Here is a 115343-nt window from a genome sequence, read left to right on the forward strand (position 1 = left end):
ACCGGAATCCTTTCCAAAAGCTCAGGCGTCGTGACAACAACCTTTGCCTCGCTGTTTTGAAGCCGGTCCTTAACAGCCCCCTCCATAAATGCTTCAAATAACGGCCCGGCGATTGCGCCGATTTTGATGGCACCTAGCATAATAAAATAAAGCTCGGGTGATCTCGGCATAAAAATAAAAACGCGGTCCCCTTTTTCCACATTTCCATACCGTCTCAGCACATTCCCGGCTCTGTTTGTTTCTTCTTTCATTTCTTTAAATGTGTATTTTTCATCCCGTTTTGCGTCCTTATAATAAAGCGCAACTTTGTTTTTTCGAAAAGATTCGGCATGACGGTCTATCGTTTCATAAGCCGCATTCAATTTCCCTGTCTTATGCCAAGAGAAATGTTTCTCTGCTTCGGACCAATCAAATTGCCGATACGTTTCTTCATAGTTTTTTAAATTATGATCCCCCTCTATTGCTGGCAACGCTTTCAAATTCATGTCCAAACATCCCCCTTTGCTGAAGTTGTCACATTTATTATAGTATATATTCATATTCTTCTCAATTTTTAAAATATAAACCATGTTGAAAACGCTTTATAATTTGTTATTCTTAAAGGAGGCATGTATTTTTTATAGAAATTGATGGGACGGTGAATCAGTGGAACATCATAAAACATATCACTCTGCAAACATCAAAACAGCAACCGGCTCCTTACTGATAGAAGGCCCTGTCTCTCCAGAGGAATTGGCAGGTTATGAGTTTCATAAGGATTTGACCGCATTTCGGCCGCCCCGGGAACAGCATGAAGCATTGGTCGATATTGCTGGCCTTCCTGAGGGACGCATTATCATTGCCAGAGACGGCCAAACCATTGTCGGCTATGTGACGTATTTATACCCTGATCCGCTCGAAAGGTGGTCAGAAGGAAATATGGAGGATTTGCTTGAGCTCGGAGCCATTGAGGTGGCGCCGGCATACCGGGGATGTTCTGTCGGAAAAACGCTTCTGACCGTCAGCATGATGGACGAACAAATGGAGAACTACATTGTGATGACGACAGAGTACTACTGGCATTGGGATTTAAAAGGGATGAAAAAAGATGTGTGGGAGTACAGAAAGATCATGGAGAAAATGATGAACGCAGGCGGATTGGTCTGGTTTGCAACCGACGAGCCTGAGATCAGCTCCCATCCTGCGAACTGCCTGATGGCGCGCATCGGAAAAAACGTCAGCCAGGAATCAATTGAACAATTTGACAGGCTCCGTTTTTATCATCGTTATATGTATTAACTGACACAGACAAAGGGGAAAAGATAATGATTGTTGAGCAAATCATGAAAAAGGATGTCATCACATTAACGAAAACGGATACGCTTGAAACAGCAATACACAAGTTGAAGGAATTTCATATCAGGCATTTGCCTGTTATTAACGAAGACCGCCATGTGATTGGGATGATTACAGACAGAGATATGAAACAGGCCAGCCCCAGCATTTTTGAAGAAAGCAAACGCAGCCGTTTTCTCACACGAAGCGTTGAATCAATTATGAAAAAAGACGTAGTATGCGCCCATCCGCTTGATTTTGTTGAAGAAATATCAGCAGTCTTCTACGAGCATGGCATTGGCTGCCTTCCTGTCGTGCAGCATCAAAAATTAATCGGCATTCTGACAAAAACCGATTTGCTGCGGACTTTTGTAAAGCTGACAGGCGCTGACCAGCCCGGATCGCAGATTGAGATAAAAGTAAATGACATCACAAAAAGCCTCGCCGATATCAGCAGCCTCTGCCAAAGACTTCAGGTAAAAATACTGAGCGTTCTTGTCTATCCTCATGACGATTCCGGCGCAAAGGTGCTTGTATTCCGTGTCAAGACGATGAACCCGCTGCCGTTTTTGCAGGAATTGCAAAAAAACGGGCATCTCATCGTATGGCCGTCAGAGCATAGGGATCAGCTATGAGGGACAGTGTGTTCATTTATTCTCCCTCTTATCAGACCTATATGTTTCACCAGGAGCACCCCTTTAATCAGCAGCGTGTTCTCCTGACATATGATTTGCTCAAATCAATGGATGCCTTTGACGAGGGAGATATCGTCAGTCCGCGGCTTGCGGCGGAAGATGAGCTGGCTCTCGTTCACACTGACGATTATATCCAGGCAGTAAAGCTTGCCGGCGCCGGAAAACTTCCAGCCGAAGAAGGGGAAAGCTATGGGCTCGGTACGGAAGATACACCTGTCTTTGCAGGCATGCATGAAGCGGCCTCACTATTAGTCGGCGGCACCTTAACGGCTGCGGATTATGTCATGTCAGGGCAAGCACTGCATGCTGCCAACCTTGGGGGAGGCTTGCACCATGGGTTTCGTGGAAGGGCTTCAGGATTTTGCATATACAACGACAGCGCTGTAGCGATTCAATATATTCAGAAAAAATATCAAGCCAGGGTGCTGTATATTGATACGGACGCCCATCACGGAGACGGTGTGCAATTTGCATTTTATGATAACCCCAACGTATGCACCCTGTCTATTCATGAAACGGGACGGTATTTATTCCCCGGAACCGGTCAGATTCAGGAAAAAGGCAGCGGAAAAGGCTACGGATATTCCTTTAATATCCCGCTTGATGCTTTTACGGAGGATGATTCATTTATTGAAGCCTACCAGACAGCAGCTTCAGAAATCGCCGCTTATTTTCAGCCGGATGTGATTATCAGCCAAAATGGCGCTGATGCCCATTACTACGATCCGCTGACTCATTTGTCGGCAACGATTTCCATTTACAATGAAATTCCGCGGCTTGCTCACGCACTAGCGCATCAATATTGCGGCGGAAGATGGATCGCCGTCGGAGGAGGCGGATATGATATTTGGCGAGTGGTGCCCCGTGCCTGGGCCCGAGTATGGCTTGAAATGAAAGGAATCGATCCGGGACATGACATACCACCTGAATGGATCGCAAAATGGCAAAAGCAATGCCCAGTCACCCTTCCGTCCAGCTGGAGCGACCCCGCCGATTTATATCCGCCGATTCCACGCAAGCCAGAAATTACAGAAAAAAATGCCCAAACAGTCAGCAAAGCGTTATATGCGATACGATCAGAGCGCCAGGAAAAAACAAAATAAAAAACGACCTTCACGATGAGGTCGTTTTTTATTTTTTGATGACGATTTCCACACGCCGGTTTTCCTTCATATGCTCATTTGTTTTGTTATCTTTTACAGGCTTTGTATCCGCATATCCAACAGCGATAAACCGTTTCGACGGGAGTTCCTCTTTTGATGTGAAGTATTGAATGACCCCGCTTGCCCGTGCAGCGGATAGCTCCCAGTTGGACGGATACCTGTACGTTGAGATATTTCGGCTGTCTGTATGGCCCTCCACCTGAATATCATTTGGAATAGTCTGAAGAAGAACTGCAATTTGGTGAAGAAGCGTTTCGGCATTATTCAACACGTCAGCCTCACCCGAATCAAATAGCACCGCTTCCTGAAGAACGAGCACAACCCCTCGTTCATCCCGCTTTGCTGTCATTTTTGACTTTAGCTGATGCTTTTGAATGTATGCATTTACTTTTTGTAGCAGTTGATCCTGCTGATTCTCTTGCTTTTTCGCATCGGCTGACGGCGTGTCTTTTTGATCGATGGCTGTTTGGTCTGGCTGAAGCCCGCTGCCATCCTTTTGGATCGAGTTCACCGTTGCTTTAAATTTTTGCAGATCAATCTGCGACATCGAAAAAAGTAAAATAAAGAACACAAGAATCAGCGTAATCAGATCTGTAAAGGTTACCATCCAGCCGGAGGATGACTGATTGTTTTTCCTGTTTCCATTCCTTCGTTCAAAGCGCTCTCTTCTAAGCTTCATGTACAGATCCCTTTTTTGTCTTGACTTGATTAGGCTGCTTCCGCCATTCTTCCCGAGAGCTGAAAACGACGAGCTGGCTTTCCAGATTGCGCGGATTTTTTCCGGATTGTATCCCGATAATGCCTTCCACCATTACCTGTTTGATGAAGATTTCACTTTCTGTTTTTTCTTCAAGCTTAGCCGCAATCGGATTAAATACCATGTTTGCCAGCAATGAACCGTATAAGGTCGTCAAAAGTGCAACGGCCATATTGGGTCCAAGCATATCAGGGTCATTTAAATTTTTGAGCATCAGCACCAGCCCGACTAGTGTCCCGATCATGCCCCATGCCGGAGCGAATTCTCCCGCTTTTTCAAAAACGCGGCGCCCTTTGCGGTGCCGTTCCTCCATTGCTGCAATTTCTGAATCCATGACAAGCCGAATCGTTTCTTCATCCCAGCCGTCAACCGCCAGAAGCAGCCCTTTTTTCAAGAATGGGTCTCTGATTTCTCTAGTCTGGTCATCCAATGATAAAAGCCCATGTTTTCGCGCATGGTCGGAAAGGGAAACGAAGGTTTTCACAAGGTCCTTTACATTGTCTTCCTGGCGGATAAATGCCTGCTTTAACACAGTTGGCGTTTTTTTCAGCTCCCTCGGCGGAAAACTGATAAAAACAGCGGCGCAAAGCCCTCCTGTTACGATAAAGAAAGAAGTCAGATCTAGAAAAGAGCGGAAACCGCTTACTCCCGACCCGGAAATAATTCCAATTACAATAATAATCGTTCCTAACACAAAACCAACAGGTGTAAGATAATCAAAACGTTTCATCATTTCTCCTCACTCATACGAAAAAAGCAAGAATTCACCTTAGAGGTGAAGCTTGCTTTCTTGTTTTTCTTATGACTTGGTTGACTGTCTTAACTCTATACGATGCGGCAATTCGACAATATGCTCTTCCACCGGCTCTTTATTCATGAGCTTTGTCAGCAGTCTCATCGCAACCGCGCCAATATCATATGTCGGCTGAACTACTGTTGAAAGCTGCGGTCGAACCATCAAGCTTAATCTCGTATTATCAAAGCCGATAATGTCGAGATCCTCAGGAATGGACAAGCCTTGATCCTGTGCGGCATGAATAATGCCGAGCGCCATTTCATCAGTTGCAGAAAGAATCGCTGTCGGCTTTTTGTCCAGGCTCATGAGATGCTGAAGCGCCTCAAGTCCGGAATCATACGTGTAATCACCTTCAGCAACAAATTGTTCATTAAACGGAAGATTCGCCTCTTCAAGCGCCCGTTTGTAGCCTTGCAGTTTCTTTGAGCGGTTGATCGGTTCTGTCATCGGGCCAGAAACAAATGCAATATCAGTGTGCCCCTTATCAACCAAAAGCTTCACCGCGTCATAAATCGCCTGCTCGTAATCAATTGCGACTGATGGTGTTTCACCTTGCTCCTCAACAGAAGCGGCAAGCACAATCGGCACTGGGGAACGCTTAAATTCCGCTACATGCTCGTCCGTAATGTTTCCGCCCATAAATACGATGCCGTCGACCTGTTTGCCGAGCATTGTGTTTAATAAGTGCAGCTCTTTCTCCAAGTTTTGGTCAGAGTTGCTCAAAATGATGTTATATTTATACATTGTCGCGATATCTTCAATTCCTCGCGCAAGCTCTGAATAGAAAATGCTTGAGATATCAGGAATGATGACACCTACAGTTGTTGTTTTTTTGCTTGCAAGCCCTCTTGCCACCGCGTTTGGACGGTAGCCGAGACGGTCAATGGCTTCCAAGACTTTTTTTCTCGTTGTCGGTTTTACATTCGGGTTACCGTTCACGACACGGGAAACGGTCGCCATGCTTACATTAGCTTCTCTCGCTACATCGTAGATCGTAATATTGCTCATCCTAAAACCACTCCTTTTACTGGATACACTTATCCTTATCTATAGCATAAACACTTTATGTAGAGAAATGTCATAATGTCCGAATTTATGTCGTTTATGATTTGTAAGCGTAAGTCAGTAGTCTACATTATTTTTCATTATTCATCAAATTTAATTACTTCTCATGAAATTATACACGTTTTTATAGATGATGAAAACGTATACTTGAGTTTTATAATTAAATAAACGAGAAAGCGCAAAAAAAGGCCGCATATGCGGCCTTTTGTATTGATCTCATTCCATTAGGCGTTGACTTTCACCATTGGTTTCAGTTCATTCAGCCATTTTTCAAATTCAGGGATTGCCATTTGCTGAGCAGAGTCAGAAAGTGCGACTGATGGATCAGGGTGAACCTCTGCCATAACGCCGTCAGCACCGATCGCTAAAGCGGCTTTAGCTGTCGGAAGAAGGAGGTCACGGCGGCCTGTTGAATGTGTCACATCAACAAAGACCGGCAAATGTGTTTCCTGTTTCAGAATTGGCACAGCTGAAATATCGAGCGTATTTCTCGTCGCTGTTTCGTATGTTCTGATACCGCGCTCACAAAGAATAATTTGATCATTGCCTTGTGCCATAATGTATTCAGCTGCATTGATGAATTCCGAGATCGTTGCAGCAAGTCCGCGTTTCAGCAGGACAGGTTTTTTCACGGAACCTGCAGCTTTGAGCAATTCAAAGTTCTGCATATTACGCGCACCGATCTGAATTACATCAATATAATCAAGCGCTTCTTCAATATGAGCCGGAGTTACGATTTCGCTGATAACAGCCAGATCAAATTCGTCCGCTACACGTTTTAAGATTTGAAGTCCTTCTACACCGAGGCCCTGGAAATCGTATGGGCTCGTACGAGGCTTAAAAGCTCCTCCGCGAAGAATTTTAATCCCTTGTTTTTTAGCAGCCGCAGCCACTTCTGCTACCTGCTCATAGCTCTCAACCGCACATGGTCCGACGATAAATCTTTGTTGGCCATCTCCGACTTTTTCACCTTTGATATCAACGATTGTATCTTCAGGTTTTTTCTTGCGGGAAACAAGCAACGCTTTGCTGTGGTCTTCCTCCTGAAGCTCTAAACCTGCTTTAAAGATTTCTTTAAAAATGTGCTGGATCGTAGAATTTTCGAACGGTCCGTCATTGTTTTCAATGATTTTATTTAACATTGTACGTTCTCTGACAGGATCAAAGCGATTAACACCCTGCGCTTCTTTCGCTTTACCGATCTCTTTCACAACATTTCCGCGCTGGTTGATTAATTTTAAAATTTGCAAGTTTAATTCGTCTGCCTGCTGCCTTAGAAGCTCTAACTCTGTGTTGCTCATTTTTTTCATCCTTTCCCTGCACATTCATTTTTTATTTTGTAGTTAACATGCATCTTACTATAAGTAAAACCAAATGGAAATACTGAAATACAAAATTTTTAAAAAAGTCTACTTTATTACCCAAACGCTTTTAAGTGATAAAGTAATGTATGATGCTATCGTACATGATGTGACGAAAATGATCAATAGTTTTTTCAAAAAAAAAAGCGCCAGATCATATCTGGACGCTTTTTTTCTAGGACAGATGCTGCTCAATCGCCGCTTCTGTAATTTGTGAATGTGAGGTATGCCACTTTACTTCACCGTTTTGGATCACGAAAACTTGAGGGCTTTCGTGCTTGACTCCATATGTTTCTGCGATGAAATTTGACAGAGGCCGTGCCTCTTGTACTTGCAAATAGTAAGCCGGCACTTCTTCATGCTGATTTGCAAAGGCATCAAATTCGTGAAATGCGGCTTGGCTGATCGGGCATGTTAAGCTGTGCTTAAAAAACAAGAAAGTGCCTTCCTTTTCTGCAATACGTTTAAACTCTTCCTCAGATTGGATAAGCTGTTTTGCCATTAGTCAAGTCTGCTCCTTCCGGGCTCAGCGGTTGATGTGCTCGGCCTGTTTTTGTGCATCTTTCAGCTCGTCTTTTACGTCTTCTTTCGTTTGGAGGACTTGATCTTTTGCTTCGTCAGCCGCCTGCTTTGCTTCGTTTTTCATATCTTGCATAGCAGCTGATGACTCGGTATTTGCAGAATTTGAACGGTCTCTTAAATCTTTGACCTTGTTCATGATTTGTCCTGACTGATCTGCAACAAGCTGCGTGATGTTAGATGTTTTGTCTTTTGCAATGCTGACATATTGGGTGCCTTTTTCTTTTGCGTCTGCCGTCATTTTATCTGTTTTATCCCGCAGAGCGACAGCTTGATTTCCGAGATTGTCGCGAAGTTCTTTCCCAGATTTAGGTGCTAGGAAAAGCGCAGTGGTGGCTCCGATGATTCCTCCGATTAAAGTACCGATTAAAAAATCTTTACTATTAATTCCATCTTTGCTCATCATTATTCCTCCTCAAAGTGTTTTTCTCTCTTAAAGAGCTGATTTTTTCTTTTGCTTCCACTTCTCCCAAATTTCCATCGCTGCTTGGCTCCAGGTAACAACCTGATTGATTTTATCTTGGTTTTCTCTCACTGATGCCGATACAGAACCTGCCGCCTGCTTCATTGATGTATTGAACTGCTGTACAGAGGTTCCCACCCCTTGAACAGCATGAACGACCGTGTTCAGCTTTTCTGATTTTTCCTGAATGTCTTCAGCCAAGCGGTTGGTCTTATGTAAAAGCTCGGCAGTTTCAGTGGTAATGCCTTTCATTTGTCCCTCCAGCCCTTCTAGCGTGGATGCGACATGTTTTAATGTCAGCTGCAGTGACTTTAATGTTTTAGACAAATAGATCACTAAGACAAGAAATGCTACAGCGATTAATGCAACGCTTAAATAAAGAATGATTATCATCTTAGGCCTCCTTGCTGCAGGATATACTGCTGTTTACCCGTTATGTAAAATCATAAACATATGTGTTGGGCTGTATACATATTATTCTCCATTCCAGTTGAAAATCCTTTAAGAGGATTTCTCTTCAGATAAATAAAAAGCAGTGAGATCACTGCTTTTTATTATGCCATGACGTTTTCGTAGGCTCTCATATATTTTTGAATATCTCCTGCTCCCATAAAGATAAGAACGGCTTTATCATGAGCTTTTAAAACAGATGTATCATCTTCTTCAATCAGCTTGGCATTATTAATTTTTCCCTGCAGGTCGCCGATCGTCAGCTTCCCTGCGTTTTCCCGGGCTGACCCGAAGATATCGCATAAATACACACAGTCTGCCGCACTCAGGCTATCTGCAAATTCATCAAGGAATTGCTGTGTCCGCGTAAATGTATGAGGCTGGAATACCGCAACGATTTCACGATCAGGATATTTCTGTCTTGCCGCCTCAATCGTCACTTTTATTTCTGTCGGATGGTGAGCGTAGTCATCAATTAACACTTGGTTTCCGAGCTGTTTCTCATTGAATCTGCGTTTCACGCCGCCAAATGATTTGAGGCCATGCTTAATAACACTGGCGTCAATTTCTTCATAATGGCACAACGCGATGACCGCCAATGAGTTCAATACATTATGATGGCCGTACGCAGGAATATAAAATGTGTCATAGAATGTATTGCGGACAAAGACATCGAAAGTTGTCCCTTCTGTACTTTTTACGATGTTTCTCGCTTGAAAATCATTTTCTTCTCCCGTGCCGTAATAAACGACAGGCACGTTCGCATGGATTTTCGGCAGATACTCATCGTCACCGCAGGCAATAATGCCTTTGTTAACTTGAAGAGCCATCTCCTGAAAAGCGTCAAACACATCGTCAATATTTGAGAAGTAATCAGGATGATCAAAATCAATATTCGTCATAATTGCATAGTCAGGCTGATAGCTTAAGAAATGACGGCGGTATTCACACGCTTCAAATACGAAGTATTCGCTGTTTTCATTTCCTGCGCCTGTTCCGTCCCCGATTAAGAAAGACGTTGGCTTTGCGTTTTGGATGACGTGTGCCAGCAGCCCCGTAGTTGACGTTTTGCCGTGCGCACCAGTAACCGCGACACTGGTGAACTTTTTCATATAGTCACCTAAAAACTTATGATAACGAATCACCGGAATACCGTCAGACAGCGCTTTTTCAATCTCAGGATGCGTGTCTGGGAATGCGTTTCCAGCGATAACTGTCATGCCGGGTTTGATGTTATCCGCGCTAAAAGGAAGAACGGTGATGTTTCTCTTTTCAAGCGCCGTTTGTGTGAAAATGAATTTTTCGATATCCGATCCTTGGACAGTATATCCATTATCATGAAGTATTTGGGCAAGCGGACTCATACCCGTCCCTTTTATTCCAACAAAATGATAAACAGTCATAATTGTACCTCCAACAAACGTCTATCTGTTCCCCAGTATATGACGTTCATTTCAATTTGCGACCGCGGCGGCTGAAAAGCCGCCTGCGGCGTATCCTTATATTTTTTGTTATGTTCAGTATCCGGTTATTTCTTTCCGATTAAACCTGAATATCACAATTTCTATGCCCATCTGCTGTAAAGCGGCATAGGTGTTTAATGATCTATCCATTATCATACCATGTTTGCTGTGAAAATGAACCTATATTATTCGTTTATTAAATCACTTGCAGTGATCAGCACCTCTCGAGGCTTGCTTCCTTTCGCTTCAGAGATCATACCTTCTGCTTCCATCATGTCAATCAGCCTTGCAGCCCGATTATATCCGATTCTGAATCTTCTTTGCAGGCTTGACGTGCTTGCACTGTTTTGCTCAACAACAAATTCACACGCCTCATAAAACAGTTCATCCTCTTCCTTTAAGGCAGAGCCTTGTCTGACCAATTCTTCTTGTTCAAACAAATAAGCTGGCGGCAGCTGGTTTCTGACATGGGAAACAACACGGTCAATTTCTCGGTCCGATACAAAGTTGCCTTGAAGACGGACCGGTTTTCCAGAACCGTTCTCTAAAAAGAGCATGTCTCCTTTACCGAGAAGTTTTTCCGCACCAGCCATGTCAATAATTGTTCGGGAATCAACCTGGCTGGAGACAGAAAACGCAATTCTCGTCGGGATATTCGCTTTTATCAGACCGGTAATGACATCGACTGACGGGCGCTGAGTCGCGACAAGCAAATGAATTCCGCAGGCTCTTGCTTTTTGAGCAATCCGGGCAATGCTTTCTTCTACATCATTTGGAGCTACCATCATCAAATCCGCAAGCTCGTCAATAACCACAACTAAATACGGCAGTTTTTCGCCCGTTTGGTGATCGGAGGTTAATTGATTAAAACGGTCAATATCGCGAACACCGGAATGGGCAAACAGTTCATAGCGCCGCTCCATTTCCTCAACAACCCATTTTAAAGCAGCTGTGGCCGCTTTGGCGTCTGTAATGACAGGGCTGACGAGGTGAGGAATCTTGTTGTAAGGCGCAAGCTCCACCATTTTCGGATCAATCAGCAGCACCTTCACTTCACTCGGATCAGCTTTATAAAGCAGACTCACTAAAATGGTATTGATGCACACGCTTTTTCCCGATCCTGTAGCTCCGGCGATAAGACCGTGCGGCATTTTTTTCAGATCAATGACAACAGGATTCCCCGAAATATCCAATCCGAGTGCTGACGTAAGCGGTGATGTGCTCGTCCTGAAAGCGGAACTGCGAATCATCTGGCGCAAATCAACCACCTTGCTCGTACGGTTCGGCACTTCAATTCCGATCGTGTTTTTCCCCGGAATCGGCGCCTCAATTCGAATATCTTTTGCGGACAGGCTGAGTTTAATGTCATCAGACAGATTGGTGATTTTATTTACCTTTACACCCGGTTCAGGGTGTACTTCAAATCTTGTGACTGACGGCCCTTGCGTTACATGAACCACATTGGCCCGAACGTTAAAGTTTTTCAAAGTTAAATCAAGGAGCTGACGCTGCTCTTCTATCCACGCAGCATCGTCCTGAACTTGTGCTGGCGGCACATCAAGCAGTGAGACATTCGGGAACACATAGCTTCCGCGGCGCTCCCCTGCTTTTTGCTGTTTATGCGTATCGCTTTTCAGCATCATAACATTAAAAGGAACAGACGGTCCCTTCTGAAGTGCCGGACTTCGTTTAGGATTGTCACTAGGCTTCTTGGCTCTGTTCTGCTGTTCTGCTGTAGCCGTGCGTCTTTCTGCCGCAGGGCTATCATCCGCCGCAGAATAGGATGGAGAACCCTCATCTGTGCTATGTTCCGGTTGTGAATCAACTTCTATCTGGGCCACGGATGCTTCAGGCTGGTTGTTTTCCTCTATCATTTGAGCTGATGCAACTTCCGGAATGCTTTCTTCGTGAACAGCTGTATCGCTGTCTGACTGTTCCTCTGCTTCTTGCAGGGCTTCTTCTGGCACAGCCTCTTCCTCGTATCGTTCATTATGCACAAGAGGCTTTTCATGCTCATGGATTTCCATTTGTTCTGCTGGGGCTGAGAAGGTTTCAGCAGTTTCTGGATGAACGTTTCCTTCGTTGGCTGACGGCTCTTCCGCCTCAGTTCCAGCACCAGTCACAGTCTCTTCCCCATACCGCTCATCGGGTAAGAAATGCTCTTCCTTTTCAGGCTCTTGGATCTCTGTTTGTTTAGTTGAGACGGTGTCAGCAGTTTCTAGCACAGCTTCTTCATGGGGATTTACACCGTTGGCTGACAGGGTTTCTGCCTCCATTCCGGTACCTGTCACAGTCTCTTCCCAAGATGTTTCTTCGTGCAAGAAAGATTCTTCCTGCTGATCATTCATTTGCTCTGTTTCTTCTGACGGCATCTCAGCAGCTTTTGGAGCCATTTTTTCTCCAGCGGTTACTTTTTTGTCTGACAGCTCCTCTGCTGAGTGCTTTGCCATTGTTTCATTCGTACTTTTTTGGACGCCAGAAGGCTCTTCATCCAATCGGACATGTGAAAAGAGGGGTTCCTTCTGTTGCTGCGGCGGCCGGTCCGGCATCGAATAGCTGCGTTCGCGTTCGATTTCTTCTGAAAGCAGTGTTACCTTCACAGGTTCCGGCTTCTTTTGCTCACCTTTTTTTTCCGCAGATTGTTTCGGCATGTCCTTTTTCACAGATGGTTTTTGATTAAATCCATATACAGGCGAAGGGATATTTGTCGGTTTAAACGGTTTCTTGGCCGGCTCTGATTTTTCATATGTACGGTGCTCTTTTTCATTATTTGTGCGGTCTCTGTGCTGAGCAGCTCCCGAACGAGGCGCGGCTTGCGGTTCCTCCGATGGCGGGCGGCGCCTTCTCAAATCATTTTTTTGGTATCCGTCAGGCACAACCGGAAAACGGAACTTGCCTTTAGGATATTCGTAATATATTTTAGGATCTTCCAATCGTTTTAATTGTCCTTCGGAGTGATGCGATTCTTGCTGTTTCGGAACTTGAGCGGGTTTTGTCTCCCGTTCAGCATCCTCCTCACTCTCTCCTAAAAACAAATCAAAAAATTTATGAAGCCAACTCATAAGTCATCTCTAACTCCCTTATAGTTTTCTGGGACGATTTTTAGTATACCACTGCTTGTCGGCCCAGAAAAGATTAAGCTTTCAGCAAAACAAAGCCGCTAAACAAGAGCTTAGCGGCTTTTTTTACATGATTCGATTTTTTCGGCGTATTTATGGGAGTCTAAAACTGAAATGCGTCTCCAGCCTCATGGTCTCCTTCTAATACAAGAATTCCTTTTTCAGCAGGAGCGTCAGGCAATGCAAGCTCTTTTGCGGAGCAGATCATTCCGCTGGACGGTACGCCTCGAAGCTCAGCATCCTTGATGACAAGCCCGCTCGGCATCACAGCGCCGACTTTGGCAACAACAACTTTTTGGCCTTGGTCAACGTTAGGCGCGCCGCATACGATCTGAAGCGTTTCGTCCCCTACATTGACTTTACAAACGCTTAGTTTATCAGCATTCGGATGTTTTTCTTTTGATTCAACATATCCGACGACAAACTTTGGCGATAAATCAACGACTAATGTTTCTTCAATGCCGTTTCTGTTTAACGTTTCATTCACATCTTGAACGAATGTTTCTGAAAGGGCAACAGGGCCGTTTTCATCAATGGTTAAGTATGAAGACGCGTTAAAGATGTTAAAACCCGTCGTTTCATTTGTTTCGCTATTGTAAATTTTGACGACGTCGCCGTATTTTTCATAGCCTACTTGCTCGCGTGTTACGTCTTTTAGAGAGATCAGAAGTGTATCTCCCACACCTTCTTTATTATAAAAAGCGTTCATAAGTAAAAAATCCTTTCTAATCCTTTTTCGGACGGCTTTTTGCCAAGATAAACACCGGCTCCAGCTTTCCTTCATTGTATAGGAAAGAAAGCGCCGTAATCGGAACGGTGCCGCCTGCAAAGAAGCTCATCGACATTTGTCCTAAAATATCATACCCTGATTCATTCCGAATGTCAGCAAGTATCAGAACGTCCTGATGCGGAACAGAGATCGCTAGCTCACCTTTAGCATTTTGTTTATACTCATTTAAAATGGCTTCGTTCAGAATCCGGCTAGCGTCGTAACCGTCGTTTGCTCTAAAGAAGTAAAAGAGATTGCCGGCAACAGTATCCTCTTTGACAACCGTCGGCAGGGAGCGGAGGTTAAACGCAGCCGTTTCTCTGATACGCTCCTTCGTCCAGTTTTCTTTCTCCAGCATGCGCTGATCAATTAAACGATAGGTTTTGCCCAGATCAAGCGCGTAATAAATTCTTGTTTCTGCGGTATGCTCGTCATAAATAAGCGGAATCTCTTCGCTGGACTTGTCCGGAAAAGAGGTTGAGCGGATGACCGGATAAATACGGCTTTCCTTCCCGGTTATTTCCTGCGACTTTCCTTCCATAGCTGCCATGGCTTCTGATACATAATAAACGATCTCGTCAATGGCTTCGTCTTTTTTCAGTTCCCATTTTGCAATAATCGGCGGCAGGTCAAGCGTAATTCCTTTTTTAGTTGTTTCATCCTCAACACGGAGGGTGTCTTTTTCTCTGTCAAATAAAAAGGAGCGATTCTCGTGCTGAAGGCGCTGTTTCAATATGTCTGACAGCTTCCTTGAGGTCATTTTCAAACCGGATATCCTCCTTTACGCTTTTGCGAGAGAGTCAGTTAAAAACTGTTCAATTTCTTCTTTTGTTTTACGGTCTTTGCTCACAAAACGATTCACTTCTTTTCCTTCATTAAACACAACAAAGCTTGGAATGCCGTAAATCTCCCACTCTGCGCATGTATCAATAAATTTGTCGCGGTCTACATAGTAGTAAGTGAATTCAGGAAAATCTGCTTCCAATTCCGGTAGAAAAGGCTCTACAAAACGGCAGTCCGGGCACCAGTCGGCAGAAAACATAAATACAGCCCAATCATCCTTTACCGCTTTTTCCAGTTCTTGCGTTTTCTCGATTTTTTTCATCACATATCCCTCCAGTTGTTTATGTTCTTACATGTTAATTTATCGATACTCGTCCATTTGGATCATACCAAACTGCTTGCGGCAAAACCACTTATATGCAACGAATGAATATGTAAGATAAGCTTTCCCATTATCATTATCATATTTTATTTGCATTATCAAGCACGTTTCGTTTAACATTTTGTACATGAGGGTAAAATTGACAAATGGACATACAAAAGGAGGGATCCCGTTTGGAGTTTATCGTCTATTTAGCCGGGGAAATCCATAGCAATTGGCGTGAGGAAATCAAGGAGAAAACAAAATCACTGAAGCTTCCGATTACGTTTGTCGGCCCGATGGAGCACCACGACCGTTCGGACAATATCGGAGAAGAAATTATGGGCGCTCAGCCAAACGCAGTCTATAAGGACGACAAGGCTTCTGATATCAATAACTTCAGAACGGCTGTCTTGATGAATAAAGCAGACTTTGTGATTGCCTTGTTTGGCGAAAAGTACAAACAATGGAACACAGCAATGGATGCTTCCTATGCTATCGCAAAAGGTAAACCCCTGATCATTATTCGTCCTGAATCGCTCCATCACCCATTAAAAGAGCTTTCAAACAAAGCGAATATTACCGTTGAAACGGTGAACCAAGCGATTAAAGCACTTTCGTATGTATTTGAAACAAAATAAGAAAAAAGCTTGTCGACATGGCTTACAAGCCTTGCTCAACAAGCTTTTTCTACAGGTTTTACATATTTTCTTTAATTGCTTCAACCGTCTGCTTGTCACAGGCAGTTACGAGCTTTATCAGCATTTCTTTTGCCGCGGCGTAATCATCAATATGGATAATAGACGCATTTGTATGAATGTAGCGGGAGCAGACTCCGATAACTGCCGACGGAACGCCGCTGTTTGAAATATGCACTCTGCCTGCATCTGTACCGCCGCCGGAAACAAAGTATTGATATGGAATCTGATGCGTTTCAGCCATATCCAAAACAAATTCTCTCATTCCTCGGTGCATAACAGTTGTTCTGTCAAGGATGCGCAGCAAAAAGCCCTTCCCAAGCTGCCCAAACTGCTGTTTATCGCCGCTCATGTCGTTTGCCGGACTGGCGTCAAGCGCGAAGAACAAATCCGGTTTGATCATATGAGACGCTGTTTGCGCGCCTCTTAAGCCGACTTCTTCCTGAACGGTTGCGCCAGCGTAAAGCGTATTCGGCAGTTCTTTTCCTTGCAATTCCTTCAGCAATTCAATGCTCAATCCGCAGCCGTACCGGTTATCCCACGCTTTTGATAATATTTTCTTTTCATTGGCCATAATGGTAAACGGGCATACAGGGACTACCTGCTGGCCCGGTTTAATACCGATTTTGATGGCGTCTTCCTTATCATCTGCTCCGATATCAATCATCATATTTTTGATATCCATCGGACGGTTTCGCTGAGCATCTGTTAACAGATGCGGCGGTATGCTTGAAATAACCCCCGGAACAGGGCCGTTATCTGTTTGTATTTCTACTCTTTGCGCCAGCAGTACCTGACTCCACCAGCCGCCGAGCGTTTGGAACCTCAGTAATCCGTTATCTGTAATGGATGTCACCATAAATCCGACTTCATCCATATGTCCAGCCACCATGATTTTCGGCGCGTCCTCTCCGCCTTTTCTGACTCCGAAAACACTTCCCAGTCTGTCCTGAACGATATCATCGGCATATTTGGCAAGCTCCTGCTTCATAAACGCACGGACCTGATGCTCATTGCCCGGCGCTCCGGGAAGCTGCGTCAGTGTTTGGAAAAGCGCTTTCGTTTCTTGATTCATGTTTTCCCCTCATTTCTATGTAGTTCTTTTATTTTATTAGAAAAAATTCTGTTTTCCAAGCACTCTGATTGAATCTGCTCAATGAGCCGCGTATCGCTTAACAGGATTTGGCGGTTTCTGTATAATGAAAGTACGATCAATCAGGAGGTGCTTTATTTTGAAATTGCGTCATCTTCTTTTAGGAGCAGGACTTGGCATTTGTACGGCTGTTGTTGTGAAACAATATGTGATGAAGCCTTATATTTCTTCAGAAAGAGCGCTTCGTATCGTAAAATCCGCTTTTAAACAGCGTGGGCCGATTGATGGATCATGGATCTACACCCAGCCGGAGCCCTACAATGTGAATGGGGAAACCGTGCAGGTGTACAAGACCGGTGTTACACGGTCAGCTTTTGGAGAACTAGAGCAATATGAAGTGATGGTGGATGCGAAAACGGGGAGAATTGTAGATGTCATTGATACAATCGCGTCTTAACACCGGACAAGCGTAAAAGAGAGGAGCCGCTGCCCATGCAGCGGCTCTTTATATTATATCGCTCGAATCGGTTTGTATACCGGATACCACATCGCGTCCTGCACAGCCTGAATGATGTCCTCAGGCTCTTCAGTGGCCACGCCTTCCTTAATGGCGGTTTTAGCAACTTCAACTGCAACCGTTGCCGATACAGTCCGTAAATCTTCCACCTTCGGAAGCATCGGTGCGCCAGGCACTCCAACATTGACCATACTTGCGATCGCACGGGCACACGCTTCAAACATGCTGTCTGTAATCAATTTTGATTTGGTGACAATTGTACCAAGCCCAAGCCCCGGGAAGACAAGTGCGTTGTTGGCCTGTCCGATATGATACGTCACGCCGTTATAATCCACAGGCGGGAACGGACTGCCTGTCGTGATAAGCGCACGGCCTTCCGTCCATTCAATTAAATCTTGCGGTTTTGCTTCAGAAAGAGTCGTCGGATTCGACATTGGCAAAATCGCCGGCCGTTTTACGTGTGAAGCCATTTCTTTTACAATTTCTTCAGTAAATGCACCGGAAACTGTTGATGTACCGATGAGAATCGTCGGTTTCGCCTGACGGACCACCTCAAGGAGATCAATACCTCCGCCTTCTCCGTTGCGCTGATAATCTTTCACCTCATCAGCCTGACGGGCATAAGACTTTTGAAAATCAAGAAGCTGATCCATATCATCTGTTAACAGCCCGTTCCGGTCTATGCACCAAAAGCGCTGGTATGATTCTTCCTCACTAAGCCCCTCGCCCACCAATGCTTCACGCAGCTGTTCAGCAATTCCGATTCCGGCCGTACCCGCCCCGAATATCACGACTCTGTGATCCTTCAGCGGCACTTTTGATGCTTTTGCGCAGGATAAAACTGCCGCAAGTGAGACAGCGCCTGTCCCTTGGATATCATCATTAAACGTACACACTTTATCTTTATAGCGTTTCAGGATGCTGCGCGCATTTTTCGCTCCGAAATCCTCCCAGTGAAGCAATGCATTCGGGAATGTCTCTCTCGCAAGTGAGACATATTCATCAATAAATTGGTCATAGCGTTCACCGCGCACTCTGGAATGCTGGTTGCCGACATAAAGCGGGTCGTTCAGGAGGCTCTCTTGATTTGTGCCCGCATCCAAAACGACAGCCAGCACTCTGCTTGGATCAATTCCCGCAGCTGCCGTGTATACTGCAAGCTTGCCAATTGATATCGCGATACCGCCTACTCCCCAGTCTCCGATTCCTAAAATCCCTTCCGCATCGGTTGCCACAATTAAATCAATGGCATCACTTTTGTCTTTAAACTGTTTAAAGGCCTCTTTCATTCCTTCCGGGTCATCAATTGACAGATAGAGCCCTCTCGGCTTCCTGTATTCATGGCTGTATCTCTGAATGGCCGTACCTACTGTCGGCGTGTATACAATCGGGAGCATTTCCCCTAAGTGGTCATTTAACAAACGGTAAAACAGCGTTTCATTTCGATCGTGCAGTGCTGTCAAATAAACATTTTTACTTAAATCATCCGGCTGTGAGGAAAACTGTTCGTACGCTCTTTTTGCCTGTTCATCAATGGTTAATACCTTCGGCGGCAAAAAGCCATTCAATCCGAGCGCTTTTCTTTCCTCCTTTGTAAAAGCTACTCCTTTGTTCAAAAAAGGAACAGAGAGTACTTCAAGGCCTCTTAATGTTGTCTGAATTTCTCCTTCGTTCGTTACTTCGAATTGTTTCACCCTGCCTCTTCCTTTCTGAGCATAATTAGTACTAGGTTTGCTTTATTAGCCGGAAATCATGCAGGGTAAACATGAAAATATGCTATTGTTTCTTTCGTTTGAGTGATTCTGTAATCCTTTCGTCCCCATCCCATTTCAATGCGCGATATTCGGCATCATGATAAAAAATAAACCATGCGTCTTTTTCCGCTGCATACGCCTGCCACTTTTGCTTTTGCGGTATAGAGGTCATCGGATAATCATCATAAGCCAGCACCCATAATGGATTGCGGTGGGCGTGTGTCGGCATCAAATCCGCCATATGTACCGCGGTTTCACCCGCATCCTCACATACAAGAACACAGTGGCCGTCACTGTGGCCCCCGGTATGATGCAGTGTAACCCCCTCTGTTATGGTGCAGGTGTTTTCAAAGGTTTTCACTTGGGCGGCAACAGCCTCCCAGTTTTCTTTCCAGTAGGTATTTTTCGATCTGATATTCGGATGGCGCATTTCATACCATTCAACAGATGAAGCATAAATAACGGCATTTGGAAAAACCGGAACCAGTTTATCGCCTTCGTATTCCGTCAATCCGCACGCATGATCAAAATGAAGGTGTGTCATGGCGATCACGTGAATATCTTCAACTGTTAATCCGAGCGCTGCTAATGATGTTTTCACATTGGATTCTTGAGTCACACCGTAGTTTCTTTTTTGTTTTTCAGTCAGCTTGCCGGACCCGATACCGGCATCGACGATCACGTTTTTCCCGTCCTTTTGAATAAGAATCGGATCTGTCCTTAGTTCAATCTGGTTTTTTTCATTGATTGGATATTTTTTTGACCATAACGGCTTTGGAACAACACCAAACATGGCTCCTCCGTCCATGTGAGTCACCCCTCCGTCAAGCCAGGTTAACGTCGTGTTTCCAATTTTCATCGTTTCCATCTTCATCCCCCCCTGTCATCATCGTAGCAAACAGCGCATAAAAAAAACAGACTCCTGCGTCAGAGTCTGTTTTACGCTCTCCATTCAACTTCAGCCCGATAAATCGGCTGGCCGAGTGCTGAGAATTTTTCTTCATATTCTGTCATGATGTTATCTTCCATATCGCTGTTATGCAGATCAAGACTGACATATGTCAGCAGCAATCCGTATTCCGAGAAGCTTTTCAGCGAGTACTCAAACAGACCGCGGTTGTCTGTTTTAAAATGAATTGCTCCGCCTTTCCCCATCACTTCTTCATATTTCTTGATAAAATGGGAATACGTGAGACGGCGTTTTTCGTGGCGTTTTTTCGGCCAAGGATCAGAAAAGTTTAAGTACACCCGTTTGACTTCACCCGGCTCAAACACGTCTGTCAGCATGTCCGCGTCTATATTCAAAAGTTTCACATTCGGCGCTTCGCTATCTTTTACTTTCTGGACAGCAGTTACAATGACGCTTTTAAATAACTCAATGCCAATATAATTAATGTCGGGATTTTGTTTGGCCATTCCGGAAATAAATTGCCCTTTTCCTGTACCGACCTCGATATGGATCGGATTGTCGTTGCCAAACACTGTATTCCATTTTCCTTTATAATCAGCAGGATTGCTGATGGCAATATCTGCGTTTTCAGCCAAAAAGTCATCAGCCCAAGGCTTGTGGCGCATTCTCATATGATTGACACCTCTATCTATTATTTCGACTAACAACATACCATGAATTAAAAAGACCCGCAAGCTTGTTTTTAAAGGTGTGCCTTCACATAAAAAAAGAGGTTCCCGTCTGTCGGAACACTCGTGTCTCATGCATAAAACCATCCTGTTTTGAACAATTTAACCCGTAAGATACTGAAGGGATGTGTACCGTTTTATGGGTTTAAATTACGAGAATCAAGTTGATCTATTGAAGGACATTTTGACTGACCATCAATTAGACTGCTGCGGAACCGTCGCAGAGTACGAACAGCTTGAACGTGTGATTAAATCGCTGATGGCAAACACCGAGATCGATTCACACTTAAAAAACGTGCTGGAAGATGTGTACCGATACAGCCAATCAGGAATATCGTCCAAATCCATCGACTCACACATACAAGAGCATCAGAACAGCTTGTCTCAATGGGTAGAGGAAATGGATTCATATTCCTGATTATTGAACAATCCGCTTCATCAGCATATGCAGTTCTTCCATTGCATCATGGAATTCTTTATCGTTTCCTTTGGATTTATGCCAGGCAATGTAAGTGATTGTTTCAGATAGCACATACCATGCCATTCTTAACCGAAGGCTTTCCGTTAACTCGATGCCGTACATGCCCAGCCAGCTCTCCCAAGCTGGCTTTTCAACGTAGTGGTACAGCAATGGCCCTAGATCCATCGCCGGGTCAGCGATCATGGCGCCGTCCCAGTCAATTAAATACAGCTGATTGTCTTCAGACAATAGCCAGTTATTATGATTGACATCACAATGGCAAACGACTTTCTCACCGAAATGCACTTCATGCAGATGATCTTCTAAATACGTAATCCCTTCTTGAATCAGCGGCGAAGTTTGCTGCACAGCAAATACAGCCTGTTTAAGCTGAGACAGCAGAGCCCCTGGATTCAGCGGTTCCTTTCCAAGTCTCTTCAGCATGTCCAGCAAGGCCTTTGATGTGTGTATTTTACGAAGCAATTCAGCAACGGACCGTCCGCTCATGTCTTTCGGCTTCAGCTCTCTGCCGGTCATCCAGTGCTGGGCCGTAATGACATCCCCATTCTCCATCCGTTTTGTCCAAACCAGCTTAGGAACAATGCCTTCGGCGGATAAAACAGCTAAAAAAGGTGAGCTATTACGTTTTAAAAAAAGCTGCTGCCCGTTATGTTTCGCATAATATGCATCTCCTGTAGCTCCTCCGGCGGGGAAGATCTCCCAATCGCTACCTAGTAATTGTCCCAACCAGTTCATATCAATGTTCAACCCATCATTTCTTAAAATATTTTAGAATAAGGCCTATTCGTCTTCAGTGTATCCAGCGAATGCCTTTTTCGTACGAATCGTATGAAAAATAAAAAAGACAGCTATTGAGAGTCTCATATGCTAATCAATAGCCGTCTTTTAAATTTTAGCGCTATAGCACAAACTTCGTCAAGCAAAACTCGTAAGATCTCATGCTAAATATAAGATAACCGTTCCAATGCCGTTTACAGCAACCGCTTTCTTGATTTCTCCCGGATCAGCGCAAAACCCGTCAGTATCACATAGAAGCCGGTAAGCCTTATCTTTCGGCAGCTGCCATGTAACAGAATCAGGGCTGGCATGATGGATGACAATGATTTCTTCCCATTCGTCGATTGCGCCGAGGCCAAACAGCCGGTATACAATAAGGTGCTCTTTGAGAGCCAGGCATTCAAGGCTGCGCTGAATATCCGCTGATGACGTAAGCCGGAATGCCGGATGCGCTTTTCTGAGCGAAATCAGCCTGCGGACATAATCAGCATCTTGCTTGAATGTTTCACGCCGCGACCAGTCCAGCTGGTTGATGCTGTCACTGGATTGATAGCTGTTTTCCACCCCCTGCTTCGTCCGGAAAAATTCCTGTCCGCTGTGAATAAACGGAACTCCCTGGGCCAGCAGAATGATTGCAGTCGCCAGCTTTTGCCGGCTTCTCTTTCGGCTGTCACTTTCTTGTGGAAGCGCGAGGCTCATTTTATCCCAAAATGTGTGGTTGTCATGCGACTCTACATAATTGATAGATTGGCTCGGCGCCGACACAAGCGGAGCGGTCTCTTTCCATCCGGAAGATCCGGCAATCCCATGCATGACTGTTTCCGCTTTTTCGCCGTTCCCAAGGGCAAAACCCGCTGCCGCGATTTGAAAGGTATTCCCTTTAACAGCGTCACGAAACGAATCATTAAAAAAACCGACGCCCGGCATTTTTGAGGCATTCGCCAATGTCGCTTTCTGATCAGGCGGCAGCGGTGTTGCCAAATCCCAGCCTTCCCCAAAGAGAAGGATTCCGGGCTTTACCTCAGATGCTTTTTCTTTTATATGAAGAACCGTTTCGATATCCAAAATGCCGAGCAGATCAAAGCGGAAGCCGTCGACATCGTATTCCTTGAGCCAATACATGACGCAATCCGTAATGAATTTTCTCGCCATCCGCCTTTCTGAGGCGATGTCATTCCCGACGCCGGTGCCATTTGAAGGCATCCCGAATTGATCATGCCGGAAGAAATAACCGGGCACCGTTTTTTCAAAGGGCGAGTGCTCTCTTTGGTATACATGGTTATAAACAACATCCAGGATGACACGCAGGCCATGCCGATGCAGGGTGTGAATCATTTGTTTAACTTCTTTGTTTCTTGTCTGAGGGTCGTGAGGATTGGAGGCATAGCTTCCCTCCGGGGCGAAAAAATGAAGCGGATTATAGCCCCAATTGTAGGCGGCAAGCGGGGTTTCTTCATCAACTCCGGCATAATCGTTTACCGGCAAAAGCTCGATATGCGTAACGCCAAGCTCTTTTAAATAAGAAAGTCCTGTAGAACTGCCATTTTTCGTTTGAGTGCCAGTTTCAGCAAGCGCCGCATACTTCCCCTTGTTCTTCATACCGCTGTTTCCATGAATGGAGAAGTCACGGATGTGCATCTCATAAATAATGGCATCAACGGGGTCTGAAAATGGTGTAAGCGAAGGAGCCGAGTTTGCTTGATCTGGGCGTAGCACGACCCCCTTCTCTCCGTTGACCGTCACAGCCTTTGCATACGGATCCACCGTTTCTGTCCATTCTAAATTGTTGCAGATCCGGTACACATACTCATAGCCGTGCAGATCTCCAGCCACTGTAACGGCGTATACTCCATTTTCCATTCTTGTCATTTGGAACGTATGCCCGCTTTTTTCGGGATGCGACAGCTTGACGGCAGCTGACGTCGCAGCAGGCGCCCATACTTTAAATTCAGTATAATCCGAAGTGTAAACAGCTCCGAGCTCTCCGTCATAATAAAATGCAGCATCAAACGGGTCCGTCCTGATCACCGCCCCGATTTGGAGATCCGTTACTCCGCCGCAGGATGCTTTGACATAATGCGTTTTCCCGAAAGTGACCGGCTGCTCAGCTACACATACATACTTGTATTTCCCTTCTATTTTCCATTCCTGCGTGACTGTCAGAGGAATTTCCCCTGTATCTGTCTCTAACTGAAAAGGCGGCGTAAAGGTATCTTTTTGATCAGCAGGGATCAAAACCGTAATGATATTCATTTCATCGGCATACGCTTCAAAGCGGCGTTGGATACTGACCATCAGAATCTCTCTCCTCCAAAAACGTTTATGTTTTGATCCGTAACGGTGAGGGGCTCGATGCCAGACGGAATGGGGTTGTACCCATGATTTCTCCGTCAGCATGGAACGGAATTTTGTCCTTCGTGTAAAACAAAATGTCTTTCGCTTTAAACATCGTCACGCCGTCCATTTTGGTGTGTTTTCCAAATGTCATCAAGCATAAAAACCAATACTTTTTCAAAAACGGCAGATTCTCAACAATGATGATATCAAATGCCTGTTCGCGAGGATTCGCAAGCGGGGCCGCCTTCATGCCGCCTCCGTAAAACGGATGATTGGAGACGACCGCAAACCAGACATGATGAAATTCCTGTGTCTCTCCTTCAATTGTACAAGCCAACGAAAACGGCCTAAAGGTAGCCGACGCGTACAAATGGGATAGCGGATAGACAAGAAAGCGGAGGCGCAGAAAATGGATCGCCCGTTTGAATGGAAATTCTAATGCCTTTTTATTGACGTATGCGTCAAAGCCGATTCCGATATGATTCAAAAAATAAAGAACCTGCGATTTATCCTGAAGCAAATTAACGCTTCCTAAATGAAACGTTCGCGTTAACGGACGCTTCAGCTGTCTGATTTCCTGAATCAGGTCTATTTTCTTAATCGAGAATCCTCTGGAAAAATCATTGTACGCGCCAGCCGGCACAAAACTCAGTTCGATATCATCAACATCTTTCAGTCCGTTGACGACTTCGTGCATCGTTCCGTCTCCGCCAATAACAATCAGGCGTTTCAGCTTATATTCCTGCATCGTTGAAATTTGCCGGGCGAGAACCTCGGCGTGTCCCGGATGCTCAGTTAAAAATGAGCGGTGCTCAATCTTTCGTTTCAGTAATTCCTTTTGTATCGACTTCCAAACACGCATGCCTTTTCGGTGCCCTGCTGCCGGATTAATAATAAAAAACCATTGGCTCATCTTTCTCACCTGCTTATGTTATGAGAAAACCGCTCAAATCGTTCTGCTTTACTCCAGCCACTCTTGCCTGCGATAGGAGTCTGACAGGCAATAAGACAACATAGCCTTTGCAGCCTTTAATTGATGATGTTTTATCGGAGCAGTGTTTTTCTTCTGCTTCTCCATCCATTCCGCCAAGCCCCGTTTGTCCACTATTTCCAGACCGTACGGCGGTTCGGGGTAATCGATGTATGACGTTCTGCTCAGGAGTAATTTCGATACCGGAATATCAGCGCCTTTTTCCTTTACGATCTTCGACACAACAGATCCCGTCCGAAACAGACTCAACGCCGGATTTAATACCGATTCAGTCTGAGAGCCTGTTTTCTTCTCCCAAAAACGATGTTTAGATCCTATGTACACACTGTCTTCCTCTGCATCTATAAAAGAAACGCAGTAAATGTCAAGAGGTGAAATGATCACTATGCTTAATTCTACTGCCGCTTGCTGAATTTTGAGCACAGGCTTATACATAATAAAATAAGAATCTGGAAGCTGCTGGGCCAGAAAAAGCAAAATGCGGTCCTGCTTCACCTGGTTTGACAGATTTGACATCTCGGAAAGCGTAGAGCTTGCCCATTTGAGCTGAAATTCATATAAATGTCTTTTATAAAAGGAAGCAAGCGCCATCCTGCTTTTCGGCAGCCTTACATTTAGATCGTCTTCTTCCTCAAACCATTGGTGTCTCTCTTCTTGTATATCGGCTTCTATCTCTTCTTTTTTTCTTTTCAATGAAAATTTCTTACGTTTCTGCACCGGTTCCGGCTGTTCAGCATTGGCTTGTCTTTCTTCATGCTGGCGCTCCGCTGCTTCTAATAGTGAAAGCCAGCGCTCTTTTTTCAACCGTATAAACTGATTCATATAATGGTACGGATCAAGTTCGTATCTCGATATATAATCATATATTTTGATGATTTGTGCCATTTTGTTTCTCCACTCCGCATGAATTAAGTTAAAGGAAATTTGAATTTTTCCTCATATTTTGGTGATTGATTTAAGTGTATCTGAAATAGTGAAAATCGTTCAATAGCCGTTGAAACTTCACCGCTTTTAAACGGGACATGCGCCGGAAATCCCTCTTGACCTGTCCATTTTCTTGCCAGCGTCATATGGGGATGATACGCTCTCTTTTCCACTTTAAAGCCTGCTTGAAGAACAGCTTGTTTTGTATGCGCCCTCAGTGTTTCGAGCGCTGTATTCTTCTTCGGCTCCAAATGCAATACGCGCGGCTGCCTTCGGTCTCCGAACACATCTATTTTGTCAAATTCAATTGTAAACGGATTGGCATCTAAAGCGATCTCGGCAAGCGAGCCTTCAAGCTGATTGATTTGCGCTTCATCCGCCGCACCGAGAAAAAGTAACGTGATATGGTAGTCAAGCGGGTGCACCCATTTTTGAAATGTGAGCGCTGGCTCGTTTTTTGCAGCCTGGTAAATCGGATTTGCAATTTCCGGCGGAATGGGCACGCCGATGAAATAATGAGGCCGGATATCTGACATCCGTCTGACACTCCCTTCTTTGATTGCTATTATTTTATCAATAAAGAGGCTGCGCGAATAGAGGAACCGCATATGAAAACACTCTCGCGCAAACGTTTATTATGTTAGGATATTATATGACACTTGTTTTATTCAGAAAGGAATGACAATGTTGAAAATCGTTGAAAACACTTCTGATCTTATAGGAGATACTCCGCTTGTGAGATTGAATCGGCTTCAGCCGGAAAACGCAGCACAAGTCTATTTAAAACTTGAATTTTTCAATCCAAGCGGCAGTGTGAAAGACAGAGCCGCTTACAATATGATCATAGAAGCAGAACAAAACGGCTTACTCAAGCCTGGCTCAGTTATCATTGAGCCGACCAGCGGAAATACTGGAATCGGACTCGCCATGAATGCGGCGGCTCGCGGCTATAAAGCGATTTTAGTAATGCCCGATACAATGACGAAGGAGCGGATCAACCTCCTCAAAGCCTACGGTGCAGAGGTTGTGTTAACTCCCGGATCGGAAAGAATGCCCGGCAGCATAAAAAAAGCAAAAGAGCTCGCCGAACAAATTCCGAACAGCTTCATTCCAATGCAGTTTGATAATACTGCTAATCCTGATGCGCATCGAAAGACAACTGCTCTTGAAATTGCCCGGGCAATAAAAGAAATCGGAAAACCGCTAGGCGCTTTTGTAGCTTCTTCCGGTACTGGCGGAACCATTACAGGAACCGGTGAAGCGCTAAAAGAACTGTTTCCGGATATTTTGGTTCATGTTGTCGAGCCTGCGGGGTCCCCGGTATTATCTGGCGGAAAACCGGGTGCACATAAGCTGGTAGGGACAAGCCCAGGCTTCATTCCTCCCGTTTTAAATCAAGATGTGTATGATGAAATTATCAAAATTACTGATGAGGATGCGTATACGACAACCAGACGCCTTGCTGCGGAGGAAGGAATTCTCGTCGGGCCTTCTTCAGGCGCTGCCTGCTTCGCAGCGATTGAAGCAGCCAAACGTCTCTCTCCTGATCAAGTTGTTGTCTGTATGACAGCTGATACCGGAGAACGCTATTTATCAACTGATTTATGGTCATTTGTGTAAAAAAAGGACTGGCTTCAGAAGAAGCCGGTCCTTTTATTTTGCAAGTTCGTAGATGGCCTGCGCATATAAAGCAGTCGCTCTGAGGAGGTCATCAATTTCAATATATTCGTCCTTTTGATGCGCACTGTCGGGACGTCCGGGGAACAGCGGTCCGAATGCAACGCCGGCCTCCAAAGATCTCGCGTAAGTTCCCCCGCCGATTGAAATTAAATCAGCTTTTTTGCCCAATTGGCCTTCATATACCTTTTGCAGCGTTTTGACTAGCGGATGGTCTGCTGATACATGATGGGGCTTGCTGTCTTTAAATTCTCCAAGCTCAAATTCACTTGCGCTTTCAAATGCATCGCGGATCATTTTGCTTTCTGCTGTTACAGGATAGCGGATATTGATTCCGAGCTCGCCTCCTTGCCCTTCTGTATAGCGCAGTGTTCCGACATTTAATGTCAGCTCTCCGCTAATGTCATCCTCACAGGCGATATTCAGTTTCTTTCCTCTTGTATCATCTGAGAATTTATCTGTCACAACTTGAACAAAACGCTGTCCTGCTTCATCCAGCTCAGTTTGGCTTAAAAATTCTGCCAGTTTGATGCCGGCATTCACTCCATTGTTTGGTTCCATCGCATGGCAGGAAAGTCCGTGCATGCGCAATATCAGCTGACCGTTCTCAATCTCAGCTGCACCTTTTTGATCCGTCACGCGGAGCATGTCTTGAAATGAGGCAAGAACCTCTTCTATATTTGATCCTTCGAGAACGGCTTCCGCAGCGTCTGGCACCATGTTTAAGCGAAGACCTGATGTAAACGAGGCAAGAACTGTTTCTGAAGCGGCTTTATTTGTATGGTGGTGCGGGATGAGAAGTGAAGCATCAATAATCCCTTTTTCCGCGTTAATAATCGGGAAGTCAGCATCTGGCGCAAAACCGAGAGTCGGCATTTCTTCGTGCTTGAAATAATGCTCCACACATCTCCAATCACTTTCTTCATCTGTTCCGATAATGATTCTGACACGTTTGGACAGCGGCAGATTCATGTCTTTGACGATTTTCAGCGCGTAGAACGCAGCCATCGTCGGACCTTTGTCGTCAATGGCACCCCTTGCATAAATCCGTCCGTTTCGGATGTCCGCTGAAAACGGGTCACTTGTCCATCCGTCTCCGGGCGGTACAACATCAACATGGCATAGAACGCCGACAATGTCTTCACCCTCACCCCATTCGATATGACCGGCGAACCCGTCAAGATTTTTTGTGGTAAATCCTTCTTTTTCTCCAAGCTCAAGCAAAGAGGTCAAGCTGGCATTTACCCCTTCTCCAAATGGTTTGCCGGGCCCGGCTGTTGACTCGTCCATTACACTGTTGATTCTCAAGAATTCCTGCGTATCGCGAATCAAATCATCTTTTTTTCTGATCACTTCGACTTCCCAGTTCATAACGATCCCCTTTCTGCAATAAATCACTTGCAAAAACTAAATAAAACGAATAATATTAATGGTGTTTTGTTAAAACGTTCGTAATTGGAGGATACTATGTTTCATCTAAAAGAGCAGCAAACATCGATTAAACAAGAAATCATAGCTGGACTGACGACCTTTTTCACGATGGTCTATATTGTAGTGGTGAATCCGGTTATTTTAGCTAATGCCGGAGTTCCTTTTGACCAGGTCTTTACCGCAACGATTATCGCCTCCATTGTCGGAACGCTGTGGATGGCCCTGGCTGCAAATTATCCGATTGCCATTGCGCCCGGCATGGGCTTAAACGCTTACTTAGCCTATCACGTTGTAGGCGCAAGCGGCGGCGGCATCACGTACGCAACAGCTTTCAGCGCAGTATTCACAGCGGGGGTTCTCTTCATTATTCTATCGTTAACGCCTTTAAGAAAACAACTGATAGAAGCGATTCCAAACAATTTAAAATACGGCATCACAACAGGGATCGGGCTTTTTATTGCGTTTATCGGTTTACGGCAGGCGGGAATTATTACAGCTGATAAATCAAATTTGGTCACACTCGGCAACCTTCATTCGCCAGCGGTTACCTTAACGCTGATCGGCTTATTGATCAGTGTGATCTTGATGGTGCTGAATGTAAGCGGAGCGTTATTTATCGGAATGGCGGCTACCGCTTTGATTGCGTTTTTTACCGGCCAGCTGCATTTTCCTAAAGGCTTTATGTCTTTTCCGCATTTGCCTGAGGGATTGATTATTTCAAATCCGTTCTCCGCTTTTGGCGATGTGATCCATCACGGCCTGTACGCTGTCGTGTTTTCATTTCTGCTGGTAACGATTTTTGATACGACCGGTACAATGATCGGTGTGGCCGAGCAGGCCGGATTGATGAAAAACAACAAGCTCCCGAACGCGCGAAAAGCGCTGCTGGCTGATTCAACGGCGACCACAGTCGGTGCTGTTTTCGGCACAAGTCCGACAACCGCGTTTATCGAATCTTCAGCTGGCGTCGCAGCCGGGGGAAGAACAGGTCTTACGTCTTTCACTGTCGCGGTATTGTTTGCAGCTTCGATGTTTTTCAGTCCGCTTGTCAGCGCCTTATCCGGCATATCCGCCATCACCTCACCGGCTTTGATTATTGTCGGCAGCCTGATGATGGGTTCGGTGTCGAATATTAACTGGGAGGAGATGGACGAGGCATTTCCGGCATTTCTCGTTGTTCTGACCATGCCTCTTACATCAAGCATTTCCACAGGAATTGCCCTTGGCTTTATTTCGTATCCGATTGTGAAAGCAGCACGGGGAAAATGGAGAGACATTCATCCGCTCGTCCTTGTTTTTGCCGTTCTGTTTTTCATCCAGCTATTTATTCTATAACATACAGAAAACCCAAACGGCATCCGTTTGGGTTTTTATTTCATCAAAAAAGAGATAACGGCCGCTAAAAAGCAGCAGGAAACACAAGCATAGTGCAGCGTGTTCACACAGCTTTTTCTGGCCCGGTAATATTCGTCACTTTCCTTATCAGCTCCAATTAAGATCGGCGCATCCATCACTTTGTCAAAAATTAGCGAAAGCACGTAACGGCAAACACCTGTATAAACCAGCAGCGCCATCACCTTAAGAAAGATGGGGGAAACGACTGTTAAAATTGTAAAAGCCGACAAAAGCATATACAGATGCCTCGCATACTCCCCATTCCTCAGCATGACTTTAAAAAACAGTTCTTTATAGATTGTATACGTTGTCCGTTTCTTAAATATCCTTTTTGAATTCCGGAATAATAGTGGTTTTCTCCTCATCCTGTCCTTTACTCTCGGCATTCTCACATCCTGGCTTGTCATCATTACAAGACCTGCAAGAGTGAGCCTGATTTTTCTCTCCTCAAGCACCTCAGCCTCAAAAGCCGAAAACGAAGCCGTCTTTTTCAAACTGCGTATGTAAGCAAAAATAAAAAACATTACACCGACAAGCGAAAGCAAGTGCCACTCAGTAAAGGTAATCATGAGAAACGAACACGCAAAGAGCACAGCCTTGAGAATAAAGTCCGTGATCTGCCTCCAAATAGATCTTGGTTTTCTGATCCTTTCCTGCTTCAAAGATAAAAAGACCGTATGAAGACCGAATATATAGATCAATAGAGAAGCGCTTTCTGAAATCGTGACGCGAACAGAATCAATGATAAAGGGAAGTAAAAGAAAAAAGAGCAGGAGCCATTTGGCGAGCGTGAACAATAAGGAATACACCAATGCGTATTGTTTCATCTGGCGTATAATCGCTTTCTTTTGCAGTAAAAACACTTGGTCCGCTTCCAGTAAAAACGTATGTATGGAGCCTGTACAAACAATCAGTATACCGACAGCGTATAACCATCTCCATTCGACCCTCTCAGACCACTCGTAAAGAAGGCCGCTTCCGTTCGCCCACTCCACATACTGATAAATCACAAAAGCAAGCGCCGGCAGGACAATGTAGAGCGCAACCGTCCAATCAATGACAGCATGCAGCACCTTAAACTGATATCGATAAAAATCCAGCCATCTTCGAATAAAGAGAGACCGCCCCTTCATGCCTTTCCTCCTTGAATCGCCGTATAAAAACAGTCAAGCAATGACTGCCCGTCTAACCCTGTCTGCGCTTGAATATCCTTTAAAGTTCCATGAAGAAACAAAGAACCTTTATCAATCATGTAAAACCTGTCGCAGATTTTTTCAGCGGTATCAAGTACGTGTGTGCACATGAGAATGCCAGCTCCCCTTTCTTTCTCAGCCTTCAGCATGTCCACAAAGCGTTTTGTCGAAATCGGGTCAAGGCCGATAAACGGTTCATCAATCACATACATATCAGGCTTAGAAAGAAAGGCCTGAATCAGCATCAGCTTTTGCTGCATGCCCTTTGAAAATGTCACCGGCAGCTCATGCTTGACATGATCAAGCGAAAAGGTTTCAAGAAGACTTTGAGACCGATATTCGAATTCACTCTGATCAATGCCGTGCAAAGTGCTGATCAGATCGAGATGCTCCCACAGCGTTAATTCCTCATAAAAGGACGGGTGCTCTGGAATATAAGCAAACGAGCAATCATTCCAAGCGATAGTCCCTTTAAAGTCTTGCGAGAGGCCGAGTATCGCCTTGATGGCTGTACTTTTCCCAGCTCCGTTCGCTCCAATTAATCCGACAAGCTCCCCTTCTCTGACTTCCAATAAAACATCGGTGAGCACTTTTTTTCGGCTTGTATACCCTGCTTGCTCTATCGATGCTTCCAACAACATTCTCACTCTCACTCACCCCCTAAGTCACATACGAAACAGAATAAAAAAAGTTTCTTTAACCATAATAATATTGTGCTGCAGTACATAGTAATCCAACAAGGATGGCGGCCAAACTCAAATTGGAAAAAATTTATCATACTTATTCCTAGATTCACTGCGGCGAAATCGTGTATAATGAAGGCGAATTATTTAAACATTACAGATGTCTGCCTTAGTTGCTATTCGTACGCAGTTGATTTCGTGAGTTGTGGTTAGTCAAGTCCATCCGATCTTATGATAGGGAGTGGTTTTTTGAAACCTTCAACAAACCGTATGCTAACTCGAATTAAATCAGTTTACATGTTTATCCAAGAAAAAGGTCTTGTGACAACACAGGAACTGGTTGACGAATTCGGCATTACACCTAGAACGATTCAAAGAGACTTAAATGTGTTAGCATATAATGATCTTGTTCATAGTCCAAGCCGTGGCAAATGGGAGACAACGAGAAAGAAAGTAAAGATTACCTCATAACATTAAAAATTACATAGGGCCGCCCTGTGAGCGGCCTGATAGATACAGGGCGAGGACGTTCTCAGCCTTGTTTTTGTATGCTTATATATAATAAAAATCCCGCATGTGAGATGCGGGATTTTTTCATGCTTGCGGCTCGTTCAGCCTTTCAAGTTCTTCTTCTGTAAGCTCACGATATTCTCCCGGCGCCAGAGCAGGATCCAAGGATACGCGTCCCATTGAGAGCCGCTTCAGATAAATGACTTCATTGCCGACAGCATTTGCCATCTGTTTGACTTGATGAAATTTTCCTTCTGTTATCGTCAGATATATCACGGTATGCTCTTTGTCGTTTGCCTTTATTTCTGCTTGTGCCGGTTTTGTTTTGTAGCCGCCTTCAATAAATACCCCATTCTCTAAGCTGGTGATATCTTCTGGCGAAATTTGCGACTTTAAGTGGACTTCATACGTTTTCGGAACATGCTTTTTCGGCGATAGCAGCCTGTGAGCGAGCTGACCGTCATTTGTCAGCAAAAGAAATCCTTCTGTATCCTTATCTAGCCGGCCGGCAGGAAACGGCTCAAATCTAAGTTCATCCGGCGTCAGCAAATCGACCACTGTCTTTTGCCGGCTGTCCTCAGTCGCTGACAGCACGCCCTGCGGTTTATTCATCATGATATAAATAAACTCGCGGTAATCAATCGGCTCGCCATAAACGGTCACCTCCTGTGCATCAGGGTCCACGTGTGCCTTGACATCTTTTGCCGGCTTTCCGTCGACCATGACGGCTCCCGCTTTTACAATCAATTTGACCTCTTTTCTCGAGCCATACCCGCTGTTGGCAAGCAGCTTATCTAGTCTCATGCCAATCTCTCCTTTCTATAAAAGAAAGCCCGCATCAAGCGAGCCCTCTCGTTTCAACATATTCTGTTACTCAGCGGCATGTCTGCCTTTCTTTAAGAACCCCGGTAAACGGCGGCCGAATATTTTCTGTAAAAAACCTAAACGATAAGCGCAATACAGGTAGACAGCTCCGCCAATCACAGCCGCAATCAGCACGACGATCGCAGCGTGCAGCTGGCCATCCTCGAAGGAGATGAAAAAGCTTAACACCCACTGGACGACTTTAACGGCTATCCCCATCACTGCTGACAAGAGCAGCATCAGAAGGCCCCGCTTCACTAATATTTTGTACGAATAGCCGGCATGCCGTTTGATCATGGTAAATCCGTATATCAGTGAGGCAGTATACCCGAGTGCCGTAGCTAAAATAGCGCCGTCAGCCTGCATCAGCTTAATCAGCGGGACATTCAGCACAAGTTTGATCACGACACCGATCACCAGACTGACAACCGCAAATTTTTGCTTATTGATGCCTTGCAAAATGGCGGCGTTGACAGTAAACAAAGAGAACAAGATCGCAACCGGCGAATACCAAAACAGGATGTCTTTCCCCAATTCTGGATGAAGGCTCTCTGATCCATAAAAGAACGTATACACAGGACCTGCTAATACCGATATACCGACAACAGCCGGAATAATTAAAAACAGGATCGTCTGCATCGACTGGTTGATCTGCTGATTTAACAGCTTGTAGTTTCTGCTTGTAAACGATTCTGTGATCGTCGGAATTAAGGTCAGTCCGAATGCCGTCGCTAGAGAAACCGGGATCATCACGAGCTTCTGCACGTAAAGTGTCAGAATGGCCATCATGTCCTGACTGATCGCTTGATGCCCCGCTTCAATCATCGCTTTGTTAAACGTATTTGTATCAATATAGTTATACAAAGGGATGGCTAGTCCGACAAACACGTAGGGAGCGGCATAGCTGAAGAGCTCGAAAAACATTTTCTTGTAGCTTAAATCTGCTGTAGGCCCCGTATTCGGCATCATCGCCAGCAGATTGCCTTTTCGCTTGTTCCAATAAATATACAATACGATCAGCCCGCCGAAGGCACCGATCAGCGCTGCGAAGGTTGCATAACCGACAGCGATCACAAGGCCGCCGTTTATGACTTTCAAAATCAAGAAGGTAGCACTCAATAAGAAGATAATACGGACAATCTGCTCAACAACTTGAGAGACAGCCGTCGGCCCCATCATTTGATGACCTTGGAAAAATCCGCGCACAAGACTCATAATCGGCACAACTAAAAGCGCTAAGCTGACCATGCGGATGACATATACGACATGATCAATCGTCAAACCGTTATTATCTTTGCCCCCTAGCGATATTTCAGCAAAAAACGGAGCAGATAAATATAATATGAAAAAGGCAATCATTCCCGTTACAAGCATAACCGACATGCCCGCCTTCAGCATTTTTCTGCTTGTTTCATAATCCCCTTTGGAATTATATTTGGAAACAAATTTAGAAACGGCGGCTGGAAAGCCCATTGTGGCAATGTTCAAAAATAAAGTATATTGATTGTATCCGTATTGAAATAACGCACCGCCTGTCGCTCCGACCATGATGCTGAAAGGAATTAAATAAACCATTCCCAGTATCCGTGAAATATATGTACCGAGCGTTAACACAAACGTGCCTCTTAACAGTTTGCTTGACATGTTTCCTCATCACCATTTTCTACGAAGATTCAACTTTTCTATTTTACCACAAATGGGCATATAGACGGTAATAAATACAAAAGCAATCTCAGGGAAGAATACAAGTTTGCGGCAAAATACGTTTAAGCAGAACCTGTCTTTCGCTATAATAGTACTGCGGACAGCGTTCCGCACACGAAATGTAAAAAGAAAGTTGATGATAAAGATGAAGCAGTATGACGTAATTGTAATCGGTGGAGGCCCTTCAGGTCTGATGGCTGCCATAGCAGCCGGGGAACAGGGCGCTGACGTTTTGTTAATAGATAAAGGAAACAAGTTAGGCCGCAAACTTGCCATATCCGGTGGCGGCCGCTGCAATGTGACGAACCGCCTTCCTGTCGAAGAAATTATTAAGCACATCCCCGGCAACGGCCGTTTTTTATACAGTGCGTTTTCCGAATTTAATAATGAGGATATTATCAAGTTTTTTGAAAATCTCGGGATCAAACTGAAGGAAGAGGATCACGGCCGGATGTTTCCGGTGACAGACAAAGCGCAAAGTGTTGTCGACGCGCTGTTAAACAGGCTGAAACAGCTGCGTGTGACGATTAGAACGAACGAAAAAATCAAATCTGTTACATATGAAGATGGACAGGCGGCAGGCATTGTGACGAATAATGGCGAAGTGATTCATAGTCAGGCAGTCATTATCGCGGTTGGCGGAAAAAGCGTTCCCCACACCGGCAGCACGGGTGACGGCTATGAATGGGCCGAAGCCGCAGGCCACACAATAACAGAGCTGTTCCCGACAGAGGTGCCCGTCACATCTGCCGAGCCGTTTATTAAGAAAAAAACACTGCAGGGTTTATCGCTCAGAGATGTCGCCGTCAGTGTGTTAAACAAAAAGGGCAAAGCCATTGTCACACATAAGATGGACATGCTGTTTACACATTTCGGCCTCTCAGGCCCCGCCATACTCAGGTGCAGCCAGTTTATCGTGAAAGAGCTGAAAAAACAGCCGGAAGTGCCCGTCAGAATTGATTTGTTTCCGGATATCAATGAAGAAACGTTATTCCAAAAGATGCACAAGGAGCTGAAGGATGCGCCGAAAAAAGCGTTAAAAAATGTGCTGAAGCCTTGGATGCAGGAGCGCTACCTCCTTTTCCTGCTCGAAAAAAACGGCATTTCGCCAAACATATCATTTTCTGAGCTGCCGAAGGAGCCTTTCAGACAATTTGTCAAAGACTGCAAGCAATTTACCGTTCTCGCAAACGGCACGCTGTCACTTGACAAAGCGTTTGTCACAGGAGGCGGTGTATCGGTGAAGGAGATTGACCCGAAAAAGATGGCGTCTAAAAAAATGGACGGCCTGTATTTTTGCGGCGAAATCTTAGATATTCACGGTTATACAGGCGGATACAATATTACATCTGCGCTCGTCACAGGCAGACTTGCCGGACTGAATGCCGGACGATTTTCCCTTACTTAAACACGAGATTTCCCAAACACTTACAGCATGCCGGACATTTGAAAATTTCCCGCAAAAATGATAGGGTGAGATTTGTTTTGTTTCACCTGATTGCGGGGTAATTTACAGGAAGGAATGATCTGCCATCGTACGACCATACTAAGCCTGCGAGGAAGATATAGGCGTACACAAAAAAGTCAGAGGGTGAGAATGTTTGAAGAATATTTCTAGTGTATTTTGGATTGTGATTGTCATCACAGCCGCTGCCGTTTTGTGGGGCGTTATTTCTCCGGACAGCCTGCAAAACGTGTCTCAATCGGCACAATCGTTTATAACAGATTCATTTGGTTGGTATTATCTATTAGTTGTCTCTTTGTTTGTCGGGTTCTGTCTCTTTTTAATTGTCAGCCCGATTGGAAAAATTAAACTGGGGAAACCGGATGAAAAACCGGAATTCGGGTTATTATCTTGGTTTGCCATGCTGTTCAGTGCAGGCATGGGAATCGGCTTAGTATTCTATGGTGCGGCTGAACCGATCAGCCATTACGCAATTAGCTCTCCATCAGGTGAAACAGAAACCCCCCAAGCCTTCAGAGATGCGCTCCGGTACACGTTTTTCCACTGGGGACTGCACGCTTGGGCCATTTATGCCGTCGTGGCATTATGTATCGCATATTTTCAATTCCGCAAAGACGCGCCTGGATTAATCAGCAGCACACTGACTCCGATTCTCGGCGATAAAGTAAACGGCCCGATCGGTAAACTGATTGACTGTATCGCTGTTTTCGCTACAGTTGTCGGCGTTGCAACGAGTCTGGGGATCGGCGCAACTCAAATTAACGGCGGATTGAATTACCTATTCGGAATTCCGAATCATTTTATCGTTCAATTGATTTTGATTGTTATTGTAACAGTGCTCTTTTTACTATCGGCTTGGAGCGGACTCGGAAAAGGCATTAAGTATTTAAGCAACACCAATATGGTACTAGCCGGATTGCTGATGCTGTTTATGCTGGTTGTCGGACCTACCGTTTTGATCATGAACTCACTTACAGATTCAATTGGGCAGTATATTCAAAACATTGTTCAAATGAGCTTCAGACTGGCGCCGAACGATCCAGGCAAACGTGAATGGATCAACGGCTGGACGATTTTCTATTGGGCATGGTGGATTTCCTGGTCTCCATTTGTCGGCATTTTCATCGCTCGTGTATCCCGAGGCCGGACAATCCGTGAATTTTTGATCGGCGTCCTGGTGGCACCATGTATTTTGGCTTTCCTATGGTTCTCCATTTTCGGTGTTTCCGCAATGGACCTTCAGCAAAAAGGTATCTTTAATGTGGCGAAGCAGTCTTCCGAAACGATGCTGTTCGGAACACTGGATCACTATCCGCTGACAATGATCACGTCTATCCTGGCATTGATTCTGATCGCCGTGTTCTTTATTACATCAGCTGATTCAGCGACATTTGTCCTTGGTATGCAGACGACATACGGTTCATTAAACCCGGCTAATTCAGTCAAACTCAGCTGGGGTATCATTCAGTCTGCTATGGCAGCTGCGCTCTTGTATTCCGGTGGACTTGCTGCTTTGCAAAACACAGCGATTTTGGCGGCACTGCCGTTTTCAATTGTTATCCTGCTCATGATTGCTGCTCTTTATAAAGCATTGGCAAGAGAACGAAGAGAAATCAGAGCAGCAGAGAAATTCCAGAAACCGAGAAGCCCAAGAGTGAAAAAGGCTTAACCATAAAAAAGATCTTCCCGCAGTACGCGGAAAGATCTTTTTTATTTTCGATATAGAATGAGTGCGGAAAAACAGTAGAGCTGCTCGCCTTCAGGGTCGCACGCCGCTGAAACCGTATATTTGATATCAACCAGCTGCTCTTCCGATATTCCTTTTAAAAACGAATTGATCTCCGTTTGTAAATCTTTTTCATGCTCTTCATCAAACACTGCCACCTTCAGCATTTATCCGCTCTCCTTTCTCTATCACTCTATTCCGTTTGGAATCAATATATGATAGAGAAATGTTTATCTCGTCTCCGGATGCAAAGCTTCTGGTGTAGGATGTTTCTTTGCCGGCTCATGGTCCTGCTGCTCCAGCTTCACCAAGACGGCATAAGCAATCCTCATGTGGCAGTAGCTGATGAGACTGACGCTGAAAAAAGGGACAATTCCCGGCAGATAAGCAAGCAGGAAAAAGAGCGCAACAGTCAGCGCAAGCATGACGAGCGTATATTGTAAGTACGCCACACTCAGCAAGAGGGAAAACTTAAAATACAGGCGCTTCTTCCATTCAAAGTGGACGAGCAGCGGAAACACATAAAAAAGCATTGATACAAACAGAAAGCCAAATATCATAATGGCAAAGCGCAGGATATGCAATAAGAAGTGGCTTGGGTAAATAAAGGCCAAATCGATATAAATGATCAAACCGATTAACACCAGTACAGCACCGATCAGATTGGAACGGAGAAATTCAGCTTTGTATTCCCGCCAAAATGTCGGCAGCACCGGAATGTGATCCTGACCCTGAATCCATTTTCGCATGACAGCGAACAAAGCAGCAGTCGCGGGCATGACACCGAACACTCCGAGACCGATGATGGTAAAAAGCAGCCAAAGCAAATTGGTATACGCAAACCTCATGATCCATTCACAAAAACGCAGCACCCGTGCCATTGATCCGTCATGCTCCACGAAAGCCCCTCCTTTTCGCTTTTATACATTTTGCATGTGGAAAAGCTGTTTAATATCAATTGGTTTCTTTTCAACAACGGAGCGCCATATTCCCTCACCGACCGCGATAGAATAGGCTCCGGCTTCGGCTCCGGCCAAAATGTCATACTGGCGCAGCGGATCTTTGCCTATAAATAGATCAGCAAGCAAAAGCGGATCTCCTCCGCCGTGCCCTCCCTCATTTTTGACGACTTGAATGGTTTGCTTCGATTCAAAAAGCGGATAATACTCAATTGTCTGCTCGGGAAAAGCAAACGGGATTCTGGAAGGCTCATGGAATTCATTTGATTCAATACGTCCTTTTGTGCCGTTTATCGTAAGGCGATAGCCTTCATATGGAGCGGAAAATATGATCGAGTAGCTTAACAGCGCACCGCCGTCATATTTGACAGCCGCCACATAGGTATCCTCAATGTCGATCTCATCGTCAAAAATGCACGCGTCAGGGCGATATGCGGTATATAAGTTTGATTGGTCTGCATCCGCCTTGAGATGATCATCCTTTACAGAAGCTTTAGAAGCACGGGGATGCCATCTTGCATAGTAATGGCATTTCTCTTTGACCCGGCATGTGCCGCAAAAACGCCCATCTTCTTCCGGCAGCGGATTCCACTCACTGTCCGGCCCGTAGTAATTCAACTCGCCGTAAGCAAATACCTCCGCCGGGTTTTGGCCGAGCCACCAATTCACCAGATCGAAATGATGAGTGGATTTATGGACAGAAAGACCGCCGGAAAATTGCCTGGATCGGTTCCAGCGTTTAAAATAGCTGGCGCCGTGATAGGTATCAATATACCAATTCAAATCCACAGAGGTGACCCTTCCTATTTTTCCTTCTAAAATCATCTCTTTGATTTTCCGGTGATACGGGCTGTAGCGGTAATTAAACGCGACAGTAACCTTCCCTTTGCTTTTCGCTTCTGCCTCAAGCACCCGCTTTGCATCCTGCACCGTCGTTACCATCGGTTTTTCCGTTATGACATCCGTATCCCACTGAAGGCTTCTCAATATATAGGTGACATGGGTGTCATCCCTTCCTGTCACAATAACAATGTCTGGCTTCGAAACGCTCATCATACTGTCAAAATCTTCTTCTTTATACTCCGGTACGTGTGCAAGCTCCGGAAATGCCTCTTTGCAGACGGCGAATCGTTTCGGATCGGCATCCAGTAATCCCGTAATTTCATAAATGGTTGAAAACTGTTTGAGCAGCGGTTTGATAAACATGCTGAGGGCTCTGCTGCTTACTCCGCAAATGACGATGCTTTTCAATGGTCCCCACCCCTATCGGACTTCTGTTAATTGGGAAATCAGCTGCAGCGCTTCCTCTGTTTTTTCGGAGTATACAGGGATAAACGCCACCATATTTCGATTCAGCCGAAAAGAATAGCCGTTCAGCTGTTTTTCCCCTTTCTCAATCCGAACGGCATAGACTGTTTTTTCTCCCGTTTTTTGATTTACGGCTGTATAAGGAGATGTTTTTCCCGCTGGCAATTCGTTTAACGGCTGAAAATTTTCCGGATCATCGTATGCTGCAAACAAGTCTTCAGGCACGATAAAGACGTCACCCTCGTGAGCCGTAACTTCAGTCAGCAGCTTTTCCGGCAAAGCGGGAAAGATATCCACCTTCCCGGTCCCCTGTCCAGCTGCCTCTTTTATTTTTTCTTGTACGCCTGCCTGGAGATCAGAAAAGAGGATGACATGCAATCCGTCCGGCCTGCTTGAGCATGATGCCAAAAAGAGCACTGAGACGATCACACAGAAAGCCGTACGTAAACCTGTCTTCATTTTTCTACTGTCCTAAAAAGAGTCTCCGTCTCTGTCATGGCCAAAATAAACGCACCGGCGCCGTGCAGATCGTTTGTGCTTCTTTCGCGGCTGACATAATAGTCATAGAAACCGGCAGACGTTCCGACACAAATATCTTTGACGAGAAACGCACCGTCTTCTGTTGTTTCGGTTTTATGCTGAATCAAGCCTTGATACGCCTTTAACAGTGTTGTTTCGTAAGCTCTGTCAAGATATCCTTTATTGATCCCTTTTGCGATTGCGTACATGTACAGGCAGGATCCTGAGCTTTCCAGCCAGTTATCGGACCTGTCGCCCTTATCAACGATCTGGTACCATAACCCCGTCTCCTTGTCTTGATAGCGGCAAATGCTTTCAATCATGTCCTGAAGCGTTTTTTCCCATACGCGACGGTTTGGATGCTTCTTCGGCAGCTCTTCAATCATGTCAGCGAGAGACATGACGTACCAGCCGATAGAACGCGCCCAAAATTCTGGCGAACAGCCTGTTTCTTCATTCGCCCAAGGCATTTTTTTCGCTTCATCCCAGGCGTGATAATAGAGTCCGGTTTTTGAGTCCTTCGTATGCTTCCTCATCAGTGATTCCTGCAGCACGACCTGATCAAACAGCTCTGGCTCCTGCTTCAGGTTGGCATATTTCAGCGCAAACGGCCCGCCCATATATAAGCCGTCAAGCCACATCTGATAAGGATAGCCGTCTTTATGCCAGAACCCCTGCTCAGACGTCCGGTTCAGCGTTCCATATAGTCCTCGCAGCCTTTTTGCGGCATTTACATACCGCTCATCACTCGTATGTTCGTATAATGGAAAAAGAATAAGACCAGCTTGAATGGCGTCCAGCTCATCTCTTCTGAATAATAGATTGCCATAATCATCAATTAAGAGATCTGCATAAGCTTTCGCATACTCAAAATATCGCTTTTGTCCGGTTGCTTCCCACAGCCGCAATACACCGCATAAGAAAACACCTTGATGGTAGTGCCAGCGGTTTGCAGGCGGCAGCTCCTCCACTGTGTACGTGTTCATAATGGTTTTTGCCAATGCCTCCGCGTACGTAAGAGGTGATTTTACAGCGATTGATCGATCCATTGATCCCATCCCTTTCTTAATAGATTCCTTCCTCGCCGAATTTCTTTGCCAAACGATTCGCAAGCATGACCAAAATCAGCCCGACCGCCGCTTTAAATACGCCGACCGCTGTACTGTAGCTGAATTGGCCCTGTTTCAGCCCTGCAGTATAAACGTACGTATCAAAAATTTCCGCAACTTCTCTGTTTGTGGCGTTTAACAGCAAATATACATGCTCAAAGCCAAGCTCCAGCGTGTCCCCGATTTTCAAAATCAGCAAAACGACGATGACGCTTTTGATAGCCGGCAGCGTAATATGCCACATTTGCCGCAGCCGCCCCGCTCCGTCCATTTTTGCCGCTTCATAAAGCTGGGGATCAACCGCTGTCATTGCAGCCAAGTAGATGATCGTTGACCAGCCCGCTTCTCTCCAGATGACCTGCAGAATATACAGCGGACGGAACCATTCTTCATTCAGCAGAAAATTGATTTTTTCGCCGCCAAAAAACGTAATCAGTTCATTAATCAGGCCTCCGTCTACTGTCAAAAGCACAAATGACAGCGATACAACAATGACCCAGGACATAAAGTGCGGAATATAAATCAGCGTCTGAACGAATTTTTTAAAGAGTGCGATCCGCACTTCGTTTAGAAGAAGCGCTAATAAAATCGGCACCGGAAAAAAGATGACCAGGTTCAAAGCAAAGAGCACGAGCGTATTTTTTAACAGGACAAAAAAGGTAGGCTCAGTAAACAGCCTGATAAAATGCTTCAGCCCGACCCACTCACTGCCCCAAATGCCGAGAAACGGCTGGTAATCCTGAAACGCAATCACGATTCCCCACATTGGAACATACTTAAAAAGCAAAAAATAAATACATCCCGGCAAAATCATAAAGTACAAATACTTCTGCTGCATCAGCTTATTTAGTAAGCGCTTTCTTTTTTCTTTTTTTAAAATGACTGCGTCAACAGCCGGTGCTTGCGCTTCTGCTGTTTTCATCGTTTCAAAGCCTCCTTTCACGGGTTCTTGTTTTCACTGTAGCGTAGCCTGCAAAAGTCCGTCTACAATCATATGATCACATTCTGCCTGAGCCCTTTGTCATCAAGGGTTCCGCCTCTCTACCTGAAGAAAAGACACCGATATTAGAAAATGATTATTGACAATATCTATCAATCTTTGGATTAATTGTATTAAGGTGTAATGAAATGGGGGGTTTTATGAAAAGAAGTCAATACAAGTTTTATTACAAACTCATCACGTTTTTTTGTTTACTCAGCACCATTCCCGTCATTTTGGTCGGTTTGTTTTCGTACGAGCACTCTCAGAAAACGGCCATCTCCAACGTTTCGGAGGAAAAACTCGACACACTCCAGCAGACCCAGCTAAGCATCGAGCACATCCTAAAAACCGTCGATCATTCTTTAACCCACTATGTGAGTTCGCCGCCTCTCCTCCGCACACTGTCCGAGCCTTTGCACTCTGACCAATTTCAAATTTATGACCAAGTGAACCAAGAGCTCAACTATTTGCAAAGCTTTGATACCGATTTGTCCAACATGACGCTTGTCAGCTATATGAAAAACTGGTACATGAACAATTCCGGTTTATACCGCATGAATACGGACTCCCTTCATGAAGCAGCCGAAGCGTATTCGAAAAACAAAGCGAGCCGGTCCTATTGGAAGCTGGAAAAAAACAACCGTTTGATCTCCACAAAGGAAGGCGCTTCAGAAAGCTGCCGGTATAATATCAATTTGATTAAGCAGCTCCCGCTGAACAGCACAAACACGAAGGGACTGGCAGCCGCAAGCATCCCAAGCTGTTCGCTCGTTAAAAATATGCCTGATTATTCAAGCGCAAACAGCGTGTTTATCATTGATGAAAAAGGCCGTATCATCCTTCACAACAACATGTCTGATATAGGCGATTCTCTTCAGAACGACGCCTTTGTCAAAAAAATGCTGGCGGAAAACTCCAAAAGCGGACAATTTGAAACAGTCATTGACCGCATTCAATATAAAGTGACCTATCAAAAATCAGACTATAACACATGGACTTATTTTTCTCTCGTTTCCCTGCCCGAACTAAAAAAAGAAGCCAAGTCAATCGGCTGGATCACCTTTACGGTATGCTCTATTTTGTTAGCGCTTTCATTGTTGTTTTCTTGGCTGGGCTCCCGGCATTTTTATAAACCGATCCGGCTGCTTTATGACTCATTTGCGCGACACGGCGCCTTCCCAGAAAAACAGCCTCATCAAAATGAGTTTGAATTAATCGAGCAAAGCTTCAAGCAGCTCAAAAACAGAAATGACGACCTTGAAGAAACAATGAGACAGCAGGCCACTCATCTTCAGCAATATTTTATGGTCAGGCTTATGCTTGGAAAGCTGACGGATGAGGAGGTCAATAACCGCTTTGAAAGCCTGGGCTTAAAACAAAATTGGCGTCACCTCGCCTTGCTGGTGCTCCAAATTGACACGCTGAATCAGACACCGTATGAGAAAAAAGATATGGATCTTCTGTTGTTTGCCGTCAACAGCCTGATTGAGCGGAACATCCCGGCGGAAAAACGTCTTGCACCAGCGGTAGTTGATAAACAGCAGGCAACCATATTGATGAATGAGAGCGGGACAAAAGAGGAATTTATGGCCGAGTTGAATGATACTGCCCGGATGATTCAGGATACAGTTGAAGCTGAGCTGCACCTGTCTGTCAGCATCGGCGTCAGCCAGCCGTTTGGTGCATTAGCTATGGCAAAAAACGCTTATGCGGAAGGCTCAGAAGCGTTAAAATACCGGCTGAAAGCAGAAAACAAATCGATTATCTTTTATGAAGATCTGGATCAGAAAAAAACGTTCAAAACCCATTTTCCGAAGCAGCTTCAGCATGAGCTGTTCGATGCTGTAAAAGCCGGTGACAAGGAGAAAGCAGACAAATGCCTGCACGCGATTTTACAGTCGATTTTTACACACAACACCAACCCGTACCAATTTCAGATTGCAATCGCCCGTTTTCTGAACCATGTCATTGAGCTGATGCATGTGCTCGGAATTGAACTATTTGAGCTTGAAGAAAACAAAATGCTGTATGACCAAATTTTTGAGCTGAAGACATTCGAGGATACCGAAAACTGGCTGAAGCAAGAGTTCATTGATCCGATGACAGACAAAGTAAATGCCCGGGCCGATGCACAGTACAAAAATATTTCCGACAACATTATCCATATCATCCACCATGAGTTTGAATCCGATTTAACGCTGGACGAAATTGCCCGCAGGCTGCACTACAACCCGAACTACTTAAGCAGCATTTTCAAAAAAGAAATGGGCATTTCATTCAGCGAGTATGTCTCGAATTACCGTCACCATATGGCAAAAAGCTGGCTGGCTGAATCCGACATGGCGGTGAAAGACATAGCGGAAAAGCTCAAATACAAAAACTCGCAAAACTTTATCAGATCCTTTAAAAAGCTGGAAGGCATCACACCCGGCAACTATCGCCAGCAAAAAAGAAGCATATAAAAACCCAAAACCACTTGCACGTTTTGGGTTTTTCACTATTACTTTGTTTTTTTAAACGCTTCCTCGTATTCCTGAATAATCTGCTTTCCTCCGCTTGATTCCCATTTTTCAACTTCTTTATCAAACTGGCTTTCTGTGATTTCTCCAATCATATATTTATAGGTGGCATCGTCTATCATTTTTTTCAGTTCATCTCCGCGTTCAGACTCCGCGGCGGAATACAAGCTCTCTGCCGGATTGGAGACGATGATGTTTTCATTGTCTTCCGTCAGCTCCTCGTACGCTGTCCGCAGCGGATCACCGGTGTTTTTTAAGTAAGCTTTATCAATGGCGATTAAGGCGGACAGCGGCTGAATATCAGTCTGCCAATCTTTTACCTGGCTTTCTTTTCTTGTGAATGTTTTGCCTTTTCCTTTATTGTAATGGACCCCGTCAATGCCGTAAGTCATCAGACTGTAGACATCCTCTTCGGCTATTCGGTCGAAGAACGCTAAAATCCGTTTCAGCTCGGCTTCTGATTTCACACTTGTTTTCGGGAAAGCAAATACACCGTTATGCCCTCCTGACGCCCATACACGCTCTTTTCCGTCAGGGCCTTTTATGCGGTTAATGATCTCCAGCTCCATTGATTTATCAGAGGCATTGTCACGCAAATTAACAGCGTCCACCATATTCCCGATATAGATGCCGGCCTTTCCTTGAGAAAACAGCTCCTGCTGTTGGGTTTTGCTTGTGACTGGAAAGTCTTTATTCATGTAGCCGTTATCACGCAGTTTTTTCATGTAATCCATTGTGTCTTTGTATTCTTTCGTCATGAAATCAGGCGTAAATTTTCCATTTGATTCCTTCCAGTCTGTCGGCATGCCTTCATATGAGCCAAGCGTCTTAAAAGCGCCGTAAATTAGATCATTTCGGTCAGTCAATCCGAATGTATCATCTTTTCCATCCTTGTCAGGGTCTTTCTCTGTAAACGCTTTGGCAACCTCATAAAGATCATCCAGCGTTTCCGGCGTTTTCAAATTCAAATTGTCCAGCCAGTCCTTCCGTATGACGATGCCTTGTCTCGAGAGGGGACGCTCTCTGTATATCCCGTAAAGCTTGCCATCGATTGTGACATTTTTATTAATGAGTTTATTCATCTTGTTTAAATTCGGATAATCTTTGATATAATCGCCGATTTCCCAGAACATTCCCGATCTGAAGGCATTCATGACAGACGAATTTTTAATGTCTTGAATCGTCACGATTTGCGGGAGATTGCCTGCTGCAAGCGCCGCATTCAGTCTGTCTTCTTTCACCGCATCAGGAACCCACGTGATGTCCAGTTCCGTATTTGTCAGCTTCTCAATTTCTTTGATCGCCCTGTCTTTCGGCGGCTGCTGGTGATACAAAATCGCCATCATAGACAGCTTTACCTTTGAATCCGAGTCCGCCTTGCCTTCAGCTGATGATTGATCAGCCCCTTTACAGCCCGCCAGCACTCCTCCGAGAGCAAACACAAGTACAAACAAAAGCACCCTCCATTTGTTTCCCATCATACCCCTCCGTTTCATATTTTTTATCCTTTGACAGAACCCAGTAAAGCGCCTTTTGCAAAATGCTTTTGAATAAATGGATAGACCAGCAGAACCGGTATGGTCGCTACCACTATCACTGCCATTTTGATCGTTTGCTCAGGCGGCGGGCTGCCCGAGCCCATTTCCGACATATCCCCTTGTACTCCGCTTGATACAATAACGATTTGGCGCAAAAGCACCTGAATCGGCCACTTAGCTGAATCATTTAAGTACAAGATCGCCGTCATATACGTATTCCAGTACGTCACCGCATAAAACAGTGAAATCGTTGCGATCGCTGGAAGAGACAGCGGCAGCACAATTTTGAAGAAAATGCCCAAGTCATTGCAGCCGTCAATTTTTGCGGACTCTTCCAGGCTCTCCGGGATGTTTTGAAAGAAGTTTTTCAGAATGATCAAGTTAAAGGCATTAATCGCTGTCGGCAAAATAAGGGCCCAGTAAGAATCAAGCAATCCAAGCGATTTGACCACCAGGAAAGTCGGAATCATTCCGCCGCTGAAGAGCATCGTAAATACGACGAGAAACATGAGCGGCTGCCGCCCAATTAAGTCGCGGCGAGATAAACCGTAAGCCATCAGTGAAGAAAGAAACATGCTGACCGCCGTGCCTACAACTGTCACAAACACAGAAACGAGCAAGCTTTTATAAATGATATCTGTCGAAAAAATGTAACGATAGGCATCGAGCGAAAAAGTGGTCGGTATTAAAATGAACTTTTTTGAAACCACTTCCTCTACTGTGGCAAAGGATGCCGCAATGACATGAATAAACGGAAGTATGCATATTAAAGCGAACATCAGCAAAAATCCGTAAATCAAAATATCAAACAGGCGATTTTTCAGTGAATGTGCGATCGTTCCCACCCCTTTGTAAGCGTTGTCATTTTGTTAAAACGAGCTGCAGCATGTGACGATATCGTGTCTAAAATGTAGCAAATGTGTGATTGCCATGTCTATAATCATTTGAACACTGTCCCTTGCCCAGCGGCATCGGAATTGGCTTGAAACCGATCATAAAAGAAAAAGAGCATAATCTTAGAAAATGATTATGCTCTGTTATTGCCGTTCTCTTCTTCCTCTTTCAGAAGCTCGGCCGTATTGATTTGAGGTGTAAACCCAAGCTCCTGAACCGCGGATTCTATTGACCACGGCCTGCCGGGATTGTCAGAGACGGCGTAATAAGTGCCGTAACGGATATTCGTCTCAATGGCTGCTTTAAAAATCGACAGCAGGTCTGGATGGGAAAGAAGCGTTTTTTTCGTCCGGTCTTTCTCATGCAGTGTATCCATTTCATCTGTAACGACAGTTCCGATTCGAAGGTTGATAACAGAAAGCTTATTTTCCAGATAAAACAGGTGGCCGACATGTTCCGAGGTCAGCTTTAGGACGCCGTAGAGATTCTTTGACAGCGGATAGTCGTCGGTTGTGATTTCCCGCCCTAAGAGTGAATGCCCGTCCTTTTCGTACACATCTGTCACATGATTGCTGCTGGCGAAAACAACCTTTGAAATGCCAAGCTCTGCTGCCGCTCGGCACAAATAGTAGCTTGCTCTATAAAAAATATCCGTCATTTTTTCAAATTCAGCTACATCCATGACATTATATTTGATTTTGACAGCGAGTAAATTCACGATCACATCTGTATCTCTCGGAATCTTCTTCAATAGATCTTCATAGTTTGACGCGTCTGCCTGAATAGCGTGTGTTATGCCATCGTAACGGTCTTTATCCAGCACCGTCACCTCGTACTCAGACATAAGCCCTTCAGCCAATATCCGCCCAATCACACCATTTCCGCCAGCGATCAGCACTTTTCTCATATGTTCACTCCCCTTTTTTATAGATTGCCCATTTTCCCAGGAGATGACACTTTTTCAGCATTCATGGCTTCCTTTAGCCTTCATTAAAAAGTAACTGGCAGCTCCATAAGCGCTCTAAAACCAATTAGCTTCCGGTACCGCACTTCAGAAACAGCGAGCTGCAGGCTTGGCATGCGCTGCAGAAGAGTGTTGATTGCAATTTGTGCTTCTAACCGTGCCAGCGAAGAACCTATACAAATATGGTGGCCCTGCCCGAATGAAAGATGGGGATTAGGGCTTCTGGTGATATCGAACTCATTGGCATGCGCGAATACTTTTGGATCTCGATTGGCAGCCCCCAGCAGAACATAGACTTGCTCCCCTTGACGAATCGTTACGCCATTCATATCAATCTCTTCTGACGCAACACGAGCTGTCATTTGTGTGGGGCTTTCATAGCGTAAGCATTCCTCAACTGCGGTATGAATCAGAGCTGGGTTTTCTTTGAGCTGCAAAAGCTGTTCTCGATGCTGCAGCAGACAAAGAATTGAGTTGCTGATGAGATTCACTGTTGTTTCATGTCCGGCGATCGCCAGCAATATACACGTTGATGCCACTTCCTCTTCCGTCAGCTTATCAGCCTGTTCTTCCTTCAGCAGCATGCTGATCACATCATGCTGCGGATTTTGTTTCCGCTTTTGAATGAGCTCTCTAAAATACTCCTTCATCTTTGCTGTAATCTGATTGCCGTCTGTTAACACCTTTCTTGATCGGGTTAGATCAATTGTTTGAACGAGGCTTGACGCCCACTCTTTACATTGATCCCTTTCTTCTGCCGGCACACCTATGATCTTAGCTATAATGCAGCTTGCCAAAGGAAAAGCAAAGTCAGAAATCAGCTCCATCTTTTTTTCACCTTGCACTTGATCAAGCAAATGATGGACAGTTTCATTTATAAATGGGCGATAGCACTCTGTCATTCTCGGAGTAAATACCCCGCTGACCGGTAGACGCAGACGCCTATGATCAGGCTGATTCTGAAACAGCATCATCTGCTTCTGGACATGATTTAGATCCTTATATTTCATAGACGTCTCGGGCAGCGGGACACGTGTTTTGAATCTGGTATCTTTCAGAATTGCTGCCGCTTCCTCATATCCCGTGACATACCAGCCTGGATACTTTAAAACATTCCCTTTATATAAAGGGTGTGCAGAACGTAATGTGTCGTAATAAGGATAAGGGTTTTTAAAAAACGCAGAAGGTGTAAGTGAAATTGGAATTGTCATATGCTCCCTTTCATGATTCTGACATCATCATTTTGACTCTATAAAAATAAAAGCAATCGACATGACACCGATTGCTTCTATTCTTGCTTTCAGCTATTTGCACTTAAACTGGCTTTCATTTCTTCGACCGATTCTACTTCAAATCCTAAATCACTCAGCATTTTATGATCCTCCGTCTCCTCCTGTCCGGAAGTCGTTAAATAATCTCCGACAAAGATGGAGTTGGCGGCGTACAGCCCCAATGGCTGCAATGAGCGGAGATTGACCTCTCTTCCACCAGAAATGCGGATTTCTTTTGACGGATTGATATAACGGAACAGCGCCAGCACTTTTAAACAATACAGCGGGTTTAATTCATTTACGCCTTCTAATGGTGTGCCGTCAATCGCATGCAAGAAATTCACCGGAATGGAATCTGCGTCAAGGGCCTTCAAGCTTTGTGCGATATCGATGACATCCTGCTTCGTTTCCTTCATCCCGATAATGGCGCCTGAACATGGAGACATGCCGGAGGTTTTTGCAATCTCAACCGTATTGACCCTATCCTCGTACGTATGTGACGTGGTAATGTTTGAATGATTTCTCTGAGATGTATTGACATTATGATTATAGCGGTCTACTCCGGCTGCTTTCAGCCGTTTCGCCTGCTCCGGCTTTAACAGCCCGAGACACGCACAAACTTTCAGCCCATACGTCTCTTTTATTTCCTGTACTGCTTCTACGACCTGATCGACCTCTCTGTTGGACGGCCCCCTGCCGCTTGCCACGATACAGTATGTACCTATGTTCAAATCATGCGCCCGCTTTGCGCCTTCCAGAAGGGTTTCCTTTTTCACCATCCGGTAAGTCTCAATCGGCGCTTTCGAAATCGCAGACTGGGAACAATAGCCGCAATTCTCCGGACAGAGCCCTGATTTTGCATTCATAATCATATTGAGCTTCACTTTTTTTCCATAAAATCGTTTTCTGATGTGAAAAGCTCCATGCATCAAAAGCAAGATGTCTTCATCTGGACAGTTTAAAATAGAAAGCGCCTCTTCGTTGGTCACCTCTGCTCCGCCCAGCACCCTGTTTGCGAGTTCCATCCATTGATTCATTCTCCTACCCCCACTTGATTCATCAGTAATGATAGATCGATATGGTCTTTTACCATATGAAGAACCGTTTCTTTCGTCACGTTGGCAAGCTTAGGCGTTACCCCTAAAATCGGCACACCGCATAAGCGCTCAATCATCTCAGGATTGGTTTTTTCATCATGATCAGGAGAATCACTGATCCCATTGATGACAATTCCGGCAATTGGAAGACTCATCCTTTTCGCATATTGGACAGTTAAAAAGGTATGATTAATTGTTCCGAGATGAGGACGCGCCACAATGATCAGAGGAAGCTGCAACGCTTTAATGACATGACTGACTAAAAAATCCTCTCCCAATGGCACAGAGATTCCGCCCGCACCTTCTACGATGAAGCATTCATGTTTTTCTCTTATCCGCTCCCAATGGCGTAAGACTTCTTGCATTTTGACAGCCTTTCCCTCCAGCTTTCCTGCAACGTATGGAGCTAGCGGCTCTTTGAATGCAAAAGGCGTAATCTCTTCATGTGAGAGACTCGTTTGCGACATCTCTTTCAGCAGGCTTGTGTCACTATTCGGATGATGACGAGAAATCCCGCTTAAAAATGGTTTAAATACTCCGACATCCATCTTATTTTCTCGCAATAAAGCTGCAAGACCGCTGGATATCACCGTTTTCCCCACTTCTGTATCTGTTCCTGTTACAAAAAAACCTTTCATGGAATGATGTTCAGCTCCTTTCCAATTGAACGAAATGCTTCCAGTAAATGATCAATATCCCTTATACTGTGCCCAGCTGTGACGGTTAATCGGATACGGCTCTCTCCTGGCGCAACGGTCGGCGGCCGAATGGCAGGGGCGTAGATTCCCTTGCCCTGCAATTTTTCAGCAAATGTGGCCGTTTTTCGGGTATCGCCGATGACCACCGGAATAATCGGTGTATGATGCCCCTTCACCGTATAGCCCATGTGCTTCAGATTCGTTTTGATTATCTGGATATAAGAAAATAAAAGCTCCCGTTTATCCTTGCTGGCTTCAATGATGTCTAACGCCTCATGGGCAGCTGCACAGCTTGCCGGCGGAATAGCGGTTTGAAAGATAAACGTTCTGGCATGGTTCAGCAGAAAGTCGATGATTACAGCTGAACCGGCAGCAAAACCTCCTTCCACTCCGGCAGCTTTGCTTAGCGTGCCGATGACAATGTCAGGACACACACCGAAATGGTCACTCGTCCCTCCTCCTGATTCACCCAAAACACCTGTTGCATGCGCATCATCAACAATGACGTAAGCATGATAGCGTTTAGCAAGGGCGATAATCTGATGAAGAGGGGCAATCGTGCCATCCATGCTGAATACTCCGTCTGTTACGATAAAACGGCGCTGGTACCGCTGTGTTTCTCTCAGCTTTTCTTCAAGATCCGCCATATCGATATGACGATAAATATACGTATCAGCCTTAGACAGGCGGCAGCCATCGATAATACTTGCATGATTTAACTGATCACTTAAAATGACATCGCCTTTTTCAGGTAACGAAGAAAGAACACCGACATTGGCTAAATAGCCGCTTGAAAACAGTAAAGCCGTTTCTGTCCGTTTAAAACCGGCAATCTTTTTTTCGAGTTTTTCATGCCAGATCGAATTGCCTGTCGTTAAACGCGAGCCGCTGCTTCCTGCTCCAAATTGCTGCAGTGCTGCTTGGGCTGCAGAGATCAAACGGTTATGGTTTGCGAGACCTAAATAATTGTTTGACGACCAGACCGTTTGATTTTTGCCATTCATCGTTCCCTCTGGAATTGGAGGCCCGTTCATTGTTCTGAGTGTACGGTATACGCCGGCTCCCTTCGCTTTGTCTAACCGGCTGCTTAACCAGCTGTCAATGCTCAAGGCTGGTTACCTCTTGGATCGCTTCTTTCATAATAGACACCATTGCTTCTAGCTCTTCAGCTGTACTGGCAAGCGGAGGCAGAAATGCAATCACATCGCCGAGCGGTCTTGTCAGCATCCCCAGCTCTCTCATTTTCAAAGAAACTTTGTACCCCACACGCCGATCAGCAGGATAAGGCTGTTTAGTTTCCTTTGATTGAACAAGCTCTGCACCGCACATAAAGCCGAGCTGGCGAATATCCCCAACATGAGGAAGAGCATGCAGGTCTTGAAGAAGCAAATGGAGCTTTTCACTTTTTTGCGCGACTTGTTCAACGATGTTTTCAGATTCAAATAATCTTAGGTTTTCAAGAGCAACCGCACAGCCAAGCTGATTTCCTGTATAGGAGTGACCGTGGAAAAAGGTTTTTTGTTCTTTGTAATCATCGTAGAATGCATGGTAGATGTCTTCGGTGGCAAAGGTGACAGCTATCGGCAAATAGCCTCCTGTAATGCCTTTTCCGGCAGCCATTAGATCAGGCTGAACATTTTCGTGCTCACATGCAAACATTTTCCCCGTCCGGCCAAAACCAGTGGCAACTTCATCAACAATCATTAAGACATCGTAAGCTGTACAAAGCTGGCGCACCCCTGAAAAGTATCCTTCCGGCATCACAATCATTCCGGATGCTCCTTGAACCATTGATTCAATAGAAAGCGCTGCAATTTCGCGATGGTGTTCCTTTAGCAGCTGTTCAAGCGCATAGAGACACTCATCACGGCTCTGCACAGGATCACCGCTTTCAGAGCGGTATACATAAGGGATCGGAGCTTTATAACTGTCAAACATTAACGGGCCATAGACGTGGTGGAACAGTTCAATAGAACCGACACTGACGGCACCAATCGTATCGCCGTGATATCCATTTTTCATTGCGATAAATTTTTGTTTTTCAGGCTTCCCGATGTTCTTCCAATATTGAAACGCCATTTTAAGAGCAATTTCCATCGCTTCTGCACCGCTGTCTGAATAAAAAACACGCGTCAGCTTCTCCGGACTGATCTCAATTAATGTCTCGGCAAGTTCGGTCGCCGGAACGTTTGTCATGCCCAATAATGTGGAGTGAGCAATTTTTCCAAGCTGTTTTATGATGGCCTCATCTAATTCCTTTTTGCGGTGCCCGTGCACATTAAGCCAAACGGAAGAAAAGCCGTCATAATATTCCTTGCCGTTTATGTCTTTTACTTTGATTCCGTTGCCGCTCTCTATGATCAAGGGATGTTCATCATAGTCTTTCATTTGAGTAAAAGGCAGCCAAAGATGCTTTTTACTTTTTTCTATCAACTCTTGAGTCATCATCTTCCCCCCAATCAATGAAAATAGGCTGCTTTACCAGATAGTTTATGTAACTATTTACATCTTCTGAGCCGTCAGCAAAAAAGATGCGGCAGCCATCTTCATTCCCGTATTCTTTCATTGCTGTAATACGCTGATAGCCCAGTTTATGACTTGCAACATAGCCTGTTATGTAATCAGGGTCATCCGACCAGCATAATTCTGCAACAGCTGCCGGATGATCACTCACCTTTGAAGCAAGCGCAAGGGCCTCTTTTGTTCTTGAATTGGACGGCATGTTATTGCGGAGCGCCCAATTTTCAAAATTGGCGTCCGGCCAATCCATTCTGGACACCCGTACACCTTTTTCTAGTGTTTGATCAATTCGCTTGCCAGAGTGAATATCAACCACCACCGCTCCCCTGATACCCCGCCATTCAGGAATGTGTTTATATGCTTTTTCAATCACTTTTCTTGAAACACCCGCTTTCTCCAATAAGAATCGGGCAAGACTTTGTCCCTCTTCCGGGGATTCTACTTTATTTGTCTTCATTGCTAATGGATGAATCGTCTTTACCGGCTCATGAACCTCTTCAAATTGAATTTGCATAAAATCCGGTTTTCCTCTTGAGTGGGATAAGCCTTTTTCTAGTAAGGCATTCACCGTATGTTTCATATTATCGAACGTGATAAGCCGTTCTCCGCCGGATATATGCTTACCACCATCTTCGTGAGACCCATTCATAGAAGCTCTCATTCTGACACTGTAAAATGTTTCTTCTTGCATACCTTCTCGCCCTTTCAGCTTTGATTACAGAAGAAAGCAAACCTTTTGTTAACCAATTATCAATTAAGGTTAACAAATAGAATACTATTATGTATATACAATTCTGTCAATATCAGAACGCCATTAAAAATCTATTTATCATGTATATTCCTGATACCTGTATTAATCCACTAGAAAAAGAAGAGACGGGCAGACGCTCGCCTCCTCACCTGTATAGAATCAATTCAGACAAACACTCAAAGCCTGCCTTTTTCACTGTCACAGCCACTTTTTCAAAAACCGAAGGGCTTCATGTCTCATCATAGCTGTCTCAAAATGCCCTGAAGCGGAGCGCACCATACGGTAACGATCAGAAGCCCCTTTCTCAGCATACAAAGCTGTTAATTCAATTTCGATTTTGTTCACACCCTCAACCGGTGTTAACCGATCATGTATGCCGACAAGACTAAGGTGCGGGCGTGGTGCGATCAGGCTTTGGATATCTGATGCAGAAAAGTGCTTGGCAAGCGCCGGAACGTAATAATAAAAGCCATGCCGGTCAAGGTTCTGTGTTTCAATCAGTACATGATGGTCAACCTGACTGCATAAATCCACACATGCCTTAATCCGTTCATCAAGCGCCGCTGTCCACCAAGCCATCAAGCCCCCCATAGACATGCCGATCGTTCCGATTCTGTCAGGCTGAATATCAGGACGGCTCTGCACATAATCAATGGCTCTTATACTGTCGTAAATCATCATGCCCCACATCACCCTGCCTGTGAGAAGCATCTCTTTAAAAATCTCGCTTTCTGTTTTTCCCCGTCTGTCTCCAAATCCCCAATGGTCGATTGCCAATACCGCATATCCGAGAGAAGTCAGCTCCCGAGCAAACGAGGGCGCCTTCAAATAATCCGCTCCCTCAAGCAGTTCACTTTTTCCCCGGTCATATTGCCCTCCATGTGAATGCTGAAAGAATATAACCGGGCACCGTCCTTTTGCCGCTTTCGGCTTCACAAAATATGCAGGCACCTTTTCAAGCCCATTTATATCAAGCAACAGCGTTTCAATCATATATCCCTCTTTTTCCTCAATACGCAGCGTTTCCGCACCCGTATCCTTCCAATCAGGCAGATCACCAAGCAATCGAAACAGCAGCTCTCTTTTTTCGTTACTCATCCCATCACCCTTCCTCTTCGCTTATCTTAAGTGTACGAGACAGATTTGTTTTTCCCTTTATTTTTTCACACAGCATATAGAAACAAAAATCGTAGTTTACTAAACTTTTACTAAATATAACAAAATATTCTGAAATTCATTATTGTAACCGCTTACTTTCGTATGATAGTATCAATTTATCAAAAACGCATGAGTAAAATATGTCTTTCGTTTTAGTAAATCTCATCACATGAAAGGGAGCAACCATGGTTCGGATAAAAGATATCGCCTTAAAAGCCAACGTTTCAAGTGCTACTGTTTCGAGAATTTTAAATGAAGATCATTCGCTTTCTGTTGCGGGTGAAACGAGGCAAAGAGTAATCAGTATCGCTGAAGAGCTAGGCTATCAAACTGTCGCTAAACGCCGAAAAGCCCGCGGACAAAAACAGCGCGCCCAGCCGCTTATCGGGGTCCTGAGCTGCTTATCTCCCGATGAAGAACGGCAGGATCCTTATTTTTCTTCTATTCGCAAAGGGATTGAAAAAGAATGCTTTGAACAGGAAATTTTCATTACAAACTCCATCCATCTCGGTTCCTTCCAGGAGCATATGTTTCGGGAATTAGACGGTATCATTGTGATCGGCCGTGTCCATGACGAAGCCGTTCAACATATCAGCGGCCGATTGGAGCATGCCGTGTTTATCAATCATTCTCCAGATCCGCAGATATACGACTCGATTGGGATTGATTTTGAAGCCGCCGCACACCAGGCAATTGATCACCTTTTCGATTTAGGTTACAAACGACTAGGCTATATCGGCGGGCAGGAGAAGGAGCATACACTGAGGGACGGCCAAAGCATTCGCAGAACAATTGAAGACAAACGCCAGACTGCCTTTTTGCAGTCCGCCCATCCTCAGCCTGAACACGTCTTGGTCGGCGATTACAGCATGCGCGAGGGCTATCGTCTGATGAAAAAAGCCATCAATCAAGGCAATCTGCCGGAAGCCTTTTTTATCGCAAGTGATTCTATGGCTATCGGGGCATTAAAAGCACTTCGGGAAGCCGATCTGCATGTGCCGCGGGATACAGCCATTGTCAGCTTTAACGGCATTGAAGAAGCCGAGTTTGCCAGCACACCTTTAACCACGGTGAAAGTGTATACAGAGGAAATGGGCCGCACAGGCGTAAAACAGCTTCTCGACCGCTTTAACGGACGAACAATTCCTCATCAAGTCACCCTGCCGACAACACTGATCATCAGGCAAAGCTGCGGATACACAGCTAAGGAGCTGACGCAAGAAACATCAAGATCATAAGGAGGAAAAGATGAAACACATATTTGTTTTATTTCTCTCTCTTATTCTGCTGATTTTGCCGGGCTGCTCATCTGAAGAAAGCACTGCAGATACGGGCAAAAAGACGTTAACCATTTATTCTACGATGTCAACGGACAGTGAAAGAAACACATTCAGAAAACTAGCCGCAGCGTTCGAAAAGGAAAGCGGCATTCGCGTTAGCATTCATTTCCCAGGCAATGACTATGAAAATATGATGCGTGTTAGAATGGCCGCCAATGATCTGCCTGACCTCTTTGATACTCATGGCTGGGGGAAAATCAGGTACGGGGAGTATACAGCCGATCTCCGGGATATGGACTGGACTCAGAAACTTGACCCGAATTTAAACAGCATTCTTAAAAACAAGAGCGGAAAGGTATACGCATATCCGATCAATCAGGCAAAGGACGGCCTGGCGTACAACCGCAATATATTAGACCGCTTCGGCATCGATCCGCCCGAAACGATGGATGATTTTATAAAAGCATTGAGAACGATTAAAGAAAAAAGCAATGGAGAAATCGTTCCTTTCTGGTTCGCCGGATATGACAAAAGCTCTTTCGCCCAATATTATGACCAATTCGCAACACCTCTTCTCATCACAGACCCTGCCCATAATGAAAAGAAACAGCTCATTGACGGCACCTTCAATTGGAGCAAATTTACTTATCTATCAGATACCCTCAAACAAATGCAGAAAGAAAAACTCATCAATATCGATGCCGTAACAGCAAAAAAATCACAGCTCATTGAGTTGATGGCTCAAAATAAAATCGCATTTACCATGCAGGGCGGCACTCTTGGTCAAGACGTCGCCCAAATTAACCCAAATGTAAAGGTTGGGATTATCCCGACACCAGCTATACACTCCGGTGATGACCCGATATGGATTGGCGGCGAGCGCTATACACTGGCAGCATGGAAAGACTCGCCTCATTTAAAGGAAGCAAAGCAATTTATCGCCTTTATGGCTCGTCCCGCCCATGCGAAAGAAATGGCTGAAGCCACCTCGCTTCCTTCAGGGCTGGCCAATGTAAAAGCTGACATTTTCTATGCCAAAGACTATCAGCATTATCAGAATATGAAAGTCGAACCTTACTTCGACCGATTGTATCTGCCGAACGGGATGTGGGATGTGATGGGAACGGTCGGCCAGGAGCTTGTGGCAGACATTTTGACACCCAACGAGATTTCTAAAAAGCTGGGAAGAGAATATAAACGACTCCGGGAGCAATCTGAAACACAGGGAGCTGAAAACAATGAGTGAGATCGCCAGAGACGCACATGTGAAACAGGTCAAGCCGAATAAACAGTCCTCACTTTGGTGGATGTATATTCCGGCTCTGCTCTCCGTTTTGATCTTTATGATTTATCCGTTTATAAAAGGCGCTTTTATCACCTTTACAAACTGGAACGGATTTTCTCAGGTTTATCAGTGGGTCGGTTTCGCTCAGTATGAAAGGCTGTTTGCTGATCCGGACACATGGCATATCTTAAAAAACACGTTGCTATACGGACTCGGCAGCACCTTTTTTCAAAACGTTATTGGGCTCCTGTACGCTCTGCTATTGAATCAAGGCATAAAAATGAAAGCGATAACAAGAACAATTGTGTATTTGCCGGTTATGATCAGTCCGCTCATTATGGGCTACATTTGGTACTTCTTCTTTTCTTATGACGGTGGCGCGCTTAATGACCTGCTTGGCGTTTTCGGCATCAGCCCGATCAACGCGCTTGCCAGTCCGTCTTCGAACCCATGGATCATCGTCATGATTAACACGTACCAATATGTCGGCATCGCCATGATTGTCTATTTGGCAGGCCTGCAAAGCATTCCGAAAGATTACTACGAAGCAGCGGAAATGGATGGCGCAACACGGGGCCAGCAGTTTTTCGGCATCACCCTGCCCCTGTTAATGCCATCGATTACGATCAATATGGTCATCAACATTATTGGGGGCTTAAAGCTGTTTGACGTGATCATCGCGCTTACTGCAGGCGGACCAGGAAACGCGTCGCAATCGATGTCAACATTTATGTATGACCTGTATTTTAAACGGCAGGATGCCGGATATGCTGCGACACAAGGCATATTTATGGCATTTGTCATTTTGATCATCAGCTTTTGCGCGCTTGCGTACTTTAAAAGAAAGGAGACGGAAATGTCATGAGAGCCGCCCGCTCAAACAAACTGCGGTTGATTACACTTCTCGCTGCCATTGTAGCCTGTGCGCATTTCATTCCTTTTTATATTCTGCTGACCACTTCATTGAAAGCAAAAGGAGACTACAGTTCCAAATGGCTGTTTCCAGCTGATATTTCCTTTCAAAATTTTTCTGAGGCATGGGAGCGTGCTTCACTAGGCAACTCGTTTATCAACACAATCATCATCACAGGCGTTTCGGCATTGTTGTTAATCATATTCGGCTCACTGGCCGCCTACCCTCTTGCCAGGCGGGAAACCAAACTGAATAAAGCCGTTTTCGCGCTGCTGATTTCAATTATGATCATCCCTCCGTTAACGTCCATGGTGCCTTTATACAGAATGGTCGTGGACGCCGGTATGGTCAATACACACGCAGTCGCCATTTTGATCAATACAGCGGCGTATATGCCGTTAACCGTGTTTTTGTATTCCGGCTTTATCCGTTCGACCATTCCAAAAGAGCTTGAAGAAGCAGCAAGAATGGATGGAGCGGGAATACTGAAAATCTTTTTTATGATCGTGTTTCCTTTGCTGAAGCCGATCACTGCCACCATCTGTATTATTTCCTGTGTCTTTATATGGAATGACTATCAATTTGCGATTTTCTTTTTACAGGATCAGAATGTGCAGACACTTACTGTTGCAATGGCCGGGTTTTTCGGAGAAAACGCCAACAATCTGCATTTGGTCGCCGCAGCTGCCATCATGGCGATGCTGCCGATGGTCATTCTGTTTCTGGCGTTGCAAAAATACTTTATTGCCGGACTGTCATCAGGAGCGGTAAAAGGATAATGAATTAAAGGAGGAACCGACATGAAAAAAATCACATTTATCGGTGCAGGGAGCACAATTTTCGCAAAAAATGTTTTAGGAGACTGCTTGTTAACGGAGGCGTTAAATGGGTTTGAATTTGCGCTTTACGACATTGACCCAAAACGCTTGCAGGAATCTCAGCTTATGCTCGAAAATTTGAGAGACCGCTATAATCCGAGCGTCGTTATCAACAGCTATGATGACAGAAAACTGGCTTTGCAGCATGCGGGCTATGTGATTAATGCCATACAGGTCGGAGGCTATAAACCAAGCACAGTCATCGATTTTGAGATTCCTAAACGATACGGATTACGGCAGACAATTGCCGACACGGTGGGCATCGGCGGGATATTCAGATCACTCAGGACTATCCCTGTGTTATTTGATATCGCAAGAGATATTGAGGAAATGTGCCCCGACGCCTGGTTTTTAAACTATACAAACCCAATGGCCTCCCTGACTGGCGCTATGCTTCGCTATACGGATGTGAAAACGATCGGGCTGTGCCACAGCGTCCAAGTGTGCACAAGAGATTTATTTAAATCCCTCGGTATGGAGCACGCTGGGATTGAAGAACGAATCGCAGGCATCAATCATATGGCATGGCTGTTGGAAGTGAAAAAGGACGGCGCTGATTTATATCCCGAAATCAAAAAGAGAGCGAGAGAAAAGCAAAAAACAAAGCATCAAGATATGGTGCGGTTTGAATTGATGGATAAGTTCGGTTATTACGTCACGGAATCATCAGAGCACAACGCAGAATACCATCCTTATTTTATTAAGCGAAACTATCCTGAATTAATCAACGAGCTGCAGATCCCGCTAGACGAATATCCAAGAAGATGCGTGAAACAGATAGAAGATTGGGAGAAAATGAAGGATGACATTGTTAACAATAAAAACCTCACCCATAAACGTTCAAAAGAATATGGCTCAAGAATAATAGAAGCGATGGAAACGAATCAGCCATTCACCTTCGGAGGAAACGTGTTAAATACCGGGCTTATCACAAACCTTCCTTCCAAAGCGGTCGTCGAAGTGACATGCGTTGCCGACAGAAAAAAGATAACCCCATGCTTTGCAGGAGAACTGCCTGAGCAGCTCGCAGCGTTAAACAGAACGAATATCAACACACAGCTGATGACCATTGAAGCTGCTGTTACACGAAAAAAAGAAGCTGTCTATCAGGCAGCTATGCTTGACCCGCATACAAGTGCAGAGCTGTCCATCAATGACATTATTTCGATGTGTGATGATTTATTTGAAGCGCACGGCGATTGGCTTCCAGCATACAAATAAAAAAACTAGGGGTGATCTCTCCCCTAGTTTTTCGGTTTCGTTTCGCCTTCCCAGGCCATCATGCCGCCTTCTACATTGACTGTTTTAAAGCCTTGCTCATCCAAATACTTGCAGACATTCATACTGCGCATTCCTGAGCGGCAGATAAAAGTGTACTCTTTGTCTTTATCGAGGGTGTCCATTTTTTCAGGAATATCTCCCATGCGAATATGAACCGCTTGCGGGATCATGCCTTCCGCAACCTCTTCATCTTCTCTGACATCAATCAAATACAATTCTTCATCCGCCTCGATTTTTTCTTTCAGATCGGCAGTGCTGATTTCATTTATTTTCAACCGATAACACTCCTATTCACGATGATGACTTTAAGTATACCAAAGTCCGTCAGTCGATTTCTATTAAGAGACTGATGAAAAAAATCCCCTTTTTGACAAAGGGGATTTTTCCAGGATTAGTTTGCCACAATATTGACAAGCTTGCCAGGCACCGCGATGATTTTACGAATGGTTTTGCCTTCAAGCTGCTCTTTGACCTTTTCATCTGCTTGAGCAAGCTGTTCCAGCTGTTCCTTCGTCGCATCTGCAGGAACCTGTAGTTTCGCTTTCACTTTTCCGTTCAGCTGAACAACGATTTCAACTTCGTCGTCAACAAGTTTTGCTTCATCATATGCAGGCCAAGCCTCATATGCAATCGTACCGCTATGGCCCAATTTCTCCCACAGCTCTTCCGCGAGGTGAGGCGCGATTGGAGATAGGAGCTTCACAAAGCCTTCCATATATTCCTTCGGCAGCTCTGACGCTTTATAGGCCTCGTTGATAAAGACCATCAGCTGAGAAATACCTGTGTTAAAACGCAGGCCCTCATAGTGATCTGTCACTTTCATGACTGTTTCATGATAGACGCGCTCCAATGTTTCACCGGCGCCTTCAACGATTTTGCCATTTAGCTCTCCGCTGTCTTCAACAAACAGACGCCATACGCGGTCAAGGAAGCGGCGTGCGCCGTCTAAGCCTGATTCAGACCAGGCAATTGAAGCATCAAGCGGTCCCATGAACATTTCGTACAATCTCAGCGTATCAGCGCCGTGAGATGCAACGATTTCATCAGGGTTGACAACGTTCCCTTTTGATTTACTCATTTTCTCGTTGTTTTCACCGAGAATCATTCCTTGGTTATACAGCTTTTGGAACGGTTCTTTCGTCGGCACTACACCGATATCGTATAGGAACTTGTGCCAGAAACGGGCATACAGAAGGTGAAGCACAGCATGCTCCGCGCCGCCGATATACATATCAACCGGAAGCCATTTTTCCATTTTCTCAGGTGATGCCAGCTGATCCGGATTGTGCGGATCAATGTAGCGCAAGAAATACCAGCAGCTTCCCGCCCATTGCGGCATTGTATTCGTTTCTCTTCTTCCTTTTTTCCCTGTTTCAGGATCTGTGACTTCAACCCACTCTTTAATGTTCGCAAGCGGTGATTCGCCAGTGCCGCTCGGTTTGATTTCGTTTGTTTTCGGCAGAATCAGCGGCAGTTCTTCCTCCGGCACAGCTGTTGACGTTCCGTCCTCCCAATGAATGATCGGAATCGGCTCGCCCCAGTAGCGCTGGCGGCTGAAGAGCCAGTCGCGCAGACGGTAAGTGACTTTCTTTTCGCCGTTTTTCGTTTCTTCCAGCCAAGCGATCATTTTTTCAATCGCTTCCTGTTTAGTAAGTCCATTCAGAAAATCAGAGTTCACATGCTCGCCGTCGCCTGTGTACGCTTCTTCTTCAACATTTCCGCCTTTCACGACTTCCTTGACTGGAAGGCCGAATGTGTTGGCGAATTCAAAATCACGCTCATCGTGACCGGGAACAGCCATGACTGCACCAGTTCCGTATGAAGCAAGAACGTAATCTGCGATCCAGATCGGCAGTTTTTCACCGTTTACAGGATTGATCGCATAAGCACCGGTGAAGACGCCTGTCTTTGTTTTCGCAAGATCCGTGCGCTCAAGGTCACTCTTTGATTGAATTTCTTTGATATAAGCTTCGACAGCTTCTTTTTGCTCAGCAGCTGTGATTTTTTCTACCAAAGCATGCTCCGGAGCAAGGACAGTGTATGTAGCGCCGAACAATGTATCAGGTCTTGTTGTAAACACCGTAAATGATTCATCATGTCCATCTATGCCAAAATGAACGTGCGCACCTTCAGAACGGCCGATCCAGTTGCGCTGCATGTCTTTAATGCTTTCCGGCCAATCAAGCTCTTCCAAGTCATCAAGAAGCCTGTCCGCATAAGCTGTGATTTTCAGCATCCACTGCTTCATTGGGCGTCTTTCGACCGGGTGGCCGCCGCGTTCACTCTTTCCGTCAATGACTTCTTCGTTGGCTAGAACCGTACCGAGTGCGGGGCACCAGTTAACCGGCACTTCATCAACGTAAGCAAGACCCTTTTCGTATAGTTTTAAGAAAATCCATTGTGTCCATTTATAGTATTCAGGATCTGTCGTGTTGATTTCACGATCCCAATCATATGAAAAACCGAGCGCCTGGATTTGGCGGCGGAAATTATCGATATTCTGCTTCGTAAACACTGCCGGATCATTCCCGGTGTCGAGGGCGTATTGCTCAGCCGGCAGACCGAATGCGTCCCAGCCCATCGGATGAAGGACGTCATACCCCTGCATGCGCTTCATGCGAGAGAGGATATCCGTCGCTGTATAGCCCTCAGGGTGTCCGACGTGAAGACCCGCTCCAGACGGATAAGGAAACATGTCCAGCGCGTAAAATTTTTGTTTCTCATTATGATCAAGAGTGGCAAATGTTTTGTTTTCCAGCCAATAATTTTGCCATTTCTTTTCTATCTCTTTGTGCTGAAAACTCAAAGTAAAAACCTCCTTCTGATTGAATACGGCGTTTTATGTTCAAGTATTGACGGGACAGGGAGGATTATATTCAGAATATTCCCAAACTAAAAAAAACTCCCTCATCCCTAAAAGGGACGAGAGACTTTCGTTTTCCCGCGGTACCACCCTCGTTAGCGCGGCAGACGCCGCACTCACTTGATACTTTTAACGCAGTTATGCGTCAGCGGCTTTTCACCGCTGCAACTCTGAGGTGAGTTCAGAAACAAACTTGATTGACTTTCACCAGCCGTCAACTCTCTGAAACAATATCTGCTTCTTACTGCTCCTCTTCATTGTTCTTTTCGCAACCGTAATCTTAACTGTATTTTATAGAATTCTGTTCATAAGTGCAAGCAGGTTTGTATACAATGGGAATGTACCCTGAACGGGCGAAGATTGAGGACAATTATTCTGGTGGAGTTTTGGTTTGACGTTTCGACTCGGCCGGTTCGCCGCCGCTGTTCATTTCTCTTACAAAATCAAAGCTTCTGAGAACAGCTTCACCGCCGTAGCCTGAGATTATGGATAAGATGACAAGTTGAATTCCTGAATCGGGGTCAGCGGATAGTACAAGTAAAATGGAAGCCGTCATGCCGATAAACCAATCTTCCAAAAATCCAAGATAGATAAACCGCTTTGTCATCCTGGGTTTCTCCAGTCTGCCTCTCTTTTTCACATGACCGAGAATCCCCATGATTCCTCCAATTACACAAGCAATTAATACCTGATGCAGCATCTTCATCATCACCTTCCTAAAGCCCTTATTTCGTAAAGCGACTTCAGGCCATCCAGCCCCCTTAAACGATTCCGATGATTTTCGATATCTACATACTGGCAAATCTGAAAAAAGCTTGTTTCTTCCATTATATGTGAACACATGATCGGTAAGCTTGATGCATTAGATTCATTTTTCACCCAGTGACATTTACCTAGTCACCTATTTAGCATGTAGAAACCTTTCCGTTCATATGTTCAAACTCTGTTCTTATTTTTAGTGTATACGAGGACAAGCCCGAATGACAAACAACAAACTGCGCTTGCTTGAATCAGAACATGTGTTGTGCTACGGTTACTGTAGAATTCATTAAAAAAAGGGGAATATCAGGCTTTCGCACAGCAAGCTGGCGGCCTAAGGGGGAATTATATGGGTAGTTTTCAATCATTCGGAATAAAAGGACAGCTGGACGTTATCAAAAAAGCGCTTGATCACGCGCGAGTCGGTGTAGTGATTACAGATCCTGCACTTGAAGATAATCCGATTGTCTACGTAAACCAAGGCTTTGTTCAAATGACCGGTTATGAGGCCGAGGAAATTTTAGGAAAGAACTGCCGCTTCTTACAGGGGAAAGATACAGACGCTGGTGAAGTGGACAACATCAGAGCCGGTTTACAAAATAAAGAGCCGGTTACAGTTCAAATTCAAAACTACAAAAAAGACGGAACGATGTTCTGGAATGAGTTATATATTGATCCGCTGGAAATAGAAGACAAAACCTATTTTGTCGGAATTCAAAATGACATTACCAAGCAAAAAGAGTATGAACAGCTTCTCGAGGATTCCCTCACAGAAATTACTGCACTTTCTACTCCTATTGTGCCGATTCGCAACGGCATTTCGGCTCTTCCGCTAGTCGGCAACCTGACAGAGGAGCGATTTAATTCCATCGTCAGCACATTGACGAATATTTTATCAACATCCAAAGATGATTATTTGATTATTGATCTATCAGGATTGGCCCAAGTAAATGAACAAACCGCCGACCAGATTTTCAAGCTGAGCCATTTGCTGAAATTGACCGGAACAGAATTAATCATTACCGGCATAAAGCCCGAATTGGCCATGAAGATGAATAAACTGGATGCTAATTTCTCATCGCTGAAAACATATTCTAATGTAAAGGATGCCGTGAACGTGCTTCCGATTATGTAAAAAGATCCCGCTCATCCGGCGGGATCTTTCTTATGAAGAAACTGAAGCCTGCTTATTCGCTTTATCAGCTGATTTTAATCGTTTGTCGTATAAAATCGTCGTGACTATGCTGATCATAAGCAAAACCAAAAGAGATAAAACGAGAGCGTGAATGCCGGAATGATCGACGAGCACGCCTCCGAACAAAGGCCCTATCATTCTGCCACCTGTCGCAGCGCTGTTCACAAACCCTTGATAAAACCCTTCTTTCCCTTTAGGCGCAAGCTTGTTGGCAATCGTTGGCACCGCAGGCCAAACAAGCATTTCCCCGATGGTCAAGATCACCATGGCAGCCAAAAACATTGGAAATTGCTTCGCAGTCAGCAGCATGCTGTAAGACACAATAAAAATGACAAAACCAATGATCATTTGCGCTTTTAGCGACTCAGCCCATTTTTTCACAAAAAAGCTGACAAGCGGCTGTCCAACCACAATTAAAATTCCGTTAATCGTCCACAGCACACTATATAAAGAAAGAGACATTCCGATACTTTGCGTGTACGATGCGATGGTGGTAGACCATTGAGAATATGCCAGCCACCCGAGCACATACCCGCTGCTCAATATGACCAGAGCCGTAAATTTCGCTTTGCTGCTTACAGCATCATAATCAAGCACAGACGTTTGAGACACATCCTTCGTCTGAATATTTCGAAATCCGAAATATACGATAAAGAAAAAAACCACATACAACGCGGCATTTGCCAAAAATACGTATGAAAACGAGAAAGACGCCACCACGCCGCCAAGCGCAGAACCGACGGCAACACCTGCGTTTTGCGCGACATAAATTGCATTAAATGCCCTTCTTCCCCCTTCTGGCCACACTGATCCAGCCATTGCGTAACTGGCCGGAAAAACAACACCTGAACCAAACCCTACAATTGTAAGCAACACAATATAAAACGGCCAATCATGAAAAAAGACGAGACCCACCAGACTTGCTAACGTAATCGCAATTCCGAGCATGATGGATTTGAACCCACCGATTTTATCAAACAAAAACCCGCCGCATAAATTCCCTGCCACACTGGCGCCGGAATTCAGCATAAGGACAATCCCCGCGACCGTTAACGACTTTCCTAAATGATTATGAATATAGATCGTGTTAAGCGGCCATAAAAAGGATGCCCCCGTCACATTAATAAACATCCCTATCACTAAAATTTTCAATGCGCGCGGCATACTGATCCCCCTTTCTTATCTATAAAAGCTCATGAAAAAACGGAAACCTCAAAAGGCTCCGTACGAATCCAGTTATCATAGCACATTCATTCTATCTGTCTATCTCATATTTTTCAACAGATGAGTGTGAAAAAATCTAACAAATATTACTCAAAAATTGTAAAATAAATAGAAAAAGGGGTAAATTTCATGGAAATGGCATTCGCATTCCTCGGTTTTTTTGCATTTCTCTTTTCACTTGGCTATGGAGTATACCATCTCGTCAGATATGTGCTGAAAAAGGAAAAACGATTCTCTAAAAAACTCTTTTGGCCGCTTTTCATTGGAGGCCTCATTCTGCTCTTCACCGGAGCAGCTTTGTCAGAACCTGACGCTGCCGCAGCAAATGCTGATAAAAAATATTCAGCTCTAAACACTGAATATAAAAGTCTTAAAAAAGAGCATGAAGCACTTGAGAAAGAGTATGAAGCCATCAGCTCTGAAGCAAAGAAACTGAAAGACAATACAAAAGATCAAGACAAGCTCAAGCAACTGGAGAAAGAAAATAGTGAATTAAAAAAGACTCAGAAATCATTAAAAGCAGAAAATAAAGAACTTCAAGAAAAACAAAAACAGCTCAAAGAAGATACCAAAACAGCAAAGGCTGAAAATGAAACCCTTCAACAAGATAAAACAAAACTTGAAAAGCAATTAAAAGAGGCACAAAACCGAACAGCCAGCACGAAAGAAAACAGCGAACATTCTTCAACCAGCACGAATAAAAGCAACGAAACCAGCTCAGCTGATACAGCAGAAGGCTGTCTTATCAAAGGCAGCAAAAACGGCATCTATCATACGCCGGGCAGTACATACTATGACCGGACGACAGACCCTGCTGACATGTTTTGTTCAGTGGAAGAGGCTGAGGCAGCCGGGTATCGGGCGCCGAAACGATAAACAGTAAAAGCTCCAGTTTCTCTGGAGCTTTTACTGTTTTACAATGCCGACTTAATCACCTTTTTATAATAAAGAACCGACAGAATACCGAAAATAGAATAGAGTGCAGTATATAACACCATCACCATAATCATCGGCGACCATACCTCTGATCCGAATAAGAACCAGCCGGATTGAACGGCAAAGTAACTGTGAAAGAGGCCGATCACCAATGGAATGCCGAAGTTATACATTTGTTTGATGCGTATCCCCTTCAGCAGGTCTCCCTGTGTAAAACCGAGTTTTCTTAGGATGGTATAGTTCGGTTTTTCTTCTTCACTTTCACCCATTTGTTTAAAGTAAAGGATACACCCTGAGGTGATGAGAAATGTTAATCCTAAGAAACCAACGATGAACATGACCATACCAAAAAGAGATTTTTGCGCAATACTTGTATCCAGCCTTGATAAATGTAGATCTTTCTTGTTCACCTTTTGAAAAAGCTCATTTGCTTTTTCAAGCTGATCTCCATGTTTCATATTGATGCCGATAAATTCAGATTGCGCCAGCTGAATGCGAGGGTCTTTATCTTTGTTCAGCTGTTTAAACAGGTTGTCATCTACTATGACTGCAGGCATTCCCCCGCTTGTAAACGTGTAGGATACAAGAAACTCTTCTCTTAATCCTTTATAGTGTAATGATTGTGTCTCATGCTTGCTTTTGACTTTAATGCTGCCGGAGTCTTTTAAAACCATTATTCTTTGCAGCAAGTCGGTGTAGCCTGAGAAAACCGCTTCCCCAGCCGCCACATCCACGCCTTTTACATCTTTATCGCTAACAACAGCGAGTTGTGTGTTGGCGGGATCGCTCTGCATCTCTTTCGAAGTTCCATCCATGATATTTGTGAGATCAACAGACGATTGCAGGACAGGCATTTCTTTTTTGACGTACGACATGTCATTTTCACTCAAACTGCTTTCAAATCGTTTGGCATCTTTCTCATTCATGAATGAAAAATCCGCCGCTACATTTTGTTCAGCAGTCTTTTCTGCCGAGTAATACGAAATATAAGCAAGGGATAACAGCCCGATGGCGAGCGCTGAAACGGTTGTGATAATCGTCAGCAGCAACGCGTTCGATTTCATTCTGAACATAATTGATGACAGTGACAGAACCTCTGAGATATTCAAGTAGCCGCCCTTGCTTTTCCGAATGATGTTCGAGATAAACGTAACCGATCCTTTATAAAAGAGAAACGTCCCGATAATGACGGAACCTAAGATAAGACTCATTGCGAAAAACAGTTCGTTTATGGTTTTGAATTTTCCGCTAAACAGCTCGGAAGACACGTAATATCCCGTTAAAATCAACACGATGCCCAGCGCCCCGATCAGCATCTGGAAAAAAGAGATTCTCTTCACTTTATCCTCAGTGGAAGACGTTACGTTAAACAAAGATAAAATGCTTTGTTTTTTGATAAACGTATAATTCATGATCATAATCAAAAGATAAATGCCGCAGAACACAATGATTGTTTGCACCAAGGCTTGCCCAGAAAAATGCAGTTTCGCATCAGCTTTGACATCGACGATTTTGAACAAGATCATGAGCACAAGCTTTGATATTGAAAATCCGGCAAAAACCCCGATGGCTAACGAGCCGAAATACAGCATGATATTTTCTGCACTTAAGATACGAAAGATCTTGTGCTTTGTCATTCCGATTAGTTGAAACAGCCCGATCTCTTTACTCCGTCTTTTAATAAAAATGGTATTGGCATACAAAATAAAGATTGATACAACAGCCACAAGTAAAATTGAAGCGGTTTTAATAGCCGCGGCGCCTTTAATGGAAGCTTTTACTTCATTAATGGACGGGTCATATTGGAGTGTGACAAATGCGAAATAAAGCGCCACACTAAAGATTAAGGCAAACACATAGAGGTAATAATTCCTGATATTCTTTTTCAGATTTCGCAGAATGAGCTGATTAATGTTCATGCTGCACCCCGCCTAACACGCCTTGTGTTTTCATGATATCCTGGAAAAACGTCTGCCTGTCTTGGCCCCCTTTATTCAGCTGCGTATACATCAAACCATCCTTAATAAAAATGACTCTGCCGCAGTAGCTCGCTGCAACGGGATCATGGGTAACCATAATAATTGTGGCGCTGCGTTTTTGATTGAGCTGGCTCAGTTTATTTAATAGATCAGAGGCTGATTTCGAATCGAGCGCGCCGGTCGGCTCATCAGCGAAAATAATGCTCGGGTCATGAATAAACGCTCTTGCGGCGGATGTTCTCTGCTTCTGGCCGCCGGAAATTTCATTCGGGTACTTATCCCGCAATTCATAAATTCCCAATTCCTTCGCCACTTCCTCAAACTTGCGGTGTGCTTCCTTTTTTGATATCTTCGTGATTGATAACGGCAGAAGGATATTTTCTTTCACTGTTAATGTGTCTAACAAATTGTAATCCTGAAAGATAAAGCCTAAGTGCTGTTTTCTAAATTCAGCCAGCTGCTTTTCCTTCAAGGACGTCATTTCGTTTCCATTAATGTTGATCGTTCCGTGACTGACCTTATCTATCGAGGACAGAACGTTAAGCAAAGTGGTTTTGCCCGACCCTGAAGCACCCATAATGCTGACGAATTCGCCCTTTTCAATGTGAATATCGATGCCCTTCAGCACTTCCTGTTTATTCAGCTTGTTACCATAGCTTTTTCGAATTTTATTCGCTTCTAAAATCATCATGTCCGTAGTCTCCTTTATATTGGATACTGTTATTATAAAAAGGATCGACGGGCTTTTCCTTCGATTAGGCGAACAAAAAAGAAAAGCATGTGACATTTTCGTCACATGCTAATGACATGTTCGAATTGATTTCGTTTCGGAAAGGTTAAAGTAAAGGTTGTTCCAGCTCCAAGCTCTGAATGCACATCGATATCGATCAACAACGGTTTTGCGGCTCTCTTTGCCAGATACAGCCCCATGCCCGTAGAAGACTGATTATGATGATCGGTTGTAGATGTAAACCCTTTATCAAAAATTCGTGAGACATCTTTCCTGTCAATGCCCCTTCCAAAATCTTTTACCTCAAGAACCTTCCGCTCGTCTATTTCATAGCTGTTGATCACAATATCAGCTGCTTCACTGTATTTTACGGCGTTGGTCAGCAGCTGCCTGATGATAAAGGACAGCCATTTCGCATCGCTCAAGACTTCCTCTGCCTCCAGCTGAATATCAAACCCGATTCCTTTCTGTATACACCACGATTGCAAGTCTCTGATCTCTTTAATAATCAAGGGCTTAAGCTTGATCATCTCTAAAGACAGATCATTTTCGATAAAGGACATGCGCTTTTGATGAAGCTGCTGATCAAGAAGCAGATGGATGCGCAGCCACTCATACGATAGCTGGGATTTTAATGATGGTTCTTCCATCCGATCGATGATTAAATGCAGTGCTGTTAATGGCGTTTTGACCTCATGTATCCACGCCATCAGTTCATCTTTTTCATTTTCTAACGCCAAGCCATTCCGCAATGCAGATTGCTTCAATTGTTCCGTTTGTCCGGTGATGCTTTTTTCAATCAACTCTTCAAACGGCGTCTCCGGTTCACTTATGGCGGTGACATCAAGATTATTTTCCCATTCTTCAAGGCTTTTATAGAATGCGGTTTCTTTCCGAAAACGGATAATAACAAACACAACAAAGATCATGACACACAAATAAACAATATAAAGAACATTTTCAAATGGAATAGATGGATCGACAAAGGCAATCAACAAAATCAGAATTTGCTGCAGCAAAAATGCGGCAATCCAGCTTCGTCTTTCGATGAGGAATGCTTTAATCATAGAAATGATCCTCTTCCTTCGCCATGTAGCCTTGGCCGACCTTCGTCTCGATATATGTCCCAAGCTGCAATTCGTCCAATTTTTTCCGCAGGCGGTTGACATTGACGGTCAGCGTATTATCGCTGACAAAGCGCTCATCATTCCACAGGCTTCTGATTAACTCCTCACGGCTGACAATCTTGTTTTTTTGTTCAATTAAGTGTTTTAAAATAAACATTTCATTTTTAGTCAGTTCAACAGAGCCTTTGTCATTGCTGACGAGGTTCTGCTCCACGTCTACAGCAGCCCCGCACCATGTTTTCAGCGTGCCAGGCTCCGTATTATAGTGGTATACACGCCGGAAAATGGCTTGGATTTTCGCAATCAGCACATCAAAATGAAACGGCTTTTGAATAAAGTCATCCGCTCCCAGCTGCATCGACATGACCATATCAGCAGGGTGGTCACGGGAGGATAAAAAGAGAATCGGAACATTTGACCGGGAACGGATCAGCCGGCACCAATGAAACCCATCAAATTTAGGGAGCTGAACATCAATAATGACGCAATCGGGTTTGATTGACACAAATTCCTGCATCACTTGGCTGAAATCCTGAATGCCGTATACATCATAGGACCATCCAGTTAAACGCTCCTTGATTTCATGAAACAGCGATTTATCATCTTCTATCAGCAAAAGTTTAAACAATGGACTCACCGCACTTTTTCCTTTTTTTATGTCAAGTGTATAGCAAATCTTGTTGATGCGCTATACAGAAAAAGCCGGCTGGTTCAGCCGGCTTTTCTTGATTACAACTCTCTTCTTAATGCTGTCAGCACGTTGGTTTTTGTTGCTTTTCGGGCTGGGTTCATACCCGAGATCACAGCGACACCGCCGCAAATCACAACCGCAATGATGACAAGGCTGAGCGGAATATAAGAAAACGTATAATTCAGATCCCCCGCTTCGCCTCCGCTTGTCGCCGCGAGAATCATCGGAACGGCCAGGTTGACAAGGTAACTCACGCCGTAAGAAATGATAATCCCAATCACACAGCCTAAAATTCCGATATACGCACTTTCCATCAAGAACATTCGGCGAATGATAGACGGACTTGCCCCAATCGCTTTCATAATGCCGATCTCCTGCGTTCTTTCTGTAACCGCCATCGTCATCGTGTTAAATATTCCAATGGCTGAAATGATAACCGCGATACATCCGACAAAGATCAGGCCGATTTTGAAGACCATGAAGAAGGTGTTGGCTCCTTCAAGCTCGGTAGTAACTGATGTGACATAGTATCCGTCATCTGTTAGATCATTTGTCAGCTGTTCCACATTCTCAAATTTATCAGCATAAACGCCAACATTTTTTTCAACATTTCCGCCCTTGAAGTCCAAAAATTCCGAAAAGTCCTTCTTGAACTGGTCACTAATGAAGATGTTTGAATCCTCCATCCAATCTTGAGATGGTTTTTTTGTAATACCGACAATTTTAAAGTCATATGTTTTTGTTTTCGTAACATCCCCTGTTTTAGGGTCTGTTTTTGATACACTTAATTCAATCGTTTTGTTCAGGATGTCTTTCGTATAACCCTTTGGTTCTTCTATATCCTCGGGGTTTCCATTTGCTTCCTCGATTTTTTTGTTATATGCTTCAGATTCTTTTTTCGTCAATAATCTCTTTGCAAAGTCGTATCCTACTACGATTTCATTTTCCGACTTTGCGACTCTTCCTTTTTCTAATTCCATATTTGCTTTTAATTCATCGTTCATATTGGTAAAGATGAGATTAGAGCTTTCATTTGTGCGATTTCCTAAAGTTGCTTTGTTTGGTTCATACACTTGCGTTCGTTCTACAACTGACCTTACATGATCATACTTCTCTAAATCAGCTTTATTAATAGGCTTATCCCCTTCCTTGCCCATTACACTGACTTTAGTCACAATTTGCTGGCTCATTGTCATATCTGTGATTGTCTTTTGAATCCCGAATCCAACCGACGACAGCACAACTAAAAACGCACACGCCATTGTTGTCGCAAGAATGGTCATAAAGACGCGGAGCCTGTTTTTCTTCATATTTCTTCTGATAAAATGAACCTGATCCTTAAATCTCAACGGTAATACCTCCTTTTAACACACCGTCATGCAGCTGGAATTTTGAGTGTCCGATTGAAGCTACTTCATCATCATGGGTAATAATCACAAATGTAATGCCCCGCTCACGGTTCAGCTGCTGAATCAATTCAAGCACTTCCTGTTCCGTTTCTGAATCAAGGCTTCCCGTCGGCTCATCCGCTAAAATAATCGACGGATTTAAAATCAGCGCTCTCGCAATGCTGACACGCTGCTGCTGGCCGCCTGACAGTTCATTAGGGTAGTGAGCAGCATGGTTTTCAAGACCGACGCGTTTCAGCATGTCCTGTACCTTTTTCTTGCGCTCAGACGGTTTAATTCCTTTTAGCGCCAGCGGCATTTCAACATTCTCATATGTCGTTAAGCCCGGGATGAGCTGAAAGCTTTGAAAAATAAAGCCAAAGTGTTCAAGGCGGAACTGCGCCCATTCCTTTTCATTAAAGCCCGTAACATCAGTTCCGTTAATCACAATACGCCCTTTTGTCGGTGTGATGTAGCCTGATATCAAATTCAGAAGTGTTGATTTTCCTGATCCGCTTCGTCCGACGATACAGGCGATTTCTCCTTTCGCCACAGTCAACGAGACATCTTTTAAGACAGGCACTTCATTCTCACGGCCCTTTTTTCCAATCGTGAAAGAATGGTTAATATGCTGAACTTCAATCATCTTTTCTCTCTCCCTTATAAATGTTTTGTTTTTTTATAAATCGCAAAATAGCTGATAAGAAAACCAATCACGGCGCCAGCAGCCATGCCAAATATGTAGCCGACGAAGCTTTCCGTTGCGGCAAATCCAAAATACCCGAAGCCCATGATTCCAATGATAATGACAATGACCTGTACCGGGCGGTCTAGCGGTTTCCACAAAAAGAAATATCCGTTCCGTTCATTAGACAGTTTGACAAAACTGATGTAGCCGATGATGTAAAAGATGATCGTCATGATGGCCGGAATCACTAAATAATGTGGAGAATCCTCAACCCATTTCGAGTCTATATAGATTATCGGGACCAAATACTGTACCCATTTGGGTACTGGACCATGGATAAAATCGATTGACACTCCTAAAAGGATCTCGATGTTGATCGCAGGCAGACTGATGAGTAAAAACGGCGAAATGGCCACGGTAAATGAGACTAAAAGCTGTGCAAAAATATTGCCTGTCAAAGTTCCTCCAGCCATAACCAAAGAATAAGCCAGCATGCTAACAATGATCATTCCCAAGCTGTAGTTGTGAAAATAAACGGCCTGATCAGGCTTCAAAAACAAAATCAGCAAAACAGATAAAACATAACCTATGAGTTGCGGTATCACAATCACCATTCCGCCAGTCAAGAACTTCGCCTTAAATATCTGCCCTCGTGAATAAGGAAGGCTTAATGTAAAGTCAAAGTAGCCCTTGCTTCGTTCAATCCCAAGCTGGCTGACCGCCAAAACCACACCCCAAATCCAAAATACTGAGATAAATGTGCTGTTTAAATAATCAACGCTGAATACGCAGGGGCCGACCCAATTTTCTTTTCCAGTGACACAGCCTTGATAGATGAGATACATATTTAAAATTGATAAAGGATTACCCAATATAAAAACCAAAATGGTGATAACTAAGGCGACTTTATTCTGCCGCCACTCTTTGTAAAGCAGTCCGGAATCCGGCAACTCACTCCCTCCAAACCTAAGGCATTTCATTACACTTTTGTTTTCTTGTAAATAGAGAAGTAGCTCACAAAGAATCCAGCCACTGCCCCAATGATCATCCCCAAAATATAACCAATAATGGAATGTCCGGTATAGTATCCAAATAAACCAAATCCAAGGATGCCGAAAGCCATAACCAGAATTTGCACCGGACGATCTAATTTGTTCCATAAGAAAAAGTATCCGTTTCGTTCACTTGGAAGCTTTTTGAAGCTTATGAAGCCAATCAAGTAAAATAGCATGCTCATTACGGCTGGAATCAATAAAAGATACTTACTGTTAATCAGCCATTCATTTACAACGTAGTAACTAAACGGTACTAGTTTCGATAAATTGCTTGCCAGAGAGAAATAACTCTCAGGGGAAGGGAACAATTCCCATATACTCACATCAAAAACAACTTCAAGGTTTCCAACCGGCAATGCAATCATTAAATACGGCAATATAGCTGCAGAAAACGCCGTTAACAGCTGGGCAAAAGCATTACCCGTTAACGCTCCGGCGGCCATCACCAGTGAGTAAGTCATAAAGCTAATCACGATCACCCCAACGCTGCTGTGCTCAAAATAGTAGACGTGTTCAGGGCTATAAACAAGAATTAGCAGCCATGCAAGTAAAAAGCCAATCAATTGAGACAGTACAATCACAAAACTGCCTAACCAAAATTTCGTCTGGAAAATGTGGCTTCTGTTATATGGTAGGCTTAATATAAAATCCATCGTGCCTTTCGAACGTTCCATGCCCAGGAAGCAGACCGCCAAAATGACACCCGGCACCCAGTTGAGATCTATCAGATTGCTTATGGAATAATTCACAATAAAATCACAATATTGCGGGTCTTGGCGATCAAGGCATCCTTGATAAGATAAATACGTATTCACGATAGAAAACGGATTTGCCAGCACTAAAAACACAATACTTAACAAAAGCACCACTTGATTCTGCTTCCACTCTCGATAGAGGAGACCTCGGTCTACCATCTCCGCTTCCCTCCAAACTTCGCAATGAACACTTCTTCCAAGTTGACAGGAAGCTCATTCCACACTTTTGGCTTCAGCTCTCTTAAAAAGCTCTTGTTCTTCTCATCGCTTTTCGGGATCAGCACCGTGTAAAACACACCGGCCTGATCGAGCATCGGAATGTTTTGCTCTCTGATGGCCAAATTGACATCTGTATCGAAGGCCATTTGAATTTTAATGTATTCTTCTTTTAACTCATCAAGATCCATTACATTTGTCAGTCTGTTATCTTCGAGAAAACCAATTCGGTTGCACATCCGTTCAATATCCTCAAGGCGATGGGAGGTGATCAGGATGCTCGTATCACGCTCAGCCACTTCATCGACCATCAGCTGCAGTACATCATGCCTTGTCACTGCATCTATTCCGTCCGTCGGCTCATCAAGAAGAATCAGCGCCGGTCTCGCCGCAAACGATAGAACGAGTGACAGCTGTTTTTTCAAGCCCGTCGACAGCTCACGGTACTTTTTCGTTTCCGGAATTTCGTATCTGTTCATCAGCTCATTCGCGTAGGTGACATCAAACTTCGGATAAATCCTTCTCAGGATGTCAACAAGCTGCTTGTATGTATACTTGTCATAAAAAGGATTCTGAACAGGCATGTAGATGATATTCTGTTTCACCTTCGGATGCTTTTTGATTTCTACGCCGTCAAACAGAATCGTTCCGCTGTCCGCGAAAATAATTTGCTGGATTAAACGGAGCATCGTCGTTTTACCCGATCCGTTCCGGCCGAGCAGCCCGAAAATTTCCCCTTTTTCAATTGTTAAAGAAACGTCTTTTAATACTTGATTGCCGTCAATCGTCTTTGACAGCTGTCTTAATTCAATCATCACTCTTACCCCCTTTCACATCAGCGCTGATTTCCTTTATCCATTCTTGCAGTTTCTCCAGCTCAACCCCCGCATAATGTGCATCGATGATGAGCTGTTTGAGTTGCTCTTTAATCATCGTCATCTTCCCTTCAACCAGTGTCGTTTTTGCATTTTCCGATATATAGGTCCCTCTGCCCCGCAGCGTTTCAATAATACCCTCTCGCTCAAGCTCTTTGTACGCTTTGCTGACAGTATTCGGATTCGCAATAATGATCGTCGCCAATTCTCTGACAGAAGGAAGCTTATCACCAGGCTTCATGATCCCTTTCAAACAAAGCTCTTTCATTTGCTGAATAATTTGTTCGTAAATGGGCGTTGAGCTTCTTGGATCGATTTGAATCATTTACTTCCCTACTTTCTATACGATCTGAACCTTTCATAAATAAAACGAATCAATTATACTTTTTTGCCATTCAAAACCGATCATCACAAGGACAAGAAAAAAAGAACAAGCGATCATAGATGCCGCGATCAGCATTGGCACGTTACGTTTGTTTTGTTTTTTATGTTTCATAACTGCCTCCCTTAAATTCAATATATAAATGACTTTTCATTAGTGTCTATAGTGTATTACTCCAATTAGTACACTTAATACAATAAATACTTTGCAGTGCAAAGTCAATCCTTTTTTACAAAAAAACGGACCCTTATCAAAAGGGTCCGTTTCTTACACATCAAGAGGGTGCTGCAAGATCATATTATTTTGCAAAGCTTGAAGCTGAAGCCTCATTCTGTACAGCTGTTCTCTCTGCTGATCATTTGATGACAGCCATAGTTTATTCAAGGCATTTACCGCATTTTCAATCTGCATTTGCGCATCGCTGTATTCTTGGTCGTTATAATGCTCTTGTTTAGAAGCGATTTTCAGCTGTTCTTCAGCATAATCATACGCCTGCATACATTGTTGGAGATGTTCATCTACTGATTGTCTTGTTGCCACAGTAACCCCTCCTCTTGGTAATGGAAACAATCCATCATCCATAGTGTAGCCTCATCAGACATGATTCAATAAAGAAATTTATGGTCGATATTCATTTGTTCTCATCTGAAATGCGTGCTACAATTTTAGGATGCAATTGTACGCAAGGAGGCACATTAATCGTGATTCAGAACAATCCTTTTCCTTATTCAAATACGGAAAAACGCTATCATACATTAAATTATCATCTCAGAGATCATTTCGGGCATAAGGTATTTAAAGTAGCGCTTGACGGCGGCTTTGACTGCCCGAACCGTGACGGCACTGTCGCTCACGGCGGCTGTACCTTTTGCAGCGCTGCGGGCTCCGGTGATTTTGCAGGAAACCGGGCCGATGATTTAATGACGCAATTCCACGACATTAAAAACCGCATGCATGAAAAATGGAAGGACGGGAAATATATCGCTTATTTCCAGGCTTTCACCAATACACATGCGCCAGTTGACGTGCTTCGAGAGAAATTCGAGTCTGTTCTCGCGCTCGACGATGTGGTCGGCATTTCAATCGCCACACGGCCGGACTGCCTGCCGGATGACGTTGTTGAGTATTTGGCAGAACTCAATGAACGCACGTATCTCTGGGTGGAGCTCGGGCTTCAGACAGTTCACGAACGCACAGCTCTTCTGATTAACCGGGCACATGACTTTGACTGCTACGTTGAAGGTGTGAACAAGCTAAGAAAACACGGCATACGCGTCTGCTCGCATATTATCAATGGACTTCCTTTGGAAGACCGGAACATGATGATGGAAACGGCAAAAGCAGTGGCAAATTTGGACGTACAGGGTATTAAAATCCATTTGCTGCACCTGCTGAAGGGCACGCCGATGGTGAAACAATACGAAAAGGGAAAGCTGGAATTTCTCTCTCAAGACGATTATGTGCAGCTCGTCTGTGACCAGCTTGAAATCATCCCGCCAGAAATGATCGTACACCGTATCACTGGTGACGGGCCGATTGAATTGATGATTGGGCCAATGTGGAGTGTGAACAAATGGGAAGTGCTCGGCGCTATCAATAAAGAACTTGAAAACCGCGGCAGCTACCAAGGTAAGTTCTTTCAGCGTCTTCAGGAGGAATCAGCCTTATGATTCTGAAAAAGATTCTTCCCTACAGTAAAGAGCTGCTGAAAATGGCCGCAGGGGACGGAGACATTGTTGTTGACGCCACAATGGGGAACGGGCATGACACCCTGTTTTTAGCTGAACTTGTCGGTGAAAACGGCCATGTATACGCATTTGATATACAAGAATCAGCAGTGGCCAATACGAAGGAGCGGCTCGGTGACACCTATCAAAACCGGACAACTTTATTTCATAAAAGCCATGACAAAATTGCTGAATCACTTCCGCAGGAAACACACGGGAAAGTAGCGGCCGCTGTGTTTAACCTTGGCTATCTGCCAGGCGGGGACAAATCGATTACGACAAACGGCAATTCAACGATTCAAGCAATTGAACAGCTTCTCAGCATCATGAAAGATGAAGGCCTGATTGTTTTGGTCGTCTATCACGGCCATCCGGAAGGCAAAACTGAAAAAAACGACGTGCTCGACTTTTGCCGGGACTTGGATCAGCAAGCAGCCCGTGTCTTAACATACGGATTTATCAATCAGCAAAATGACCCGCCGTTTATTATTGCGATCGAAAAAAAAGCTCAAATCAGCAAATGATTTGAGCTTTTTTCTTTGAGTTTTTCATCCAGGCTATCTTTTGAAACTTTCTGTAGGCTCTGCCGTTGATATAAAAGAAAAAGGAGGTTTTTCCGCTTGCTTTGATCAGCTTCTTCGCGAGCCGGCCCATTTCCTTTTGGCCCGCCACTTTATCATCAGACAAATAGACACCCAGCAAGCCGCGGTTGATTAAGCGGTGGAAGTTTTCGTGCGGAATGCCGTGCAGATGTTCATCGGCTTTCTGAATAAAGTGCTGCAGCCGATTCATCATTTCTTCATGCGACTGATAATACGAGCAGAAATTCAAGTCCCCTTCAAGCAAGTCCTCCTCTTGGTCAATCAAATAATCAAGCAGAATATGAAGACCTTGTATGTAAGGAAAATAACTGTTGCGGATTTTTTTTGCGGTGCTTTCAGTAAAATCAGGCTGAAACGAATATGCGACAAGACAGAAAATGCCTAGCGTGGAGCCTGCACAAGCTGAGAATTCATACCATTCCATCTCAGGAAGCTCTGATTCATATTGGGTAAACCACTTTTCAAGGCGCGGGACGCGCTCATGCTCTACAACGTGCTTATGCACCTGCAAATCGCAATAATAGCCGCAAAGCTCAAGCAGATAAGGTTTAATCATGTCGTAGTGTTCAATAGACCCGAGGACACGCTGGCACGTTTTCACCAATTCCTGCAAATATCCGCTGTCATCCTGCTCGTCCCTGAATTGATAATAATTTTGCGGTTCAGCTCCCACTGTCAACGCGTCCTGCATAGAGGTGTGAAGCATTCGAAAATCTTCCGGGTCAAGTGAGGTGCTGCGGTCGCACAAATTGTCCAGGTAGTCGCTGATTGTTTGATATGCGATGATGAACTCAACACATTTCTGCTTATGACTCCCTGACAATAAGGCCAATATGCCGCCGCCTTCACAGTGAAACGTTTTATCTCGAATACTTGCGGTTGCCTGTGCTTTTAATTCACTGTTTTTAATTGCTTCTGATTTTTGCTTCCATATGTTCAGCTCTTGATGAACGAGCGGAAAAATTTCACGATATACTTTGGCCATCAGTCCAAAAGGATGTTCCGGTACTGTCAACACATGCACCCCCCAGTTCAAATATATTGATCAGTAAATGCTCTTGCGGCTTTAAAAACGTCTTCTCTTTCCGGTTCATTAAATATTTCATGATAAAGCCCTTCCCATTCCCTATATGACTTATTGTGGGAAGCAACCCCTGAAAACCACTTGATAACCTTCGTTTTGTCGACCAGCTTGTCATCTCCGGCCTGCATGACTAGAAGCGGCACCCTTAGAAAAGCCTCTGTCGGCACCATGGCAGACTCAATAGTTTTTAACAGCTCTCTGTACCATCTGACAGAAACCTTCGTGACAAAAAGGGGATCGTTCTGGCCTGCTTCGATGACATCTTCATTCCGTGTCGCCATATCAATCGATAATCCTGAATCAACTTTAAGCGACGGAGCGATGACATTCAGCCCCTTTGATGCAAGGTCAAGCACTTTATTGACTTTAATTTGCAGCCCGAGACACGGTGATGATAAAATAATTCCCGTAATGCGGGGGTTTCTCTGCTGTTTAAACCATTCAATCGCGATCAGGCCGCCCATGCTGTGGCCGAGAAGAAAAACAGGCAGTTCAAAGGTTCGCGCTTTATCGATCCAAGTATCTACTTCATCAATGTATTCTTGAAATGAGTGAATATGACCCCTGGCCCGGGTGGTCGTCCCTTGTCCCGGCAGATCACCCATTACAACGTGATAACCCGAAGATCTCCACATTTCACTCAGCCATTTATACCGTCCATGATGTTCACTTGCCCCGTGGATTATAACAATCACTGCCACAGGTCTGTCTGCTTTCCAGGTCCACATGCGGTTCACCTCATACAAAAATTAAATAGAGAAAGAAGGATGAAAGATATATGATTTACCCTTATAAGGAATACACGCCAAAAATCCACCCAACGGCTTTTGTAGCCGATAATGCAACAATTACCGGTGATGTGGTCATCGGAGAACAATCCAGCATTTGGTTCTCAGTGGTCATAAGAGGAGATGTAGCCCCGACCAGAATCGGTAACAGAGTCAATATCCAAGATTTAAGCTGCCTCCATCAAAGCCCGAACCGGACGCTTCTCATTGAAGATGACGCCACGATAGGCCATCAGGTTACACTCCATAGCGCCGTGATCCGTAAGAACGCCTTAATCGGCATGGGTTCAATCATCTTAGACGGAGCCGAAATCGGTGAAGGCGCCTTTATCGGTGCCGGCAGTCTTGTTCCGCCGGGAAAAATCATTCCGCCAGGCCATCTTGCCTTCGGCCGCCCGGCAAAAGTCATCCGCCCTTTGACGGATGAAGACCGAAAAGACATGCAAAGAATACGGTCTGAATATGTAACAAAGGGTCAATATTATAAATCACTTCAGCAAATGTAAGACCAGCTTCGTTTTACTTTACCATTTTTCAAAATATTATTTAAGCGATAACCATCGCTGACCCGAACCAAATAGCAGTTCGGGTTTTTAATTTTCCATAAAACGTTCACAAATCAAAACAAACGTGTGACTTTTATCTTATCATAAAAAATGAGACGCCACTGTAAGCAGTCTCTGCAAAAAACTTATTCCTATTCTCTGCTCTCTATGAGTAGCTTTACTTAAACAAAAAAGAGCCCGCCGGGAGCTCTCTTTGTCAGCTGATCTGTTGTTCAGTTGACACAGCTGCGTTTTTCTTATGAAAGCCTTTGCCATAATAAACGGCTATCAAAATCAGAAACCAAATCGGACCGACAATAACGGCGACTCTTGTTTCCGGACTATAAGCCATCAGGATAATGACAAATGCTAAAAAGGCCAATGATAAATATGACGTGAATGGGTAAAAAGGCATTTTATATTTTAATTGCTTTTGATCCTTTGGCTGCATGCCCTTACGATATTTGATCTGAGAAAGCAAGATGATCGCCCATGTCCAAATCGCCCCGAATGTGGCAATGCTTGTGACCCAAGTAAATACCTTCGCAGGCACAATATAGTTTAACAGCACACCGACTAATAACGCACCCGCAGAAGCCAGTACGGCCTTACCCGGAATGCCGCCTTTGGTCAGCTTACCGTATGCTTTTGGCGCCTCGCTCTGCTCCGCTAAGTTAAAGAGCATGCGTCCGGTGCTGAATATGCCGCTGTTGCAAGAAGACAGCGCTGCCGTCAGAACGACAAAGTTAATGATGCCTGCCGCATATGGAATCCCCACTTTTTCAAACGTGAGTACAAAAGGGCTTCCTTGTGAGCCGATTTCCTGCCACGGATAAATGGACATGATCACAAATAAAGCACCGACGTAAAAAATCAGGATACGCCAAAATACCGTATCAATCGCTTTCGCTAATGACTTTTGCGGGTTTTTGACTTCGCCGGCCGTCACCCCTATCATCTCAATGCCTAAATACGCGAACATCACCATTTGAAGTGACAATAAAACCCCTTTTATTCCATGAGGAAAAAATCCGCCGTTGCTCCATAAATTACTGATGCCTGTAGCAATGCCTCCATTGCCGACGCCTGCAATGATCATTAATAAACCGACAGCAATCATAGAAAGGATCGCGACAATTTTAATCAAAGCGAACCAAAACTCCAGCTCTCCATACGCCTTCACGGCCAGGAAATTGACACCAGTCATAATCACCAGCGCCGACAATGCCCAAATCCAATTTGGCACATCCGGAAACCAGTATCCCATATAAATTCCGACAGCGGTGATTTCCGCCATACAGGTTACAACCCATAAGAACCAGTAATTCCACCCGGTTAAGTAGCCTGCGAGCGGACCTAAGTAGTCACGTGCGTACCTGCTGAAGGAGCCCGCGACCGGCTTTTGAATGGCCATTTCCCCAAGCGCCCTCATAATAAAAAACATAACCAGACCGCTGCAGGCATATGCCACCAAAATACCTGGCCCTGCTAATTGGATAGCTGATGCGGAGCCAAGGAAGAGTCCCACTCCTATGGCAGCCCCTAAAGACATTAAAGAAATATGCCTTTCTTCAAGACCGCGATGCAATTCTTGTTTTTGTTTTTGCATGTTCCCTTCTCCCCTAGAAAAAAATATCATTAAATCATTCTTCTGAATATTTCGCACGAATGTGCAGGGTAATCAATGATGATGGAGAAATACTGGTATAATAACAAGGCTTTCGACGAATCGAAAGCCTTATCTGTTAAACAAAGATGACTTCTTTAGGCTGATGGCTCAGCTCTTCAGGCATATACCGTTTTTCGATATTGATGCTGTGCCAGATCATAAAGATGAGCACTGTCCAAATTTTACGGCTGTTATCAGCCTTGTCGGCACAATGGTCTTCAAGAAGCTGAAGAACGTAATCCTTATGGATATAAGCGTCCGTTTGGCTATCTTGAATAATGCTGCGCACCCATTCGTTCATTTCGTTTTTCAGCCAATGACGGATCGGTACAGGGAAACCGAGCTTTTTGCGGTTCAATACGTGATCCGGCACAATTCCTTCAGCAGCTTTGCGAAGGAGATACTTCGTCGTACCATTCTTTGTTTTCAATTCATCAGGAATTTTAGAAGCAACGTCAAATACGACTTTATCAAGGAACGGCACACGCAATTCCAATGAATTCGCCATTGTCATTTTATCCGCTTTTAGCAAGATGTCGCCTCGCATCCAAGTGTGGATATCGACATACTGCATTTTGTTAATATCGCTGTATGAGCTGCTTTCTGTAAAGTAAGGCTTCGTCACATCGCGATACGAAAGGCTAGAATCATAGTGCTTCAGCAGCTGTTCCTTCACGGATTCTTCAAAGATCTTCGCGTTGCCGATATAACGCTCCGGAAGCGGAGTGCAGCCGCGCTCAAGCAGGCTCTTTCCTCTCATTCCCTCAGGCATAACCGCCGCTACGTGCAGAAGCATCTTTTTCAAGCCGGACGGAATGCGTTCAAACGGTTTAAGAGAAAGCGGTTCACGGTAGATGTTGTATCCGCCAAACAGCTCGTCCGCACCTTCGCCAGATAACGCAACCGTTACGTGTTTTTTCGCTTCTTTCGCCACGAAATACAATGGAATCGCAGCCGGGTCTGCAAGCGGATCATCAAAGTGCCATACGATTTTAGGAAGCTCGTTCATATATTCTTCCGGAGAAATGACTTTGCTGATATTTTCAATGCCCAGTGCAGCGGCAGTTTCTTTCGCTACATCAACTTCACTGAAGCCCTGCTGTTCAAATCCGACTGAAAATGTTTTTAAGCTTGGATGAAATTCTTTCGCAACGGATACAATAAACGAAGAATCAATTCCGCCTGAAAGGAATGAACCGACAGGCACATCACTTCTCATATGAACTTTTACAGAGTCATAGATAGCGTCTCTGACTTCTTTGACAAGTTTATCTTCTTCCGTCTGAACAGGCTGGAAACGCGCCTTGAAATACGTTTTGAATGTGATATCGCCGTCAGGGCGGATTGTAAACTGAGAACCCGGCTCTACTTTTTTCACATCAATATCAAGCGTGCTTGGCTCAGGAACGAATTGGAAAGACATATACTGCTGTAATGCTTCTTTATCTATTTCAATATCATTTTGAGCTGCCATTAAACTTTTTCTCTCTGAGGCAAAATAAACCTGATCATTGATCGTTGTGTAATACAACGGCTTAATGCCGAATGGATCTCTTGCTCCATAAAGCACATGATCGTTTTTATTCCAAATCAGAAAGGCAAACATGCCGCGGAGCTTGGAAGCCGCTTCTTCTTTATAGTGACGGTAAGTCGCAAGAAGAACCTCTGTGTCCGAATCTGTGTTGAAAGTATATCCCTTTGCTTCAAGCTCTTCTCTCAGTTCGATATAGTTATAGATTTCCCCGTTAAAAATAATCCAATATTTCTCATCTTCATATGATAAAGGCTGTCCGCCATTTTCCACATCAATAATGCTGAGCCGTCTGAATCCGAATCCAACGTGCTCATCATGGTAATATCCATCACTGTCAGGACCGCGGTGAACGATCATTTGGTTCATTTGTTTGATTAGTTCTTCTTGATCAGCGGTTTGAGTTAACGGATGCTTGTTAAAAACCCCGACAAATCCACACATAGTATTGCCTCCATATTTAAAATTGTCATCATTGAACCCCTATTTATAGACGCTGTGAACAGTATTTGGTTTCACAGTTATGTAAAAAAATAAACATGGATACATCGATAAAAAAGGGAAAGCCGCTTAACCAGTAAGCGGCTATAAAATTATTCTCCTAACGCTTCTTTACGCAGCTGTTCCGCTTTGTCTGTACGCTCCCACGGAAGGTCAACATCGTGGCGTCCAAAGTGGCCGTACGCAGCAGTCTGTTTGTAGATCGGACGGCGTAAATCAAGCATTTTGATAATGCCGGCAGGTCGTAAATCAAAGTTATTGCGAACAACTTCAATCAGTTTTTCCTCTGAAGCTTTTCCGGAACCAAATGTATTGATTGAGATGGACACAGGCTGTGCAACACCGATCGCGTATGCAAGCTGCACTTCGCATGAATCTGCAAGCTCAGCCGCAACGATGTTTTTCGCAACGTATCTTGCAGCATAAGCAGCTGAACGGTCTACTTTCGTCGCATCTTTACCAGAGAACGCGCCGCCGCCGTGACGTGCGTAGCCGCCGTACGTATCAACGATAATTTTACGTCCTGTAAGCCCCGCATCCCCTTGAGGTCCTCCAATGACGAATCGGCCTGTAGGGTTAATGAAGTATTTTGTTTCTTCATCAATTAATTCTTCAGGAACAACCGGATTGATGACATGTTCTTTAATGTTGCGCTGAATTTGCTCAAGCGTAATTTCAGGATGGTGCTGAGTTGAAATAACAATCGCGTCAATGCGGACAGGTTTGTTATTTTCATCATACTCAACCGTTACCTGTGTTTTACCGTCAGGGCGAAGGTAAGGAAGAACATCTTCTTTACGCACTTCACTCAAGCGGCGGGCTAGTTTATGAGCAAGTGAAATTGGAAGAGGCATAAGCTCTTTCGTTTCGTTGCACGCATAACCGAACATTAAACCTTGGTCACCCGCTCCGATTGCTTCGATTTCTTCGTCGCTCATTGTGCCTTCACGGGCTTCAAGCGCTTGGTCTACACCCATTGCAATATCAGCAGACTGCTCGTCAATTGATGTCAGGACCGCACATGTTTCCGCATCAAATCCGTATTTTGCACGTGTGTATCCGATTTCTTTAATCGTTTCACGAACCGTTTTTGGAATATCAACATACGTAGAAGTTGTGATTTCTCCGCTGACAAGAACCAAACCAGTTGTCACAGACGTTTCACAAGCAACACGCGCGTTAGGGTCTTTCTTTAAAATTTCATCTAAGATGCTGTCAGAAATCTGGTCACAGATTTTATCCGGATGCCCCTCCGTAACAGATTCTGATGTAAATAAACGACGATTTTTACTCATGATTTGCTTCCTCCTGCACAAGGCCTCCCGAAAGACCTTATATATATGATACGGAACTCGCTCCCTCTTATACAATGTTACGTTTATATTAGAGATGTTAATTGGCATATTTATGAAATAAAAAAACCTTTTCCGTTCGAGGAAAGGGTTTGGTCTTTGTGCCTTTCACTCTTATCGCTCAAGGAATCATTCAACCTTGCATCAGGTTAGCACCTTGGTTGTCTCACGCAGTTTGAACATAATGAATAATAGAGAAACCGGTTGCTGGGCTTCATAGGGCCTGTCCCTCCGCCAGCTCGGGATAAGAGTATCCGCTCAATGAAATATCTTATCGTAAAAGGGTTTGCAATGTCAATATGAATCAGGAGAAATAGACGCCTTTATTGCGGAAAACAATGGAAGTGCACACACAAAAAACGATAAATAGTATAGACTATTTGAAAATATATGTTATACTAATTCACAATTAGCAAAACACAAATAAAATGATAAAGGAAGGTTTCTTATGAACTCAGTTGATTTAACCGCTGATTTGCAAGCCTTATTAACAAGTCCTAATGTGCAGCATAATTTATCTGCAGCTCAGCTTACAGAAAAAGTACTTTCCCGTAACGAAGGCATTTTAACATCCACGGGTGCTGTCCGGGCGACCACAGGCGCTTACACTGGACGTTCGCCGAAAGATAAATTCATTGTAGAAGAAGGAAGCACAAAGAGTAAGATCGATTGGGGTCCGGTGAATCAGCCTATTTCCGAGGAAGCATTTGACCGGCTGTACACGAAAGTTGTCAGCTATCTGAAACAACGAGATGAGCTGTTTGTTTTTGAAGGATTTGCCGGTGCTGATGAAAAATACAGACTGCCGATCACGGTCGTTAATGAATTTGCATGGCACAATTTATTTGCCAGACAGCTGTTTATCCGTCCTGAAGACAATGATAAAAAAACAGTCGAACAGCCGTTTACCATTCTTTCCGCTCCGCATTTCAAAGCGGACCCAAAAACAGACGGCACACATTCAGAAACCTTTATTATTGTTTCTTTCGAAAAGCGGACGATTTTAATCGGCGGAACGGAGTATGCCGGAGAAATGAAAAAATCGATTTTCTCCATCATGAATTTCCTGCTGCCTGAACGAGATATTTTATCCATGCATTGCTCCGCCAATGTCGGTGAAAAAGGCGATGTCGCGCTTTTCTTCGGCCTGTCGGGAACAGGAAAGACCACCCTTTCGGCGGATGCTGACCGGAAACTGATCGGTGATGATGAACACGGCTGGTCGGACACTGGTGTCTTCAATATCGAAGGCGGGTGCTATGCCAAGTGCATTCATTTAAGCGAAGAAAAAGAACCGCAGATTTTTAAAGCAATTCGGTTTGGATCCGTTCTCGAAAATGTTGTTGTAGATGAAGATACGCGTGAAGCCAATTACGATGATTCCTTCTATACAGAAAACACACGTGCTGCTTACCCGATTCATATGATCGACAACATTGTGTCTCCAAGCATTGCGGGCCACCCGTCAGCGATTGTATTTTTGACGGCTGATGCATTCGGCGTTCTGCCGCCAATCAGCAAGCTGACGAAGGAGCAGGCTATGTACCACTTCTTAAGCGGTTATACGAGTAAACTAGCCGGAACCGAACGCGGCGTCACGTCTCCTGAGACGACATTCTCCACATGCTTCGGTTCACCGTTCCTTCCGCTCCCGGCTCATGTATATGCGGAAATGCTCGGCAAAAAGATCGACGAACACGGCGCAGACGTTTACCTTGTCAACACAGGCTGGACCGGCGGCGGCTATGGCACAGGGGAACGCATGAAGCTTTCATACACACGGGCGATGGTAAAAGCAGCGATTGAAGGCAAATTAGAAAATGTACAAATGACCACTGACGATATTTTCGGCCTGCACATCCCGGTTCATGTTCCAGGTGTTCCCGATCACATCCTTCAGCCGGAAAACACGTGGAATAACAAAGAGGAATACAGAGAAAAGGCTGCGTATCTGGCAAACGAATTCAAAGAAAACTTCAAAAAGTTCACAAATACAGATGCCATTGCGCAAGCAGGCGGGCCACTCGTTTAAAAAGCAAAAGCCAAGAGCAATTCAGCTCTTGGCTTGTTTTAATTGACTGTATGCAAGGAAGTCAGCTTGTACGTAATGATTGTCCGCCCGTCTGTCCATTCAAGCTTCTGCACTTCAGCTGTGCCTGACTTTTCACCAGACTTTGTTTTGCTCACATCCATCGGAATCTCCATCGGATAAATGCGATACCCGTCTTTCTCTAATCTGAATATATTTTCATCTATGCGAACTTCTTTTCCTTTTGTCACAATTAATGTATTAAATTCCACAGGCATTCCCAAATTGAAATCCCCTTTCGTTCTCTTTTTTCTATATCATAACATATTTCACCGTCAGCGGTTTTTCATCCATTGCGTGAGCTGCCGCACAATACGCCGGTTTTCCTTCGGCGGAAAATAATGTGTGAATGTACTGTAATACCACGTCTCTACAGGCTTGTGCAGCTGTTTTAATTTCTCCTCAAATAAATAGGAATGCTGAATGGAAACATTTTGATCTTTTTCTCCGTGAATTAATAAAACGGGGGCTTCAATTTTGTTCACTTGATCAAAAGGCGTTCGCCATTTGTATTCGTCAGGCACCTTTTTCGGCGTTCCCCCAATTACTCTTTTCATCATTCTGCGCAAATCCTGCCGCTCCTCATATGTAAGATTCATATCACTGACGCCTCCCCACGAAACGAATGAAGCCGCATGCCGTCCCATTTCAATCGCAGTAAGCATTCCCATTATGCCGCCTCGGGAGAAACCGAAGATATGAATTCTGCCCTTTTTTACTTGAGGATGCTGCTGAAGCAGGCGAAAAGCAGAAAAAGCATCCTCTCTGTCTTCTCCTGCAAAATCCTCGTTGCCTTCTCCTCCCTGGTTCCCCCTGTAAAAGGGGGCAAATACAACAAATCCTTGGGACGCAAACTGGATAATTCGGCCCGGTCTGACCATTCCAACACTCTTGATGCCGCCGCGCAGATATAAAAATCCGTCATATCGCCCAGGTGCCGCCGGCTCCGCCAGCAGCCCTTTCACTTTTAAGCCATTTGAAAGGTAGCAGATGGAATACAAGCGCACATGCTTGCTCGGCGACGGAAATCTTCTTTTCTCAACAATCACTGCTCCCGCCTCCTTTTTCTTTATTCTTTCCTGTCTTTAAAAATAAATCCTGTCACGCCGGATTAGGCATTCACACATTTTTATACCCATCATACGATATGTAAAGCAAAAAAGGATATTAACTTGATGCTAAATAAGGAGGTTGTCATGTGAACAAATGGTTAAGGCTGGGCTGTTTCTGCGTTTGCAGTGTGTTTCTCATCATTGCCCTGAGTGCTTGCAAGCAGGAAGAAACACTCACGAAAGTAAAAGTAGCCGAAGTGACCCATTCCATTTTTTATGCACCTTTATATGTTGCAGAATCTAAAGGCTTTTTCAAGGATGAAGGCCTTGATGTTGACGTCAATACGACCTGGGGCGGCGACAAAACGATGACTTCGCTTCTTTCAAACGGCTCGGACATTGCGCTTGTCGGATCAGAAACATCCATTTATGTCAAAGCGCAAGGAGCTAAAGACCCTGTCATTAACTTCGCACAGCTGACACAGACAGACGGAACGTTCCTTGTCGCAAGGGAAGATGCCGAAAATTTCAACTGGGACCAGCTGAAAGGGAAGACGTTTCTCGGCCAGAGGAAAGGCGGTATGCCGCAAATGGTCGGCGAGTATGTGCTGAATCAACATCACATTGACCCGCATAAGGATATTGACCTTATCCAAAACATAGACTTCGCCAATATATCCAATGCCTTTGCTTCTGGAACCGGTGATTATGTCCAGCTTTTTGAGCCAACTGCTTCACTCTTTGAGAAAGAAGGCATCGGCCACATCGTTGCTTCGTTCGGAGAAGAATCAGGCCAGGTTCCTTATACGACATTTATGGCAAAACAAAGCTATTTAAAGAAAAACGAAGATACAGCCGTCAAATTTACGAGAGCTATTTATAAAGCGCAGCAGTGGATAGGTAAACACTCAGCAAAGGACATCACAGAAGCGATTAAAAATGAATTTGACGATACGGATCCAGATGTCATCGAAATGTCCATCGAACGCTACAAAAAACAACATTCTTATTCTCCAGACCCGCTTCTCAACGAAAAAGAATGGGAACTGCTCCAAACGATTATGGATCAGTCAGGTGAACTGCCAAAGCATATTCCATACAGTGAACTTGTGAACAAACAAATCGCCGAAAAAGTCACCTCAGAAAAATAGGAGGCGCCATCTATGTCTTTTTTACATGTCGACCATGTAACCCATACTTATTTTTCTATGAAAGAAAAAACGACGGCCGTACAGGACATTCATTTCGATGCCGATAAAGGCGATTTCATCTCATTTCTCGGTCCGAGCGGCTGCGGAAAAACAACACTGCTTTCCATAATTGCAGGCCTGATCGAACCTTCGGAAGGCAGAGTTCTGATTGAAGGCCGTGAGCCGAATCAAAAAGAACATAACATTGGCTACATGCTTCAGCAGGATTACTTATTTCCCTGGAAATCCATTGAGGAAAATGTGCTCCTCGGTTTGAAAATCGCCGACACACTTACTGAAGAAAACAAGGCCGCAGCACTCGGTCTTTTGCCGGAGCTGGGTCTCGTTGATGTTGAAAAGAAATATCCTAAGGAGCTGTCAGGCGGGATGAGGCAGCGGGCCGCTCTAGCAAGAACTCTTGCCCCAAACCCAAGTCTGCTTTTGCTTGATGAGCCATTTTCCGCGCTTGATTTTCAGACGAAGCTGTCTTTGGAAAACCTCGTTTTCCGCACATTAAAGGAGTATCAAAAAACAGCGGTGCTTGTCACTCATGATATAGGGGAAGCGATTGCGATGAGTGATACCATCTTTTTATTTTCTAATCAGCCGGGCACCATTCATCAAATTTTTACAATCCCTAGAGAATTGGCTGCGATGATGCCTTTTGACGCCCGTCAGGAGCCATCCTTCCAGACGCTGTTTCAAACGATATGGAAGGAGCTGAATTCTCTTGAGAAACAGCAAAGAAACAATTGATCTGCTTCATGAGCAATTTCAATTCAAACAGAAAAAAGAGAAATGGAATGTCCATTCTTTTCAGCTTGCGATATTTATCCTCTTTTTCTCCGGATGGGAAATCGCAAGCAGACAGGGCTGGATTGATCCTCTGATCTTCAGCTCGCCGTCAGCCGTATGGCGATTACTGATTGAAAAGCTTGCTGACGGCTCATTGCTGTCGCATATCGGCGTTACTTTATTTGAGACGGTGCTTGGCTTTTTGCTGGGGACTTTCCTGGGCACGTGTCTTGCCGCGTTGTTATGGTGGTCCAATCGGCTTGCCAGGATATTAGATCCATATCTGGTCATTTTAAATGCTATGCCGAAAGTGGCGCTCGGGCCTATCCTGATTGTCGCGCTCGGTCCCGGCTTTGTCAGCATTATCGCGATGGGAGCGGTCATTAGCGTCATTATTACAACCATCGTCGTTTATACCGCCTTTCAAGAGGTGGATGAGAACTATATTAAAGTAATGAAAACATTCGGCGCAAACAAGTGGGTTATTTTTAAAGAAGCGATTCTTCCCGCATCTTCGCCCGCTATTATTTCAACACTGAAGGTAAACGTCGGTTTATCGTGGGTCGGTGTCATCGTAGGCGAATTTCTTGTTTCAAAGGTCGGATTAGGATACATGATTATTTACGGATTCCAAGTCTTCAATTTTACACTCGTCTTCTTAAGTTTGTTGATTATTGCTATATTTGCCACTCTGATGTATCAGGGCGTAGAACTGTTAGAGAAGAAATGGACGAAGGGCAGAACATAAAAAGCCCGGCAGATAGCCGGGTTTTTAGTTGATCCATCCCGCTTCTTTCAGCTTTTTCAAACTGATGGGAAGCACAGAATCCTTCATAATAAAGCTGAATTTTTTATTACGGGGCAGGTTTTCTGGAAGTTCTTGAAACAGAACCGGTCCTTTCGTTTCAAAGTAATCGGCTTGCTTTTCAAGCTTCTCTATATCTGCAAAATATATATTTTTCACAATAACCTTTTCTTTTCCGAGAACTTTATACTGTCCGAGATACTTGAGGCTTTTCACTCTCGCCCCTGTTTCTTCCTTTACTTCTCGAAGCGCCGCCTCTTCCGCGCACTCCATCGGTTCCACTTTCCCGCCCGGAAACTCAAATCCTCTGTCCTCATGTTCTGTCAAAAGCCATTTGTCACCAAAACGGCAGATGACCCAGACATGCTTCGGGCTGTCCGAAAAGGGCTGATTGTCAAAGGAGAGCTGAACAGTATTCTGATAATAATCTTTAAACTCGTACATGTTTATCCCTCAAATCCGTTCCTAGCTATCTTCCATACATCATACCACAGTTACGTTTCTTCGGTAGCTTTTTATCAAAAAATAAGGGAAACCCAGCGCGCCATCCGGATCTGAAACGTTAGACCAGCTCGTACAGCTTTCGGCCCCATCTCTTGTTAAAATGTGTAAATGACTGGCGCTCTGGGCTTTATTATGACCCGCGAACAGGTAAAAGTTACGGTTTGCGTCTGAATTTATTTTTTAGCGTTTCTAATAGATCCACAAGCATTTCCGGAACGGGTATACCGAGAGAGCTGGCTGTCACAACAATTTGCACAGATTCATAAAGAATATAAAACATAATGGCCAAGTCACGTATCGATCCCTGTGTATTTAGCAGCTGGTCAAAAAAGTGGCAGACAGAGATCAGAGCCAACGTAACTAATTTTTTGACAAAACGGGCAAAAACCTTCTTTAACACCAGTTTGTGAATAATTGTTTCCTTCAAGGTCGTACTGATAAATTCAATTGCCATAAGAGACAGCAATATGAGGAATGAGTACTGAAAACCTCCGAAGAAAAACCCCGCTGCTGAAACGCTGACTGCAATTAACGAAAAGATGCCAAAGTCTCTATCCATTTATCCCAACATCCTTTCACAGAAACGGCCTTACCATATTCTATGGAAAGCATGCCGAACGGATTGGATTTTTCAGAAAAATGGACTAGTTGTCGCCTATTTTTGCGAGCAAACAAAAACCGGACATCTTCACGAGATATCCGGCCTTTCTTTTCTATTATCCAAGGTAAGCTTTCAGCATCCAGTTATGTTTTTCAATATTTTGATGAATTGCAAGAAGCATGTCCCCTGTTGTTTCGTCTCCGACCTCATCGGCTAAGTCCATGCCGCTTTTCAGTTCTTCCGCGATAACTGTAAAATCATCATACACACTCTGAACCATTTGTTCTGCTGTTTCGTTCCCGTTCGCTTCTTTTACTGAAGCTGTTTCCAAAGATTCTTTCATTGTCGCGATCGGTTTTCCGTTCAAAGCCAAAAGACGCTCTGCCAAATCATCAATATAAGTTGCAGTCTCGTTATAAAGCTCCTCAAATTTTTCATGAAGTGTAAAGAAATCTTTTCCTTTTACATACCAGTGATAATTATGTAGTTTCACATACATGACTGTCCAGTTGGCTACTTGTTTGTTCACGGCTTGAATTAATTGTTCTGACATATTATCGTCCTCCTTGTTTATATTAAGTGTATACCCTTCATATCGTACGCTAAAACCTTTATTTTACCCGTCTGACACAATGTCTTCCACTATGTTACAATTATTGAAAACGGGAGGTGGAATCATGACGCTTCTCATCACGATAAGTATTCTGATTGTGCTGGCTGTTTTGCTCGTAAGCGTTTGGACGACTGTAAAAGCCTATAATGTAAAGCACACGATTGACCCTCCTCAAGAAGGAAATGCTCCCGGTTCAGATCCAAAAGGTCAATGATGGTGTGATTGATCTTCTTCAGGTTTCTTGATGGCAGCATCGGCGTCTCCGACTTGGACTTTTAAGGTCGGCATGCTGTGCTGTTTTTTTGCAGTTACATGAGATTGTACAGTGTATACGCCATCTTCCTTAAACTCCGTCTCAAATCGGTATACGCCATCTTCCTGTTTGGCTTTAAACATCTTGCTGTCATTTTTTTCTCCGTCTTTCCATACCTCAAATTCCACTTCATCAGCATCTGTCACCGCTTCATCTCCGTAAGAAACCGCCGCTTCATAAGCAGCATTCTCTCCCGGCTTCACTTTTTCCGGTCCGGTGAGTTTTACATCTAATACCTCAGGCGTCTCAGCTGCTGTATGTGCTTTGTTCTCCTCTGATCCGCACCCATTCAATAAAAAAACAGCAGAAAAAAGTACTGCAGCGACCATCTTTTTCATTCCATCACCCTTTTCGTGTTTACCTCAATAGTAGCAAACGCTTACAGCAAATGGTATACAAAATCTGCACCGTCACAAAAAAGACCTTTTTGCCCGAAAGCAAAAAGGTCTTTTTTCTATTTAGCCAAAAACTTTTAGCAATTCTTCTTTATCCTGTGACAGCCAGAAACGCATCAAACGTTTTGCGCCTTCCAGGTCATGAAGCTTCGCCTGGCCGCACTGCTTTTCATTGGCAGCCGGAATTTCGGTAATTTCTACCGCTTCCTTCATTGTGTCTTCAAGCAGATCAACGATTTCCGCAGGAGTCGGCTCTCCGCTGACAACAAGATAGTATCCGGTTTGGCAGCCCATTGGTGAAATATCAATAATATCAAAATGATCATATTTCTCAGCATGAATGCGAATCGTAAACGCAAGCAAATGCTCGAGGGTATGGATTGTATCAGGCTTCATTGCCTGTTTATTCGGCTGGCAAAAACGAATATCAAATTTATTTACAACGCCGTCTGTTCCTACTTTATGCACACCGCAATGTCTTACGTATGGGGCAACAACAGCATTATGATCAAGTTCAAAACTTTCTACTGAAGGCATAATGGCACTCTCCCTTTTTTTAAAATGTATATTTATTATAACATACCTTTCCGATAAGAATTATCGAATAACTTTTCAAACCGCGTTATTTTTTTTATACTTGGATCAGAAAGGTTGCTGAAGAACCATGAAAACCATATTTATTGCTCTGATCAGAGGGTACCAAAAATTCATCTCGCCGCTGACGCCGCCAACGTGCCGCTTTTATCCGACTTGTTCACAATATGGAATCGAAGCCATTAAAACGCACGGCGCCCTTAAAGGCGGATGGCTGACTCTCATACGGATTTTAAAATGCCATCCATTTCATCCGGGCGGTGTCGACCCCGTCCCAGAAAAAAAGCGCAAAGATTAATCGTTATAGCCATTTACGACAACATCCAGTTTTCCTGTCTCAGGATTAATGACTAAACCATGGACAGGCACAGTTTCCGGGAACAGCGGATGATGTTTAATGACGTCCACACTGTCTTTTACGCTCGCTTCTACTGAATCGAAGCTTTTAAACCATTGATCAAAGTCGACTCCGGAGTACTTCAGTGTTTCGATGCGTTCTTCCGGTATTCCTCTTTCCTTTATTTTATTGAGCATGCTTTCGCTGCTGATTTTGCTCATGCCGCAATCATGGTGTCCGATTACACAGACTTCATCGGCGTTCAGTTCGTACACTGCTACCAGTAAACTTCTCATAATGCTTCCGAACGGGTGAGTGACAAGCGCACCGGCACTCTTTATAATTTTGATGTCACCATTTCGCATATTCATCGCATGCGGCAGCAATTCAACCAAACGAGTGTCCATGCAAGAAAGAATCGCCATTTTTTTATCTGGGAATTTTGATGTTTGATACTTTTCATAATCTTTATGTTCAATAAAAGTTTTATTAAATTCAAGAATATCATTGAGAAGACTCATAGCGGTATTCCTTTCCGGTCTTTTTTCTCCAATATATCACAGCCACTGCCTTTCGTCATCCTACCGGCATGATGTTGAGACCAGAAAAAAAGGCATGCCCTGCGGCTGCCTCATTTTCCCATGTTGTATCTTTTGTTGAACTGCTCGACTCTTCCGCCTTTTTCATTGAATTTCTGGCGGCCTGTATAAAATGGATGAGTATCAGAGCTTACCTCTACTTTAATAACCGGATATGTGTTTCCATCTTCCCACTCCGCTGTTTCTTCCGATGTTTTGGTAGACCTGCTCAAAAAGCGGTATCCGCTGTTTACATCCTGAAATATTACTTTGTGATTCTTTGGATGAATTCCTTCCTTCATGTCTATCTCTCCTTATTAAATCGTAATAATTACGTTTTATTTTATAACCTAACAAACATTTTGTCAATCTCCTTACATGTTTCCCGATCTTTCGCTTCATAAACCTCAAGCTTTTAAGAACAGGAAGAATAATCTAACCGAGGAAGCAAATAATAAACCCATATTACATACAGATCGTTTTGTGAAAGGTGGTTTATTATTGTGGATGATTTAGTTTTGGCTAGGAGTCTTTTTGGTACGACAATGGGCTTTCATATCATTTTCGCAACCTTGGGAGTCGGTCTGCCGCTCATGATTTTAATAGCTGAATTGATCTATCAAAAAACGAAGGATGACCATTATGCCATCATGGCGAAGAGATGGACGAAAGCACAGGCTGTTTTGCTGGGGGTCGCCATTCCGACCGGAACCATTGCCGGTACTCAGCTCGCGCTTTTATGGCCGGGTTTTATGGAAGTCGTCGGCCGGGTCATGTCGCTGCCATTCCAAATTGAAATCTACGCTTTTTTTATCGAAGCCCTTTTTATGTCGATTTATGTATATGCTGCAGACCGTTTATCGCCGGTTATGAGGATTATCGCTGTTGTTTTTGTGCTGATCGGGGCCGCGGCGTCCGCCATTCTGATCACGAATGTCCATGCCTTTGAAGGAACACCAGCCGGATTTAAAATGACAAACGGAAAGATAACTGATGTTGATCCGTGGGCCGCGTTTTTTAACCCAAGCTTTTTTGTAACCGCCGGCCATGTCGTTCTGTCTGCGTTCATGACAGGAGCCTTTATCGTTGCTTCTGTTGCCGCATACAAAATGATCCGGTCCAGAAAAAAAGAAAACGTCTATCGCTTTCACCGGAAAGCCCTGCTGCTCGCGCTGACGGTCGGCGGTATCTTTTCATTGATAACTGCCTTAAACGGGCACGAATCAGCACAAATGCTGCATGAATATCAGCCGGAAAAGCTCGCCGGAGCAGAGGGCCTTTTTGAAACAAGATCCCATGCCCCGCTTGCAATCGGAGGATTTACCGATCCGGAGGAGGAAAAAGTGAAATGGGCAATCGAGATTCCGTGGGCATTAAGCTTTTTGGCAGCCAACAGTTTTGACACTGTTGTAAAAGGATTAAATGCGTTTCCGAGAGACGAATGGCCGCCGCTTTTTATCCACACGTTATTTAATGCGATGGTCGGTGTCGGAATGCTGCTTATTCTTTATTCCATTATCGGTGTCGTCTGGAGAAAAGTATTAAAGAAAGATCGTTTTCCGACCTGGCTGCTGGTGATATTCATGACAGCCGGTCCTCTCAGCATGATTGGAATTGAATTCGGCTGGATTTTCGCTTGTACAGGGAGACAGCCGTGGGTCATCTATCATCTGCTGAAGACATCAGATGTTGTCACGACGACAGGCTCGATCGGAGTGCTTTTCCTGTTTTTCACCTTCGTTTACGCCGTGTTGGGCGCAGCTGTCGTTTATGTACTGCTTTACTATTTCAAAAAGCACCCTGTGGATGAGGATTTAAATACGGCGGAGTCTTAATAGCTTCGCAAGCAGGAAACTAAATGGAAGGAAGATCGACAAATGGACATTTCAACGGACGCTCTGATCGCCATCTCAATTATTTGGGGTTTTGTGTTTATTTACGCCGTCATGGCCACAATGGATTTTGGAGCGGGATTTTGGTCTATGATCTACTTAAACAAGGAGCATATGAAGGCGACTGATATCGCAAATCGCTTTCTGTCGCCGACTTGGGAGGTCACTAACGTCTTTATCGTAGCCATCGTCGTTGCGCTTTTCAGCTTTTTTCCAGGTGCAACGTTTGTGCTCGGAACTGTTTTATTAATTCCCGGCAGCATTATTTTATTGCTTTTAGCAATCCGAAGCGGTTTTCTCGTTTTTTCAAACACAGCGAAGGAAAGGAAATTGTTAAGATATATTTCCGGCATCTCCGGTTTTATTATTCCCGCTGTTCTGATTTTGGTTCTTCCGGTGACACATGGTGGATTTATCGAAAGCACAGACGGGGTATACAGCTTGAATATGTCTACCATTTTGACAAGCCCAAACGCCTATTCATTTATAGGGTTTGCGATTTTAAGCACTTTATTTTTATCCTCCCTGCTGCTGGCGGATGTTTCGAATGTGGCTGAGGAACAGGACGCCTACACGGCATACAGAAAAAGCGCCTTAATCACCGGTCCGATTTCGCTCCTATTTGCCATATGCATTATGCTAACGATGCGGAATGAAGCAAACTGGCTTTATACTGGAATGATGAATGATTTTTCCTGGATTATTGCGTCGTTTATTACATTCATCATCGCAGGCATAGCTCTTTTTCTGCCTAACAAAAGCTTCGGCAAAAAGATTGGGAAACCCAGACTGGCGCTTGTCGCGATTGCGATACAGTATTTTCTGGCAAGCTACGCGTACGGCCGCGCCCACCTCCCTTATATGATTTATCCTGACGTGACGATCATGTCCGGTTTCACCGAGCCCGCCACGTTCAGGGCGCTGTTTATGACATATATCGTTGCATTCATTATCCTCTTCCCGGGCTTCTATTTCTTCTGGAAGCTGTTTATGAAGGATAAACGGTATATCCGCCAGCAGGAGGAATAGGGCCCAAGCCCACCGGCTATACTAAGCTTGAACCTTTATAAGGAGGGGATGGCATGGACCAGAAAATCCTATGCGAGGTCAACAACTGTTCTTATTGGGACAAAGGCAACAGATGCACAGCCGATGCCATTTATGTTGTCAGCCATACTGGCGAGACTGCCGAAAACAGCCGGGAAACAGACTGCAAAACGTTTAAACCACAAGATTTGTAAAAATAAAGGAAAGAGCTGGCATTAGACAGCTCTTTCTTTTTGTGCTTTGAGCGTTCTTATCTTTTTCGTCATCACTCCGTTTGATGGCGAAAATAAAAAGGCACCAGCATAAAAAACCCCTGTCATTGCCGCCATCGCTCCGGAAATGGAAACATTGAGCCATGTTGCGCAGATATAGCCCAATAGAGCTGACAGCCCTCCGATGACCGCGCTGATAATCAGCATATAAAGCAGCCGGTCCGTTAATAGATGGGCAGCAGCAGGCGGTACAATCAGCATCGCCACAACCAATATGGCGCCGACCGAATCAAAGGAGGCAACGGTCGTTAGCGACAGCATACCCATCTGGAGGTAATGAATCAGCATAACCGGTATCCCGATGGCCAAAGCCATTTGCGGATCAAACGAAGCAATTTTAAACTCCTTATAACACACACTGACCATCGTTATGTTGATAAGCAGCACAGCAACCAGCATCCAAAACGCTTTTGGCCCGATGTCCACTCCGAATATCGTGACCGTATTCCATGGCACAAAAGCGATTTCTCCCATTAGCGAATGTTCAATATCGAGATGGACATTCGCTCCATATACTGATAACAAAATGACACCAACTGCAAATAAGGAGGTAAAAACAACTCCTATGGCGGCATCTGATTGAACCCCTTTGCTGTGAAGAAGCTGTACCAAAAATGCTGTTAACAGTCCCGACACGGCTGCCCCGATGAACATAGGAATCCCGTCCAGGCTTTTTGTCACAAGAAAAGCACCAACAATTCCAAGCAAAACAGTATGGCTGATGGCATCAGCCAGCATTGCCATTCTCCTTAATACAAGAAAAGTACCGATCAACGCACAGCTGACACCGACTAGTATGCCCGTCGCTATAATCCACGCTTCAAAGCTCATTGGCAATCTTCCCCCCTTTCGATTTCAGGGTATGGCTGACGGAGCTCAGGCATCCTGCCATGCAGCTTCAAAAGTGAAAGAAGTCTATCTCTTGTGGCCTCCGGCAACCGGTCCGGCACAAAATCATCCTGATCCGCATCTGCATTTTCCAAATCCATTTCATGCATGAGGTACATTTCATACATCCGATATTTTAAAGCTGTAAGATAACCTTTTTCTATCCCAGCCTGTGTCACTTGCCAAATCCCGTTTCCAATCCGCACAACGCACCTCTCTTTTTCCAAATCTACCAAAACTTTATGACATAATGAAGGTGAAAGCCGCCTCTTCTTTCGTACACTTTCCTCCGTTACATATATTTCACTATGTTCATACTGCTCAAAAATCGTTAGAAGCACCTGCTCCCGGTTTGTTTTTCTTCGCAGCCTTATTAATCTTATCCCTTTAGCAGCCAATCCCCGCTTAGGTGCGCAAATCATTGAAAAAAGAAAAATGATCGTCGCCGATAAAATCATCAAAGGCCCTGTCGCCATGCCCTCCATTGTTGTGCTCAGCAACGTTCCGGACACGCCGCTCATCCCGCCTGCCATCCCGGCAATTATGATCATGCCCGTTAAACGCTCGGTCCAATATCTTGCGGCAATCGCAGGAGTAATGAGCATAGCTGCCATTAAGATAACACCTACAGTTTGAAGCCCTATCACAACAGCGCAGACAATAAGACAGGCCAATAGTCCGTTTAAAAAACGCACCGGCAATCCCAATCCCTTTGCAAATGCGATATCAAAGGTAATGATATTAAATTCCTTAAAAAAGACCGTACAAAGCAGCAATAAAACGGCGGATACTCCCGCAATAAGAATGATATCCTGTCTGACTAATGAAGCAGCCTGGCCGAACAGAAAGGAATCAAGTCCGCTTTGGCTTCCCGAGCCCAGCTGCTGAATATATGTCAGCAGTATAATGCCGACGCCAAAGAACACAGAGAGAACGATCCCGATTGCCGAGTCCTCTTTTGTTTTTGAAAGCCGCGGTATCAGCTGAATCATCCACGTTCCGAGAAGCCCTGCAAGCGCCGCGCCGAGCAAAAAGAAAGGGAGCGATTTTTCTCCGGTGAACAGAAAAGCGAGACACACACCCGGCAGGGCAGAATGAGCCATCGCATCTCCGATTAAACTTTGTTTTCTAAGCAGCACAAAGCTCCCCAACACGCCGCTTGCTGCGCCGAGCAAAAGCGTCCCAGCCAACACCCACTGTGTATTCGGATGCTGGAGCTGCAGCCACAAACTTTCTATCAATGCGCTCACCCCTTATTACCTTCTGCCAGCACTTTATCTTTTAGAAATGTCAGCCTTCCTCCATACGTTTTTTGAAGGTTTTCAATCGAAAACACGTCCTCTGCCGGTCCAAAGGCGATTTTCCTTAAATGAAGCAGCAATATCCAATCGAAATAGTCTTCGGCGGTTTGCAGGTCGTGGTGGACGACAAGTACGGTTTTGCCTTTATCCTTAAGCTCCGCCAATAGAGTCATAATTGCCCGCTCCGTCGCTGCATCCACGCCGGCAAACGGTTCATCCATAAAGTAAATGTCGGCGTCCTGACAAAGTGCCCGGGCAAGAAATACCCGCTGCTGCTGGCCCCCTGACAGCTGGCTGATCTGCCTTTTCGCATAATCGAGCATGCCGACTTTTTCTAAAGCCGATTCAGCCATTTCCACATCTGCCTTTTTCGGTCTTTTCAGCAGGCCGATTCGGCCGTACCTTCCCATCAGCACGACATCGAGAGCGCTGGTAGGAAAATCCCAATCAACCGAACCTCGCTGCGGCACATATCCGATTCTTGTCCGCTGTTGGTTATAAGTTTCGCCGTAAATGGAGATGTCTCCTGAGGCACGGGGCACAAGACCGAGAATCGTTTTGATCAAGGTGGACTTTCCAGCGCCGTTTGGGCCGATAATACCGATTAATTTCCCCTCCGGCACCTGCAGCGAGATCTCTTGCAGAACGGGCTTTTTATCATAAGCGACTGTTACATTTTCCAGTTCAACAGGAAACATTTTTTCACCTCTATTCCTTATTTAAGCGCTTCCGTAATCGTGTTGATATTATGGCGGAACATGCCTTCGTATGTGCCTTCTTTTGTCCCCTTTTCACCCATTGCATCTGAATAGAGCTGACCGCCGATTGACACCGAATGGCCTTTTTCTTTAGCTCCTTCCACCACAGCATTAATTGATTTTTCAGACACGCTGCTTTCTACAAAAACAGCCTTAATTTGTTTTTCTGCCAAAAGCTCAACCAGGTCCTGTACATCCCTTAAGCCATAATCTGAATCTGTGCTGAGTCCCTGCAGGCCTTCTACTTTAAATCCATACTCTTTCCCAAAATACGCAAACGCATCGTGGGCGGTTACAAGGACACGGCTTTTCTCCGGAATATTCGCAATCTCCTGACGCGCCCATTTATCTAAATTTTGCAAATTATCCTTGTACTCTTTTGCGTTTTTCTTAAAGTCATCTGCATGCTCAGGCATCGCTTTGCTGAATTGCTCTTCAATTTCATCAATTGCGTAAATCCATAGTGGGATGCTGAACCAGACGTGAGGGTCATACATCTTCCCTTTCCCCGCAGAAATAAGCTTGCTTTTCGGAATCGCTTCGGCGACCGCTGCCGCTTGTTTTTGTTCACCGATTTTACGGAGAATATCTTCCATCTTCCCTTCGAGATGCAAGCCGCTGTAAAGCACAACGTCTGCTGATGTCAATTTTCTCGTATCACCTTGTGACGCTTTGTAAAGATGGGGGTCTACTCCCGGTCCCATTAAAGAAGTGACCTTAACATGCGTTCCGCCGATTTTTTCAGCCGCGTCCGCAATCTGAGATGTCGTTGCCGTCACTTGCAGTCCCTGATCAAAGCTTTTACCGGAAGACTCTGATCCACAGCCCGATAACGCAAGGCATGCAAGGATCAATGCCGCTATCAGCCCTCTTTTTTTCATTTGTTCCCTCCTCTTTGCCATCGATGTCCTGTTGTTTTATCATATGATGTGTTTTCTTAGACATGTGACATTTAATTAGACATAAGCATGTTTTGTTTATATAGGACAAAAAGTTTCCTTAGTGCAAAATTATCGCGTTTGTCCATTTCTGTCAAGACATTTTCACATAAAAAAACCGGCTGGTTCAGCAGCCGGTCCAAACGAGAAGGGATGTATTCAACGCTTTTACTATAACAGCACACTCACATTCTCTCAAATTGATAAAATGTCTTTTTCTCATCCATGCTGTGTGAAAACATCCATTTTGGTCACATATTTTCTCATTATTTCCTGATTTACTTCAACCCCTAAACCAGGCTGTTTCGACACAGAAATAAATCCGTTATCAATACGGATATCAGGGGTCACAATATCCTCATCCCAATACCTTGAAGATGACGATATATCGCCCGGTATTGTAAATTGAGGCAAGGAAGCCAGCGCCACGTTTTGCGCTCTTGAAATGCCAGTCTCCAGCATTCCTCCGCACCAAACCGGCATATTGTGCTCTTTGCACAGATCATGGATTTTCAGAGCTTCCGTCAATCCGCCGACACGAGAAGGCTTGATATTAATTACTTTACAGCTTCCCAGTTCAATCGCCCGTCTCGCGTCATCAGCTGAGCAAATGCTTTCATCAAGGCAAATCGCCGTTTTCATATGCTTCTGCAAGTGGCGGTGATCAACAATATCGTCAGCTTGGAGCGGCTGTTCAATCATCATTAAATGATATTCATCAAGCTCCTTTAAGCGGCTGATATCCTTGAGTTCATAAGAGGAATTCGCATCAGCCATCAGCGGGATGCCAGGGAAGCGGCTGCGGATGGCTTTTACCAGTTCCACATCTTGTCCTGGCTGAATTTTAATTTTAATTCTTTGATAGCCTTCTTTTTGATAAGCCTCAATTTCTTTCAGCATATCCTCAAGAGGCGCTAAGCTGACAACAACCCCGGCAGGGACTTTGTCTCTTGTCCCGCCTAATGCCTCCGCAAGAGGAATTCCCTTCTTTTTTGCATAAATATCCCAAACAGCTGATTCAAGCCCCGCTTTTGCCATCCTATTACCTTTGTAGCGCGCCAAGCTGTCCGGCACTTCAGATGGGTGGCTAAATTCACGTCCGACGACATTAGGAATAAAAAAATCCTTCAGCATATGCAGACAAGTACCAATCGTTTCCTCGGTGTACCACGGTGAGGAGAACGCAGACACTTCCCCCCATCCTGTAACTCCGGATATATCGATGGCTTCCACGATCAAGAATTTGCGCTCCTGAAGCGTCTCAATACTGTTTTTAAACGGTTTTTTTAGATTCATGCTCAAATGATAAAGCGTAATTTTTTCTATTTCGATCATAACAGTTCTCCTTTACGCGCATCCTTCAGCTGATTTCGCAATAGCTTATTCGACGCATTGCGCGGCAGGCGGTCTAATACAAAGAATTTTGCCGGAACTTTATATTTCGCCAATCGTTCTTTGCAAAAAGCGGTCAGTTCTTCAGCTCTGACAGGCTGCTGGAGCACAAGATAAGCATGAGGCACTTTTCCCCATTTTATGTCCTCCGCGCCTGAAACGCCGGCTTCTGCAACAGCCGGATGAGAAAGCAGCACAGACTCCACTTCAGCGGGATAAATATTTTCTCCTCCTGAAATGATAAGATCTGATCGCCTGTCCAATACATATAAAAATCCTTCACCGTCCAAATAACCGAGATCGCCTGTTTTCAGCCAGCCATTTTGAAAGGATGCTTTATTTGCGCTTTCCCGGTTGAAATAGCTCTTCATGACATTCGGGCCTTTCACCATAATTTCACCGTGTTCAAACGGCTCACACGCTTTTCCGTCCCGCTCAATTTTGATTTCGCATGAAAACAGCGGTTTTCCTGCTGATCCGAGCTTTTCCATACTGAATTCTGGCGAGAGAGTAACGATTTGTGAGCATGTCTCCGTCATTCCATATGATTGAAAAACGGGGAAGTCTTTCTCTCGGCATTCTTCTAGCAAAGGAAGCGGCGCAGGACCTCCGCCGAGCAGGATGCATCTGATGGATGACGGGCAACGGTTTGTTTCTGCCAAAAGACTTGCCAGCATTGTCTGCACCGCAGAAATAATCGTAACTTGATGCCTGTCGATAGAATCCAATACATCACTTACTGAAAAACGCTGGTGAAGCACGACCGTCATTCCGTAAATCACAGATTTAAATAACGCTGACAGCCCGCTGATATGAAAGAGCGGCAGCGCGATAAGCCAGCGGTCTTTTTCTGTTATACCCAAATTAAGAGCAGAAGACACCGCACTGAAATAATGATTTCCAAACGTTTGCTGAACTCCCTTGGGCTTGCCCGTTGTCCCGGAGGTATACATGAGCGTCGCCGTTGCGTCCATTTGCATGTACGGCTCAATTTCAATATCCTGTGCCTCTTCTTTTACCAGTTCATCGATATTAATGGTTTCAGCCATTTGCTCATAATCCTGCATGTCAAAACTTTCGTCCGTCAGTAAAAAGCGGGCGCCGGAATCCTCCAGTTGGAACAGCCTTTCATGTTTAGACAGCTTTGTATTCAGCAAGACCGCTTTTACGCCGAGCAAAAAGCAAGCGTGAACAGCATATACCATCTCCGCCCGGTTTCCGAGCAGAAGAGCCGCGGTGTCCCCTTTTCGAAAAGAATGAGCTGAAAGCTGTGACGCCATTCGTTTGGATGCGGCAAATAATTCAGCAAATGTCACGGTTTGATCTCCATAAATGAGAGCGATTCTATCAGGTGTTAGCTGTGCCCGTTGCAGGAGCCAGTTGGGCTGTTCTGTCAGCATGTCATCATCTCCGAGGTGAAATTACTTGATTTAAAAGAGAAAACAGCTTGGACCGCAATGGCTCAAGCTGTTAGTTTCATACGTATCTGCTGATCACGGAAAACGCGGGAATTGGCCGAAATCCGGTTTGCGTTTCTCCTTAAAGGAATCACGGCCTTCTTTCGCTTCATCAGTAGTGTAGTAAAGAAGGGTTGCATCCCCTGCAAACTGCTGAATTCCAGCAAGTCCGTCTGTGTCCGCGTTAAACGCAGCTTTAAGAAAACGAAGTGCGGTCGGGCTTTTCTCAAGCATTTCTTCACACCATTTAATCGTTTCTTCTTCAAGCTGTTCCAAAGGAACAACTGTGTTGACAAGTCCCATATCCAGCGCTTCCTGCGCGTTGTACTGACGGCAAAGGTACCAGATTTCACGGGCTTTTTTATGTCCTACGATGCGAGCCAGGTAGCCTGAACCGTAACCTGCGTCAAAGCTTCCCACTTTAGGGCCGGTTTGTCCGAAAATCGCATTGTCGGCAGCGATTGTCAAGTCACATACGATGTGAAGCACGTGTCCTCCGCCAATCGCATATCCGGATACCATCGCAACAACAGGTTTCGGAATGACACGAATTAAACGCTGAAGATCCAGTACGTTTAAACGCGGAATTTGGTCGTCGCCCACATAACCGCCGTGTCCTCGCACTTTTTGGTCTCCGCCAGAACAAAACGCTTTGTCTCCGGCACCGGCAAGCACGATAACGCCGATGTTTTGATCATCTCTCGCGCGAGCAAATGCATCAATCATTTCAGCAACCGTTTTAGGTGTAAAGGCGTTATGTACCTCAGGGCGGTTGATTGTTATTTTTGCAATACCATTATACGTTTCATACAATATTTCATCATATGTACGTTCAGTTTTCCATTCTACAGCCATGATATGACCTCCTCTATTTTTCCATGTACCGAGTTATACATTTGTTAAAAACTCACTCACTATTTTACCAAAAAAATGCGGCTGTTCCACATGCACTGTATGGCCTGCTTCAGGAACAATCTCTATTCTACTAGATGGAAGCTTCTTATGCACCTCTTGATTAATGGCGCAAAACTTTTCGTCCCATTCTCCGCAGATGAGAAGCACAGGCGCCGCAATATCTTTTAACCGGCTCCACCAGGAAGGCTGTGAACCGGTGCCCATACCGATTAAACTGTTGGCCAGCCCAATGTTATTGTTTCTCAGACGGCCCAATCGTATCCTTTGCCGAACCTCATCAGCAAGCCGCTGCTGCGTCGAAAACAAAGGGATGCCTTCCCAATAGTCCACAAAGGCTTTGATCCCGTCACGCAAAATAAAATCCGCAAGCTTCCGATCCCGCAAGATTCGTTCTTTCCGTTCCCCGAGGGTTTTAAGGCCGGGCGTCGTGCTTTCGAGCACAAGCGCTGATATCCGTTTGGGGTATGTCATGGCAAAGGAATAAGCAAGCCTCCCCCCCATAGAATAACCAATAAGTTTCACTTTGTGAAGTTTTAAATGATCGAATATCTCGGCAAGGTCTGAAACTTGCCGGCTCGTGCTATATCTTTTTCCATTCAGCGGGGCATCACTTTCTCCGTGCCCTAAGCAATCAATTTTGATGACACGAGTATCAGGCAGCAACTGGTCGAGAAAGGCCCAGGATTCTTTGCTGCCGGTAAACCCGTGCAGACAGACGACGGCATCAGAAGCACTGGGCCGATCGTCTGTCACAGCATATCGGACGCCGTCTGCAACAGTTATGTTTACAGTTCCCATTGTTTTTTCACTTCCCGCACAGCCTCATTCAGCATATTACGATGAAGCTGAACTCTTGATTGGCGATCCGTTTTGATTTCTATAATGTGAAGGCCGGGCTTGTCAGCCTGCGGTGCGTATGATGATTTGAATTCATCCCACGAAGCCGGGCATGAATACGTGCCTCCGTAAAGCTCAGCAGCATGCTTGAAATCGAGCCCGGTCGGCGTGCCGAACAAATCTTCAAAGTGTGTCTTTTCAGATGCTTGCGGCAAAAATGAAAAAATCCCTCCGCCGTCATTGTTCACGAGGATCACAGTAAGCGGAATGTCCAATTTTTTAGCCGCCAGCAGCCCGTTTAAATCATGATAAAAAGACAAATCCCCGATCACGAGGGTCACAGGCGCTTTTGTTCCTTCACAAACACCCATGGCAGAAGAGACGACACCATCAATCCCATTTGCGCCACGGTTTGAATAGATACGGAAATTGCGGTCCTGATTTTCGAAAAACGTATCAACATCCCTGATTGGCATGCTGTTTCCGACAAACAGCGAGCTATTTTCGGGCACAAGATGCTGGAGGATTCGGTAGAGGTTGCCCTCAAATGAAACCTCTTCATTGCTGATCGTTTGCAAATGCTCACGGAAACGCTGGTTCACAATCTGCCATTTTTCCAGCCATTCCAAAGTTCGGTCCACTCCAGTATGTTCAGCCATGATCGCCTCGGCAAAACTAGACGGGCTGCAGTGAATCATATGTGCGCTTGCCTGTGTCGGGTCTCTCCAGCCGCCATCCTCATCAATCACAATCTGCTGAATGGCTGGGTCATCCTTCAGCCACAAGAAAACCGGCTTTGAAACAGGCATCGGTCCGAAACGGATCACGACATCAGGCCGCAGTGCTGACTTCAGCTCATCATCTTTTAAAAATGAGTCATACGCATCAATAACGGTGCTTTTATCATGGACGCCGTTCCGCAGGTTAGACAGCGGGTCAGCTAAAATTGGATAATGTAGCGCTTTTGACAGCTCCACAATGTTTTGTTTATCAGCATCACTGTGAAGTTCTCCGCAGACGATCATGCCTTTTTCGGCCTCTTTCAGCATTGCAGCCACGTCAGACAGAGAGTTCCGGTCCACCGATTGCGTACCCGTTTTCACTGACACGTGACGCCCAGTTCTCATTCTTTCAAACGGCTGATCAGAAAGATCAGGCATCAGCGGCTCACGAAGCGGTACATTCACGTGCACAGGACCCATTGGACGCTTTTGTGCTTCCCCGGCGGCACGTCCTGCCAGCGTTCGGATATATCTCAGCATATGCGGCGACTCTTCGGGAAGAGCAGAGTCTGTGAAAAACTTAACAAAGTTACCGAATAAGAAGTGCTGATTAATGGCCTGCGGTGCGCCTACTTCACGCAGCTCGTGCGGCCGATCAGCAGTTAACACTATAATCGGTACTCTTGAATAATGGGCTTCAATCACAGCCGGATAAAAGTTGGCCGCGGCCGTTCCTGATGTGCAAATCAGAAGCACGGGACGCTGCTGTGCTTTTGCCAGCCCCAATGCAAAAAATCCGGCAGATCTTTCATCAATTTGGATATGGACGTTGATATCCGGATGCGCGGCTGCAAGAATTGCCAGCGGTGTGGATCTTGAGCCTGGACAAACGACAGCGTCTGTAATTCCGGAAAGGGCGAATTCATCAATAAAACTTCCGATGTAATGAGTAATCGGGTTCACTGTCAACGTCTCTCACCTCCCAGTGCAGAGATCATCGGCTTTAATTTCATCTGTGTTTCTTCGTATTCCGATTGCGGTTCAGAGTCTTCCACAATGCCGCACCCGGCAAACAGGCGTGCTGTGCTGCCTTCAATCAGCCCTGAACGGATGGCAACAGCAAATTCTCCGTTATCCTGACTGTCAATCCAGCCGACAGGAGCCGCATACCAGCCGCGGGACATCGGTTCGATCTCTCTAATCACTTCTACCGCTTTTTTCTGAGGTGCTCCCCCAAGCGCCGGAGTAGGATGCAATTTCTCTATTAAGTCAAATAGCGAAGCCGAATCACGAAGCTGCCCGACAATCGGCGTAAATAAGTGCTGGACGCTTTTCGTTTTGTACAATACAGGTTTGTCAGGCTTTTCAACGTCCGAACAGCTTGATACAAAAGCGTTATGAATCATGCCTACAACAATATCATGCTCCAGCAGATTTTTCTCATCGTTTAATAATTCAAGGCCGATGCGGCGGTCTTCTTCTTCATCAGAGCCGCGCTTTATAGAACCTGCCAGACAAGTAGACATGACAGTGTTCCCGTCTCTTTTAATCAGTCTTTCCGGAGAAGCGCCGACAAAGGTTTTGCCTTCTTGTTCGATTGCAAAAACATAGCTTGTCTGCTGATCGGTCAAAAGCGTTTTAAGCACCGGTTCAATTTTGACCGGACCATCAAACGTGAGCAGCAGCTCTCTGGCAAGAACCACTTTATCATATTGTTTCTCTTTAATTTGGCTTGTTGCCGTTTCGATTGCTTTCAGCCAATCAGACTTATCCAGCTCCTGAGATGCTGTCATCACAGCCTGATCTTCTTGATTGAAATCAGGGATCATAAATTCCGCTGCAAAAGATTTTAAGCCTTCCAAAACAGCTTCTGCATCATCTTCTCCGCTTACCCATCTGTTAACTGTAAGGAATGGGCCTTCAGCAGTTATCGTCAGCATAAGCGAAGGCACAAAGAAATCCCCTTCCGAGAAATGGTCCCATTCAGTACCTCTTTCTTCGTAAGGGTCGAAGGAAAAGCCTCCGAATAAAACAGGTCCCACTGCAGAGTGCTGCAGCTTTTCTTCTTCATAAATATGAAAAGCCGTCTTTTTAAAGCGCTCCCATTGTTCAAAAACCTCACGATACCGCTCGTCGTTTTTTTGATTCGTATGGAAAACAGCTTCTTTGCCAAGACCGACTATTGTCAATTCACTTTCAGGTTCTGACCAAAAAAATCGATTGCCTGTATATTTTTTTGCTCCGTAATTGAAAAATGATAGAGGGTCAAGAGACTCAATTTGTCTCGAATAGCTTATTAAGACAGCATGGTTGACTTCTTTGGCTTTATATAATGCATGTAGAACTTCCTTTCGGAACGTACGCTGCACCGTTGTCACCATGAGACATTCCTCCATAATTCTTAAAATGCTTTTAATACCATACACCTGTGTCTACATTGTGTCAAATACACAGATCATGCAGTCCAAATGGCCTGCCTTACCTATTATAAACCTAATTCCAGAAATGAAAAAGAAACAAACCTTAAATTTCTTTCTCCACTGATAGCAAAGGTTGTATCCGCTTACCATATAAGGAAAATCTCCTATATTCCTCCACAAGGGATTTATGAAAGTTCTCAGGCGATCTGTCCATACTAAAGGTATGCATTACAGAGAAACGAGGCGATTATATTGCTTACAAACGAACAGCTTCAGCATTTAAAAAAAGAACTTGAAGAAACGAAGGAAGATATATTGAACCGCTTCAAAGACAATGACCACTTTCAGCTCAATTCAGCCTTTCCGTATGATTCATGGGGTGAGCTTTCTGCTTATGACAACCACCCAGGCGATCAGGCGACAGAGCTTTATGAGCGTGAAAAAGACATTGCTCTTGATTTACATGAACGGGAGCATCTCCGGGACATTGAGCATTCATTGAAGGCGATAGAAAACGGCACGTACGGGATTTGTGAGGTCAGCGGAAAAGAAATCCCTTATGAACGTCTTGAAGCGCTTCCGACTGCCACGACGCTCGCAGAGTATTCATCACAGGATGTCGTTTCCAAAGACCGTCCGATTGAGGAAGAAACACCCTTCGGTCAATTTGAATTTGACGATGATGAAGAAATCAGAGCGCCTTATGACAGTGAAGACTCCTACCAGGACGTTGAAAAATACGGAAACTCAGAAACACCGCAGGACATGGAAAATCCGCCGCTCAGCTATGATGATATGACAATGAATGCCGAAGAAAATATCGGCAATACAGAATCATATGAGAATTTCATTGCTACAGATATTACAGGCAAAGAAATTACAGTGTATCCAAGCAGGGCACATGAACGTTATGAGGAAGAGCTGGATGAAGAAGGCATCATGACGACGTTTGGCGACCTCCATGCAGATTGACACCCCCGGGAAAAAGTTAATGTCTGCATTTGTATACAAACCGTATAACTGAAGCTCATCTACATCATCACCCCCGCATACCGC

At 44.6% G+C, this 115343-nt stretch carries 115 protein-coding genes, 1 pseudogene, 1 riboswitch and 1 other annotated feature (1 of these 118 only partly in view); of the genes and pseudogenes, 32 read left to right on the forward strand and 84 right to left on the reverse strand.

From position 1 onward, the window contains the following. A protein-coding gene (acsA, locus tag HC660_RS14860; protein ID WP_168748529.1) for an acetate--CoA ligase crosses the window boundary here: on the reverse strand, window positions 1-485 show its beginning. It extends 1237 nt beyond the left edge of the window; the window shows 485 of its 1722 coding nt (coding positions 1-485); the start codon lies at window positions 483-485; the stop codon falls past the left edge of the window. A 160-nt stretch (window positions 486-645) separates the two neighbouring features. On the opposite strand from acsA, the gene acuA reads away from it, so the two are divergent. From acuA to HC660_RS14875, 3 genes are read left to right on the forward strand one after another with little or no spacing between them, the layout of a single operon-like run. Then, entirely contained in the window at window positions 646-1278 is a 633-nt protein-coding gene (gene acuA, locus HC660_RS14865; RefSeq protein ID WP_168748530.1) for an acetoin utilization protein acetyltransferase AcuA, read from the forward strand. Window positions 1279-1304: 26 nt separating this feature from the next. Then, window positions 1305-1949: an acetoin utilization AcuB family protein gene (locus tag HC660_RS14870; RefSeq protein ID WP_168748531.1), complete on the forward strand. Its 645-nt coding sequence runs from the start codon at window positions 1305-1307 to the stop codon at window positions 1947-1949. Continuing rightward, window positions 1946-3112, forward strand: coding sequence for an acetoin utilization protein AcuC (locus HC660_RS14875; RefSeq protein ID WP_168748532.1), 1167 nt, complete (start codon window positions 1946-1948; stop codon window positions 3110-3112). The genes HC660_RS14870 and HC660_RS14875 overlap by 4 nt, the downstream gene beginning before the upstream one ends. Window positions 3113-3140: 28 nt before the next feature. Here HC660_RS14875 and motS read toward each other — a convergent pair whose 3' ends face one another. The 13 genes from motS to HC660_RS14940 form a co-directional block, all read right to left on the reverse strand. Continuing rightward, window positions 3141-3851, reverse strand: a complete 711-nt coding sequence (gene motS / locus HC660_RS14880; RefSeq protein ID WP_168748533.1) for a flagellar motor protein MotS — start codon at window positions 3849-3851, stop codon at window positions 3141-3143. Continuing rightward, entirely contained in the window at window positions 3841-4659 is an 819-nt protein-coding gene (motP, locus tag HC660_RS14885) for a flagellar motor protein MotP (protein ID WP_168748534.1), read from the reverse strand. The genes motS and motP overlap by 11 nt, the downstream gene beginning before the upstream one ends. A gap of 69 nt (window positions 4660-4728) precedes the next feature. Next, a complete protein-coding gene (ccpA, locus tag HC660_RS14890; protein WP_024122513.1) occupies window positions 4729-5733 on the reverse strand; it encodes a catabolite control protein A in 1005 nt (334 codons plus the stop codon). A 281-nt stretch (window positions 5734-6014) separates the two neighbouring features. Then, on the reverse strand, window positions 6015-7091 hold the full coding sequence (locus HC660_RS14895; RefSeq protein ID WP_024122514.1) for a bifunctional 3-deoxy-7-phosphoheptulonate synthase/chorismate mutase: 1077 nt from the start codon (window positions 7089-7091) through the stop codon (window positions 6015-6017). A gap of 235 nt (window positions 7092-7326) precedes the next feature. Further along, window positions 7327-7653 (reverse strand): bacillithiol system redox-active protein YtxJ, encoded by a 327-nt coding sequence (gene ytxJ / locus HC660_RS14900; protein WP_010331506.1) that lies wholly within the window; start codon window positions 7651-7653, stop codon window positions 7327-7329. 24 nt (window positions 7654-7677) lie between these two features. Next, on the reverse strand, window positions 7678-8133 hold the full coding sequence (locus HC660_RS14905) for a YtxH domain-containing protein (protein ID WP_168748535.1): 456 nt from the start codon (window positions 8131-8133) through the stop codon (window positions 7678-7680). Window positions 8134-8163: 30 nt separating this feature from the next. Next, window positions 8164-8586, reverse strand: coding sequence for a DUF948 domain-containing protein (locus HC660_RS14910; RefSeq protein WP_148962358.1), 423 nt, complete (start codon window positions 8584-8586; stop codon window positions 8164-8166). Between the two features lie 161 nt (window positions 8587-8747). Beyond that, window positions 8748-10046, reverse strand: a complete 1299-nt coding sequence (gene murC / locus HC660_RS14915; protein WP_010331509.1) for a UDP-N-acetylmuramate--L-alanine ligase — start codon at window positions 10044-10046, stop codon at window positions 8748-8750. A 245-nt stretch (window positions 10047-10291) separates the two neighbouring features. Then, window positions 10292-13168: a DNA translocase FtsK gene (locus tag HC660_RS14920; protein ID WP_168748536.1), complete on the reverse strand. Its 2877-nt coding sequence runs from the start codon at window positions 13166-13168 to the stop codon at window positions 10292-10294. 160 nt (window positions 13169-13328) lie between these two features. Next, complete coding sequence (ytpR, locus tag HC660_RS14925) at window positions 13329-13934, reverse strand: YtpR family tRNA-binding protein (RefSeq protein ID WP_168748537.1); 606 nt, start codon at window positions 13932-13934, stop codon at window positions 13329-13331. A gap of 16 nt (window positions 13935-13950) precedes the next feature. Continuing rightward, window positions 13951-14760, reverse strand: coding sequence for a DUF1444 domain-containing protein (locus tag HC660_RS14930; protein ID WP_026014592.1), 810 nt, complete (start codon window positions 14758-14760; stop codon window positions 13951-13953). Between the two features lie 15 nt (window positions 14761-14775). Beyond that, a complete protein-coding gene (locus HC660_RS14935; RefSeq protein ID WP_168748538.1) occupies window positions 14776-15099 on the reverse strand; it encodes a thioredoxin family protein in 324 nt (107 codons plus the stop codon). A gap of 39 nt (window positions 15100-15138) precedes the next feature. Continuing rightward, the gene (locus tag HC660_RS14940) at window positions 15139-15255 is read right to left on the reverse strand and encodes a hypothetical protein (RefSeq protein WP_125825412.1); all 117 of its coding nucleotides are present in this window, start codon (window positions 15253-15255) and stop codon (window positions 15139-15141) included. A 77-nt stretch (window positions 15256-15332) separates the two neighbouring features. On the opposite strand from HC660_RS14940, the gene HC660_RS14945 reads away from it, so the two are divergent. Next, window positions 15333-15779 (forward strand): YtoQ family protein, encoded by a 447-nt coding sequence (locus tag HC660_RS14945; protein ID WP_010331514.1) that lies wholly within the window; start codon window positions 15333-15335, stop codon window positions 15777-15779. A gap of 58 nt (window positions 15780-15837) precedes the next feature. Here the strand turns inward: HC660_RS14945 and HC660_RS14950 are convergent, their stop codons facing one another. After that, window positions 15838-16911: a M42 family metallopeptidase gene (locus HC660_RS14950; RefSeq protein WP_168748539.1), complete on the reverse strand. Its 1074-nt coding sequence runs from the start codon at window positions 16909-16911 to the stop codon at window positions 15838-15840. A 157-nt stretch (window positions 16912-17068) separates the two neighbouring features. Here HC660_RS14950 and HC660_RS14955 point away from each other — a divergent pair, with 157 nt between their 5' ends. Then, complete coding sequence (locus tag HC660_RS14955) at window positions 17069-17386, forward strand: PepSY domain-containing protein (protein WP_010331516.1); 318 nt, start codon at window positions 17069-17071, stop codon at window positions 17384-17386. 53 nt (window positions 17387-17439) lie between these two features. On the opposite strand, the gene HC660_RS14960 is transcribed toward HC660_RS14955, so the two are convergent. The 3 genes from HC660_RS14960 to trmB form a co-directional block, all read right to left on the reverse strand. Further along, window positions 17440-19140, reverse strand: coding sequence for an NAD-dependent malic enzyme (locus HC660_RS14960; protein ID WP_168748540.1), 1701 nt, complete (start codon window positions 19138-19140; stop codon window positions 17440-17442). Between the two features lie 82 nt (window positions 19141-19222). After that, the gene (locus tag HC660_RS14965) at window positions 19223-20068 is read right to left on the reverse strand and encodes a YtnP family quorum-quenching lactonase (RefSeq protein ID WP_168748541.1); all 846 of its coding nucleotides are present in this window, start codon (window positions 20066-20068) and stop codon (window positions 19223-19225) included. Between the two features lie 71 nt (window positions 20069-20139). Further along, window positions 20140-20781 (reverse strand): tRNA (guanosine(46)-N7)-methyltransferase TrmB, encoded by a 642-nt coding sequence (gene trmB, locus HC660_RS14970; RefSeq protein WP_168748542.1) that lies wholly within the window; start codon window positions 20779-20781, stop codon window positions 20140-20142. Window positions 20782-20977: 196 nt separating this feature from the next. Here trmB and HC660_RS14975 point away from each other — a divergent pair, with 196 nt between their 5' ends. After that, a complete protein-coding gene (locus tag HC660_RS14975) occupies window positions 20978-21256 on the forward strand; it encodes a YtzH-like family protein (protein WP_010331520.1) in 279 nt (92 codons plus the stop codon). Here HC660_RS14975 and HC660_RS14980 read toward each other — a convergent pair whose 3' ends face one another. The 5 genes from HC660_RS14980 to thpR form a co-directional block, all read right to left on the reverse strand. Further along, complete coding sequence (locus tag HC660_RS14980; RefSeq protein WP_168748543.1) at window positions 21257-22054, reverse strand: phosphotransferase family protein; 798 nt, start codon at window positions 22052-22054, stop codon at window positions 21257-21259. 201 nt (window positions 22055-22255) lie between these two features. Then, complete coding sequence (pulA, locus tag HC660_RS14985) at window positions 22256-24391, reverse strand: type I pullulanase (protein ID WP_168748544.1); 2136 nt, start codon at window positions 24389-24391, stop codon at window positions 22256-22258. A 25-nt stretch (window positions 24392-24416) separates the two neighbouring features. Then, window positions 24417-25346, reverse strand: a complete 930-nt coding sequence (locus HC660_RS14990; protein WP_168748545.1) for a YegS/Rv2252/BmrU family lipid kinase — start codon at window positions 25344-25346, stop codon at window positions 24417-24419. Between the two features lie 48 nt (window positions 25347-25394). Beyond that, window positions 25395-26309 (reverse strand): hypothetical protein, encoded by a 915-nt coding sequence (locus tag HC660_RS14995; RefSeq protein ID WP_029441391.1) that lies wholly within the window; start codon window positions 26307-26309, stop codon window positions 25395-25397. Between the two features lie 23 nt (window positions 26310-26332). Continuing rightward, entirely contained in the window at window positions 26333-26884 is a 552-nt protein-coding gene (gene thpR / locus HC660_RS15000; protein WP_168748546.1) for an RNA 2',3'-cyclic phosphodiesterase, read from the reverse strand. A 148-nt stretch (window positions 26885-27032) separates the two neighbouring features. Here thpR and cysK point away from each other — a divergent pair, with 148 nt between their 5' ends. Then, entirely contained in the window at window positions 27033-27968 is a 936-nt protein-coding gene (gene cysK, locus HC660_RS15005) for a cysteine synthase A (protein ID WP_029441392.1), read from the forward strand. Window positions 27969-28001: 33 nt separating this feature from the next. Here cysK and pepV read toward each other — a convergent pair whose 3' ends face one another. Next, window positions 28002-29396, reverse strand: coding sequence for a dipeptidase PepV (gene pepV, locus HC660_RS15010; protein ID WP_168748547.1), 1395 nt, complete (start codon window positions 29394-29396; stop codon window positions 28002-28004). A gap of 96 nt (window positions 29397-29492) precedes the next feature. On the opposite strand from pepV, the gene HC660_RS15015 reads away from it, so the two are divergent. After that, window positions 29493-30791, forward strand: coding sequence for an NCS2 family permease (locus tag HC660_RS15015; protein WP_168748548.1), 1299 nt, complete (start codon window positions 29493-29495; stop codon window positions 30789-30791). 35 nt (window positions 30792-30826) lie between these two features. Here the strand turns inward: HC660_RS15015 and HC660_RS15020 are convergent, their stop codons facing one another. Further along, the gene (locus HC660_RS15020) at window positions 30827-31984 is read right to left on the reverse strand and encodes an ABC transporter permease (protein ID WP_168748549.1); all 1158 of its coding nucleotides are present in this window, start codon (window positions 31982-31984) and stop codon (window positions 30827-30829) included. After that, a complete protein-coding gene (locus HC660_RS15025; protein ID WP_168748550.1) occupies window positions 31981-32691 on the reverse strand; it encodes an ABC transporter ATP-binding protein in 711 nt (236 codons plus the stop codon). Before HC660_RS15025 ends, HC660_RS15020 begins: the two co-directional genes overlap by 4 nt. A 285-nt stretch (window positions 32692-32976) precedes the next feature. Here HC660_RS15025 and HC660_RS15030 point away from each other — a divergent pair, with 285 nt between their 5' ends. Continuing rightward, on the forward strand, window positions 32977-33198 hold the full coding sequence (locus HC660_RS15030; protein WP_003152337.1) for a DeoR family transcriptional regulator: 222 nt from the start codon (window positions 32977-32979) through the stop codon (window positions 33196-33198). A 123-nt stretch (window positions 33199-33321) separates the two neighbouring features. Here HC660_RS15030 and HC660_RS15035 read toward each other — a convergent pair whose 3' ends face one another. Next, window positions 33322-34041: a pseudouridine synthase gene (locus HC660_RS15035; RefSeq protein ID WP_010331529.1), complete on the reverse strand. Its 720-nt coding sequence runs from the start codon at window positions 34039-34041 to the stop codon at window positions 33322-33324. Between the two features lie 66 nt (window positions 34042-34107). Continuing rightward, complete coding sequence (locus HC660_RS15040; RefSeq protein WP_168748551.1) at window positions 34108-35745, reverse strand: lipid II flippase MurJ; 1638 nt, start codon at window positions 35743-35745, stop codon at window positions 34108-34110. A 205-nt stretch (window positions 35746-35950) separates the two neighbouring features. On the opposite strand from HC660_RS15040, the gene HC660_RS15045 reads away from it, so the two are divergent. Together HC660_RS15045 and opuD are read left to right on the forward strand one after the other, a co-directional pair. Beyond that, window positions 35951-37213 (forward strand): BaiN/RdsA family NAD(P)/FAD-dependent oxidoreductase, encoded by a 1263-nt coding sequence (locus HC660_RS15045; protein WP_168748552.1) that lies wholly within the window; start codon window positions 35951-35953, stop codon window positions 37211-37213. A 193-nt stretch (window positions 37214-37406) separates the two neighbouring features. Further along, on the forward strand, window positions 37407-38939 hold the full coding sequence (opuD, locus tag HC660_RS15050) for a glycine betaine transporter OpuD (RefSeq protein ID WP_069487046.1): 1533 nt from the start codon (window positions 37407-37409) through the stop codon (window positions 38937-38939). Between the two features lie 41 nt (window positions 38940-38980). Here opuD and HC660_RS15055 read toward each other — a convergent pair whose 3' ends face one another. The 6 genes from HC660_RS15055 to rmgP all read right to left on the reverse strand — a co-directional run bounded on the left by HC660_RS15055 (window position 38981) and on the right by rmgP (window position 43813). Continuing rightward, window positions 38981-39163: a sporulation protein Cse60 gene (locus tag HC660_RS15055; protein WP_003325003.1), complete on the reverse strand. Its 183-nt coding sequence runs from the start codon at window positions 39161-39163 to the stop codon at window positions 38981-38983. A 63-nt stretch (window positions 39164-39226) separates the two neighbouring features. Further along, window positions 39227-39895, reverse strand: coding sequence for a YesL family protein (locus tag HC660_RS15060; protein WP_168748553.1), 669 nt, complete (start codon window positions 39893-39895; stop codon window positions 39227-39229). 21 nt (window positions 39896-39916) lie between these two features. Then, window positions 39917-41206: a Gfo/Idh/MocA family protein gene (locus HC660_RS15065; RefSeq protein WP_168748554.1), complete on the reverse strand. Its 1290-nt coding sequence runs from the start codon at window positions 41204-41206 to the stop codon at window positions 39917-39919. A gap of 12 nt (window positions 41207-41218) precedes the next feature. Continuing rightward, entirely contained in the window at window positions 41219-41722 is a 504-nt protein-coding gene (locus HC660_RS15070; RefSeq protein WP_168748555.1) for a lipoprotein YteS, read from the reverse strand. Continuing rightward, the gene (rmgQ, locus tag HC660_RS15075) at window positions 41719-42840 is read right to left on the reverse strand and encodes an unsaturated rhamnogalacturonyl hydrolase (RefSeq protein ID WP_168748556.1); all 1122 of its coding nucleotides are present in this window, start codon (window positions 42838-42840) and stop codon (window positions 41719-41721) included. Before rmgQ ends, HC660_RS15070 begins: the two co-directional genes overlap by 4 nt. Window positions 42841-42847: 7 nt before the next feature. Continuing rightward, window positions 42848-43813 carry a polygalacturonan/rhamnogalacturonan ABC transporter permease gene (gene rmgP, locus HC660_RS15080; RefSeq protein WP_168748557.1) on the reverse strand — a complete coding sequence of 322 codons (966 nt, stop codon included), beginning with the start codon at window positions 43811-43813 and terminating at the stop codon, window positions 42848-42850. A 206-nt stretch (window positions 43814-44019) separates the two neighbouring features. On the opposite strand from rmgP, the gene HC660_RS15085 reads away from it, so the two are divergent. Next, on the forward strand, window positions 44020-46335 hold the full coding sequence (locus HC660_RS15085; RefSeq protein ID WP_168748558.1) for a helix-turn-helix domain-containing protein: 2316 nt from the start codon (window positions 44020-44022) through the stop codon (window positions 46333-46335). Window positions 46336-46373: 38 nt separating this feature from the next. On the opposite strand, the gene HC660_RS15090 is transcribed toward HC660_RS15085, so the two are convergent. The 10 genes from HC660_RS15090 to HC660_RS15135 all read right to left on the reverse strand — a co-directional run bounded on the left by HC660_RS15090 (window position 46374) and on the right by HC660_RS15135 (window position 57223). After that, entirely contained in the window at window positions 46374-47870 is a 1497-nt protein-coding gene (locus HC660_RS15090) for an extracellular solute-binding protein (protein ID WP_010331539.1), read from the reverse strand. Between the two features lie 23 nt (window positions 47871-47893). After that, window positions 47894-48754 (reverse strand): carbohydrate ABC transporter permease, encoded by an 861-nt coding sequence (locus HC660_RS15095; protein ID WP_168749488.1) that lies wholly within the window; start codon window positions 48752-48754, stop codon window positions 47894-47896. A gap of 203 nt (window positions 48755-48957) precedes the next feature. Continuing rightward, complete coding sequence (locus HC660_RS15100; protein WP_168748559.1) at window positions 48958-49731, reverse strand: NAD-dependent epimerase/dehydratase family protein; 774 nt, start codon at window positions 49729-49731, stop codon at window positions 48958-48960. Between the two features lie 83 nt (window positions 49732-49814). Further along, window positions 49815-50999, reverse strand: a complete 1185-nt coding sequence (bioI, locus tag HC660_RS15105; RefSeq protein ID WP_168748560.1) for a biotin biosynthesis cytochrome P450 — start codon at window positions 50997-50999, stop codon at window positions 49815-49817. A gap of 89 nt (window positions 51000-51088) precedes the next feature. Beyond that, entirely contained in the window at window positions 51089-52096 is a 1008-nt protein-coding gene (gene bioB, locus HC660_RS15110; RefSeq protein WP_168748561.1) for a biotin synthase BioB, read from the reverse strand. Beyond that, window positions 52093-52794, reverse strand: a complete 702-nt coding sequence (gene bioD, locus HC660_RS15115; RefSeq protein ID WP_168748562.1) for a dethiobiotin synthase — start codon at window positions 52792-52794, stop codon at window positions 52093-52095. The genes bioB and bioD overlap by 4 nt, the downstream gene beginning before the upstream one ends. Further along, on the reverse strand, window positions 52791-53963 hold the full coding sequence (bioF, locus tag HC660_RS15120) for an 8-amino-7-oxononanoate synthase (protein WP_168748563.1): 1173 nt from the start codon (window positions 53961-53963) through the stop codon (window positions 52791-52793). Before bioF ends, bioD begins: the two co-directional genes overlap by 4 nt. Next, on the reverse strand, window positions 53953-55299 hold the full coding sequence (bioA, locus tag HC660_RS15125) for an adenosylmethionine--8-amino-7-oxononanoate transaminase (protein WP_168748564.1): 1347 nt from the start codon (window positions 55297-55299) through the stop codon (window positions 53953-53955). Before bioA ends, bioF begins: the two co-directional genes overlap by 11 nt. Further along, window positions 55271-56065: a 6-carboxyhexanoate--CoA ligase gene (gene bioW, locus HC660_RS15130; RefSeq protein WP_168748565.1), complete on the reverse strand. Its 795-nt coding sequence runs from the start codon at window positions 56063-56065 to the stop codon at window positions 55271-55273. The genes bioA and bioW overlap by 29 nt, the downstream gene beginning before the upstream one ends. A 258-nt stretch (window positions 56066-56323) precedes the next feature. Further along, window positions 56324-57223: a dienelactone hydrolase family protein gene (locus tag HC660_RS15135; RefSeq protein ID WP_168748566.1), complete on the reverse strand. Its 900-nt coding sequence runs from the start codon at window positions 57221-57223 to the stop codon at window positions 56324-56326. A 245-nt stretch (window positions 57224-57468) separates the two neighbouring features. Here HC660_RS15135 and HC660_RS15140 point away from each other — a divergent pair, with 245 nt between their 5' ends. From HC660_RS15140 to melA, 5 genes are read left to right on the forward strand one after another with little or no spacing between them, the layout of a single operon-like run. Beyond that, a complete protein-coding gene (locus HC660_RS15140) occupies window positions 57469-58521 on the forward strand; it encodes a LacI family DNA-binding transcriptional regulator (protein WP_168748567.1) in 1053 nt (350 codons plus the stop codon). Window positions 58522-58531: 10 nt separating this feature from the next. Beyond that, the gene (locus tag HC660_RS15145) at window positions 58532-59809 is read left to right on the forward strand and encodes an ABC transporter substrate-binding protein (RefSeq protein ID WP_168748568.1); all 1278 of its coding nucleotides are present in this window, start codon (window positions 58532-58534) and stop codon (window positions 59807-59809) included. Continuing rightward, the gene (locus tag HC660_RS15150) at window positions 59802-60713 is read left to right on the forward strand and encodes a carbohydrate ABC transporter permease (RefSeq protein ID WP_168748569.1); all 912 of its coding nucleotides are present in this window, start codon (window positions 59802-59804) and stop codon (window positions 60711-60713) included. The genes HC660_RS15145 and HC660_RS15150 overlap by 8 nt, the downstream gene beginning before the upstream one ends. Continuing rightward, the gene (locus HC660_RS15155; RefSeq protein ID WP_168748570.1) at window positions 60710-61540 is read left to right on the forward strand and encodes a carbohydrate ABC transporter permease; all 831 of its coding nucleotides are present in this window, start codon (window positions 60710-60712) and stop codon (window positions 61538-61540) included. The genes HC660_RS15150 and HC660_RS15155 overlap by 4 nt, the downstream gene beginning before the upstream one ends. Before the next feature lie 21 nt (window positions 61541-61561). Further along, window positions 61562-62860, forward strand: a complete 1299-nt coding sequence (gene melA / locus HC660_RS15160) for an alpha-galactosidase MelA (protein ID WP_168748571.1) — start codon at window positions 61562-61564, stop codon at window positions 62858-62860. 23 nt (window positions 62861-62883) lie between these two features. On the opposite strand, the gene HC660_RS15165 is transcribed toward melA, so the two are convergent. The 3 genes from HC660_RS15165 to HC660_RS15175 form a co-directional block, all read right to left on the reverse strand. Then, window positions 62884-63195 carry a rhodanese-like domain-containing protein gene (locus HC660_RS15165; RefSeq protein ID WP_010331554.1) on the reverse strand — a complete coding sequence of 104 codons (312 nt, stop codon included), beginning with the start codon at window positions 63193-63195 and terminating at the stop codon, window positions 62884-62886. A 116-nt stretch (window positions 63196-63311) separates the two neighbouring features. Then, complete coding sequence (gene leuS / locus HC660_RS15170) at window positions 63312-65726, reverse strand: leucine--tRNA ligase (RefSeq protein WP_168748572.1); 2415 nt, start codon at window positions 65724-65726, stop codon at window positions 63312-63314. Window positions 65727-65835: 109 nt separating this feature from the next. After that, window positions 65836-66050: a binding site (T-box leader), on the reverse strand. A 103-nt stretch (window positions 66051-66153) separates the two neighbouring features. Further along, the gene (locus tag HC660_RS15175; RefSeq protein ID WP_003223352.1) at window positions 66154-66489 is read right to left on the reverse strand and encodes a DUF4257 domain-containing protein; all 336 of its coding nucleotides are present in this window, start codon (window positions 66487-66489) and stop codon (window positions 66154-66156) included. Window positions 66490-66891: 402 nt separating this feature from the next. Between HC660_RS15175 and ytvA the strand changes: the two genes are divergently transcribed. Beyond that, window positions 66892-67677 carry a YtvA family blue-light photoreceptor gene (gene ytvA, locus HC660_RS15180; protein ID WP_095714559.1) on the forward strand — a complete coding sequence of 262 codons (786 nt, stop codon included), beginning with the start codon at window positions 66892-66894 and terminating at the stop codon, window positions 67675-67677. A gap of 30 nt (window positions 67678-67707) precedes the next feature. Here ytvA and HC660_RS15185 read toward each other — a convergent pair whose 3' ends face one another. Continuing rightward, on the reverse strand, window positions 67708-68901 hold the full coding sequence (locus HC660_RS15185) for an MDR family MFS transporter (protein ID WP_095714560.1): 1194 nt from the start codon (window positions 68899-68901) through the stop codon (window positions 67708-67710). A 189-nt stretch (window positions 68902-69090) separates the two neighbouring features. On the opposite strand from HC660_RS15185, the gene HC660_RS15190 reads away from it, so the two are divergent. Next, on the forward strand, window positions 69091-69837 hold the full coding sequence (locus HC660_RS15190) for an LMBR1 domain-containing protein (RefSeq protein ID WP_168748573.1): 747 nt from the start codon (window positions 69091-69093) through the stop codon (window positions 69835-69837). A gap of 38 nt (window positions 69838-69875) precedes the next feature. Here HC660_RS15190 and bceB read toward each other — a convergent pair whose 3' ends face one another. The 12 genes from bceB to HC660_RS15250 form a co-directional block, all read right to left on the reverse strand. Continuing rightward, window positions 69876-71816, reverse strand: a complete 1941-nt coding sequence (gene bceB / locus HC660_RS15195; protein WP_168748574.1) for a bacitracin ABC transporter permease BceB — start codon at window positions 71814-71816, stop codon at window positions 69876-69878. Further along, complete coding sequence (gene bceA / locus HC660_RS15200; RefSeq protein WP_168748575.1) at window positions 71806-72567, reverse strand: bacitracin ABC transporter ATP-binding protein BceA; 762 nt, start codon at window positions 72565-72567, stop codon at window positions 71806-71808. Before bceA ends, bceB begins: the two co-directional genes overlap by 11 nt. 101 nt (window positions 72568-72668) lie before the next feature. Then, entirely contained in the window at window positions 72669-73673 is a 1005-nt protein-coding gene (locus tag HC660_RS15205; protein WP_168748576.1) for a sensor histidine kinase, read from the reverse strand. Further along, a complete protein-coding gene (locus tag HC660_RS15210) occupies window positions 73666-74361 on the reverse strand; it encodes a two-component response regulator BceR (protein WP_168749490.1) in 696 nt (231 codons plus the stop codon). Before HC660_RS15210 ends, HC660_RS15205 begins: the two co-directional genes overlap by 8 nt. Window positions 74362-74462: 101 nt before the next feature. Further along, a complete protein-coding gene (ytrF, locus tag HC660_RS15215) occupies window positions 74463-75773 on the reverse strand; it encodes an ABC transporter permease YtrF (RefSeq protein ID WP_168748577.1) in 1311 nt (436 codons plus the stop codon). Further along, window positions 75763-76458, reverse strand: coding sequence for an ABC transporter ATP-binding protein YtrE (ytrE, locus tag HC660_RS15220; RefSeq protein WP_168748578.1), 696 nt, complete (start codon window positions 76456-76458; stop codon window positions 75763-75765). The genes ytrF and ytrE overlap by 11 nt, the downstream gene beginning before the upstream one ends. A gap of 14 nt (window positions 76459-76472) precedes the next feature. Further along, a complete protein-coding gene (ytrD, locus tag HC660_RS15225) occupies window positions 76473-77450 on the reverse strand; it encodes an ABC transporter permease YtrD (protein ID WP_168748579.1) in 978 nt (325 codons plus the stop codon). A 29-nt stretch (window positions 77451-77479) separates the two neighbouring features. Further along, window positions 77480-78469: an ABC transporter permease YtrC gene (gene ytrC / locus HC660_RS15230; protein ID WP_168748580.1), complete on the reverse strand. Its 990-nt coding sequence runs from the start codon at window positions 78467-78469 to the stop codon at window positions 77480-77482. Then, window positions 78463-79341, reverse strand: coding sequence for an ABC transporter ATP-binding protein YtrB (gene ytrB, locus HC660_RS15235; RefSeq protein ID WP_044153718.1), 879 nt, complete (start codon window positions 79339-79341; stop codon window positions 78463-78465). The genes ytrC and ytrB overlap by 7 nt, the downstream gene beginning before the upstream one ends. Beyond that, a complete protein-coding gene (ytrA, locus tag HC660_RS15240) occupies window positions 79334-79726 on the reverse strand; it encodes a GntR family transcriptional regulator YtrA (protein ID WP_168748581.1) in 393 nt (130 codons plus the stop codon). Before ytrA ends, ytrB begins: the two co-directional genes overlap by 8 nt. A gap of 33 nt (window positions 79727-79759) precedes the next feature. Next, complete coding sequence (locus HC660_RS15245) at window positions 79760-79897, reverse strand: hypothetical protein (protein WP_010331569.1); 138 nt, start codon at window positions 79895-79897, stop codon at window positions 79760-79762. A 153-nt stretch (window positions 79898-80050) separates the two neighbouring features. Beyond that, window positions 80051-80323 carry a YtzC family protein gene (locus tag HC660_RS15250; protein WP_010331570.1) on the reverse strand — a complete coding sequence of 91 codons (273 nt, stop codon included), beginning with the start codon at window positions 80321-80323 and terminating at the stop codon, window positions 80051-80053. A 161-nt stretch (window positions 80324-80484) separates the two neighbouring features. Between HC660_RS15250 and mnmL the strand changes: the two genes are divergently transcribed. Both mnmL and mnmM read left to right on the forward strand, forming a co-directional pair. After that, window positions 80485-81453, forward strand: coding sequence for a tRNA modification radical SAM protein MnmL/YtqA (mnmL, locus tag HC660_RS15255; RefSeq protein WP_168748582.1), 969 nt, complete (start codon window positions 80485-80487; stop codon window positions 81451-81453). After that, complete coding sequence (gene mnmM / locus HC660_RS15260; protein WP_010331572.1) at window positions 81450-82034, forward strand: tRNA 5-(aminomethyl)-2-thiouridylate-methyltransferase MnmM; 585 nt, start codon at window positions 81450-81452, stop codon at window positions 82032-82034. The genes mnmL and mnmM overlap by 4 nt, the downstream gene beginning before the upstream one ends. Here mnmM and tbcS read toward each other — a convergent pair. Next, on the reverse strand, window positions 82024-83127 hold the full coding sequence (gene tbcS, locus HC660_RS15265; RefSeq protein WP_168748583.1) for a tetraprenyl-beta-curcumene synthase: 1104 nt from the start codon (window positions 83125-83127) through the stop codon (window positions 82024-82026). The genes mnmM and tbcS overlap by 11 nt on opposite strands. Before the next feature lie 17 nt (window positions 83128-83144). Then, a complete protein-coding gene (locus HC660_RS15270) occupies window positions 83145-83924 on the reverse strand; it encodes an alpha/beta hydrolase (protein WP_168748584.1) in 780 nt (259 codons plus the stop codon). 50 nt (window positions 83925-83974) lie between these two features. On the opposite strand from HC660_RS15270, the gene HC660_RS15275 reads away from it, so the two are divergent. Then, a complete protein-coding gene (locus HC660_RS15275) occupies window positions 83975-84490 on the forward strand; it encodes a gamma carbonic anhydrase (RefSeq protein ID WP_168748585.1) in 516 nt (171 codons plus the stop codon). A 256-nt stretch (window positions 84491-84746) separates the two neighbouring features. Here HC660_RS15275 and alaP read toward each other — a convergent pair whose 3' ends face one another. The 3 genes from alaP to metK all read right to left on the reverse strand — a co-directional run bounded on the left by alaP (window position 84747) and on the right by metK (window position 89525). Then, window positions 84747-86138: an alanine permease AlaP gene (alaP, locus tag HC660_RS15280; RefSeq protein ID WP_010331576.1), complete on the reverse strand. Its 1392-nt coding sequence runs from the start codon at window positions 86136-86138 to the stop codon at window positions 84747-84749. Window positions 86139-86274: 136 nt separating this feature from the next. Further along, complete coding sequence (gene asnB / locus HC660_RS15285; protein ID WP_168748586.1) at window positions 86275-88173, reverse strand: asparagine synthase (glutamine-hydrolyzing); 1899 nt, start codon at window positions 88171-88173, stop codon at window positions 86275-86277. Window positions 88174-88322: 149 nt separating this feature from the next. Further along, window positions 88323-89525, reverse strand: coding sequence for a methionine adenosyltransferase (gene metK / locus HC660_RS15290; protein WP_010331578.1), 1203 nt, complete (start codon window positions 89523-89525; stop codon window positions 88323-88325). Window positions 89526-89693: 168 nt separating this feature from the next. Further along, window positions 89694-89833: riboswitch (SAM riboswitch) on the reverse strand. A 197-nt stretch (window positions 89834-90030) separates the two neighbouring features. On the opposite strand from metK, the gene pckA reads away from it, so the two are divergent. Continuing rightward, window positions 90031-91614, forward strand: a complete 1584-nt coding sequence (gene pckA / locus HC660_RS15295) for a phosphoenolpyruvate carboxykinase (ATP) (RefSeq protein WP_168748587.1) — start codon at window positions 90031-90033, stop codon at window positions 91612-91614. A gap of 38 nt (window positions 91615-91652) precedes the next feature. Here the strand turns inward: pckA and HC660_RS15300 are convergent, their stop codons facing one another. After that, a complete protein-coding gene (locus HC660_RS15300; protein ID WP_010331580.1) occupies window positions 91653-91895 on the reverse strand; it encodes a DUF2584 domain-containing protein in 243 nt (80 codons plus the stop codon). 51 nt (window positions 91896-91946) lie between these two features. Next, window positions 91947-92720 carry an alpha/beta hydrolase family protein gene (locus tag HC660_RS15305; protein ID WP_168748588.1) on the reverse strand — a complete coding sequence of 258 codons (774 nt, stop codon included), beginning with the start codon at window positions 92718-92720 and terminating at the stop codon, window positions 91947-91949. 149 nt (window positions 92721-92869) lie between these two features. Between HC660_RS15305 and HC660_RS15310 the strand changes: the two genes are divergently transcribed. The 3 genes from HC660_RS15310 to HC660_RS15320 are packed head-to-tail and all read left to right on the forward strand — an operon-like array spanning window position 92870 to window position 95456. Further along, entirely contained in the window at window positions 92870-93874 is a 1005-nt protein-coding gene (locus HC660_RS15310) for an ABC transporter substrate-binding protein (protein ID WP_010331582.1), read from the forward strand. A gap of 12 nt (window positions 93875-93886) precedes the next feature. After that, a complete protein-coding gene (locus HC660_RS15315) occupies window positions 93887-94669 on the forward strand; it encodes an ABC transporter ATP-binding protein (RefSeq protein ID WP_010331583.1) in 783 nt (260 codons plus the stop codon). Next, window positions 94644-95456, forward strand: a complete 813-nt coding sequence (locus HC660_RS15320; RefSeq protein WP_168748589.1) for an ABC transporter permease — start codon at window positions 94644-94646, stop codon at window positions 95454-95456. The genes HC660_RS15315 and HC660_RS15320 overlap by 26 nt, the downstream gene beginning before the upstream one ends. A gap of 24 nt (window positions 95457-95480) precedes the next feature. On the opposite strand, the gene ytkD is transcribed toward HC660_RS15320, so the two are convergent. The 3 genes from ytkD to HC660_RS15335 all read right to left on the reverse strand — a co-directional run bounded on the left by ytkD (window position 95481) and on the right by HC660_RS15335 (window position 97171). Continuing rightward, window positions 95481-95957: an RNA deprotection pyrophosphohydrolase gene (gene ytkD / locus HC660_RS15325; RefSeq protein WP_168748590.1), complete on the reverse strand. Its 477-nt coding sequence runs from the start codon at window positions 95955-95957 to the stop codon at window positions 95481-95483. Between the two features lie 214 nt (window positions 95958-96171). Then, complete coding sequence (locus HC660_RS15330) at window positions 96172-96576, reverse strand: phage holin family protein (RefSeq protein WP_010331586.1); 405 nt, start codon at window positions 96574-96576, stop codon at window positions 96172-96174. Window positions 96577-96733: 157 nt separating this feature from the next. Then, complete coding sequence (locus HC660_RS15335; RefSeq protein ID WP_010331587.1) at window positions 96734-97171, reverse strand: Dps family protein; 438 nt, start codon at window positions 97169-97171, stop codon at window positions 96734-96736. Between the two features lie 124 nt (window positions 97172-97295). Between HC660_RS15335 and ytzI the strand changes: the two genes are divergently transcribed. Further along, window positions 97296-97445, forward strand: coding sequence for a YtzI protein (gene ytzI, locus HC660_RS15340; protein ID WP_044153683.1), 150 nt, complete (start codon window positions 97296-97298; stop codon window positions 97443-97445). Here ytzI and HC660_RS15345 read toward each other — a convergent pair. After that, entirely contained in the window at window positions 97439-97882 is a 444-nt protein-coding gene (locus HC660_RS15345) for a FixH family protein (RefSeq protein ID WP_010331589.1), read from the reverse strand. The genes ytzI and HC660_RS15345 overlap by 7 nt on opposite strands. Before the next feature lie 120 nt (window positions 97883-98002). Then, complete coding sequence (locus HC660_RS15350) at window positions 98003-98476, reverse strand: S-ribosylhomocysteine lyase (RefSeq protein ID WP_168748591.1); 474 nt, start codon at window positions 98474-98476, stop codon at window positions 98003-98005. Between the two features lie 127 nt (window positions 98477-98603). Here HC660_RS15350 and yidD point away from each other — a divergent pair, with 127 nt between their 5' ends. Next, entirely contained in the window at window positions 98604-98831 is a 228-nt protein-coding gene (yidD, locus tag HC660_RS15355; protein WP_010331591.1) for a membrane protein insertion efficiency factor YidD, read from the forward strand. Here yidD and HC660_RS15360 read toward each other — a convergent pair. Both HC660_RS15360 and HC660_RS15365 read right to left on the reverse strand, forming a co-directional pair. Beyond that, window positions 98828-99391 (reverse strand): beta-class carbonic anhydrase, encoded by a 564-nt coding sequence (locus HC660_RS15360; protein ID WP_010331592.1) that lies wholly within the window; start codon window positions 99389-99391, stop codon window positions 98828-98830. The genes yidD and HC660_RS15360 overlap by 4 nt on opposite strands. A 110-nt stretch (window positions 99392-99501) precedes the next feature. Beyond that, window positions 99502-99750 (reverse strand): type B 50S ribosomal protein L31, encoded by a 249-nt coding sequence (locus tag HC660_RS15365; protein WP_010331593.1) that lies wholly within the window; start codon window positions 99748-99750, stop codon window positions 99502-99504. A 201-nt stretch (window positions 99751-99951) separates the two neighbouring features. Here HC660_RS15365 and HC660_RS15370 point away from each other — a divergent pair, with 201 nt between their 5' ends. Genes HC660_RS15370 through HC660_RS15380 form a run of 3 tightly spaced genes read left to right on the forward strand, consistent with a single transcriptional unit; the run spans window position 99952 to window position 102581 of the window. Further along, window positions 99952-101283, forward strand: a complete 1332-nt coding sequence (locus HC660_RS15370; protein ID WP_010331594.1) for a cytochrome ubiquinol oxidase subunit I — start codon at window positions 99952-99954, stop codon at window positions 101281-101283. A 42-nt stretch (window positions 101284-101325) separates the two neighbouring features. After that, window positions 101326-102369 carry a cytochrome d ubiquinol oxidase subunit II gene (locus tag HC660_RS15375; RefSeq protein WP_168748592.1) on the forward strand — a complete coding sequence of 348 codons (1044 nt, stop codon included), beginning with the start codon at window positions 101326-101328 and terminating at the stop codon, window positions 102367-102369. A 53-nt stretch (window positions 102370-102422) separates the two neighbouring features. Continuing rightward, complete coding sequence (locus HC660_RS15380; RefSeq protein ID WP_010331596.1) at window positions 102423-102581, forward strand: DUF1540 domain-containing protein; 159 nt, start codon at window positions 102423-102425, stop codon at window positions 102579-102581. Window positions 102582-102602: 21 nt separating this feature from the next. On the opposite strand, the gene HC660_RS15385 is transcribed toward HC660_RS15380, so the two are convergent. The 10 genes and pseudogenes from HC660_RS15385 to HC660_RS15430 all read right to left on the reverse strand — a co-directional run bounded on the left by HC660_RS15385 (window position 102603) and on the right by HC660_RS15430 (window position 114248). Beyond that, the gene (locus tag HC660_RS15385; protein ID WP_168748593.1) at window positions 102603-103490 is read right to left on the reverse strand and encodes a metal ABC transporter permease; all 888 of its coding nucleotides are present in this window, start codon (window positions 103488-103490) and stop codon (window positions 102603-102605) included. After that, a pseudogene (locus HC660_RS15390) lies at window positions 103480-104788 on the reverse strand (iron chelate uptake ABC transporter family permease subunit). The gene HC660_RS15385 and the pseudogene HC660_RS15390 overlap by 11 nt, the downstream one beginning before the upstream one ends. A 5-nt stretch (window positions 104789-104793) precedes the next feature. After that, window positions 104794-105546, reverse strand: a complete 753-nt coding sequence (locus HC660_RS15395; RefSeq protein WP_168748595.1) for a metal ABC transporter ATP-binding protein — start codon at window positions 105544-105546, stop codon at window positions 104794-104796. Between the two features lie 17 nt (window positions 105547-105563). Then, a complete protein-coding gene (locus HC660_RS15400) occupies window positions 105564-106487 on the reverse strand; it encodes a metal ABC transporter solute-binding protein, Zn/Mn family (RefSeq protein ID WP_010331600.1) in 924 nt (307 codons plus the stop codon). Window positions 106488-106763: 276 nt separating this feature from the next. Further along, on the reverse strand, window positions 106764-107879 hold the full coding sequence (menC, locus tag HC660_RS15405) for an o-succinylbenzoate synthase (protein ID WP_168748596.1): 1116 nt from the start codon (window positions 107877-107879) through the stop codon (window positions 106764-106766). After that, a complete protein-coding gene (locus HC660_RS15410; RefSeq protein WP_168748597.1) occupies window positions 107876-109336 on the reverse strand; it encodes an o-succinylbenzoate--CoA ligase in 1461 nt (486 codons plus the stop codon). The genes menC and HC660_RS15410 overlap by 4 nt, the downstream gene beginning before the upstream one ends. Before the next feature lie 93 nt (window positions 109337-109429). Further along, window positions 109430-110248 (reverse strand): 1,4-dihydroxy-2-naphthoyl-CoA synthase, encoded by an 819-nt coding sequence (gene menB / locus HC660_RS15415; protein ID WP_010331603.1) that lies wholly within the window; start codon window positions 110246-110248, stop codon window positions 109430-109432. Between the two features lie 33 nt (window positions 110249-110281). After that, the gene (gene menH / locus HC660_RS15420) at window positions 110282-111106 is read right to left on the reverse strand and encodes a 2-succinyl-6-hydroxy-2,4-cyclohexadiene-1-carboxylate synthase (protein ID WP_168748598.1); all 825 of its coding nucleotides are present in this window, start codon (window positions 111104-111106) and stop codon (window positions 110282-110284) included. Then, a complete protein-coding gene (gene menD, locus HC660_RS15425) occupies window positions 111094-112836 on the reverse strand; it encodes a 2-succinyl-5-enolpyruvyl-6-hydroxy-3-cyclohexene-1-carboxylic-acid synthase (protein ID WP_168748599.1) in 1743 nt (580 codons plus the stop codon). The genes menH and menD overlap by 13 nt, the downstream gene beginning before the upstream one ends. Next, window positions 112833-114248 (reverse strand): isochorismate synthase, encoded by a 1416-nt coding sequence (locus HC660_RS15430; RefSeq protein WP_029441396.1) that lies wholly within the window; start codon window positions 114246-114248, stop codon window positions 112833-112835. The genes menD and HC660_RS15430 overlap by 4 nt, the downstream gene beginning before the upstream one ends. 291 nt (window positions 114249-114539) lie before the next feature. On the opposite strand from HC660_RS15430, the gene HC660_RS15435 reads away from it, so the two are divergent. Beyond that, complete coding sequence (locus HC660_RS15435) at window positions 114540-115259, forward strand: yteA family sporulation protein (protein ID WP_010331607.1); 720 nt, start codon at window positions 114540-114542, stop codon at window positions 115257-115259. Window positions 115260-115343 lie beyond the last annotated feature (84 nt).

The organism is Bacillus mojavensis (assembly GCF_012648005.1).
Lineage (GTDB): Bacteria > Bacillota > Bacilli > Bacillales > Bacillaceae > Bacillus > Bacillus mojavensis.

Excerpts from the sequence above, each read along its gene's own strand:
- cysK (WP_029441392.1), top strand. The coding sequence starts at position 27,033 with ATGTTGAAAATCGTTGAAAACACTTCTGATCTTATAGGAGATACTCCG.
- HC660_RS14905 (WP_168748535.1), bottom strand. The coding sequence starts at position 8,133 with ATGAGCAAAGATGGAATTAATAGTAAAGATTTTTTAATCGGTACTTTA.
- HC660_RS15185 (WP_095714560.1), bottom strand. The coding sequence starts at position 68,901 with ATGCCGCGCGCATTGAAAATTTTAGTGATAGGGATGTTTATTAATGTG.
- HC660_RS14965 (WP_168748541.1), bottom strand. The coding sequence starts at position 20,068 with ATGGAAACGATGAAAATTGGAAACACGACGTTAACCTGGCTTGACGGA.
- bceB (WP_168748574.1), bottom strand. The coding sequence starts at position 71,816 with ATGAACATTAATCAGCTCATTCTGCGAAATCTGAAAAAGAATATCAGG.
- HC660_RS14935 (WP_168748538.1), bottom strand. The coding sequence starts at position 15,099 with ATGAAAAAAATCGAGAAAACGCAAGAACTGGAAAAAGCGGTAAAGGAT.
- trmB (WP_168748542.1), bottom strand. The coding sequence starts at position 20,781 with ATGAGAATGCGCCACAAGCCTTGGGCTGATGACTTTTTGGCTGAAAAC.
- ytrE (WP_168748578.1), bottom strand. The coding sequence starts at position 76,458 with ATGATTGAAGTTCAGCATATTAACCATTCTTTCACGATTGGAAAAAAG.
- HC660_RS14995 (WP_029441391.1), bottom strand. The coding sequence starts at position 26,309 with ATGGCACAAATCATCAAAATATATGATTATATATCGAGATACGAACTT.
- HC660_RS15275 (WP_168748585.1), top strand. The coding sequence starts at position 83,975 with ATGATTTACCCTTATAAGGAATACACGCCAAAAATCCACCCAACGGCT.
- HC660_RS14895 (WP_024122514.1), bottom strand. The coding sequence starts at position 7,091 with ATGAGCAACACAGAGTTAGAGCTTCTAAGGCAGCAGGCAGACGAATTA.
- HC660_RS15400 (WP_010331600.1), bottom strand. The coding sequence starts at position 106,487 with ATGAAAAAAAGAGGGCTGATAGCGGCATTGATCCTTGCATGCCTTGCG.
- thpR (WP_168748546.1), bottom strand. The coding sequence starts at position 26,884 with ATGTCAGATATCCGGCCTCATTATTTCATCGGCGTGCCCATTCCGCCG.
- mnmM (WP_010331572.1), top strand. The coding sequence starts at position 81,450 with ATGATTCTGAAAAAGATTCTTCCCTACAGTAAAGAGCTGCTGAAAATG.
- yidD (WP_010331591.1), top strand. The coding sequence starts at position 98,604 with ATGAAAACCATATTTATTGCTCTGATCAGAGGGTACCAAAAATTCATC.
- ccpA (WP_024122513.1), bottom strand. The coding sequence starts at position 5,733 with ATGAGCAATATTACGATCTACGATGTAGCGAGAGAAGCTAATGTAAGC.
- HC660_RS15040 (WP_168748551.1), bottom strand. The coding sequence starts at position 35,745 with ATGTCAAGCAAACTGTTAAGAGGCACGTTTGTGTTAACGCTCGGTACA.
- HC660_RS15055 (WP_003325003.1), bottom strand. The coding sequence starts at position 39,163 with ATGCTGAAGGTGGCAGTGTTTGATGAAGAGCATGAAAAAGATTTACAA.
- HC660_RS15430 (WP_029441396.1), bottom strand. The coding sequence starts at position 114,248 with ATGGTGACAACGGTGCAGCGTACGTTCCGAAAGGAAGTTCTACATGCA.
- ytpR (WP_168748537.1), bottom strand. The coding sequence starts at position 13,934 with ATGAACGCTTTTTATAATAAAGAAGGTGTGGGAGATACACTTCTGATC.
- motP (WP_168748534.1), bottom strand. The coding sequence starts at position 4,659 with ATGAAACGTTTTGATTATCTTACACCTGTTGGTTTTGTGTTAGGAACG.
- bioD (WP_168748562.1), bottom strand. The coding sequence starts at position 52,794 with ATGAAAGGTTTTTTTGTAACAGGAACAGATACAGAAGTGGGGAAAACG.
- HC660_RS15045 (WP_168748552.1), top strand. The coding sequence starts at position 35,951 with ATGAAGCAGTATGACGTAATTGTAATCGGTGGAGGCCCTTCAGGTCTG.
- rmgP (WP_168748557.1), bottom strand. The coding sequence starts at position 43,813 with ATGAAAACAGCAGAAGCGCAAGCACCGGCTGTTGACGCAGTCATTTTA.
- HC660_RS14950 (WP_168748539.1), bottom strand. The coding sequence starts at position 16,911 with ATGAATCAAGAAACGAAAGCGCTTTTCCAAACACTGACGCAGCTTCCC.
- HC660_RS15335 (WP_010331587.1), bottom strand. The coding sequence starts at position 97,171 with ATGTCAGAACAATTAATTCAAGCCGTGAACAAACAAGTAGCCAACTGG.
- HC660_RS15395 (WP_168748595.1), bottom strand. The coding sequence starts at position 105,546 with ATGTTTCCTGTTGAACTGGAAAATGTAACAGTCGCTTATGATAAAAAG.
- ytxJ (WP_010331506.1), bottom strand. The coding sequence starts at position 7,653 with ATGGCAAAACAGCTTATCCAATCTGAGGAAGAGTTTAAACGTATTGCA.
- pepV (WP_168748547.1), bottom strand. The coding sequence starts at position 29,396 with ATGAACTGGGAAGTCGAAGTGATCAGAAAAAAAGATGATTTGATTCGC.
- HC660_RS15270 (WP_168748584.1), bottom strand. The coding sequence starts at position 83,924 with ATGTGGACCTGGAAAGCAGACAGACCTGTGGCAGTGATTGTTATAATC.
- HC660_RS15135 (WP_168748566.1), bottom strand. The coding sequence starts at position 57,223 with ATGAGTAACGAAAAAAGAGAGCTGCTGTTTCGATTGCTTGGTGATCTG.
- pulA (WP_168748544.1), bottom strand. The coding sequence starts at position 24,391 with ATGGTCAGTATCCAACGCCGCTTTGAAGCGTATGCCGATGAAATGAAT.
- HC660_RS14870 (WP_168748531.1), top strand. The coding sequence starts at position 1,305 with ATGATTGTTGAGCAAATCATGAAAAAGGATGTCATCACATTAACGAAA.
- melA (WP_168748571.1), top strand. The coding sequence starts at position 61,562 with ATGAAAAAAATCACATTTATCGGTGCAGGGAGCACAATTTTCGCAAAA.
- HC660_RS15100 (WP_168748559.1), bottom strand. The coding sequence starts at position 49,731 with ATGAGAAAAGTGCTGATCGCTGGCGGAAATGGTGTGATTGGGCGGATA.
- HC660_RS14940 (WP_125825412.1), bottom strand. The coding sequence starts at position 15,255 with ATGCAAATAAAATATGATAATGATAATGGGAAAGCTTATCTTACATAT.
- HC660_RS15015 (WP_168748548.1), top strand. The coding sequence starts at position 29,493 with ATGTTTCATCTAAAAGAGCAGCAAACATCGATTAAACAAGAAATCATA.
- HC660_RS15365 (WP_010331593.1), bottom strand. The coding sequence starts at position 99,750 with ATGAAGGAAGGAATTCATCCAAAGAATCACAAAGTAATATTTCAGGAT.
- HC660_RS15360 (WP_010331592.1), bottom strand. The coding sequence starts at position 99,391 with ATGAGTCTTCTCAATGATATTCTTGAATTTAATAAAACTTTTATTGAA.
- ytrA (WP_168748581.1), bottom strand. The coding sequence starts at position 79,726 with ATGATTCAAATCGATCCAAGAAGCTCAACGCCCATTTACGAACAAATT.
- pckA (WP_168748587.1), top strand. The coding sequence starts at position 90,031 with ATGAACTCAGTTGATTTAACCGCTGATTTGCAAGCCTTATTAACAAGT.
- HC660_RS15330 (WP_010331586.1), bottom strand. The coding sequence starts at position 96,576 with ATGGATAGAGACTTTGGCATCTTTTCGTTAATTGCAGTCAGCGTTTCA.
- bioW (WP_168748565.1), bottom strand. The coding sequence starts at position 56,065 with ATGCAAGAAGAAACATTTTACAGTGTCAGAATGAGAGCTTCTATGAAT.
- HC660_RS14975 (WP_010331520.1), top strand. The coding sequence starts at position 20,978 with ATGGGTTTAAATTACGAGAATCAAGTTGATCTATTGAAGGACATTTTG.
- HC660_RS14920 (WP_168748536.1), bottom strand. The coding sequence starts at position 13,168 with ATGAGTTGGCTTCATAAATTTTTTGATTTGTTTTTAGGAGAGAGTGAG.
- HC660_RS15020 (WP_168748549.1), bottom strand. The coding sequence starts at position 31,984 with ATGAAGGGGCGGTCTCTCTTTATTCGAAGATGGCTGGATTTTTATCGA.
- HC660_RS15375 (WP_168748592.1), top strand. The coding sequence starts at position 101,326 with ATGGACATTTCAACGGACGCTCTGATCGCCATCTCAATTATTTGGGGT.
- HC660_RS14990 (WP_168748545.1), bottom strand. The coding sequence starts at position 25,346 with ATGAGCCAATGGTTTTTTATTATTAATCCGGCAGCAGGGCACCGAAAA.
- HC660_RS15145 (WP_168748568.1), top strand. The coding sequence starts at position 58,532 with ATGAAACACATATTTGTTTTATTTCTCTCTCTTATTCTGCTGATTTTG.
- ytrB (WP_044153718.1), bottom strand. The coding sequence starts at position 79,341 with ATGATTGAATTAAGACAGCTGTCAAAGACGATTGACGGCAATCAAGTA.
- bioA (WP_168748564.1), bottom strand. The coding sequence starts at position 55,299 with ATGACTCAAGAGTTGATAGAAAAAAGTAAAAAGCATCTTTGGCTGCCT.
- ytvA (WP_095714559.1), top strand. The coding sequence starts at position 66,892 with ATGGGTAGTTTTCAATCATTCGGAATAAAAGGACAGCTGGACGTTATC.
- HC660_RS15035 (WP_010331529.1), bottom strand. The coding sequence starts at position 34,041 with ATGAGACTAGATAAGCTGCTTGCCAACAGCGGGTATGGCTCGAGAAAA.
- motS (WP_168748533.1), bottom strand. The coding sequence starts at position 3,851 with ATGAAGCTTAGAAGAGAGCGCTTTGAACGAAGGAATGGAAACAGGAAA.
- menC (WP_168748596.1), bottom strand. The coding sequence starts at position 107,879 with ATGATCGAAATAGAAAAAATTACGCTTTATCATTTGAGCATGAATCTA.
- bioB (WP_168748561.1), bottom strand. The coding sequence starts at position 52,096 with ATGAATCAATGGATGGAACTCGCAAACAGGGTGCTGGGCGGAGCAGAG.
- HC660_RS14980 (WP_168748543.1), bottom strand. The coding sequence starts at position 22,054 with ATGAACTGGTTGGGACAATTACTAGGTAGCGATTGGGAGATCTTCCCC.
- HC660_RS15085 (WP_168748558.1), top strand. The coding sequence starts at position 44,020 with ATGGGGGGTTTTATGAAAAGAAGTCAATACAAGTTTTATTACAAACTC.
- HC660_RS15245 (WP_010331569.1), bottom strand. The coding sequence starts at position 79,897 with ATGAAACATAAAAAACAAAACAAACGTAACGTGCCAATGCTGATCGCG.
- HC660_RS15385 (WP_168748593.1), bottom strand. The coding sequence starts at position 103,490 with ATGAGCTTTGAAGCGTGGATTATAGCGACGGGCATACTAGTCGGTGTC.
- HC660_RS15205 (WP_168748576.1), bottom strand. The coding sequence starts at position 73,673 with ATGATTAAAGCATTCCTCATCGAAAGACGAAGCTGGATTGCCGCATTT.
- HC660_RS15350 (WP_168748591.1), bottom strand. The coding sequence starts at position 98,476 with ATGCCTTCAGTAGAAAGTTTTGAACTTGATCATAATGCTGTTGTTGCC.
- HC660_RS15070 (WP_168748555.1), bottom strand. The coding sequence starts at position 41,722 with ATGAAGACAGGTTTACGTACGGCTTTCTGTGTGATCGTCTCAGTGCTC.
- HC660_RS15380 (WP_010331596.1), top strand. The coding sequence starts at position 102,423 with ATGGACCAGAAAATCCTATGCGAGGTCAACAACTGTTCTTATTGGGAC.
- menB (WP_010331603.1), bottom strand. The coding sequence starts at position 110,248 with ATGGCTGTAGAATGGAAAACTGAACGTACATATGATGAAATATTGTAT.
- alaP (WP_010331576.1), bottom strand. The coding sequence starts at position 86,138 with ATGCAAAAACAAAAACAAGAATTGCATCGCGGTCTTGAAGAAAGGCAT.
- HC660_RS15090 (WP_010331539.1), bottom strand. The coding sequence starts at position 47,870 with ATGGGAAACAAATGGAGGGTGCTTTTGTTTGTACTTGTGTTTGCTCTC.
- HC660_RS15345 (WP_010331589.1), bottom strand. The coding sequence starts at position 97,882 with ATGAAAAAGATGGTCGCTGCAGTACTTTTTTCTGCTGTTTTTTTATTG.
- HC660_RS15410 (WP_168748597.1), bottom strand. The coding sequence starts at position 109,336 with ATGCTGACAGAACAGCCCAACTGGCTCCTGCAACGGGCACAGCTAACA.
- HC660_RS14910 (WP_148962358.1), bottom strand. The coding sequence starts at position 8,586 with ATGATAATCATTCTTTATTTAAGCGTTGCATTAATCGCTGTAGCATTT.
- HC660_RS15140 (WP_168748567.1), top strand. The coding sequence starts at position 57,469 with ATGGTTCGGATAAAAGATATCGCCTTAAAAGCCAACGTTTCAAGTGCT.
- HC660_RS15175 (WP_003223352.1), bottom strand. The coding sequence starts at position 66,489 with ATGAAGATGCTGCATCAGGTATTAATTGCTTGTGTAATTGGAGGAATC.
- HC660_RS15190 (WP_168748573.1), top strand. The coding sequence starts at position 69,091 with ATGGAAATGGCATTCGCATTCCTCGGTTTTTTTGCATTTCTCTTTTCA.
- asnB (WP_168748586.1), bottom strand. The coding sequence starts at position 88,173 with ATGTGTGGATTTGTCGGGGTTTTTAACAAGCATCCGTTAACTCAAACC.
- HC660_RS14875 (WP_168748532.1), top strand. The coding sequence starts at position 1,946 with ATGAGGGACAGTGTGTTCATTTATTCTCCCTCTTATCAGACCTATATG.
- ytrC (WP_168748580.1), bottom strand. The coding sequence starts at position 78,469 with ATGGTAGACCGAGGTCTCCTCTATCGAGAGTGGAAGCAGAATCAAGTG.
- ytkD (WP_168748590.1), bottom strand. The coding sequence starts at position 95,957 with ATGTACGAGTTTAAAGATTATTATCAGAATACTGTTCAGCTCTCCTTT.
- HC660_RS15155 (WP_168748570.1), top strand. The coding sequence starts at position 60,710 with ATGAGAGCCGCCCGCTCAAACAAACTGCGGTTGATTACACTTCTCGCT.
- HC660_RS15315 (WP_010331583.1), top strand. The coding sequence starts at position 93,887 with ATGTCTTTTTTACATGTCGACCATGTAACCCATACTTATTTTTCTATG.
- bceA (WP_168748575.1), bottom strand. The coding sequence starts at position 72,567 with ATGATGATTTTAGAAGCGAATAAAATTCGAAAAAGCTATGGTAACAAG.
- rmgQ (WP_168748556.1), bottom strand. The coding sequence starts at position 42,840 with ATGGGATCAATGGATCGATCAATCGCTGTAAAATCACCTCTTACGTAC.
- menH (WP_168748598.1), bottom strand. The coding sequence starts at position 111,106 with ATGGGAACTGTAAACATAACTGTTGCAGACGGCGTCCGATATGCTGTG.
- metK (WP_010331578.1), bottom strand. The coding sequence starts at position 89,525 with ATGAGTAAAAATCGTCGTTTATTTACATCAGAATCTGTTACGGAGGGG.
- murC (WP_010331509.1), bottom strand. The coding sequence starts at position 10,046 with ATGACTGTTTATCATTTTGTTGGAATAAAAGGGACGGGTATGAGTCCG.
- bioI (WP_168748560.1), bottom strand. The coding sequence starts at position 50,999 with ATGACAATTCCAATTTCACTTACACCTTCTGCGTTTTTTAAAAACCCT.
- ytzI (WP_044153683.1), top strand. The coding sequence starts at position 97,296 with ATGACGCTTCTCATCACGATAAGTATTCTGATTGTGCTGGCTGTTTTG.
- HC660_RS15150 (WP_168748569.1), top strand. The coding sequence starts at position 59,802 with ATGAGTGAGATCGCCAGAGACGCACATGTGAAACAGGTCAAGCCGAAT.